This window comes from uncultured Sulfitobacter sp. (assembly GCF_947500075.1).
In the GTDB taxonomy this organism is placed as follows: Bacteria; Pseudomonadota; Alphaproteobacteria; order Rhodobacterales; family Rhodobacteraceae; genus Sulfitobacter.
Genome location: NZ_CANMQS010000002.1, coordinates 449410 through 561105, shown reverse-complemented (window position 1 = coordinate 561105; position 111696 = coordinate 449410). Strand labels below are relative to the sequence as shown.

114 protein-coding genes and 2 tRNA genes (2 of these 116 cut by a window edge) are annotated in these 111696 nt (G+C 62.6%); 58 read left to right on the top strand and 58 right to left on the bottom strand.

What is annotated here, in order from left to right; all coding sequences use genetic code 11:
• The 6 genes in view from Q1A91_RS07690 to Q1A91_RS07665 are tightly spaced (at most 57 nt apart) and all read right to left on the bottom strand, a layout consistent with a single transcriptional unit that may run on beyond the window.
• Positions 1-296: the beginning of an urease accessory protein UreF gene (locus tag Q1A91_RS07690; protein ID WP_299875247.1), read on the bottom strand. The gene continues 379 nt to the left of window position 1, outside the view; only the first 296 of its 675 coding nucleotides appear in the window; its start codon is at positions 294-296; the stop codon falls past the left edge of the window.
• Complete coding sequence (locus Q1A91_RS07685) at positions 253-756, bottom strand: urease accessory protein UreE (RefSeq protein ID WP_299875245.1); 504 nt, start codon at positions 754-756, stop codon at positions 253-255. Before Q1A91_RS07685 ends, Q1A91_RS07690 begins: the two co-directional genes overlap by 44 nt.
• Before the next feature lie 12 nt (positions 757-768).
• Entirely contained in the window at positions 769-2478 is a 1710-nt protein-coding gene (gene ureC / locus Q1A91_RS07680; RefSeq protein ID WP_299875242.1) for an urease subunit alpha, read from the bottom strand.
• Positions 2478-2783, bottom strand: coding sequence for an urease subunit beta (locus Q1A91_RS07675; RefSeq protein WP_299876153.1), 306 nt, complete (start codon positions 2781-2783; stop codon positions 2478-2480). The genes ureC and Q1A91_RS07675 overlap by 1 nt, the downstream gene beginning before the upstream one ends.
• 57 nt (positions 2784-2840) lie before the next feature.
• Positions 2841-3143, bottom strand: a complete 303-nt coding sequence (locus Q1A91_RS07670) for an urease subunit gamma (RefSeq protein WP_299876151.1) — start codon at positions 3141-3143, stop codon at positions 2841-2843.
• Positions 3144-3148: 5 nt separating this feature from the next.
• Positions 3149-3886 (bottom strand): urease accessory protein UreD, encoded by a 738-nt coding sequence (locus tag Q1A91_RS07665; RefSeq protein WP_299875240.1) that lies wholly within the window; start codon positions 3884-3886, stop codon positions 3149-3151.
• Positions 3887-4131: 245 nt separating this feature from the next.
• Between Q1A91_RS07665 and Q1A91_RS07660 the strand changes: the two genes are divergently transcribed.
• Both Q1A91_RS07660 and Q1A91_RS07655 read left to right on the top strand, forming a co-directional pair.
• Positions 4132-5088, top strand: coding sequence for an aldose epimerase family protein (locus Q1A91_RS07660; protein WP_299875237.1), 957 nt, complete (start codon positions 4132-4134; stop codon positions 5086-5088).
• A gap of 121 nt (positions 5089-5209) precedes the next feature.
• Positions 5210-5356, top strand: coding sequence for a hypothetical protein (locus tag Q1A91_RS07655; protein ID WP_299875234.1), 147 nt, complete (start codon positions 5210-5212; stop codon positions 5354-5356).
• Positions 5357-5412: 56 nt separating this feature from the next.
• Here Q1A91_RS07655 and ndk read toward each other — a convergent pair whose 3' ends face one another.
• Entirely contained in the window at positions 5413-5835 is a 423-nt protein-coding gene (ndk, locus tag Q1A91_RS07650; RefSeq protein ID WP_299875232.1) for a nucleoside-diphosphate kinase, read from the bottom strand.
• A 128-nt stretch (positions 5836-5963) separates the two neighbouring features.
• Positions 5964-6428, bottom strand: coding sequence for a cupin domain-containing protein (locus Q1A91_RS07645; RefSeq protein WP_299875229.1), 465 nt, complete (start codon positions 6426-6428; stop codon positions 5964-5966).
• Between the two features lie 116 nt (positions 6429-6544).
• On the opposite strand from Q1A91_RS07645, the gene Q1A91_RS07640 reads away from it, so the two are divergent.
• The 3 genes from Q1A91_RS07640 to Q1A91_RS07630 all read left to right on the top strand — a co-directional run bounded on the left by Q1A91_RS07640 (position 6545) and on the right by Q1A91_RS07630 (position 9790).
• Positions 6545-8404, top strand: coding sequence for an ABC-F family ATP-binding cassette domain-containing protein (locus tag Q1A91_RS07640; protein ID WP_299875227.1), 1860 nt, complete (start codon positions 6545-6547; stop codon positions 8402-8404).
• Positions 8405-8519: 115 nt separating this feature from the next.
• The gene (locus Q1A91_RS07635; protein WP_299875224.1) at positions 8520-9152 is read left to right on the top strand and encodes a MarC family protein; all 633 of its coding nucleotides are present in this window, start codon (positions 8520-8522) and stop codon (positions 9150-9152) included.
• A 53-nt stretch (positions 9153-9205) separates the two neighbouring features.
• Entirely contained in the window at positions 9206-9790 is a 585-nt protein-coding gene (locus Q1A91_RS07630; protein WP_299875221.1) for a TIGR02281 family clan AA aspartic protease, read from the top strand.
• Between the two features lie 159 nt (positions 9791-9949).
• Here Q1A91_RS07630 and Q1A91_RS07625 read toward each other — a convergent pair whose 3' ends face one another.
• The 3 genes from Q1A91_RS07625 to Q1A91_RS07615 form a co-directional block, all read right to left on the bottom strand.
• Entirely contained in the window at positions 9950-10783 is an 834-nt protein-coding gene (locus tag Q1A91_RS07625; protein ID WP_299875218.1) for a class I SAM-dependent methyltransferase, read from the bottom strand.
• Positions 10784-10893: 110 nt separating this feature from the next.
• Positions 10894-11352 carry a DNA polymerase III subunit chi gene (locus Q1A91_RS07620; protein WP_299875215.1) on the bottom strand — a complete coding sequence of 153 codons (459 nt, stop codon included), beginning with the start codon at positions 11350-11352 and terminating at the stop codon, positions 10894-10896.
• 7 nt (positions 11353-11359) lie between these two features.
• Positions 11360-12823 (bottom strand): leucyl aminopeptidase, encoded by a 1464-nt coding sequence (locus Q1A91_RS07615; protein WP_299875212.1) that lies wholly within the window; start codon positions 12821-12823, stop codon positions 11360-11362.
• Between the two features lie 133 nt (positions 12824-12956).
• Here Q1A91_RS07615 and lptF point away from each other — a divergent pair, with 133 nt between their 5' ends.
• Genes lptF through Q1A91_RS07580 form a run of 7 tightly spaced genes read left to right on the top strand, consistent with a single transcriptional unit; the run spans position 12957 to position 20994 of the window.
• Positions 12957-14099 carry an LPS export ABC transporter permease LptF gene (gene lptF, locus Q1A91_RS07610; protein ID WP_299875209.1) on the top strand — a complete coding sequence of 381 codons (1143 nt, stop codon included), beginning with the start codon at positions 12957-12959 and terminating at the stop codon, positions 14097-14099.
• Positions 14096-15193: an LPS export ABC transporter permease LptG gene (lptG, locus tag Q1A91_RS07605; protein WP_299875206.1), complete on the top strand. Its 1098-nt coding sequence runs from the start codon at positions 14096-14098 to the stop codon at positions 15191-15193. Before lptF ends, lptG begins: the two co-directional genes overlap by 4 nt.
• A complete protein-coding gene (locus Q1A91_RS07600; RefSeq protein ID WP_299875203.1) occupies positions 15194-17362 on the top strand; it encodes an LPS assembly protein LptD in 2169 nt (722 codons plus the stop codon).
• Positions 17353-18603 carry a peptidylprolyl isomerase gene (locus Q1A91_RS07595; RefSeq protein WP_299875200.1) on the top strand — a complete coding sequence of 417 codons (1251 nt, stop codon included), beginning with the start codon at positions 17353-17355 and terminating at the stop codon, positions 18601-18603. Before Q1A91_RS07600 ends, Q1A91_RS07595 begins: the two co-directional genes overlap by 10 nt.
• Entirely contained in the window at positions 18600-19574 is a 975-nt protein-coding gene (gene pdxA, locus Q1A91_RS07590) for a 4-hydroxythreonine-4-phosphate dehydrogenase PdxA (protein WP_299875197.1), read from the top strand. Before Q1A91_RS07595 ends, pdxA begins: the two co-directional genes overlap by 4 nt.
• Positions 19571-20413: a 16S rRNA (adenine(1518)-N(6)/adenine(1519)-N(6))-dimethyltransferase RsmA gene (gene rsmA, locus Q1A91_RS07585; protein WP_299875194.1), complete on the top strand. Its 843-nt coding sequence runs from the start codon at positions 19571-19573 to the stop codon at positions 20411-20413. The genes pdxA and rsmA overlap by 4 nt, the downstream gene beginning before the upstream one ends.
• Positions 20410-20994: a hypothetical protein gene (locus tag Q1A91_RS07580; protein ID WP_299875191.1), complete on the top strand. Its 585-nt coding sequence runs from the start codon at positions 20410-20412 to the stop codon at positions 20992-20994. The genes rsmA and Q1A91_RS07580 overlap by 4 nt, the downstream gene beginning before the upstream one ends.
• A gap of 11 nt (positions 20995-21005) precedes the next feature.
• Here Q1A91_RS07580 and Q1A91_RS07575 read toward each other — a convergent pair whose 3' ends face one another.
• The 4 genes from Q1A91_RS07575 to prfA all read right to left on the bottom strand — a co-directional run bounded on the left by Q1A91_RS07575 (position 21006) and on the right by prfA (position 24334).
• Complete coding sequence (locus Q1A91_RS07575; RefSeq protein ID WP_299875188.1) at positions 21006-21509, bottom strand: ATP-binding protein; 504 nt, start codon at positions 21507-21509, stop codon at positions 21006-21008.
• A 118-nt stretch (positions 21510-21627) separates the two neighbouring features.
• Positions 21628-22215, bottom strand: a complete 588-nt coding sequence (locus Q1A91_RS07570) for a DUF4167 domain-containing protein (RefSeq protein ID WP_299875185.1) — start codon at positions 22213-22215, stop codon at positions 21628-21630.
• A 224-nt stretch (positions 22216-22439) separates the two neighbouring features.
• The gene (prmC, locus tag Q1A91_RS07565; RefSeq protein WP_299875182.1) at positions 22440-23282 is read right to left on the bottom strand and encodes a peptide chain release factor N(5)-glutamine methyltransferase; all 843 of its coding nucleotides are present in this window, start codon (positions 23280-23282) and stop codon (positions 22440-22442) included.
• The gene (prfA, locus tag Q1A91_RS07560) at positions 23279-24334 is read right to left on the bottom strand and encodes a peptide chain release factor 1 (protein ID WP_299875179.1); all 1056 of its coding nucleotides are present in this window, start codon (positions 24332-24334) and stop codon (positions 23279-23281) included. Before prfA ends, prmC begins: the two co-directional genes overlap by 4 nt.
• Before the next feature lie 64 nt (positions 24335-24398).
• Between prfA and Q1A91_RS07555 the strand changes: the two genes are divergently transcribed.
• The gene (locus Q1A91_RS07555) at positions 24399-24674 is read left to right on the top strand and encodes a hypothetical protein (RefSeq protein WP_299875176.1); all 276 of its coding nucleotides are present in this window, start codon (positions 24399-24401) and stop codon (positions 24672-24674) included.
• On the opposite strand, the gene Q1A91_RS07550 is transcribed toward Q1A91_RS07555, so the two are convergent.
• From Q1A91_RS07550 to Q1A91_RS07535, 4 genes are read right to left on the bottom strand one after another with little or no spacing between them, the layout of a single operon-like run.
• Positions 24662-25129 (bottom strand): DUF1499 domain-containing protein, encoded by a 468-nt coding sequence (locus Q1A91_RS07550; RefSeq protein ID WP_299875173.1) that lies wholly within the window; start codon positions 25127-25129, stop codon positions 24662-24664. The genes Q1A91_RS07555 and Q1A91_RS07550 overlap by 13 nt on opposite strands.
• A 40-nt stretch (positions 25130-25169) precedes the next feature.
• Positions 25170-26117, bottom strand: a complete 948-nt coding sequence (gene speB, locus Q1A91_RS07545) for an agmatinase (RefSeq protein WP_299875170.1) — start codon at positions 26115-26117, stop codon at positions 25170-25172.
• On the bottom strand, positions 26114-27079 hold the full coding sequence (speB, locus tag Q1A91_RS07540) for an agmatinase (RefSeq protein WP_299875167.1): 966 nt from the start codon (positions 27077-27079) through the stop codon (positions 26114-26116). The genes speB (Q1A91_RS07545) and speB (Q1A91_RS07540) overlap by 4 nt, the downstream gene beginning before the upstream one ends.
• 3 nt (positions 27080-27082) lie before the next feature.
• Entirely contained in the window at positions 27083-28252 is a 1170-nt protein-coding gene (locus Q1A91_RS07535; protein WP_299875162.1) for a M20 aminoacylase family protein, read from the bottom strand.
• A gap of 64 nt (positions 28253-28316) precedes the next feature.
• On the opposite strand from Q1A91_RS07535, the gene mazG reads away from it, so the two are divergent.
• The 4 genes from mazG to Q1A91_RS07515 all read left to right on the top strand — a co-directional run bounded on the left by mazG (position 28317) and on the right by Q1A91_RS07515 (position 32136).
• Entirely contained in the window at positions 28317-29147 is an 831-nt protein-coding gene (gene mazG, locus Q1A91_RS07530; protein WP_299875159.1) for a nucleoside triphosphate pyrophosphohydrolase, read from the top strand.
• Between the two features lie 187 nt (positions 29148-29334).
• On the top strand, positions 29335-30276 hold the full coding sequence (locus Q1A91_RS07525) for a nucleoside hydrolase (RefSeq protein WP_299875156.1): 942 nt from the start codon (positions 29335-29337) through the stop codon (positions 30274-30276).
• Entirely contained in the window at positions 30273-30722 is a 450-nt protein-coding gene (locus Q1A91_RS07520) for an N-acetyltransferase (RefSeq protein WP_299875153.1), read from the top strand. Before Q1A91_RS07525 ends, Q1A91_RS07520 begins: the two co-directional genes overlap by 4 nt.
• A gap of 4 nt (positions 30723-30726) precedes the next feature.
• Positions 30727-32136, top strand: a complete 1410-nt coding sequence (locus tag Q1A91_RS07515) for a YdiU family protein (RefSeq protein WP_299875150.1) — start codon at positions 30727-30729, stop codon at positions 32134-32136.
• A 58-nt stretch (positions 32137-32194) separates the two neighbouring features.
• Here the strand turns inward: Q1A91_RS07515 and Q1A91_RS07510 are convergent, their stop codons facing one another.
• The gene (locus Q1A91_RS07510; RefSeq protein WP_299876149.1) at positions 32195-33079 is read right to left on the bottom strand and encodes a DMT family transporter; all 885 of its coding nucleotides are present in this window, start codon (positions 33077-33079) and stop codon (positions 32195-32197) included.
• A gap of 148 nt (positions 33080-33227) precedes the next feature.
• Here Q1A91_RS07510 and Q1A91_RS07505 point away from each other — a divergent pair, with 148 nt between their 5' ends.
• Positions 33228-34085, top strand: a complete 858-nt coding sequence (locus Q1A91_RS07505; RefSeq protein ID WP_299875147.1) for a tellurite resistance TerB family protein — start codon at positions 33228-33230, stop codon at positions 34083-34085.
• Positions 34086-34179: 94 nt separating this feature from the next.
• On the opposite strand, the gene Q1A91_RS07500 is transcribed toward Q1A91_RS07505, so the two are convergent.
• Together Q1A91_RS07500 and Q1A91_RS07495 are read right to left on the bottom strand one after the other, a co-directional pair.
• Positions 34180-34413: a hypothetical protein gene (locus Q1A91_RS07500; protein ID WP_299875144.1), complete on the bottom strand. Its 234-nt coding sequence runs from the start codon at positions 34411-34413 to the stop codon at positions 34180-34182.
• The gene (locus tag Q1A91_RS07495) at positions 34413-35729 is read right to left on the bottom strand and encodes a DEAD/DEAH box helicase (protein ID WP_299876147.1); all 1317 of its coding nucleotides are present in this window, start codon (positions 35727-35729) and stop codon (positions 34413-34415) included. Before Q1A91_RS07495 ends, Q1A91_RS07500 begins: the two co-directional genes overlap by 1 nt.
• 375 nt (positions 35730-36104) lie before the next feature.
• Here Q1A91_RS07495 and Q1A91_RS07490 point away from each other — a divergent pair, with 375 nt between their 5' ends.
• The 3 genes from Q1A91_RS07490 to Q1A91_RS07480 all read left to right on the top strand — a co-directional run bounded on the left by Q1A91_RS07490 (position 36105) and on the right by Q1A91_RS07480 (position 39525).
• Entirely contained in the window at positions 36105-36518 is a 414-nt protein-coding gene (locus Q1A91_RS07490) for a Fur family transcriptional regulator (protein ID WP_299875141.1), read from the top strand.
• Between the two features lie 47 nt (positions 36519-36565).
• Positions 36566-37264, top strand: a complete 699-nt coding sequence (locus Q1A91_RS07485) for an NYN domain-containing protein (RefSeq protein WP_299875138.1) — start codon at positions 36566-36568, stop codon at positions 37262-37264.
• Between the two features lie 98 nt (positions 37265-37362).
• Positions 37363-39525 carry a calcium-binding protein gene (locus Q1A91_RS07480; protein ID WP_299875135.1) on the top strand — a complete coding sequence of 721 codons (2163 nt, stop codon included), beginning with the start codon at positions 37363-37365 and terminating at the stop codon, positions 39523-39525.
• A gap of 4 nt (positions 39526-39529) precedes the next feature.
• Here the strand turns inward: Q1A91_RS07480 and Q1A91_RS07475 are convergent, their stop codons facing one another.
• The 3 genes from Q1A91_RS07475 to Q1A91_RS07465 form a co-directional block, all read right to left on the bottom strand.
• Complete coding sequence (locus Q1A91_RS07475) at positions 39530-40159, bottom strand: LysE family translocator (protein WP_299875132.1); 630 nt, start codon at positions 40157-40159, stop codon at positions 39530-39532.
• Between the two features lie 70 nt (positions 40160-40229).
• Positions 40230-41324, bottom strand: coding sequence for a ribosome small subunit-dependent GTPase A (rsgA, locus tag Q1A91_RS07470; RefSeq protein ID WP_299875129.1), 1095 nt, complete (start codon positions 41322-41324; stop codon positions 40230-40232).
• Positions 41325-41519: 195 nt separating this feature from the next.
• A complete protein-coding gene (locus tag Q1A91_RS07465) occupies positions 41520-42563 on the bottom strand; it encodes an AbrB family transcriptional regulator (protein ID WP_299875126.1) in 1044 nt (347 codons plus the stop codon).
• Between the two features lie 105 nt (positions 42564-42668).
• Here Q1A91_RS07465 and Q1A91_RS07460 point away from each other — a divergent pair, with 105 nt between their 5' ends.
• Genes Q1A91_RS07460 through Q1A91_RS07440 form a run of 5 tightly spaced genes read left to right on the top strand, consistent with a single transcriptional unit; the run spans position 42669 to position 46101 of the window.
• Positions 42669-43559, top strand: coding sequence for a DMT family transporter (locus Q1A91_RS07460; protein WP_299875123.1), 891 nt, complete (start codon positions 42669-42671; stop codon positions 43557-43559).
• A 40-nt stretch (positions 43560-43599) separates the two neighbouring features.
• Complete coding sequence (gene eno, locus Q1A91_RS07455; RefSeq protein ID WP_299875120.1) at positions 43600-44874, top strand: phosphopyruvate hydratase; 1275 nt, start codon at positions 43600-43602, stop codon at positions 44872-44874.
• Positions 44874-45386 carry a GNAT family N-acetyltransferase gene (locus Q1A91_RS07450; protein WP_299875117.1) on the top strand — a complete coding sequence of 171 codons (513 nt, stop codon included), beginning with the start codon at positions 44874-44876 and terminating at the stop codon, positions 45384-45386. The genes eno and Q1A91_RS07450 overlap by 1 nt, the downstream gene beginning before the upstream one ends.
• Entirely contained in the window at positions 45383-45799 is a 417-nt protein-coding gene (locus Q1A91_RS07445) for a cupin domain-containing protein (protein ID WP_299875114.1), read from the top strand. The genes Q1A91_RS07450 and Q1A91_RS07445 overlap by 4 nt, the downstream gene beginning before the upstream one ends.
• Entirely contained in the window at positions 45796-46101 is a 306-nt protein-coding gene (locus Q1A91_RS07440; RefSeq protein WP_299875111.1) for a hypothetical protein, read from the top strand. Before Q1A91_RS07445 ends, Q1A91_RS07440 begins: the two co-directional genes overlap by 4 nt.
• 232 nt (positions 46102-46333) lie before the next feature.
• Here Q1A91_RS07440 and Q1A91_RS07435 read toward each other — a convergent pair whose 3' ends face one another.
• Complete coding sequence (locus Q1A91_RS07435) at positions 46334-47437, bottom strand: anhydro-N-acetylmuramic acid kinase (RefSeq protein ID WP_299875108.1); 1104 nt, start codon at positions 47435-47437, stop codon at positions 46334-46336.
• A 77-nt stretch (positions 47438-47514) separates the two neighbouring features.
• Here Q1A91_RS07435 and tyrS point away from each other — a divergent pair, with 77 nt between their 5' ends.
• The 4 genes from tyrS to Q1A91_RS07415 are packed head-to-tail and all read left to right on the top strand — an operon-like array spanning position 47515 to position 50951.
• Entirely contained in the window at positions 47515-48765 is a 1251-nt protein-coding gene (tyrS, locus tag Q1A91_RS07430; protein WP_299875105.1) for a tyrosine--tRNA ligase, read from the top strand.
• Between the two features lie 36 nt (positions 48766-48801).
• Positions 48802-49620 (top strand): GNAT family N-acetyltransferase, encoded by an 819-nt coding sequence (locus tag Q1A91_RS07425; protein ID WP_299875102.1) that lies wholly within the window; start codon positions 48802-48804, stop codon positions 49618-49620.
• Positions 49621-49656: 36 nt separating this feature from the next.
• On the top strand, positions 49657-50412 hold the full coding sequence (locus tag Q1A91_RS07420; protein ID WP_299875099.1) for an SDR family NAD(P)-dependent oxidoreductase: 756 nt from the start codon (positions 49657-49659) through the stop codon (positions 50410-50412).
• Positions 50409-50951 carry a sugar O-acetyltransferase gene (locus tag Q1A91_RS07415; protein ID WP_299875096.1) on the top strand — a complete coding sequence of 181 codons (543 nt, stop codon included), beginning with the start codon at positions 50409-50411 and terminating at the stop codon, positions 50949-50951. Before Q1A91_RS07420 ends, Q1A91_RS07415 begins: the two co-directional genes overlap by 4 nt.
• A gap of 85 nt (positions 50952-51036) precedes the next feature.
• On the opposite strand, the gene Q1A91_RS07410 is transcribed toward Q1A91_RS07415, so the two are convergent.
• From Q1A91_RS07410 to Q1A91_RS07400, 3 genes are all read right to left on the bottom strand, one after another.
• Positions 51037-52845, bottom strand: a complete 1809-nt coding sequence (locus Q1A91_RS07410; protein WP_299875093.1) for an ABC-F family ATP-binding cassette domain-containing protein — start codon at positions 52843-52845, stop codon at positions 51037-51039.
• Positions 52846-52934: 89 nt separating this feature from the next.
• The gene (locus Q1A91_RS07405; protein ID WP_299875090.1) at positions 52935-53657 is read right to left on the bottom strand and encodes a GNAT family N-acyltransferase; all 723 of its coding nucleotides are present in this window, start codon (positions 53655-53657) and stop codon (positions 52935-52937) included.
• A gap of 110 nt (positions 53658-53767) precedes the next feature.
• A complete protein-coding gene (locus tag Q1A91_RS07400) occupies positions 53768-54229 on the bottom strand; it encodes an outer membrane protein assembly factor BamE (RefSeq protein WP_367278654.1) in 462 nt (153 codons plus the stop codon).
• Positions 54230-54327: 98 nt separating this feature from the next.
• Here Q1A91_RS07400 and Q1A91_RS07395 point away from each other — a divergent pair, with 98 nt between their 5' ends.
• The 8 genes from Q1A91_RS07395 (at position 54328) to Q1A91_RS07360 (ending at position 60048) form a co-directional block, all read left to right on the top strand.
• Complete coding sequence (locus Q1A91_RS07395; protein WP_299875084.1) at positions 54328-54879, top strand: DUF177 domain-containing protein; 552 nt, start codon at positions 54328-54330, stop codon at positions 54877-54879.
• Between the two features lie 221 nt (positions 54880-55100).
• Positions 55101-55307, top strand: coding sequence for a 50S ribosomal protein L32 (gene rpmF, locus Q1A91_RS07390; protein WP_299875081.1), 207 nt, complete (start codon positions 55101-55103; stop codon positions 55305-55307).
• 48 nt (positions 55308-55355) lie between these two features.
• Entirely contained in the window at positions 55356-56432 is a 1077-nt protein-coding gene (plsX, locus tag Q1A91_RS07385; RefSeq protein ID WP_299875078.1) for a phosphate acyltransferase PlsX, read from the top strand.
• Complete coding sequence (locus Q1A91_RS07380) at positions 56429-57400, top strand: beta-ketoacyl-ACP synthase III (protein WP_299875075.1); 972 nt, start codon at positions 56429-56431, stop codon at positions 57398-57400. Before plsX ends, Q1A91_RS07380 begins: the two co-directional genes overlap by 4 nt.
• 110 nt (positions 57401-57510) lie before the next feature.
• A complete protein-coding gene (ihfA, locus tag Q1A91_RS07375; protein WP_299875072.1) occupies positions 57511-57813 on the top strand; it encodes an integration host factor subunit alpha in 303 nt (100 codons plus the stop codon).
• 4 nt (positions 57814-57817) lie between these two features.
• Entirely contained in the window at positions 57818-58756 is a 939-nt protein-coding gene (locus Q1A91_RS07370) for a MerR family transcriptional regulator (RefSeq protein WP_299875069.1), read from the top strand.
• A gap of 68 nt (positions 58757-58824) precedes the next feature.
• Positions 58825-58901, top strand: a tRNA-Pro gene (locus Q1A91_RS07365).
• A gap of 64 nt (positions 58902-58965) precedes the next feature.
• On the top strand, positions 58966-60048 hold the full coding sequence (locus Q1A91_RS07360) for a 2'-deoxycytidine 5'-triphosphate deaminase (protein ID WP_299875066.1): 1083 nt from the start codon (positions 58966-58968) through the stop codon (positions 60046-60048).
• Between the two features lie 115 nt (positions 60049-60163).
• Here Q1A91_RS07360 and Q1A91_RS07355 read toward each other — a convergent pair whose 3' ends face one another.
• The 7 genes from Q1A91_RS07355 to Q1A91_RS07325 form a co-directional block, all read right to left on the bottom strand.
• A complete protein-coding gene (locus tag Q1A91_RS07355) occupies positions 60164-60400 on the bottom strand; it encodes a hypothetical protein (protein ID WP_299875063.1) in 237 nt (78 codons plus the stop codon).
• Positions 60401-60463: 63 nt separating this feature from the next.
• The gene (gene scpB / locus Q1A91_RS07350) at positions 60464-61120 is read right to left on the bottom strand and encodes an SMC-Scp complex subunit ScpB (protein WP_299875060.1); all 657 of its coding nucleotides are present in this window, start codon (positions 61118-61120) and stop codon (positions 60464-60466) included.
• 5 nt (positions 61121-61125) lie between these two features.
• Positions 61126-61908 (bottom strand): ScpA family protein, encoded by a 783-nt coding sequence (locus tag Q1A91_RS07345; RefSeq protein ID WP_299875058.1) that lies wholly within the window; start codon positions 61906-61908, stop codon positions 61126-61128.
• Positions 61909-61919: 11 nt separating this feature from the next.
• The gene (nagZ, locus tag Q1A91_RS07340) at positions 61920-62906 is read right to left on the bottom strand and encodes a beta-N-acetylhexosaminidase (RefSeq protein ID WP_299875055.1); all 987 of its coding nucleotides are present in this window, start codon (positions 62904-62906) and stop codon (positions 61920-61922) included.
• Positions 62906-63898, bottom strand: coding sequence for an SPOR domain-containing protein (locus Q1A91_RS07335; RefSeq protein ID WP_299875052.1), 993 nt, complete (start codon positions 63896-63898; stop codon positions 62906-62908). Before Q1A91_RS07335 ends, nagZ begins: the two co-directional genes overlap by 1 nt.
• A gap of 77 nt (positions 63899-63975) precedes the next feature.
• Positions 63976-65721 carry an arginine--tRNA ligase gene (gene argS, locus Q1A91_RS07330; RefSeq protein WP_299875049.1) on the bottom strand — a complete coding sequence of 582 codons (1746 nt, stop codon included), beginning with the start codon at positions 65719-65721 and terminating at the stop codon, positions 63976-63978.
• 65 nt (positions 65722-65786) lie between these two features.
• Entirely contained in the window at positions 65787-66962 is a 1176-nt protein-coding gene (locus tag Q1A91_RS07325; protein WP_299875046.1) for a deoxyguanosinetriphosphate triphosphohydrolase, read from the bottom strand.
• Positions 66963-67046: 84 nt separating this feature from the next.
• On the opposite strand from Q1A91_RS07325, the gene Q1A91_RS07320 reads away from it, so the two are divergent.
• On the top strand, positions 67047-67370 hold the full coding sequence (locus Q1A91_RS07320) for an iron-sulfur cluster assembly accessory protein (protein WP_299875043.1): 324 nt from the start codon (positions 67047-67049) through the stop codon (positions 67368-67370).
• A gap of 23 nt (positions 67371-67393) precedes the next feature.
• Here Q1A91_RS07320 and Q1A91_RS07315 read toward each other — a convergent pair whose 3' ends face one another.
• Both Q1A91_RS07315 and Q1A91_RS07310 read right to left on the bottom strand, forming a co-directional pair.
• Positions 67394-68452: a hypothetical protein gene (locus tag Q1A91_RS07315; RefSeq protein WP_299875040.1), complete on the bottom strand. Its 1059-nt coding sequence runs from the start codon at positions 68450-68452 to the stop codon at positions 67394-67396.
• A gap of 68 nt (positions 68453-68520) precedes the next feature.
• Positions 68521-68748 (bottom strand): DUF6749 domain-containing protein, encoded by a 228-nt coding sequence (locus Q1A91_RS07310; RefSeq protein WP_299875037.1) that lies wholly within the window; start codon positions 68746-68748, stop codon positions 68521-68523.
• 351 nt (positions 68749-69099) lie between these two features.
• Between Q1A91_RS07310 and xth the strand changes: the two genes are divergently transcribed.
• Positions 69100-69882 (top strand): exodeoxyribonuclease III, encoded by a 783-nt coding sequence (xth, locus tag Q1A91_RS07305; protein ID WP_299875034.1) that lies wholly within the window; start codon positions 69100-69102, stop codon positions 69880-69882.
• Between the two features lie 320 nt (positions 69883-70202).
• On the opposite strand, the gene Q1A91_RS07300 is transcribed toward xth, so the two are convergent.
• From Q1A91_RS07300 to Q1A91_RS07285, 4 genes are all read right to left on the bottom strand, one after another.
• The gene (locus tag Q1A91_RS07300) at positions 70203-70790 is read right to left on the bottom strand and encodes an HNH endonuclease (protein ID WP_299875031.1); all 588 of its coding nucleotides are present in this window, start codon (positions 70788-70790) and stop codon (positions 70203-70205) included.
• A 140-nt stretch (positions 70791-70930) separates the two neighbouring features.
• Positions 70931-71596, bottom strand: a complete 666-nt coding sequence (locus tag Q1A91_RS07295; protein WP_299875029.1) for an alpha/beta fold hydrolase — start codon at positions 71594-71596, stop codon at positions 70931-70933.
• The gene (locus tag Q1A91_RS07290; RefSeq protein WP_299875026.1) at positions 71593-72222 is read right to left on the bottom strand and encodes a DNA-3-methyladenine glycosylase 2 family protein; all 630 of its coding nucleotides are present in this window, start codon (positions 72220-72222) and stop codon (positions 71593-71595) included. Before Q1A91_RS07290 ends, Q1A91_RS07295 begins: the two co-directional genes overlap by 4 nt.
• Positions 72219-73043 (bottom strand): precorrin-6A/cobalt-precorrin-6A reductase, encoded by an 825-nt coding sequence (locus tag Q1A91_RS07285; protein ID WP_299875024.1) that lies wholly within the window; start codon positions 73041-73043, stop codon positions 72219-72221. Before Q1A91_RS07285 ends, Q1A91_RS07290 begins: the two co-directional genes overlap by 4 nt.
• Positions 73044-73076: 33 nt before the next feature.
• On the opposite strand from Q1A91_RS07285, the gene Q1A91_RS07280 reads away from it, so the two are divergent.
• Complete coding sequence (locus tag Q1A91_RS07280; protein ID WP_299875022.1) at positions 73077-74351, top strand: MFS transporter; 1275 nt, start codon at positions 73077-73079, stop codon at positions 74349-74351.
• Positions 74352-74414: 63 nt separating this feature from the next.
• Here the strand turns inward: Q1A91_RS07280 and Q1A91_RS07275 are convergent, their stop codons facing one another.
• The 4 genes from Q1A91_RS07275 to cysS all read right to left on the bottom strand — a co-directional run bounded on the left by Q1A91_RS07275 (position 74415) and on the right by cysS (position 79042).
• Positions 74415-75191, bottom strand: a complete 777-nt coding sequence (locus tag Q1A91_RS07275; protein ID WP_299875019.1) for a squalene/phytoene synthase family protein — start codon at positions 75189-75191, stop codon at positions 74415-74417.
• Positions 75188-75913: a class I SAM-dependent methyltransferase gene (locus Q1A91_RS07270; protein WP_299875016.1), complete on the bottom strand. Its 726-nt coding sequence runs from the start codon at positions 75911-75913 to the stop codon at positions 75188-75190. The genes Q1A91_RS07275 and Q1A91_RS07270 overlap by 4 nt, the downstream gene beginning before the upstream one ends.
• On the bottom strand, positions 75910-77532 hold the full coding sequence (gene cimA / locus Q1A91_RS07265; RefSeq protein ID WP_299875014.1) for a citramalate synthase: 1623 nt from the start codon (positions 77530-77532) through the stop codon (positions 75910-75912). The genes Q1A91_RS07270 and cimA overlap by 4 nt, the downstream gene beginning before the upstream one ends.
• 115 nt (positions 77533-77647) lie before the next feature.
• Positions 77648-79042 (bottom strand): cysteine--tRNA ligase, encoded by a 1395-nt coding sequence (cysS, locus tag Q1A91_RS07260; RefSeq protein WP_299875011.1) that lies wholly within the window; start codon positions 79040-79042, stop codon positions 77648-77650.
• 225 nt (positions 79043-79267) lie between these two features.
• Between cysS and Q1A91_RS07255 the strand changes: the two genes are divergently transcribed.
• Positions 79268-80437, top strand: a complete 1170-nt coding sequence (locus tag Q1A91_RS07255) for a pyridoxal phosphate-dependent aminotransferase (RefSeq protein WP_299875008.1) — start codon at positions 79268-79270, stop codon at positions 80435-80437.
• Positions 80438-80497: 60 nt separating this feature from the next.
• On the opposite strand, the gene Q1A91_RS07250 is transcribed toward Q1A91_RS07255, so the two are convergent.
• Positions 80498-81109: an outer membrane beta-barrel protein gene (locus Q1A91_RS07250; RefSeq protein WP_299875005.1), complete on the bottom strand. Its 612-nt coding sequence runs from the start codon at positions 81107-81109 to the stop codon at positions 80498-80500.
• Between the two features lie 457 nt (positions 81110-81566).
• Between Q1A91_RS07250 and Q1A91_RS07245 the strand changes: the two genes are divergently transcribed.
• A complete protein-coding gene (locus tag Q1A91_RS07245; protein ID WP_299875002.1) occupies positions 81567-83105 on the top strand; it encodes a trimethylamine methyltransferase family protein in 1539 nt (512 codons plus the stop codon).
• 300 nt (positions 83106-83405) lie between these two features.
• Here Q1A91_RS07245 and Q1A91_RS07240 read toward each other — a convergent pair whose 3' ends face one another.
• Positions 83406-83657 carry a hypothetical protein gene (locus tag Q1A91_RS07240; RefSeq protein ID WP_299874999.1) on the bottom strand — a complete coding sequence of 84 codons (252 nt, stop codon included), beginning with the start codon at positions 83655-83657 and terminating at the stop codon, positions 83406-83408.
• Between the two features lie 300 nt (positions 83658-83957).
• On the opposite strand from Q1A91_RS07240, the gene Q1A91_RS07235 reads away from it, so the two are divergent.
• Positions 83958-84479: a sigma-70 family RNA polymerase sigma factor gene (locus Q1A91_RS07235; protein WP_299874996.1), complete on the top strand. Its 522-nt coding sequence runs from the start codon at positions 83958-83960 to the stop codon at positions 84477-84479.
• Positions 84480-84498: 19 nt separating this feature from the next.
• Here the strand turns inward: Q1A91_RS07235 and Q1A91_RS07230 are convergent, their stop codons facing one another.
• On the bottom strand, positions 84499-86520 hold the full coding sequence (locus Q1A91_RS07230) for a PhoX family phosphatase (protein WP_299874993.1): 2022 nt from the start codon (positions 86518-86520) through the stop codon (positions 84499-84501).
• A 249-nt stretch (positions 86521-86769) separates the two neighbouring features.
• On the bottom strand, positions 86770-87174 hold the full coding sequence (locus Q1A91_RS07225; RefSeq protein WP_299874990.1) for a MerR family transcriptional regulator: 405 nt from the start codon (positions 87172-87174) through the stop codon (positions 86770-86772).
• Between Q1A91_RS07225 and Q1A91_RS07220 the strand changes: the two genes are divergently transcribed.
• Both Q1A91_RS07220 and Q1A91_RS07215 read left to right on the top strand, forming a co-directional pair.
• The gene (locus Q1A91_RS07220) at positions 87175-88668 is read left to right on the top strand and encodes an MFS transporter (RefSeq protein WP_299874987.1); all 1494 of its coding nucleotides are present in this window, start codon (positions 87175-87177) and stop codon (positions 88666-88668) included.
• A 195-nt stretch (positions 88669-88863) separates the two neighbouring features.
• Complete coding sequence (locus Q1A91_RS07215) at positions 88864-89490, top strand: MSMEG_1061 family FMN-dependent PPOX-type flavoprotein (protein WP_299874985.1); 627 nt, start codon at positions 88864-88866, stop codon at positions 89488-89490.
• A 458-nt stretch (positions 89491-89948) separates the two neighbouring features.
• Here Q1A91_RS07215 and Q1A91_RS07210 read toward each other — a convergent pair whose 3' ends face one another.
• The 7 genes from Q1A91_RS07210 to pdxH form a co-directional block, all read right to left on the bottom strand.
• Entirely contained in the window at positions 89949-91106 is a 1158-nt protein-coding gene (locus Q1A91_RS07210) for an ATP-binding protein (protein WP_299874982.1), read from the bottom strand.
• A gap of 749 nt (positions 91107-91855) precedes the next feature.
• Complete coding sequence (locus Q1A91_RS07205; RefSeq protein WP_299874979.1) at positions 91856-92146, bottom strand: hypothetical protein; 291 nt, start codon at positions 92144-92146, stop codon at positions 91856-91858.
• 13 nt (positions 92147-92159) lie between these two features.
• Positions 92160-95822: a vitamin B12-dependent ribonucleotide reductase gene (locus Q1A91_RS07200; protein ID WP_299874975.1), complete on the bottom strand. Its 3663-nt coding sequence runs from the start codon at positions 95820-95822 to the stop codon at positions 92160-92162.
• Between the two features lie 850 nt (positions 95823-96672).
• A tRNA-Pro gene (locus Q1A91_RS07195) sits at positions 96673-96749 on the bottom strand.
• Positions 96750-96844: 95 nt separating this feature from the next.
• Positions 96845-97309 carry a DUF192 domain-containing protein gene (locus tag Q1A91_RS07190; protein WP_299876145.1) on the bottom strand — a complete coding sequence of 155 codons (465 nt, stop codon included), beginning with the start codon at positions 97307-97309 and terminating at the stop codon, positions 96845-96847.
• Positions 97310-97317: 8 nt separating this feature from the next.
• Positions 97318-97881 (bottom strand): cold-shock protein, encoded by a 564-nt coding sequence (locus Q1A91_RS07185; protein ID WP_367278651.1) that lies wholly within the window; start codon positions 97879-97881, stop codon positions 97318-97320.
• 96 nt (positions 97882-97977) lie between these two features.
• Positions 97978-98583: a pyridoxamine 5'-phosphate oxidase gene (pdxH, locus tag Q1A91_RS07180; protein WP_299874971.1), complete on the bottom strand. Its 606-nt coding sequence runs from the start codon at positions 98581-98583 to the stop codon at positions 97978-97980.
• A 243-nt stretch (positions 98584-98826) separates the two neighbouring features.
• Between pdxH and fabI the strand changes: the two genes are divergently transcribed.
• The 8 genes from fabI (at position 98827) to Q1A91_RS07140 (ending at position 107108) form a co-directional block, all read left to right on the top strand.
• Complete coding sequence (fabI, locus tag Q1A91_RS07175; RefSeq protein WP_299874968.1) at positions 98827-99633, top strand: enoyl-ACP reductase FabI; 807 nt, start codon at positions 98827-98829, stop codon at positions 99631-99633.
• Between the two features lie 10 nt (positions 99634-99643).
• On the top strand, positions 99644-100246 hold the full coding sequence (locus Q1A91_RS07170) for a LysE family translocator (protein WP_299874966.1): 603 nt from the start codon (positions 99644-99646) through the stop codon (positions 100244-100246).
• A 4-nt stretch (positions 100247-100250) separates the two neighbouring features.
• Complete coding sequence (gene gpt, locus Q1A91_RS07165) at positions 100251-100772, top strand: xanthine phosphoribosyltransferase (RefSeq protein ID WP_299874962.1); 522 nt, start codon at positions 100251-100253, stop codon at positions 100770-100772.
• A gap of 133 nt (positions 100773-100905) precedes the next feature.
• A complete protein-coding gene (locus Q1A91_RS07160) occupies positions 100906-102084 on the top strand; it encodes an aminotransferase (protein WP_299874959.1) in 1179 nt (392 codons plus the stop codon).
• Positions 102085-102149: 65 nt separating this feature from the next.
• Positions 102150-103991: a peptidyl-prolyl cis-trans isomerase gene (locus tag Q1A91_RS07155; RefSeq protein ID WP_299874956.1), complete on the top strand. Its 1842-nt coding sequence runs from the start codon at positions 102150-102152 to the stop codon at positions 103989-103991.
• Between the two features lie 6 nt (positions 103992-103997).
• The gene (gene trpE, locus Q1A91_RS07150; protein WP_299874953.1) at positions 103998-105509 is read left to right on the top strand and encodes an anthranilate synthase component I; all 1512 of its coding nucleotides are present in this window, start codon (positions 103998-104000) and stop codon (positions 105507-105509) included.
• A 2-nt stretch (positions 105510-105511) separates the two neighbouring features.
• Complete coding sequence (locus Q1A91_RS07145) at positions 105512-106552, top strand: succinylglutamate desuccinylase/aspartoacylase family protein (RefSeq protein WP_299874950.1); 1041 nt, start codon at positions 105512-105514, stop codon at positions 106550-106552.
• Positions 106553-106607: 55 nt separating this feature from the next.
• Entirely contained in the window at positions 106608-107108 is a 501-nt protein-coding gene (locus tag Q1A91_RS07140; RefSeq protein WP_299874947.1) for an aggregation factor core, read from the top strand.
• 144 nt (positions 107109-107252) lie between these two features.
• On the opposite strand, the gene Q1A91_RS07135 is transcribed toward Q1A91_RS07140, so the two are convergent.
• Positions 107253-108920, bottom strand: coding sequence for a divergent polysaccharide deacteylase family protein (locus Q1A91_RS07135; protein ID WP_299874944.1), 1668 nt, complete (start codon positions 108918-108920; stop codon positions 107253-107255).
• Positions 108921-109092: 172 nt separating this feature from the next.
• Between Q1A91_RS07135 and Q1A91_RS07130 the strand changes: the two genes are divergently transcribed.
• The 4 genes in view from Q1A91_RS07130 to trpC are tightly spaced (each overlapping or abutting the next) and all read left to right on the top strand, a layout consistent with a single transcriptional unit that may run on beyond the window.
• The gene (locus Q1A91_RS07130) at positions 109093-109674 is read left to right on the top strand and encodes an aminodeoxychorismate/anthranilate synthase component II (RefSeq protein ID WP_299874941.1); all 582 of its coding nucleotides are present in this window, start codon (positions 109093-109095) and stop codon (positions 109672-109674) included.
• Positions 109671-110687 (top strand): anthranilate phosphoribosyltransferase, encoded by a 1017-nt coding sequence (gene trpD, locus Q1A91_RS07125; RefSeq protein ID WP_299874938.1) that lies wholly within the window; start codon positions 109671-109673, stop codon positions 110685-110687. Before Q1A91_RS07130 ends, trpD begins: the two co-directional genes overlap by 4 nt.
• A complete protein-coding gene (locus Q1A91_RS07120; protein WP_299874935.1) occupies positions 110684-111343 on the top strand; it encodes a uracil-DNA glycosylase in 660 nt (219 codons plus the stop codon). The genes trpD and Q1A91_RS07120 overlap by 4 nt, the downstream gene beginning before the upstream one ends.
• Positions 111340-111696: the 5' portion of an indole-3-glycerol phosphate synthase TrpC gene (trpC, locus tag Q1A91_RS07115; protein WP_299874932.1), read on the top strand. 456 nt of this gene lie beyond the right edge of the window; 357 of the gene's 813 nt are visible here — the first part of the coding sequence; its start codon is at positions 111340-111342; its stop codon lies off the right edge, out of view. Before Q1A91_RS07120 ends, trpC begins: the two co-directional genes overlap by 4 nt.

Here is a 111696-nt window from a genome sequence, read left to right as displayed (position 1 = left end):
GCACTGGCGGCATAGGCCAGTGCTGCCGCATCAACTGCGCCCAGCGCCTCCGGGCCGTCGCAGGCAAAACCGGCGCGCAGCAAGATCGCGTCACAGCGCCCCGCCCCATGGGCCAACACATCACGCAGCCAATCTTCCAGCGCCGCCGCACTGTCCAGCCAACCGTCCTGCACCGCCGTCTCCAGCCCGTGGGAATAGGCGAAGCTGCCCAGCGGATAGCTGGGTGAAAACCACTGCGTCAGCGTCAGGATGTCAGTGGCTGTGGTCATGGGCAGCGTGGCTGTGGGTGTGATCATGGGCGGTATGTCCGTGATCATGGCTATGGGTGCGGCCGTGGCCGTAAGCGCCGCCTTCGGGCGTGAAGGCGCGGTGCACCGGCGTGACCTGCGCCCCAAGATGTTCCAGCATGTGACCAATCACCGGGTCACGCTGGATCAGCAGATGGTCCGGCTCGATCTGGCAGGGCGTGTGGCGGTTGCCGATGTGCCAGGCAAGCTGGACAAGGTTCTCCCCTTCGATCCGCAACAGATCTTCCTCCGCCGCGATGATCTCAATCAGCCGCCCGTCCTCCAGCACAAAGGCGTCCCTGTCATTCAGGGATGTGGTCTGGGGCAGATCAACCAGCAGTGTCTCCCCCTGCACGGTGGAGACGACCTTGCGCCGCAGAAACCGTTCGTCATAGGTCAGCACGCAGACCTCGAAGGCCCCGCTCCAGCGGCCTGCGGGTTTGATCGCTTGGGTCAGATAATCAGGCATCCGTCGCCCTCCTCAAAACATGAAATAGCGCTGCGCCATGGGCAGCACATCCGCAGGCTGGCAGGTCAGCAATTCGCCGTCCGCACGCACCTCATAGGTTTCGGGATCGACCTCCATCACCGGGGTCGCGTCATTGAGGATCAGATCCGCCTTGCCGATGGTGCGGGTGTTGGAGACAGCGATGGTCGCTTTCTCCAGCCCCAGCCGGTCCGGCACGCCATCCGCCTGTGCGGCGGCAGAGACGAAGCTGACCGAGGATTGCGTCAGCGACCGACCAAAGCTGCCAAACATGGGCCGGGTGTAGACAGGCTGCGGCGTCGGGATGGAGGCATTGGGATCGCCCATCTGCGCCACCACGATCGTGCCCCCCATCAGCACCATTTCGGGCTTCACCCCAAAGAAGGCAGGCGACCAGAGCGCCAGATCAGCACGCTTGCCCACTTCGACAGAGCCGACAGCATGGCTGACCCCCTGCGCAATGGCCGGGTTGATGGTGTATTTGGCCACGTAGCGGCGCACGCGCAGATTGTCGTTCTCGCCTGCCTCATCCGCCAGACGCCCGCGCTGTTTCTTCATCTTGTCGGCGGTCTGCCAGGTGCGGATCAACACCTCCCCCACACGGCCCATCGCCTGACTGTCGGATGCAATGATCGAAAAAGCGCCCATGTCGTGCAGGATGTCTTCAGCGGCGATGGTTTCGCGCCGGATGCGGCTTTCGGCAAAGGCGATATCTTCGGGGATAGATTTATCCAGATGATGACAAACCATAAGCATATCAAGGTGTTCTTCGACGGTGTTCACTGTGAATGGTCTGGTCGGATTGGTCGAGGACGGCAGCACATTGGCATCCCCACAGATCTTGATGATGTCCGGTGCATGGCCGCCGCCTGCGCCTTCGGTATGGAAGGCATGGATCGTGCGGCCTTTCATGGCGGCCACCGTATGTTCGACAAAGCCGCTTTCATTGAGCGTATCGGTGTGGATCATCACCTGCACGTCCATGTCATCCGCCACGCTCAGGCAGCAGTCGATGGCGGCAGGCGTGGTGCCCCAATCCTCGTGCAGCTTCAGCGCCGAGGCTCCTGCCCGCACCATCTCAACCAGCGCTTCGGGCTGGCTGGCGTTGCCCTTGCCGGACAGACCGATGTTCATGGGGATCCCGTCAAAGGCCTGCAACATCCGCCCGATGTGCCAGGGCCCCGGTGTGCAGGTGGTGGCAAGTGTGCCGTGTGCGGGCCCTGTACCACCGCCGAAACAGGTGGTGACGCCGGAGTGCAGGCTGTCCTCCATCTGCTGCGGGCAGATAAAGTGGATATGGCTGTCCACCCCGCCCGCGGTCAGGATACGCCCCTCGCCCGCGATGATCTCCGTGCCCGGCCCGATGATGATGTCGACGCCGCTTTGCGTGTCCGGGTTGCCCGCCTTGCCGATGGCCTTGATCAACCCGTCCTTCAGCGCCACGTCGGCCTTGTAGATGCCCGTATGGTCCACGATCAGCGCGTTGGTGATCACCGTATCCACCGCCCCCCCGGCCCGCGTGACCTGAGACTGCCCCATCCCGTCGCGGATCACCTTGCCGCCGCCGAATTTCACTTCCTCACCGTAAGTGGTCAGATCGCGTTCGACTTCGATGATGAGGTCCGTATCCGCAAGGCGCAGCCTGTCGCCTGTGGTGGGGCCGTACATGGCGGCGTATTGGGGGCGGGGGATTGAAACAGCCATCAGAGGTCTCCCATCACAGCACTGTTGAACCCAAACACCCGCCGCGCGCCGCCATAGGGCACCAGTTGCACCTCCCGCCGCTGGCCGGGTTCAAACCGCACGGCGGTGCCTGCGGCAATGTCCAACCGCAGGCCCCGCGCGGCCTGCCGGTCAAAATCCAGCGCCGGGTTGCTTTCGGCAAAGTGGTAATGGCTGCCCACCTGCACTGGACGGTCGCCCGTGTTGGCCACCATCAGCGTCACAGCCTCAACGCCCGCGTTCAATTCTATCTCGCCCGCCGCCGGGAACATCTCTCCGGGTATCATCACGACGCCCCTCCTCTTTTTGGCCTTAAATATCCATGCACAACATCACCCCCCGGATCACCGGATCGGGTTGTGCACTGTCACCAGCTTCGTGCCATCGGGAAACGTCGCCTCGACCTGCACTTCGTGGATCATCTCCGCGATGCCCTCCATACACTGGTCGCGCGTCACCACCTGACCGCCCGCTTCCATCATGTCCGCCACGGAGCGTCCGTCGCGCGCGCCTTCAACCACCACATCGGTGATCAGGGCAATCGCCTCGGGGTGGTTCAACTTCACTCCCCGCGCCAGCCGCTTGCGCGCGACCTCGGCCGCCATGGCGATCAGCAGTTTGTCTTTCTCTCTCGGCGTCAGTTGCATGGTGTTCAAAGTCTCCAGGACAGGGGCAGTTTGCCCGCGTTCAGATGTAGCAAGAGCGGGATGAGGGACCGCCGCAATGTGAAACTGTCATCGGCCAGCAGGCGGATCACCAGCAGGTCCGGCGCCAGCAGGCTGGCGCCGCCCGTCGCGGGCAACAGCGCGCGCGCAGCAGCGAGATGGGCGTCGGCCTGCCGGCTGGCCAGCACCACGGTGGCCAGCGCCCCTGCACCATCCGCAATCGCGGGCCGCGCCAGATGCGCATGCAGATCACCGTCAAGGCGAATCCCATCGGTATAAAGCGGCGCGCCATCGCGGGTCATACGCACATGGTCGCGCAGGTGGACCGCGCGGATGACCTCCCCCATCGCGACCCGGCCAAAGACCAATGGCTCGACCATCAGCACTTCGGCCGCACCCGCCAGATCAATCCGCAGATGGCGGTGCAGGGCCGCGTGATCAAACAGGATTGTCTCCTGCGGCATCCAGTTGAGCCGCGCGCCATCTGCCACGGTCAAGGTCGTGCCGATCCGCCCGACGTCGCCGGGGGGCGCGCGATAGATGCGTTCGGCGGCCTGCGTGGTCAGGGTCAGTTCGGCCTGTCTGTCGACTTCAGCCTGAAGCACCAGACGGTCGCCGCCCGTCACACCGCCTGCGGTGTTCACGATCACCGCTTCGGCATCCGGGCGGTGGACGGTGGGAAAGATCAGCTTCAGCGCGCCTGCCTGCCGCAGCTGCCGGATCACGCTGCGCCCTTGGGGGTCCGCGCCCACGCAGACGCGGCCCTCTCCGCGGGTGCGCGGCGGGGCCAGTGGCGCGGTCTTGAGCAGCGTGGTGATGACCCTCTCCTTCGGCAGTCTGATCGCAGGTAACGCTAACAGGGTTTGGGGTGGTGCAAAGACTTTGGGGCGATTTGAACGCGCTTTCTTGCGCAACTGCACAAGGTTTAAGCATCTTGCAAAATCACCCCCCGCACGGCACATGTTTTCAGATGTCAGACGCCCCTCCGATCCACCTTCAGAACGGCCACTTGCAAGTCACGCTGCGCCAACGCGGGGCGGCGCTTGTCGGGGTGCGCCTTGCGGGGCATGGGCAGAATCTGGTGCTGGGTTTTGCCGATCCATCAGATCACGACCGCATCCCCATCTATGCAGGCGCCCTTGTCGGCCCCATCGCAAACCGTCTGGAAAAGGGGCAGCTCACCATTGACGGCACCCGCTACCAGATGGCGCTGAACGAGAAGGGTGTCACCACGCTTCACTCCGGCCCTGACGGCCTGCATGCGCAGGACTGGCAGGTGGGCGCGCAGGATGCGACTTCAGTGGTTCTGACCTGCGCCCTGCCCGACGGCCACGGCGGCCTGCCCGGCAACCGCCAGATCGCCGCGCGCTACGCGCTGGATCAGCGCACCCTGACGGTTGAGATCACCGCAACCACAGATGCCACCACCCCGATGAACATCGCCGCACATCCCTATTGGTGCCTGGATGGCAAAGGCGCTGTCCGCACCCACAGGCTCCATCTTCATACCCGGCAGTACCTGCCGACCGGAGAGGACAACCTCCCGCTTGGCGCAGCGCAGGATGCCGCAGGCACGCTCTTTGATTTCACCACCCCGCGTGCCGTGCCCCATGACCCGGCCCTTGATGTGAATTACTGCCTGCCAGCGGGCACCGCCGTGCAACCCGCCGCCACCCTGACCGGCGCGACGGGCGTGCGGCTTGACCTGTCCACCAATGCGCCGGGCCTACAGGTCTATAACGGTGCACATCTGCCGGATCTGCCCAAAGCACTAACGGATCAGCGTGACCTGCGGACCTTCGGAGCCATCGCGCTGGAGCCGCAGCACTGGCCCAACGCGCCGCACACTCCCGGCTCCCCCTCAATCCTGCTGGAACCCGGTCAAACCTACCACCAGATCAGCCGCTACCACATCACCCGGACCTGAGCGCCGCAAAAACGGCATGACATCGCCCCGTTTTCCTCCGGATTTCGGCATGTTCTGGACAGGTTTGCCTTCCATCCTCTGTGCGCCGGACCCTCCGGACTGTCAAAGAGAGGAGCCCCTTATGGCCCATCAGGACACACCGCCCCCTGCGCCGCAGAAAAGCGATGCGCAGACGCCGACACCACGGCCTGCAGAAGCAGCGCGTGACCCGGACGCCGGGAAAAAGCCCGAAGACACGCCCGTCATTACCGACTACGCGAGCCTGTAAAAACGCAAAAGGGCCGCCCGGAAGGCGACCCTTTTCCATTTCTGACTGGTGGTGGCTTAGCCGACCAGTTCCAGACCCGAGAAGAAATAGGCAATCTCTTCTTTCGCAGTCTCCGGCGCGTCGGAGCCGTGCACAGAGTTCTCCCCCACGCTTTCCGCAAATTCCGCCCGGATCGTGCCCGCTTCGGCATCTGCGGGGTTCGTCGCACCCATCACTTCGCGGTTCTTGGCAATCGCACCTTCACCTTCCAGCACCTGCGCCACGATGGGGGCGGAGGCCATGAACTCACACAGTTCGTCGTAGAACGGACGTTCCGCATGCACCTTGTAGAACTCACCCGCCTGCGCCTTGGTCAGGTGGATGCGCTTGGAAGCAACAACGCGCAGACCCGCGTCTTCGAATTTCTTGACGATGGCACCGGTCAGGTTGCGCTTGGTGGCATCGGGTTTGATGATGGAGAATGTACGCTCAAGGGCCATGTGGCTTGCTCCTTTGGGGATTGAATTTGGCGCTCCCTAACATGGGTCTGACCCCTTGAAAACCCGCGATTGACCCGGCCTGCGCATCCGGTCCCGGAATGTGATCTGGCCCCGTGTTTTCGCAGCTTTCAGGTTTTGCCGCTGACCGGCGTGCCGTCCCCCCTTGTAAACCTGCGTCCCTCTGCGCGGCGGTGCAGGATCAGATCATGGTCCGGGTAATGCACCACATCTTCGGCAAGCCGTGTGCCGACAACCAGCATCACCGCTTCCCGGTCTGAGCGGTTCTCCAGACAATGGGCGGTCGCCTGCCCGGCTTTCCACCCCGCTGCGTCTCCCGCAGTCAACAGCGTCTCTGCCGCCTCGATCAGAACCAGCTCTCCCGAAACCAGATAGATGAATTCATCCTCCCCCTCATGCCAATGCCGGTGCGAGGTGCGCGACCCCGGCGGGATGCGCTCCAGATGGACGCCGAACTGGGACAATCCCACCTGATCCCCCAATGCAATTTCGCTGTAGGGACCATCGTTCTGCCCAGATACCGGGTGCGGCTGCCCCATATGATCCGCCCATCGGCTCGTGTCGATCTTTGGCATGGTGCAGAACCTTCCCTTCAGCGCGCAGTGACCGCCCCATCAGACACGATTTTCGCGGTGGCTCAAAGCGCAGAACGGAGATTGACCCTGCCCCGCCCTTAGTCCACACCCCGCCCATGTTACGCATCTCCGAAATCAACTATTCCGTCGAAGGCCGCCCGCTGTTCGAGGAAGCCTCCGCCGTGATCCCCAATGGCCACAAAGTGGGCCTCGTGGGCCGCAATGGTGCCGGCAAAACCACGCTCTTCCGCATCATCCGGGGGGAGCTGGGGTTGGACGCAGGTGCCATCTCCCTGCCCAGCCGCGCCAAGATCGGCGGTGTCGCGCAGGAAGTGCCGTCTTCTGCCACATCCCTCATCGACACCGTGCTGCAAGCAGACACCGAACGCGCCGCCCTGATGGCAGAGGCGGAAACCGCCACAGACGCAGGCCGCATTTCCGACATCCAGTCGCGGCTGGCAGACATCGACGCATGGTCCGCCGAAGGCCGCGCCGCTTCCATCCTCAAAGGTCTGGGCTTTGACGCGGCCGAACAGCAGATGCCCTGCTCCGACTTCTCCGGCGGCTGGCGGATGCGTGTGGCGCTTGCCGGCGTCCTTTTTGCGCAACCCGACCTGCTGCTGCTGGACGAGCCGACAAACTACCTCGACCTCGAAGGCTCCATCTGGCTGGAACAATACCTCGCCAAATACCCGCATACGGTGATCATCATCAGCCACGACCGAGGGCTGCTGAACCGCGCGGTCAACGGCATCCTGCATCTGGATGAACGCAAACTCACTTTCTACCAGGGCCCCTACGACCAATTCGCCCGCCAGCGTGCCGAACAACGCGCGGTGCAGGCGGCGATGGCCAAGAAACAACAGGCCCGCCGCGACCACATGCAGGCCTTTGTGGACCGCTTCAAAGCCAAGGCCTCCAAAGCCAAGCAAGCCCAGTCGCGCCTGAAGATGATCGAAAAGATGGACATGATCGCCTCCCCCGAACAGGCGGCCAAACGTGTGTTCACCTTCCCCGAACCCGAGGAACTCTCCCCCCCGATCATCTCGATCGAAGGCGGTGCGGTGGGCTACACCGACGACACCCCCGTGCTCTCCCGCCTCAACCTGCGCATTGATCAGGACGACCGCATCGCGCTTCTGGGCAAGAACGGCCAGGGCAAATCGACGCTCTCCAAACTCCTGTCGGACCGTCTGGTGCTGATGGGCGGCAAAGCCATCCGCGCCAACAAACTGCGCATTGGCTTCTTCGCCCAGCACCAGGTCGATGAGTTGCACATCAACGAGACCCCGTTGCAACACATGATCTCCGCCCGCCCCGGTGTGCTGCATTCCAAACTGCGCGCACAGCTGGCGGGTTTCGGCCTCGGCCCCGATCAGGCGGAAACCGAAGTGGGCAGGCTCTCCGGTGGCCAGAAAGCGCGCCTCTCGCTGCTGCTGGCCACCCTCGACGCCCCGCACCTGCTGATCCTGGATGAGCCGACAAACCACCTTGATATTGAATCCCGTGAAGCGCTGGTCGAAGCGCTCACCCAATACTCCGGCGCGGTGATCCTCGTCAGCCACGACATGCACCTTCTCAGCATGGTCGCCGATCGCCTCTGGCTGGTCTCCGACGGCACCGTCAAACCCTATGACGATGATCTGGAATCCTACCGCAAAATGCTGCTGCAACCCACAAGACCGGTCAGCAAAACCCAAAAACCCAAGGAAACCCCCAAACCCAAACGCGCCAATCGCGAAGACATCCTCGCCCTGCGCGCGGAAGTCCGCAAAGCCGAAGCGCGGCTGGAAAAAATCAACGAGATGCGCGACAAACTGGCCAAAAAACTCGCCGACCCTGCCCTCTATGAGGACGGCAAAGTGGGTGAACTCGAAGTCTGGAACAAGAAATACGCCGAAGTCATGACAGCCCTTGAGCGCGCCGAAACCCTCTGGATACAGGCGTCTGAAAAACTCGAAAGGGCCTCCGCCTGACCCCCCTCTTTTCTCCCTAAATATCCCGGGGAGTCAGCTCTGCTGACGGGGCAGAGCCCCAAAAACCAATAAAATCGCGTGGGCGCAGCCCTCCTTCAGGTCACGGAACGCCGATATGATTTTCGACACCGCTTTCATCATCACCGCCCTCGTCACAATGCTTGTGGTGATCGACCCCATTGGCATCGCGCCGCTGTTTCTGGCGCTGACCCGCGGCATGACCCCCGCTCAACGCCGCCGTGTCGCCCTGCGCGCCACGGCGACCGCCGGTTTCGTCCTCGCCCTTTTTGCCTTCTTCGGCGAAGCACTGCTGGGGTTCGTCGGCATTTCCATGCCCGCCTTCCGCATCGCAGGCGGCATCCTGCTGTTCCTCACGGCCCTCGACATGCTGTTTGAACGCCGCACCAAACGCCGCGAAGACAAGACCGAAGACGAAGAGACAGAAGACCCTTCCGTCTTCCCCCTCGCCATCCCGCTGATCGCAGGTCCGGGGGCCATTGCATCCGTCATCCTGCTGATGGGTGAAAAACCCGGCGCCGAAGGCATGATCACCGTGCTGGGCATCACCGCGCTGACGCTGATCCTGATGACATTGGTCCTGATGGCCAGTTCCGTACTGGACCGGGTCATCGGCAAAACCGGGATTGACGTGATCACCCGCATCCTCGGCATGTTGCTGGCCGCTTTGTCCGTGCAATTCGTCCTCGACGGTCTGGCCGCCTTCGGCTTTGGCCCCGGCGCGGGCTAGCCGTCACGCGGCTTGCTCCCTATATCAAAGGCTGACGCGATCACGAGGATGCCATGGATAACATCGAAACAGACCGCCTGATCTATCTGATTGTCCTGCTGGTCATGGTTGCGGGCTGGTTCTTTGTGCAGTCGCGCGGCGACGGGTTGAACAAGACCCTGCAATACGCCGCCGTCTGGGCGATGATCTTTGTCGGCGGCGCCGCTGCCGTGGGCCTGTGGCAGGACATCAGCAGGCAAGCAGGCAGCCCGCAGATGGTGATCGCCGACGGCGACCAGATCGTCGTGCCCCGCGCGCGTGACGGGCATTACTACCTGACCCTGCAAATCAACGACGCGCCGATCCGCTTCGTGGTGGACACAGGGGCCACAGACATGGTCCTGACCCAGGCCGACGCCACCCGCGTGGGCCTTGATCTGGACAGCCTCAACTACCTCGGCCGCGCCAATACCGCGAACGGCGAAGTCCGCACCGCCTTTGTGCGCCTCGATCAGGTGGTGCTGGGCGGCGTGGTCGACCAGAACGTCGCCGCCGTGGTGAACGAAGGGCAGATGGAGCAATCCCTGCTCGGCATGGGATACCTGCAACGCTGGGGCCGTATCGAGATCGCAGGCGGAGAGTTGGTGCTGACCCGGTAGCGGCAATCCTGCTCCGACATGCCAAGCCGATAGAAATGGGATGCGGCGATGATCGCGATGAGCCCACATTGACCGATGCTGCGTGCTGCACGTATGTCCGTTATTCTAGCCTTCAATGTCGATCCCACCGGTTTCATCACAACGCTATAGCCCAAAGTTCTAGGCGTCTTTAATCGCGATCATTTCGATCGGTGAAATGCGCCCTGCAGCCAAATTTGCTACCATATTTGGGATTTTTTCTGCGGTGGTCTGCTGCATGAGTACATGTAAACCCAAAGGGGGTGGTCCTCCAGCGGCTTCGGATGCGGCCTTCATTTTCTTGAAGAAATCCATTGCAAAGTCGTGACGATTGTTTTCCACATCGACGACGAACCCATTGGCTTCGAGTGCCATTCGATAGTCTTTGGGCTCTGCAACCCAGCTAGTTTCAGGTGTTGTTGCCCAAGGAACAGGGTAGATTAACTCCTCGTCGTTACCCTTCATGATATCGTAGATACCAAACTTTGCGCCCGATTTCAGAACACGGGACACCTCAGAAGTCAGACCATGCTTGTCTTTGATGTTCATACCGACGTGCATCATGAATGCGCCGTCAAAACTCGCATCCTCAAAAGGAAGCGAAAGTGCACTACCTTGCTGGAGTGTTATGCTATCCGACAAGCCGACCCATTCGCAAAGTCGCTGCCCGACATCAACGTATTCAGATGTCAGATCAATCCCAGTAATCTTTGCCCCGTAAGTCTTCGCAGTGAAACGCGCCGAACCTCCCAAACCGCAGCCGATATCGAGTACGGTTTGGGACGGCGATATCCTAAGCTGATCCAGGAAATGGATGCTCGCTGCCCGCCCACCAATGTGAAATTCGTCTACCGGACCAAGATCCTCAACACTGGCGTTTTCAGGTTTAATACCCTGTTTTTTGAGGCCTGCCTCAATCGCGGTTAGTAGGTTTCCGTGGTGATAGTGAGTGGAAATTTTCTTATCGTTGTTCATGACAACCAACTTTTTCCAATTTGTGATTTACGACCCTACCACCTTTTACCAAATCACCTAAGCTGCCATTGGCGCAGCCGCAGCGAAATGGCGCTTCGTCCGCCCCGCCCTCACGTCTCCGCCTTCTTCTCCCAGCGCCCGCTTTCCTCAGACCAATACTGCGCCGAGGCACCTGCGTCCTTCAGCGCCTTCCACTGCCCCCGTGCACGGTTCAGCGCGACCTCATCATTGCCGTCGAACAGCACGCACACCCGGTCGAGGGCGGCAATCTCAGCCGCTGTGACCTCAGCACCCTCCACCGACATCACGCAATGAGGCGCATTCGCGGCCTCCATCTCATCCGTCAGCAGCACCGGCTGGTCCGCATCCTGCGGCCCGCCCGCCAGCCCATGGGGCAAAAACCCATCGTCCGGGCCCAGCCACAACGCCTGATCAAGCGCCTCAAGTGCGGCCCGGTCCGTGCCACGCACCGCGACGCGCCAGCCGTTGTCCAGCGACTTGCCCAGAAGCATCATCAGCGTCTCCGCCAAAGGCCTGCGGGTCAGGTGGTAGAAATAGGCAGCACCCATAACGGGATCATCCCTCGTATCTGTTGGCCACCAGCCGGTTGAGCGCCGCAACGCCCCAACCGGTTGCCCCTTTGGGCGCCAGCGGCGTTTCGGATTTCAGCGATGCCACCCCGGCGATGTCCAGATGGATCCAGGGCGTGCCGTCTTTCACGAACCGTTGCAGGAACTGCGCCGCCGTGATCGACCCTGCGGGCCGACCGCCGACGTTCTTCATATCCGCGACCCGGCTTTTGAGCATATCGTCATAGGCTTTGCCCAGCGGCATCCGCCACGCGCCTTCGTCCTCGGCCTTGGCGGCGTCCAGAAAGGCTGTGCAGAAATCGTCGTCATTGGAGAAAACGCCGGCGTTTTCATGGCCCAGTCCGATGATGATCGCCCCCGTCAACGTGGCCAGATCAATCATGCCCGCTGGTTTGAACCGCTCTTGGGCGTACCACATCACATCACACAGCACCAAACGGCCCTCGGCATCGGTGTTGATCACCTCCACCGTGTCGCCCTTCATGGAAGCGACAACGTCGCCCGGACGGGTGGCATTGCCCGACGGCATGTTCTCCACCAGCCCGACCAGACCCACCACATTGGCCTTGGCCTTGCGCAGGGCCAGCGCGCGCATCACGCCGGACACAACACCGGCGCCGCCCATGTCCATGGTCATGTCTTCCATGCCAGCCGCCGGTTTCAGGCTGATGCCGCCGGTGTCAAACACCACGCCTTTGCCCACCAGCGCCAGCGGGGCTGCCCCTTCGGTGCCGCCTTCCCAGCGCATGACCACGACCTTTGATGGGCTGTCCGACCCCTGCCCCACGGACAGCAGCGTGCGCATGCCAAGCTTTGCCAGTTCGTCCTCTTCCAGCACCTCAACCTTCAGGCCAAGCGCGGACATCTCCGCCAGTTGATCGGCAAAGGCGGTGGTGGTCAGCACATTTGCAGGCGCGTTGACCAGATCGCGGGTCATGAAGGTGCCTTCGGCCACCGCCAGAAGCGGGGCTGCGGCGGCTTCTGCATCGCTCGGGGAGGATGTCATGACGGTGATCTGACCACCTGCCGGTGTGCCACCGGTCTTGTGATCCTCAAAGGCATAGTCGCGCAGCGCGGCACCATAGGCCACCTGCGCCGCAGTGGCGGCATCATCGGCAAAGATCACCACGTCGGCTTTGCCCCGGCCTTTGCCAATCGTGCCGCCGGCCTTGCGCTGTTCCACCACGCTGCCCGGTGCCACGAATATTTCAACCGCCTCCGCCGCCATGGCACCGGGATAGGTCAGGGTCATGCCGTCGCCGGGTTTGAGCTTTTTGAACCCGTCCCCCGCCATCATCCGCGCCACGGCACCGCCGGTCAGCCTGTCCACGGCTGCCGCCGCACCTGTCAGGTCTGCGTCGGGGGATACAAAGACTGCGATCCGGCCGGTGTGGGTGGCGATTGCGTCAAGGTCAGTCTGTGTAAAGGAGATCGGTGTAAGCTCGGTCATGGGGGCCTCTGAGTGATTTCGCAACATACCTAGCGCGCGACCGGGGCAGAGACCAGATAGCAGTTTCCGCCCCGCTGTTTTTCAGCTAACCTGCCGGGAAACGACGCCGTCAGAGCATTCGAGAGAGGTCGCAGTGACCAGATTTGACCGCTACATGCTGTCACAGCTGTTCGTGCTGTTTGGCTTCTTTGCGCTTGTGCTGGTGGCGCTCTTCTGGATCAACCGGGCCGTGGTGCTGTTTGACCGGCTGATCGGCAACGGCCAATCCGCGCTTGTTTTCCTTGAATTCAGCTCTCTCAGCCTGCCGAAACTGGTGGTCACCGTGCTGCCCATCGCGACCTTCGCGGGGGCGGTCTATGTCACCAACCGGATGAGCGGCGAATCTGAATTGACGGTGCTGCAATCCACTGGTGCAGGCCCCTGGCGGCTGGTGCGCCCGGTGCTGGTCTACGGCATCTCCGTCGCCCTGATGATGAGCGTGCTGACCCATTTTCTGGTGCCCATGGCGCAAGGCCAGTTGACCCAGCGGGAAACGGAGATCGCCCAGAATGTCACCAACGGGCTGCTGACCGAAGGCACCTTTCTGCATCCGGCGGATAACGTGACCTTCTACACCCGCCAGATCGACGAAGACGGTGTGCTGCGCGATGTCTTCCTGTCCGACCGCCGCAACCCGGATGAAGGGGTGATCTATACCGCCGCCGAAGCCTATCTGGTGCGCAATGAGGCGAATACGGCAACAGGCACCACGCTGATCATGGTGGATGGGCTGGCACAGCGGCTCGACAATACGGAGCGGCGTCTGGCCACGGCACAGTTTCGGGACTTTTCTTTTGATATCTCCACGCTGGTCAGCCGGGATCAGGATGGCTTCCAGTCAATCCGCACGATGATCACACCTGAGCTGTTTGAGGATTGGGACACCCTCGGCGCGCGCACCGGCAATATTCGCAACGGCATTGCAGAGGAATTCCATCAACGCTTCACCCAGCCCTTGTTCTGCGTCGTCGCCGCCCTTCTGGGGTTTGCGACACTTCTGGTGGGGGGGTATTCCCGCTTTGGCGTCTGGCGTGAAGCGGCCATCGCCTTTGGTCTGCTGGTGGTCATTGACGGGTTCCGCGGGGTGGCTGTGGATCTGGTGCGCAATGATGCGTCGAACTGGCCGCTGATGTATGTGCCGTCGCTTTTCGGGCTGGTACTCGGATCTGCGATGCTGACCCATGCGGCCTATCCCGGTTGGCTGGCCCGCGCGCGCAGACGGCGGGCCGCCCCATGATCCTGCATCTGTATTTCGCGCGCCGGTTCATCACCTCGGTCCTGCTGATCACCACGGTGATCTTTGCGCTGATCATGCTGGTCGATCTGGTCGAACAGACCCGCAAATTCGGGGAGTATGACATCGGCTGGCAGCGGATCATGGGGCTGACGCTGCTCAACGTGCCGCAGACCATCAACCAGATCCTGCCGCTGATCATGATCCTGGCGACGGTGGCGCTGTTTGTCTCTCTGGCGCGCTCATCCGAATTGGTTGTGACCCGCGCCTCCGGCCGGTCAGCGCTGAAGATCCTGATGGCACCGGGCGCTGTGGCGCTGCTGATCGGGCTGATTGCGGTCAGCGCGCTGAACCCCATCGCCGCGGCAACAGGCGCGCGCTACATCCAGCTGTCGGACCGTATCCTCAGCAACGGCGGTGCGGCCCTGTCGATCAGCGACGAAGGGCTGTGGCTGCGGCAGGGCACGCCCGAGGGCCAAACCGTGATCCGCGCCTGGCGCTCCAACACGGATGCCTCCGTGCTCTATGACGTGACCTTTCTGACCTATGACAACGCCAACGGCCCCATTCAGCGGATCGAGGCGCAATCGGCGGCGCTGGAAGACGGCACATGGTCCCTGCGGCTGGCCAAGAAATGGCCACTGGGTCAGGGGGTGAACGCCGAAGGCAATGCGACCTTCCATGAAACACTGACCATCCCGTCGTCGCTGACGCTTGATCGTATCCGCAGCAGCATTGGCGACGCGGGCACCGTGGCGATTTATGATTTGCCGGAATACATCGCGCAACTGGAACAGGCCGGCTTTTCGGCACGCAAACACAAAGTGGGGCTACAGGCGGAAATTGCCCGGCCGCTGTTCCTTGTCGCGATGGTTCTTGTTGCGAGCGCCTTCACCATGCGGCATACCAGATTTGGTGGTACAGGGGTTGCTGTACTGGCATCGGTGCTATTGGGATTTGGTTTGTACTTCATTCGCAGCTTTGCGCAGATCTTGGGGGAGAACGGGCAGATCCCCATTCTGCTGTCGGCATGGGCACCGCCCGTGGCCGCTGTCCTGCTGGCGCTTGGCCTGCTGTTGCATGTGGAGGACGGCTGAGTGAAACGCCTGCTCTCCTCGCTGTCTCTGATCGCCTTGCTGGCTGTGCCTCAGCACGCCACAACGCAGACAACACCGGCTGACACGGAACAACCGCAAGCCGCGGTGCTGGTGGCCGATCAGGTGTTCATCACCCGTGACAAGACATTGGTGGCGCAAGGGAATGTGGAAGCGTTTCAGGGCAATACACGCCTGCAAGCCCGGGCCATCCGATACAACCAATCCACCGGCGCGCTTGAGATCGAAGGCCCGATCACCCTGTCCGAAGGGTCAGAAACGATCCTGCTGGCCAATGCGGCCCAGCTTGACCCGGACCTGCAAAACGGACTGCTGACCGGCGCGCGGCTGATCCTCAGCCAGCAGGTGCAGCTTGCCGCCCATCAGATCAACCGGGTCGAGGGACGCTACAGCCAGTTGTACAAAACCGCCGTGACCTCCTGCCAGGTCTGCGAAAACGGCGAAGCGCCGCTCTGGCAGATCCGGGCGCGGCGTGTGGTGCACGATCAGGAGGAACAGCAGCTCTATTTCGACGACGCGCAATTCCGCATCCGCAACGTGCCGGTGTTCTACATCCCGCGCCTGCGCCTGCCTGATCCGACCCTCGACCGGGCCACCGGGTTCCTTGCCCCCACGATCCGCTCCACCTCGAAACTGGGGATCGGGATCAAGGTGCCGTATTTCATCAAACTGGGCGATCACCGTGATCTGACACTGACGCCCTATCTGTCGCCCAACACCCGCACGCTTGAATTCCGCTACCGGCAGGCGGTGCGCAACGGGCGCATGGAATTCGAAGGCGCGATCACCCGCGACGACGAATTGCCCGGCGAGGTGCGCGGATACCTCTTTGGCGACGGCCAGTTCGACCTGCAACGGGACTACAAGCTGACCTTCAACGTCGAACTGACCACCGACCGCGCCTATCTGACGGAATACGGATACTCCTCCAGCGACCGGTTGAGCAGCGAGCTGACCGTCAGCCGTGCCCGCCGGGATGAGTTTGTGCGCGGCTCCGTTTTCAACTTCGAGACCCTGCGCGATGGCGAAGTGAACGCGACACAGCCGACCTTTGTGCTGGACGGTCTTTATGAACGCCGCTTTTTCCCCAAGGCATTCGGCGGCGAGCTGCGCTTTGGGTTGCAGGCGCATGGGCACCGCAGGTCGTCGGATCTGGACACGGATGGCCCGGATGCGGATCTGATTGTTGATGGCCGCGATGTGGCGCGGATCAACGGGCGGGTGGACTGGATCCACCGTGCGGTCCTGCGCGGCGGGCTGGTGGCGGACACACAGGTGGGTGCAAGCTTCAACTTCTTCGACATCACGCAGGATTCCACCTTCGCCCAGAACCACAGCGACATCACCACCCAGGCCGCCCTCGCCCTGCGCTATCCGATGATGCGCCGGGCCGCAGGCGGTGCGGTGGATGTGCTGGAACCGGTGGTGCAACTGGGCTGGGTCGATGGCACCCGTCTGGTGATCCCGAATGAGGAAAGCACGCGGGTGGAGTTTGATCAGGGCAACCTTTTGTCCCTGTCCCGCTTCCCGCGCCCTGACCGGCGCGAGCGGGGTACGACGGCGGCGGTGGGCCTGACCTGGACCCGCGTCGATCCTGCGGGCTGGGACGCCCATGTGGCCGTCGGGCAGGTCTTTCGCCGCGACAGCGACCCTGCGTTCACGACCTCATCGGGTCTGGATGGCATCGAATCGGATTATCTACTGGCCGGACAGATCAAAATGCCCGAAGGCCTGTCCCTCACCGGGCGCGGCCTGTTTGACGATCGGTTTGAATTTGCCAAGGCGGAACTGCGCGGTGACTGGACCTTCAACCGGGGACGGCTGGGCGGCAGCTATGTTTGGCTGGACGAAGACGCGGCAGAAGACCGCACCCAGGCCGTGTCAGAGATCACGCTTGATGGCAGCTACAAGATCAACGCCTCTTGGACCGCCAATGCCGATTGGCGCTTCGACGTGGCCGATGACCGCGCCGCCACAGCGGGACTTGGCCTGACCTACTTTAACGAATGCGTGTCGGTGGACCTCTCGGTCCGGCGGCGCTATTCCTCCTCAACAAGTGTTGAGCCCTCAACTGATTTCGGATTTAACGTCGGGCTCAGGGGCTTTGCGGCCAACAGCGGAACAGAAAGATACGAGCGCTCATGTCGATAATGATCCAAAAAACCGCCACACGCATGCTGCGCGGGCTCACGCTCGCCGGCGTATTGGGTATCTCCATCGCCGCCACGGCCACGCAAAGCGCCGCGCAAAACCTCTTTGCCCCTGTTGTGCGCATCAATGACGCGGTGATCAGCGAATTCGAGGTGCAGCAGCGCCAGCGTTTTCTGCAACTGCTCAACGCGCCCGGCGCCGACCGGGAAAGCGTGATTGAAGCGCTGATTGATGACCGTCTGCGCGAACAGGCCACATCCGACGTCGGGATCCAACTGTCCCCTGAAGGTGTGAACGAAGGATTGGCGGAATTCGCGTCAAGGGCGAACCTCAGCACCGACGAATTCATCAAAGCGCTCAAGCAAAGTGGTGTTGACCGGGAGACCTTCCGCGATTTCGTGACCACGACACTTGAATGGCGGCAGTTGATCCGGGGCAGATACCTGAACCGGGTAACCGTTTCCGATGCCGAAATTGACCGCGCCCTTGGTGCATCCTCGTCCGGGTCCGGCATCCGTGTCCTGCTGTCAGAGATCATCATCCCCGCCCCCCCACAGAACGCTGCCCGCGTTGCAACACTGGCGGATCAGATCTCCCAAACCACGTCGACGGCTGAGTTTTCCAGCTTCGCGCGCCGCTATTCGGCCACGGCGTCCCGCGGGGCCGGCGGGCGGCTGCCCTGGCGTCCGCTGGGGGATCTGCCCGCGTCCCTGCACCCGCTGATCCTTGATCTGGCGATCAACGAAGTGACCGCTCCGATTCCGATCCCCAATGCCGTGGCGCTGTTCCAGCTGCGCGGCATCGAAGAAACCGGCGCCCCCGCGCAGGAGTATTCGGAGATCGAATATGCCGCCTATTACATCGTCGGTGGCCGCTCGGAAGAGGGGCTGACCCGCGCAGCACAGGTCCGCGCCCGTGTTGACGTCTGCAATGACCTCTATGCCATCGCCAAGGACCAGCCGCCCGAAGTGCTGGAACGCACAACTGCCAAACCCGGCGAGATCCCCCGCGACATCGCGATTGAGCTCAGCAAGCTGGACCCCGGTGAGGTTTCGACCGCGCTGACCCGCTCCGACGGACAGACGCTGGTGTTCCTGATGATGTGCAAGCGTACCGCGACGGCCAACATCGATGCGACCCGAGAATCCGTGGTCTCCCGTCTGCGTCAGCAAAAGCTGCAAGGCTATTCCGATCAGCTGATCCAGCAGCTGCGCGCCGACGCCCGCATCATCCGGCAATGACCCAAAGCCCCCCGCCGGTTGCGATCTCCTGCGGAGAGCCTGCCGGTATCGGCCCGGAAGTCGCAGCCCGCGCATGGGCTGCCCTGAAGGATGATGTTGCGATGGTCTGGCTGGGCGATCCACGTCATTTGCCCGGTGACGTGCCGCATGTGACAATTGACGATCCGTCCGAAGCCGCCGCACATTGCGCGACCGCCCTGCCCGTGCTGGCGCAGGACTTTGGCAGCCCCGCCACGCCCGGCACGCCGCAGGCCGGACATGCCCGGCATGTCATCGACATGATCGCGCGCGGGGTCGCGCTGGTGCGGGCCGGACAGGCCAGCGCGCTGTGCACAGCCCCCATTCACAAAAAGGCGCTCAAGGACGGTGCCGATTTCGCCTATCCCGGCCATACCGAATACCTTGCTGCCCTTGCGGGCGTCGATGACGTGGTGATGATGCTTGCCTCCGACGCGCTGCGGGTTGTGCCTGCGACCATCCACATCGCGCTTGAGGAGGTGCCAGAACAGCTCACCCCGGCCCGCCTGCGCCGCACGATAGAAATCACCGCCGCAGGCCTGCGCGACCAGTTTGGCATCGCCGCACCGCGTCTTGCCATTGCGGGCCTCAATCCCCACGCAGGCGAAGGGGGGGCGATGGGCCGTCAGGAAGTCGACTGGATCAATGGTCTGGTGTCGGACATGCAGGCCGAAGGCCATGCGCTGACCGGCCCGCTGCCCGCTGACACGATGTTCCACGCTGCGGCCCGCGCGCGATACGATGCGGCAGTTTGCATGTACCACGATCAGGCCCTGATCCCGATCAAGACGCTGGACTTCGACCGGGGTGTGAACGTCACGCTCGGCCTGCCGTTCATCCGCACCTCCCCCGACCACGGCACGGCTTTCGACATCGCGGGCACAGGCATCGCCAGCCCCGCCAGCATGATCGAAGCGATCCGCATGGCCCACCGCATGGCGGGTGCGCGATGAGCGCCATCGACACCCTGCCGCCCCTGCGCGACGTGATCGCGACCCATGGGCTGTCTGCCCGCAAATCACTTGGCCAGAACTTCCTGCTGGACCTGAACCTCACCGCTAAAATCGCCCGGCAGGCGGGGGATCTGAGCGCGTCGGATGTGCTCGAAATTGGCCCCGGCCCCGGTGGCCTGACCCGCGGATTGCTGGCCGAAGGTGCGCGCAAGGTGCTGTCGATTGAGAAAGACCGCCGCTGCCTGCCCGCACTGGCCGAGATCGAAGCCGCCTACCCCGGCCGTTTGCAGATCATCGAAGGCGACGCGCTGGAAGTCGATCCGCTGGCCCATCTCACGCCGCCCATCCGGGTGGCGGCCAACCTGCCCTACAACATCGGCACCGAATTGCTGGTGCGCTGGCTGACACCGCCCGCATGGCCCCCCTTCTGGGAAAGCCTGACGCTGATGTTCCAGCGCGAAGTGGCCGAACGGATCGTAGCGGCACCGGGGTCCAAAACCTATGGACGGCTTGCGATCCTTGCCCAATGGCGCGCGGACGCGCGCATTGTCATGTCGCTGCCGCCCGAAGCCTTCACGCCACCGCCGAAAATCTCTTCCGCTGTGGTACATCTGACCGCGCTGCCCCAGCCCCGGTTCGAGGCGGACGCCGCCGTGCTGAGCCGCGTGGTGGCTGCCGCCTTCAACCAACGCCGCAAGATGCTGCGCGCCGCACTGAAAGGCGTGGCTCCGGATATCGAGGATCGCCTGATCTCCGCAGGCCTGAAACCCACAGACCGCGCCGAACAGATCCCCCTTGAAGGGTTCTGCGCCCTTGCCCGTGCAGTGGCCGCCCCATGATCCGCCTGCTTGCGCTCCTGTCACTGCTGGCTCTTACTGCCTGCGCCTCCGCCCCGCCATCGCCCGGCACGGCGCCTCAGATCACCGCGCTTGCGCGCGAAATCCAATCCCTGTCCCCGCATGTCGACCCCGCCGAAGCAGAGCGCGCCGCCCGTATCGCCTATTCTGAGACATATCGCCTTGCACGGGCCTATCAGATCACCGATCCGCCGCTCATTCACAACGCCAAGGTCAACGCAGGCACCAAGCCGCGCGGGCTGTGTTATCACTGGGCGGAGGATATGGAACGTCGGCTGAACGCCGAAGGCTTCACCACGCTCGATCTCACCCGCGCCATCGCCAATTCCGAAACGCGGTTCCTGATCGAACATTCCACTGCTGTGATCACTGCCAAGGGCGCTGCGATGGAAGCCGGGATTGTCCTTGATCCCTGGCGCGACGGCGGGCGGCTGTTCTGGTCACGGGTCGCCACCGACAAACGCTATGACTGGTTGCCCCGCCTCGACGTCCTGCGGGCGCGGGGCCAGATCAGCTACGCGCAGCGCCCCGAAGGGTCTCTGGCCGCGCCGCCGTCAGACTAAAGCAGCAACCCTCAAGGCTCTGCCGTATGACGGTGCATGACCAGATTGAACCCCTCGTCCTCTGAGGGTGCCACGAAATGCGCGGAGACCGCCCGGAACTGCTCCTCCGTCGCGGCAAACGGGTGATCACCTTGGGCGTTGCGGGCGCGCAGCCGCGCGATGCAGACCGCATCGGGGACATCCAGCACATGCAGTTTGTGATCGGCCGTTGTCTGATCCAGAATGCCCCGCATCCAGTCGCGCGATGACACCGTGTTGGCCTGAAAATCCAGCACAACCGACAGCCCTGCGTCGAGCAGGGACACGACATGGGGGGCGATCACCTTGCGCAGTTTCGCCATGCACCGGGCGTAATCCGTGACCGAAAACATCTCATCGCCATAGAGGGCCTTGAGCCACGCATCCTCCGCAATCACAATCGTGTCTGGCGCGCTGGCAAGGTGCGCGGTCAGCGTGGATTTGCCCGAAGCAATCTTTCCGCACAGCAGATGCAACACCGGTGCCGGATTGCGCATGAGATCATCCCCCTATCGACGGACAGAACATCATCAGAAATGTGCCCTGCGCCCCGCGTGGATTTCAAAACCGGACAGACGCCCTGTCGGCACGCAGGCGCGCAGCGAGCGTTGTGGATTACTCCGCCGCTTCGGGCTGGTCTCCACCGTCGGTGGTCTGATCCCCTGCGGTGGGCTGCTCGCCCTCCGGCTTGGGCTTGGGTTTGCGGCGGGGCTGGCGTTTGGGTTTCGGCTTGTTCTCCGGCGTTTCCACCAGACCGCTCTCCTCCGCCTCATCCGAGGGGGCTTCCTTTGCCTCAACAGGGGCATCGCCCTGCTGTGGTTTGTTGCCGCCACGGTTGCTCTGGCCGCCCTGATTGTTGCTTTCGCGTTCCTGACGCTCCGCTCGTTCGCGATCCCGCTCTGCCTGACGTTCGCGGTTCTGGCGCTCCTGCTCCTCGCGGCGGGCATCAATCTCCCGCTGCGCTTCGGCAAGCAACCGCGTGTAATGCTCCGCGTGCTGCTGGAAATTCTCCATCGCAACGCGGTCATTGCTCAATTGTGCATCGCGGGCCAGCTGATTGTATTTCTCAATCACCTGTTGTGGCGTGCCGCGCACCTTACCCTCCGGACCGGAGCTGTCAAAGACGCGGTTGACGACATTGCCGCCCTGATTCTGACGGTTGCGGTTATTCTTCGACCGGGACCGTGATCTGGTAGACTTCATGGAACGTGATCAGCCTTGTATGCTGTTGAGTTAAACGCGCCGGGCTGGCGAGCAGCCGCCTCTTGTCACCCGGATATCGCAATATGTTGGGCATAACGCCGCGCGGGACCGTCAGAGACATCCACCGCTGCAACGCCTTTGAATAAGCACGCCAATGCGGGCGGAGCAAGATAAAAACGTGCCGTAATCCTCAAAATGCGGCAAATTCGCATTATTTCGCCCATTCAGGCCGGCCATTCGGCGCAGACAACCCTCGGTTTGCCGCCCAGATCGTGGCACAGGCTCACCCCGCCCCAGCCGGCTTGTGTGAAAATCTTCTGCACCGCAGCGCCCTGCTGCCAGCCGATTTCAACCAGCACACGACCCGTTGCGGTCAGATACCCCTGCGCCTCCCGTGCGATCACGCGGTAGACGCTCAACCCGTCGCCCTCATCGGTCAGCGCCATGCGCGGCTCATGATCGCGCAGTTCAGGTGCAACGCTGTGCATCTCGGACGCGGCCAGATAGGGCGGATTGGCGACGATCAGGTCAAACCGCCCCTCCACGGTCTCAAACCAGTCTGACTGCCGCACCTCGGCCCGGTCCGCCACGCCATAGCGCACCGCATTGGCGCTGGCCTGCAAACAGGCCGCCTCGCTCAGATCAATGCCCAGGCCGGTCGCATCGGGGCTTTCGGCCAGCAAGGTCACCAGAATGCAGCCCGATCCGGTGCCCAGATCCAGCACCCGCTCAAACGGCTGCGCCAGGGCGCGCTCAATCAACGTTTCCGTCTCTGGCCGGGGGTCGAGCACATCGCGGCTGATGGCAAAGTCCCGGCCATAAAAGGCGCGCACACCGACCAATTGGCTGACCGGCACCCGCACGGCGCGCAACGCCACCAGATTGTCAAAGCGTTCGGCAATCTCCGGCGCGATTTCCTCTGGCGCGATCAAGGTCACCCGTGCCGCATCCACAGATGCCGCATGGGCCAGCAACACCCGCGCGTCGCGCGCCGGGTCCGGCACGCCAGCAGCCCTGAGCCGCGCGGCAGCAGCGGCCATCGCCTGTGCTGCCGTGGGCGCGCTCACGCGTTCATCTCCGCCAGCGCCTGCGCCTGTGCATCCGCCGTCAGCGCATCGACAATCTCATCCAGATCGCCCTGCATCACCGCATCCAGCTTGTAGAGCGTCAGGTTGATCCGGTGATCCGTCATCCGCCCCTGCGGGAAGTTATAGGTCCTGATCCGCTCCGACCGATCGCCGGAGCCGACCTGCGACGCCCGATCGGCAGAGCGTTCATCATCCATCCGCGCCCGCTCCGCGTCGTAGAGCCGTGCGCGCAGCACCTGCATGGCAATTTCCCGGTTCCGGTGCTGGGATTTTTCGGAACTGGTGACCACCAGCCCAGTGGGCAGATGGGTGATGCGCACTGCGGAATCGGTGGTGTTGACGTGCTGTCCGCCCGCGCCAGAGGACCGCATGGTGTCGATGCGCAGATCGTTGGGGTTGATGTCGATATCCACGTCCTCCGCCTCCGGCAGCACCGCCACCGTGGCCGCCGAGGTGTGAATGCGCCCGCCACTTTCCGTGGTCGGCACCCGCTGCACGCGGTGCACGCCGCTTTCGAACTTCAGACGGGCAAACACGTTCTCCCCGGTGATATGCGCGACCACTTCCTTCACGCCGCCCAGTTCGGTCAACTGGTTCTCGATCAGCTCGAATTTCCAGCGCTTCGCTTCGGCATAGCGCTGATACATCCGCAGCAGATCGGCGGCGAACAACGCGGCTTCATCGCCGCCTGTGCCGGGGCGGATTTCCAGCATTGCAGGTTTTGCGTCTGCGGCGTCCTTGGGCAGCAGGGACAATTGCAACGCCGCCTCCGCCTCCGGCAGGGCCGCTTTCAACTGCGGCATTTCCTCACGCGCCAGTTCCGCCATCTCAGGATCGTCCAGCATCGCTTCAGCCTCTGCCAAATCGCGGCGCAACTGACGGTAGCTTTCGATCTGTTCAACAACCGGACGCAAGTCCGCGTATTCCTTGGCAATTCCGGCAAAATCCGCACCGTCGCCGCCCGACGCCATAGAGGCTTCGAGAAACTGAAAGCGTTGCAATATCTGCTCTAGTCGGTCTGTGGGGATCATGGATGATCGTGTCGCTGATGCAAAGGCTTTGGTCAAGAGGCGCTTCGTGGTATATATTCGACCCATGAAACGCTTTTTGATCCTTGCGCTTTTGATCGCCCCGCCCGCCACCGCCGATGTCATGGGACCCGGCGGCAAGACGATTGATTGTTACTGCACCGACAAGAACCACAACCGGATCGAGCTGGGAGAGACGATCTGCCTGCAAGTCGATGGACGGATGTTCATGGCGCAGTGCCAGATGTCGCTGAACGTGCCGATGTGGCGCGAAGTGCAGGAAGGATGCCTGAGCAGCCAGTGGGCGCCCTTGACATCGGACGACACTTCTCAGTCCGGCTGAGCGGCCTCTGCCGTCAGCCCCACACGTTTCACCCAATCGCGCACGCGCGCCTTGTTGACCCCCAGATCAGCCTTGCCATACCGCAGGCGCGCAAAGATTTGCAGCGTTGATTTGCCCGTCGCCGGGATCTGCGTCAGCGTCACCGTGGTGACATCCGGAAACCCCATCACCTTGGTGCGGGTCACATAGGTGATCTTCCCCTCTGCCGGGCTGCCTGCCAGCACCCGCGTGCGCGGCGTGGCAAGGGCGGTATCGTGGACCTGCTGAAGCACAGCCTCACCGCTGCCGTCCAGAACATATTGCCCGACAAAACGGTCCTTGCCCGGATATTCCCCCGGTCCCATGACGGGCAGTTTGGGATTGTGCCACTTTTGCGCATCCATCGGCGACAACCGGACATGGGCGGCAAAGGCGGCCGCACCAACCAGCACGACAAAAATCAATGTTCCCAGCATACCCAACCTCATCCTTTTACAACAATCTGCCCCAGGCGCGTCAGCGATACGCGACGCCGGGCAGGATGCACAACATCTCATACAGGATGTTCGCCCCCGTCAACGCCGTGTTGCCGCTGGGGTCATAGGGTGGTGATACCTCAACAAGGTCCCCACCGACCAGATTAACCCCACGCAAGCTGCGAATGAGCTGCAATGCCTGCATCGACGTCAGCCCGCCAATCTCTGGCGTGCCGGTGCCGGGGGCAAAGGCCGGATCAAGACTGTCGATATCATAGGTCAGATAGGTCGGATGATCCCCGATATCGCGGCGGATCTCCGCGCCCAATGTGCTCAGATCGCGGCCCCACAGCTCGGCTGCCGGAAACTGCTGAAAGCCCCAGCCGGCGGCTTCGGTGAAGTCATCCGCGCCATACCCCGTGCCCCGCAGCCCCACCTGATAGACCTTGTCGGGCACCAGCAACCCTTCTTCATAGGCGCGCCGGAAGACGGTGCCATGGGTCTCCCGCTCCCCGAACATCTCGTCGTTCACATCCGCATGGGCGTCCACATGGATCAGCGCCAGCGGCCCGTGCCGCTTGGCCATGGCCCGCAGGATCGGCAGGGTGATCGCATGATCCCCTCCAATCGCCAGCGGCATGGCGTCATAGTTGAGGATCGCGTCATAACTCTCTGCGATGATGCGCAAACTATCAGACAGTGAGAATGTGTTGATCGCCAGATCACCAATATCGGCCACCTGCAAACTGTCAAAGGGCGCGGCCCCCGTCGCCAGATTGTAGGGCCTGAGCATCGCGGATTCAGCGCGCACCTGTTTCGGCCCCATCCGGGTGCCCGACCGCCACGACGTCCCGATGTCCATCGGAACGCCCAGCACCGCCACATCCAGCCCCTTGAGGTCATTGACCGCAGGCAGGCGCATGAACGTGTTCGGCCCGGAGAAACGGGCAAGGTCATTGCCGCTGATCGGTTGGTTCTTCCCGCTCATGAAGAACGCATCCTATGTCCCAGCAAACACAGGATTTCTGTCGCCACATGGGCACCTGCAATCGCCGTGGCCCCGGTGGTGTCAAAGGGGGGTGAGACTTCCACCACATCGCCGCCCACGATGTTGATCCCGGCCAGATCGCGCAGCATGATCGCCGCCTGCGCTGACGTCAGCCCGCCCCAGACAGGCGTGCCCGTGCCCGGCGCATAAGCCGGGTCGAGCGCGTCAATATCCCACGTCAGATAGCAAGGCCGGTCGCCCAGCACTTCCTTGATCCGCTGCACGGTGGCCACAGGCCCGTTTTCATGCACCCAGCGGGCATCCAGCGTCGTGACCCCCAGCGTGTCCTCATTGGTGGTGCGAATGCCCACCTGCACAGAGGTCACAGGATCAACAATCCCCGACTTCACCGCCTTGTAAAACATCGTGCCGTGATCAATCCGCGCCATGTCGTCATCCGGCCAGGTGTCGGAGTGAGCATCGAACTGTAACAGGCTGATCGGCCCATATTTTTCGGCATAGGCCTTGAGGATCGGAAAGCTGATGTAGTGATCGCCCCCAAAGGTCAGGCTGGCCGCACCTGCTTCCAGAATGGTGCGGATATGCGCAGTCAGCGTGTCCGGAAAGGCCGCCACATTGGCATAATCAAAGGCGAGATCCCCGTAATCCACAATGGCAAACTCCGACAGAACGTCGAAATCCCAGCCATAGGGCGGATCAAACGCCTGCAAGGCACTGGCTTCCCGAATGGCGCGCGGCCCCAACCGGGTGCCGGGGCGGTTGGTCACCGCCTGATCAAAAGGCACACCCGTCACGGCGATATCCACTCCGGTCAGGTCCTTGGTATACCTGCGCCGCAGGAACGAGGTGGCCCCGCCAAAGGTGTTCTCGAAACTCGGCCCCTTCAGGTCGTCACGGGTGAACGCCTGATCAACCTGCTTTGCTGCGTCCTCCAGCCCCATCGCTCAGCCTCCCGCCACGGGTTGCGCGCGTTCCACCATACGCGCAAAGAACGACGCCCCAATCGGCGCGATCTCATCGTTGAAATTGTACAGCGGATGGTGCACGCCCGCCCCTTCGCCCTGACCCAGCATCAGATAGGCGCCGGGGCGCGCTTCCAGCATGTAGGAGAAATCCTCCGCCCCCATCACCGGGGTTTGGTTCGGCTCCACACCCGCTTCCCCGGCAACCTCGCTGGCCACCTCCACGGCAAAAGCCGCGTTTTTGGCGTGGTTCACCGTGGGCGGATAGCCGTATTCGAAATCCAGTTCAGCCTTCAGATCATAGCTCGCCGCGTGGCCATCCACGATGGCCTGCATCCGGCGCACGGCCATCGCCTGCACCTCCTTGTCAAAGGTGCGCACCGTGCCGTTGATATAGACCTCCTCCGGGATCACATTGTCCGTTGTGCCGGTGTGGATCTGCGTGGTTGAGATCACCAGATTGTCCATCGGGTTGAGGTTCCGGCTCACAATGGTCTGCAAGGACTGCACAATCGCACAGGCGGCCACGACCGGATCCACGCAATCATGCGGCCGCGCCCCATGCCCACCCTTGCCCGTCAGCGTAATCGTAAAGGTATCGGCCGCTGCCATGATCGGACCTGGATTGGTGTGAAACCGCCCGAACGGGAGCCCCGGCGCATTGTGCAGCGCATAGACCTGGGTGATCCCGAACCGGTCCATCACCCCTTCCTGCACCATGATCTCGCCACCGCCGCCCACCTCTTCTGCCGGCTGGAAAAGCAGCGCCACCTTGCCCGAAAAGTTCCGCGTCTCCGCCAGATACTTCGCCGCCCCCAGCAGCATCGCCGTATGCCCGTCATGGCCGCAGGCATGCATCTTGCCGGGGTGGGTGGAGGCATAGGGCACCCCCGTTTCCTCCTCAATCGGCAGCGCATCCATGTCGGCGCGCAACCCGATGGTGGGGCCGTCACCCTGCCCTGCGATGATCGCCACGATGCCGGTCTTGGCGACCCCTTCGTGCAATTCATCCACGCCGAATTCCCGCAGACGGTCGGCCACAAAGGCAGCTGTCTGATGGCACTCCAGCCCCAGTTCCGGGATTGTATGCAGATGTTGCCGCCAGGCGGCCATATCTGCGCTGAAATCAGCAATGCGGTTGATGACGGGCATGGGGTGGACTCCTTGAGACGGGTTCTGCACCCTGCCATCTGACACCAGACAGGACCAAGCTGCAATGGCTGACACATCTCCCAATGACGCGCTGATCCATGATAGGGACGCAGGCATCGAACGGCTGCTTGAAATCATGCGCCGTCTGCGCGACCCGGACACCGGATGCCCCTGGGATATCGAACAGGATTTTGACAGCATCGCCCCCTATACCATTGAAGAGGCGTATGAAGTTGCCGATGCCATCCAGCGCCGCGACTGGGCGGAGCTGGAAGGGGAGCTGGGCGATCTGCTGCTGCAAAGCGTCTACCACACCGCCATGGGCGAAGAAGCTGGCCATTTCACCTTCCAATCGGTGGTGCGCAACATCTCCGACAAGATGGTCGCGCGGCACCCGCATGTGTTCGGCGATGAAAGCCGCGACAAATCCGCCGAACAGCAAACGCTGGATTGGGAGGCAATCAAAGCCAGGGAACGCGCGGGCAAGGCGCAAAAAGGCACGCTGGAAGGCGTGGCCCTCGGCCTGCCGGGGATGACACGGGCGGTAAAACTGCAAAAACGTCTGGCACGCGTGGGGTTTGACTGGGACAACACCGGCAGCGTGCTGGACAAGATCGTGGAGGAAGCAGCCGAATTGGTCGAAGCCCGCGACACCCTGACCCAGGACGCGGTCGAAGCGGAATTCGGCGATCTGTTGTTCGTGATGGCCAACCTCGCCCGCCATCTGGACGTGGACCCCGAAGTCGCCGTCCGGCGCACCAATGCAAAGGTAGAGCATCGCTTTAAAGAAATCGAACAACGCCTTGCAAAAAAAGGCAAAACCCCCTCAGAAAGCACGCTCGAAGAAATGGACGCGCTCTGGAACGCCGTCAAAGCAGACGAAGGCCCGACATGACCCGCACCCCTGTCTTCCAAATGGTTCAAAAAACCCCTCCGGAGGACTGAAATCTCTTTCACCACATCCCCGCGCGCACAGCGGCTGAAACAGGCCGACCACCCCGCCATCACACTGCACCCCCCTTTCCAACATCCCCGAATATGGCCTATCTGTCAGGCTCCCCGCCAAAAAGGACACCGCCCCCGTGACCCCCCGCAAGATCATCATCGACACCGACCCCGGACAGGACGACGCTGTCGCCATTCTGCTGGCACTGGCCAGCCCTGAAGACATCGAGGTACTGGGGATCACCTGTGTGGCTGGCAATGTGCCGCTGGACCTGACGAGCAAAAATGCGCGCATTGTCTGTGAGTTGGCAGGCTTTCCTGATGTATCGGTTTATGCAGGTTGTGACCGTCCGCTGGGCCGCGATCTGGTCACTGCCGAACATGTGCACGGCAAGACCGGCCTCGACGGCCCTGACCTGCCCGATCCCACCATGCCCCTGGCCGACGGCCATGCGGTGGACTTCATCATCGACACCCTGCGGGACCATGCGCCGGGCACCGTGACACTCTGCCCGCTTGGCCCGCTCACCAATATCGCCACCGCCTTGCAAAAAGCGCCCGACATTGCCAGCCGGATTGCCAGGATCGTGCTGATGGGGGGGGGCTACTTTGAGGGCGGCAACATCACCCCCACCGCTGAATTCAACATTTACGTCGACCCGCAAGCCGCTGACATCGTGTTCAAATCGGGCGCACCCATCGTGGTGATGCCGCTCGATGTGACGCATAAGGCGCTGGTCACCAAACCCCGCAACGATGCCTTCCGCGCGCTCAACACGCCCGTTGGCATTGCCGTGGCGCAGATGACCGATTTCTTCGAGCGGTTCGACAAGGAGAAATACGGCTCCGCCGGCGCGCCGCTGCACGATCCTTGCGTGACCGCCTATCTGATCAACCCGGATCTTTTCACCGGACGCCACATCAACGTGGAGATCGAGACGCAATCAGAGCTCACCATGGGCATGACTGTCGCCGACTGGTGGCGCGTCACCGATCGTGCGCCCAATGCCACTTTCATGGGCGACATTGATGCGGACGGTTTCTTTGCCCTGCTGACGGAAAGGCTGGCCCGGTTATGAGCGCCGCCCTCACCCTTGCTGCGCCTGAGCATCTGGACCGCCTGCTGCCGCTGGTCACCGCCTTCCATACCGAAGAAGGCATCGTGATGTCTGATGAGGCGCGCCATGCGGGCCTGGCCCCCCTGCTGGACGGCATCCCCCACGGCTGCGCCTATCTCATCGGGCCGCCCCGCGCGCCCATTGGCTACATCGTCATTACTTTCGGCTGGTCCATCGAATTCGGTGGCCTGGATGCCATCCTTGATGAGCTCTACATCCGCCCCGGCGTCCGCGGCCGCGGTATCGCAACCGAAGCGCTTCTGACCCTGCCCAACGCTCTGGCTACAGGCGGCCTCAAGGCCATCCACCTTGAAGTCGACCACGACAACACCGCCGCCATCGCCCTTTACCGCCGCGCCGGGTTTGAACCCCGCGAGCGCTACATGTTCATGTCCCGAAAGCTCTGATCCCATGCAGATCCCCTTCGACAACAGCTACGCCGCCCTGCCCGATGCTTTCTATACCCGCCTCACCCCCACACCGGTGAAAACCCCGCACCTGCTGGCGTTCAACACGGATCTGGCCAAGCTGCTGGGCATCAAGGTGGGCGATCTGCAAGAGGCAGCACAGGTCTTTGCAGGCAACGCCACCCCCGCCAACGCAGCCCCCCTCGCCCAACTCTATGCAGGGCACCAGTTCGGCAACTGGAACCCGCAACTGGGCGATGGTCGCGCGATCCTGCTGGGCGAAGTCATCGGCACCGATGGCACCCGCCGCGACATCCAGCTCAAGGGCTCCGGCCCCACGCCTTACAGCCGCATGGGCGATGGCCGCGCGTGGCTCGGTCCGGTGCTGCGCGAATACCTCGTCTCCGAAGCGATGTACGCCTTCGGCATCCCCACAACCCGCGCCCTTGCCGCTGTCAGCACGGGCGAGAGCATCTGGCGCGAACAGGGTGGCCTGCCGGGTGCTGTGCTGACCCGCGTGGCCTCCAGCCACCTGCGTGTCGGCACGTTCCAGATTTTCGCAGCACGGGGCGAGATCGAAAACCTCAAGACGCTCACGCAGTATGCCATCCAGCGCCACTACCCGGATGCCAAAGGCCCCATGGACCTGCTGCGCGCCGTCTGCACGGCGCAAGCCGCATTGATCCCCGCATGGATGGCGGTGGGCTTCATCCACGGCGTGATGAACACCGACAACGCCAGCATCGCAGGCGAAACCATCGACTATGGCCCCTGCGCCTTCATGGATGCCTTTGCGCAGACCCGTGTGTTCAGCTCCATCGACCAGACGGGGCGGTACGCTTACGGCAACCAGCCCAACATCGCGGTGTGGAACATGGCACAGCTGGCCACCGCGCTGATCGCCCAGATGGAGGACCGCGACGCCGCCGTGGAAGAAGCCACCGCCATCATCCACGCCATGCCGGACCAGATCGAAGCCAATTGGCTGACGCGATTTGCCGCCAAGATCGGCATCTCCACGCCGGTGGAGGAGGACGTCAAACGCCTCGAACATCTGCTGGCATTGATGCAGGACGACGGCGCGGATTTCACCAACACCTTCCGTGCCTTGGGCACGGATGCCGCGCGCGACCAATTTGTGAACCGGGAGGCCTTCGAGGCATGGCACAGCGCCTGGCAGGCGCGCCTGAGCACCGAGCCGGACCCGCAAGCGCTGATGGCCCGCAGCAACCCCGCTGTCATCCCGCGCAACCACCGGGTGGAAGAGATGATCCAGGCCGCCGTCGCAGGCGACATGGCCCCGTTTGAACGGCTGTCCAGGGCCCTCGCCACGCCCTATGCGGAAACCGACCCCGACCTGCACCGCCCGCCCACATCGGACGAAATCGTGCCCGCCACCTTCTGCGGCACCTGACGCGGTCCAGAGCAGCCGACCCAAAACCTGAGGACCTTCGGGTTTTGGGTTGGCTGCTCTACGGCCGGGGCTTGCGGTTGATCAGGTAAATCCCGCTGGCCACCAGCGCCAGGGCGACCCAGATGGACAAGGCCACCTCTTCCGACAGCAGCAGCCAGCCCAAAATCACCGAAAACACTGGCGACAGAAAGCTGAACGATGCAACGGAGGACGCCGGATAGATCTTCATCAGCCAGAACCACACCAGAAACCCAAAGCTCGCCACGGCGATGATCTGGAACAGCAGCCCGAAGATATGGATCGGGGCCAGATCACGCACAAAAGGCCCCATAAAGGGCGCAATCAGCAGCAGGATCGGGCCAGAGATCAGGACCTGCATCAGCAATTGCTGCGACGGCGCCACCTTCGACATCTCCGTCAGCCGCAAACACAGCGCGATCCCCGCCCACATCATCGCGGAGACCAGCGCAAGGAGATCCCCTGTCCAGTTCGCCCCCCCGCTGTCGCGGTCGAGCAAAGCCACGCCAACGCCCGCCACAGCCAAGACCAGCCCCAGCATCTTGAGCGGGGTCAGCTGCTCTCCGGGGAGCAGGAAATGCACGGCCAGCGACAGCCACACCGGCATGGTGTAGAAAATCACCGACGACCGGCTCACCGTGCCCAGATCCAGCGCCAGAAACAGGCAAAAGAACTCAGCCGCAAACAGCACTCCTGCAAGGATGCCACCGGGCCAGGCGGATCGTGGGATCTTCAGGCTGATGCCGCGCAGACGCATCCACACCAGCAGCACGATTACCGCCCCGACAGAGCGGATGCCTGCGGCAAAGACCGGGCTGAACCCATCGGTGGTGACCTTCACCACCACCTGATTGAACGCAAGATGCAGCGCAAAGGCGATCAGCGCGACAGCACCGAATAAGTCCACGTGATCCTTGCGTTCCATCGCGCCACAAGGCGTGAGGCCAGCGGCCTTGTCAATGCGCCCGACATGCGCGGGACCGGGCCGATGCGGCAACTGCGGGTTTTTTCCCCTCGTTGTGACGTCAAAACATGTCATGCTGCGGGCTGACTCGTTTAAGGGGGGATTTTCCATGAGTTTGATGAAAACACTGGCCAAGGTGGCTGTTGGTGTGGCTGTGGCCAAGGGTGCCAGCGCGATGATGCGCAAAAGCCAGGGTGGCGGCGGCGCAGGCGGCGGTCTGGGTGGCCTGTTGGGCGGCCTGACCGGCGGCATGGCCGGTAGCGCGGGCAGCGCCCAGCGCCATGGTGGTGCACATAGCCCCGGTGCCGGCGGCGGCCTTGAGGACATGCTCGGCGGTCTGTTGGGCGGCGGCGCGGGGGGTGCAGCGGGCGGCATGCCCGGTGGCCTTGGCGGGTTGCTGGAACAGCTTGGCGGTGCCGGTGGCGGCGCGGGCGGTGGCCTCGGCGGCCTGTTGGGCGGATTGGCATCCGGCGGCGGTCTGGGCGGCCTTCTCGGCGGTGCCGCAGGTGGCGCGGTGCAGCAACGCCCCGCGGACAACACCCGCAGCTTTGGCGAAGTGCTGAACTCCCAATTCGATTCCACCCCCGAACCCGCGATTGAACCCTCCCGCGATCAGGAAGCCGCAGCCGCTTTGATGCTGTCTGCGATGATCCAGGCCGCAAAATCCGACGGCACCTTTGACGAAGGCGAGCGCGACAAGCTGCTGGGCCGTCTGGGCGACGTGGACGCGCAGGAAGCCGCCTTTGTGAATGAGCAGCTGCAAGGCCCCGTAGATGTGGACGGGCTGGTGGCGCAAACCCCCAAAGGGCTGGAAGCGCAGGTCTATGCGATGTCCCTGCTGGGCATTGATCTGGACACCCAGCAAGAGGCGCAGCATCTGCACAAGCTGGCGCAGGGGTTCGGCATGAGCCCACAAAGCGTGAACGCGATCCACGAGCAGATGGGCGTGCCGTCGCTTTATACCTGATCAGGGTTGAGTTTTAACCGATTGGGAAGGCGCATCCGTGATGGGTGCGCCTTTTCATTCGGTCCGGGTAAACCACCGCAGGTCACGCGACCGGCTATCCCGCCTTGTGCAGCCGCGCGATCACAAAACACAGCACCAGTGCCAGCCCGAAGGGCGGCATCCAGATGCCCGCAAGCTCTCCGGCGAACCAATCGCCCAGATCGGGGGTGCGGCAAGGCGCCCCCGTCGGGTTCATGCACATCACACTCAGATAGGCGGCAAACATCAGCGGCACCGTCATCAACAGCGCCACCAATGGATAGAGGACAATCAGTGCCGCGCGCCGCATCAGGCCGCGCGTTGACCGCCGCCGCCGCCACCACCGCGACGCCGTCTGCGGGCACCACCGGGCTTGCCGCCGGGTTTCGCGCCAGCGGCCTGACCACCGCCACCACCACCGCCGCCACCGGGACGTCCACGTCCGCGACCACGGCCACCGCCGCCCTTCTTGGGCTTGTCAGGGATCTCCGACGGCTCCCATGCGCGGCCAGAGGCCACGGGAATGCGGATGCCCATCGTCTTTTGGATGGCGATCAGTTCGTCCATCTCATCGGGTGCACAGAAAGCCACCGCCGCACCATCCTTGCCCGCCCGTGCGGTCCGGCCAATGCGGTGCACATAGTTGTCGGGCACATTGGGCAATTCGTAGTTGTAGACGTGTTTGACATCCGGAATATCCAGACCGCGTGCGGCCACATCCGTGGCCACCAACACCTTGATATCCCCGGATTTAAACCCGGCAATCGCACGGTCGCGCTGCCCTTGGCTCTTGTTGCCATGGATCGACGCCGCTTCAAGCCCGGCTTTGACAAGCGTCTTCATCAGCTTTTCACAGCCGTGCTTCGTGCGGCCAAAGACCAGCGCACGCTCTTCTTTGTGCGCGCTCAGCAGCTCAATCAGCAGGTTCGTCTTCTCCGCCTTGGCGATGTAGTGCAATTCCTGCGTGACCTTGTCCGCCGCCTTGCCCGGAGGAGAGACCTCCACCCGAATGGGCCGGTCCAGATAGGACGCGGCAATCTCATTCATCAGCTTGGGCATGGTGGCCGAAAACAGCATCGTCTGACGCTCTTTCGGGATCAGGCCGGAAATCTTGCGCAGGTCATGGATGAATCCCATGTCCAGCATCTGATCCGCTTCATCCAGTACCAGAAACCGGGTTTCGCCCAGCACAACCGCCCGGCGGTCGATCAGATCCAGCAGACGCCCCGGTGTCGCCACCAGCATGTCCACGCCCCGCTCCAGCCGTTTGATCTGCGGATTGATGTTCTGCCCGCCGACAACCATCTGCGCCTTCAGCGGCGTGTTTTCACAAAACCCCTTGAGGTTCTGCATGATCTGCTGCGCCAGCTCCCGCGTGGGGGCCAGCACCAACGCCCGCACCGTGCGCGGCGCGGGGCGCTTGGGGTTCTCCAGCATATGTGCAACCAGCGGCACACCAAAGGCCGCGGTCTTGCCCGTGCCGGTCTGCGCCAGTCCCATCACATCGCGCCCGTTCAGCGCGTGGGGGATGGCTTGTTTCTGAATGGGCGTGGGGTCTGAAATGCCCATCGCCTTGAGACGTTCCACCAGTTTCGTTGGCAGATCCATCATGTCGAAATCGCTCATAGTCTCTTTCCGGCGCAGCCTCTGGCCCGCCTCAATCTTGTCGCGCAGCGCACCTTCGCGCCGCTCATGGGTTCGCCAGTCGGATCGCAAGCGCCGGGCCATCTGCCCAACACCTGTCCGTGGCGTCTGGCCCCACGCGTGATTTTGGGAACAACAGCGGGCCTTATGTCCGGTCTGCGCTTACGCCTTCTTTGTTAACAAAGGCTGGCACCGGTCTGCTCACGCGGCAGAGGCATCGCTTGCATGGCACATGGGGCGCGGCAGCGCATAAGTCAACGGGCAACAGACGGCCCATGCCGTGGTGTGACAAATAAACGTGCCTAGCCGCCCTTTCGAAACCTCGCTAAATTCGCTGCAACGACGACAGGCTGATCCATGAGTGCACCCATCATCAAACGCTGCGAAGAGAAAGGCCTGCGCATGACAGGCCAGCGCCGGATCATCGCGCAGGTCATTCAGGACAGCGATGATCATCCGGATGTCGAAGAGCTTTTCAAACGCGCCGCCACGTTGGACGCGGGCATTTCCATCGCCACGGTCTACCGCACGGTGAAGCTCTTTGAAGAGGCAGGCATCCTCGACAAGCTGGAATTCGGCGACGGCCGCGCGCGGTATGAGGACGCCGAGCGAGACCACCATGACCATCTGATCGACATGAACTCCGGCGCGGTGATCGAATTCGTGGATGCCGAGATCGAGGCCTTGCAGGAACGCATCGCCCAGAAACTGGGGTATGAGCTGCGCGGGCACCGGTTGGAGCTTTACGGCGTGCCGATCAAGAAGGACTGACCGGGCCCGCCCCCGCGCACCCAAACCTCCCAAAACAAGGACATTCCATGGCCGCCACCGACCGCCCGCTTCTGGCCGTTCTCATCGACGCCGACAATGTGCCTGCGCGCCATGCCCGCAAGATCATGCGCGAAGTCCAGTCCATCGGTGAACCTGCTCTCCGGCGGGTCTACGGCGACTGGTCAAATGACAGCCTGAAAGGGTGGAAAGACCCCATTCACACCCTTGGCCTCGTTGCGCATCAGGAAACCGCCAACTCACGCGGCAAGAACGCCACCGACATCGGGCTGGTGATCCATGCGATGGACATCCTCCACTCGGGGCGCTTTGACGCTTTTGTGATTGTATCCTCCGACAGTGATTTCACCGCATTGGTGAACCGCCTGCGCGAGGATGGGCTGACCGTCTACGGGATCGGGGAGGCCAAGACCAACGAAGCCCTGCGCAACGTCTACAACCGCTTTATCCTGATCGAGAATATTCCCGATCCCGATGAGACACCGGCGACACCTCCCAAGGGCAAGGCCGCAAAAGCTCTGCCGCTGTTTCGCGAAGCGCTGGAGAAGATCGACAGCGAAGATGGCTGGGTCAACCTCGGCCCGATTGGTCAGGCCATCCAAGCGCGCCATCCCGACTTTGACAGCCGCAGCTTCGGCTTTGCCAAACTCAGCGCGCTTGTGGCGGCGCTTGATGCGCTGGAAACCCGTAAGGATGGAAACAGGCTGCTGGTGCGGCTCAAGGACTAGGGCCGCCTCGGGACCCACCAAATTGCCCTCATAGCGCCGCAAATCACCCACTTCTGCGGCTATACTGTGGAAAATGTTCAACGACTCGCGCGGGTGCTATGGAACTTCTGATCCTTCTTGGTCTTGTCGGTGTGGCCGGTGCCTTTGTCGGGCTGACCGGTGATGATGATGACGACCCGGCGCCGGAGGAGGATTCGGACGTCCTGTCCCTGACCGGCACGCCAAGAGCAGAGGAGCTTGAAGGCACCGAAGGCGCTGACGCCATTGATGGGCGCGGCGGGGACGATCTGGTGCAGGGGTACGGTGGCAATGACCTTATTGATGGTGGCCGGGGAGAAGATACGCTGGACGGCGGCCTCGGTGACGATACGCTTCTTGGCGGTCTGGGCGACGACAGGTTTGAAGGGGGTGAAGGTGACGACAGCCTCGATGGCGGGGAAGGAAACGACCTATTCTACAGCGGCCCCGGGGACGACACGTTGTTGGGTGGTGACGGCAGGGATTTTCTGTCTGGCAGTGACGGGGATGACCGCATCGAGGGTGGTGCGGGCGACGATAGGATTTATAGCGGCGCAGGCGCCAACACGGTTTTGGGCGGTGCGGGTGATGACTTCATAACGGGAATTGATCCGTCCATGCCTTTGCCGCAACAGACCCCGATGGATCTGATCGACGGTGGCAGTGGCGATGATACCATCGTCTTTCAGGACAACAGCACCGTCACAGGGGGCAGCGGCGCTGACAGGTTCAGTCTGACCGAGGACACCAGCAATGACGTGACTTCCCGGATTGAGGATTTCGACCCGGACGAAGACGAATTATTCGTAACGGTGCAGACACAAGGCAACAACGCCGATGGCTTCAGCCTGATCGCGCGCGAGGACGGCCTTGGAAACGATCTCTATCTGGACGGAGAGCTTGTTGCAGAGATCCTCAGCACGAAGCCGTTTGGCATCGCAGATCTCAGCCTGCGCGTCGTGCTTGAACCAACGGCCGACACTGACCCCTCCGCAACAGGGATCAGTGTCGTAGGCAGTGGCGGCGCAGACAACATCAGCGGCAGTCAGGGCGATGACCTGTTGAACGGTGACGATGGACAGGACACGTTGGCTGGCGGTAACGGCAATGACACGCTCGCCGGTGGCGCGGGGGCTGACAGATTGTCGGGTGGCGATGGCAATGACACGCTGGACGGTGGCGATGGCCATGACACCCTGAGCGGCGGTGATGACGATGACACGCTCAATGGTGGTGCCCTTGGGGACCGCCTCGACGGCGGAAGAGGCGATGATAGGTTGAGCGGTGGCACAGGAAGTGACAACCTATTCGGCAGCGATGGCAATGACACGCTGGACGGCGGTCCAGGCTTTGACACGTTGAGTGGCGGCGATGGCAATGACAGCTTGGAGGGCGGAGGTGGCCTTGACACGTTGTGGGGCGGTGATGGCGATGACACGCTCAGCGGTGGCGACCTCCGTGACTGGCTGACCGGCGGCAGGGGCAATGATCTGTTGAGCGGCGGAACAGGCAATGACAACCTCTATGGCAGCGATGGCAATGACACGCTGGACGGCGGTGACGACCGTGACCGGCTCGACGGCGGCAGGGGCAATGACACGCTGAATGGTGGTGCAGGAAATGACAACCTGTCCGGCCGCGATAACAATGACTGGCTGGACGGCGGTGTTGGTTCTGACACGCTCGACGGTGATGCGGGCAATGACAGGCTTTTCGGTGGCACAGGAAGTGACAGGTTGTCCGGCGGCGATGGCAATGACAGGCTGGTCGGCAATGACGGCTTTGACACGCTCGACGGCGGGGCGGGCAATGACACGTTGATCGCAGATGGAAACCGCAACGTTATCGATGGCGTCAACACCATTATGACAGACACGCTGGACGGCGGGGACGGCGATGACCTGCTGATCATGCGCAGCGGCCATGTGGCGACGGGCGGCGATGGGTCGGATGTCTTTGGCATCGCCCCGGCCGCCATCGATCCGGCGTTAACGGAACAATTCTCTCCAACCATCATCACCGATTTCAACCCGGCTGAGGATTTCGTCGTCCTCGGCCCCGCCGACGGGGATGCACCGCCCGCCCCGGCTGACATCACCGTCCGCGCCCTTGACGATGACACCGGCGCTGAAGTTCTCATCAATGACCGCGTGGTCGCAATCGTCTACGGCGGGCAAGACCTCACCGCAGACGATATCCAGATCGGGGATTACAATTTCACCGGTGATTACCGCACGCCCTGACGCCTCACTCCTGCGGCTGGAAATCCTTGCTGGCCAGCAAAGCCGCCGCCGCAATCATCAGACTGCCGCAGACCTTGTTCACCAGCCCAAAGGAAAACCGCTTCAACACGGTCGCCGCGCGCACGCCGGCCCAGCCCCACAGCAACAGCAACGCCCCGTCCACCGCGATATACGTCGCTCCAAGGATCAGCAGTTGCGGCAGCACCGCCTGCGCGGGGTCAATGAACTGCGGGAAAAGCGCACCAAAGAAGACCACCGCAAAGGGGTTCGCCATCGAGGTCACAAACCCCTGCCGGAACAGCCTGAACGACTGGCCCGAGCTGTTCGCCTCCACCTCCCCCACGCGCGCCCGCGACAGGATCAGTTGCAGGCCGATCCAGATCAGATAGGCCACACCGATCCATTTGATCCAGACAAAGGCGCTGGCAGAGGTGGCAATGATCGCCGCCAGCCCAAAGGCCGCCCCGGTCATCTGCACCGCGTTCGCCGTCAGATCACCCGCAATGCTGAAGACACTGCGCCGCAGCCCATGCCGGACGCTGTTCGAGATGATCAGCAACTGGCTGGTGTCCGGTGGCGTGGCAAAGAAGACAGCAACCGCCGCCAGATAGAGAAGATAGGTATCCATCGTCATCGGCGGTGCTCCCTTGGGTCAGGGTCACGCTAGCGGCGCGATACTGCACAAGTCAAAGGCTATCGGGCGCCTACCCCCCGTCCCGCCTGCCCCGGTTCTTCTGCTTCATCGCGCGTTTGACCATCTTGCCAAAGGCGCGGTCCTTCATCCGCCGTTCCGACACCGAGGCGGAATTGAACGCCTCCTCCGCCACCAGTTTGCGCCAGCGGTACAGGCGCGCCGCGTCAACCTGCCCTGAGGCCAACGCCGCTTGCACCGCACATCCCGGCTCCGACTGGTGCTGGCAATCGCGGAACCGGCAGCTCTCTGCAAGCGCTGCAAGATCGGCAAAGACCTCGTCGATCCCCGCCGCCACATCGGCCAGTTGCAGCTCCCGCATGCCCGGCGTGTCAAGGACCACACAGCCCCCCGGCACCAGATGCAGCTCCCGTCGCGTCGTTGTATGTCGGCCCTTGGCGTCGTTTTCCCGGATCGCCCCGGTCTCAATCTCCTCTCCCCCCGCCAGCGCGTTGGTCAGCGTGGATTTGCCCACACCGGAGGAGCCCAGAAAGGCAACCGTCTTGCCCGGTTTGCACCATTCCGCCAGCCTGGTCTTCGGATCGCCACTGCGCGCGTCCAGCGCAATCACCGGCACCAGATCCGAGATTGCCGCCGCCTGCGCCACATAGTCCGCCACGTCTTCGGACAGGTCAGACTTCGTCAGCACGATCACCGGCGTGATCTCCGCCTCGAAACACAGCGCGATATAGCGTTCCATCCGCGCGACGTTGAAATCGGGGTTGCAGGAGGAGACAATGAACACCGTGTCGATGTTGGCCGCGATCAGCTGCATCTGCCGTTCGGTGCCGGGGGCACGCCGTTGCAACAGGCTCTTGCGGTCCAGCACGCGGCTCTGCCCCGGCTGATCGCGGTCCAGCAACAGCCAATCACCCACGGTGACATCCCGAAGGGTGGGTATGTCCATCTCCACCGCGTCACCAACCACATGCAGCGCGCTGCGGTGCACCTGCGTCACCCGGACGGGCGGTGTCCGGTGCAGGTCGTCCAGATCAAGCTGTTGCGAGAAAAAGGGCTGCCAGCCCATCTCTTCCGTCATCGACCATGCGCGCGGTGCGGCGGGGGCTGTGGCAGACGGAAGTGTAAATTTGGAATAATCCCGTGTCATCAAGGGTCAACTTTCATGTCTTGGCCGCACGCTGCGCGCGGGCCTGCATTGTCAGGAGAATCAGACATCCTGCACCCGCCGCCGACATGCGCCAGCGGGGCTCAAGACTGTCTGAATGGGGTCGAGAGGCCTTAAACCTCTCCGCCTGACCGGGACATGAATTCTCCAATGTTGTGATGGGTATCTAACCCCTCCTCAGCGTGGGTTCAACCGGGCCAGCATCATCGGCAGATAGACCGACAGCACCAGCAGCCGCGCGATGTGACAGGCGGCCACGAAACCGGGGATCACCCCCAGCACCACACCAATGGCGATCATCGTCTCCAGCCCGCCGGGGGCGAAAGCCACCAGCACATGCGCCAGCGGCATGCCCAAGGCCCAGGCCACAGGCAGCGCGCCCAGCCCGGCCATCACCACCGCAATCACCGTGATGACCACGCCCGCGCCCAGCCCGCTGACAAACCGCGCCAGCGGCACGCCAGAGAACCGCGTGCCAATCAGCGCCCCCAGCACCAGATAGGCCGGCAGCAACAGCCATGCAGGCAAGGTCCCCGTGACCACCCCTGTCAGATGCGCCAGTGCAGAGACCACCATTGGCCCCAGCAGCAGCGGTGCAGGCACGTTCAACCTGCCAAAAATCACGCCCAGCCCCAGACCCAGCACGATCACCACCCCCATCGGCCCCAAGGCCATCGCGGCCCCCGGCAGCACCATCCTGCCGCCCAGATCAACCCCCATCGCCAGCGCCGCAAAAGGCACCACCAGGGTCAGCGCCAAAAGCCGCACCGATTGCGTTACGGAAATGCGCGCCACGTCCGACCGCGTCTCTGCCGCAATCGCCATCACAAAGCTCAGATGCCCCGGCGCGGAAGCCAGCAGGGCAGAGCGCGCATCAAACCCGAAAAACCGCTGCAAGACCGCGCGGCAGGCCACCATGATTGCCCAGATCACCGCCGCCATGAAGACAAACGCCAGTGGCCAGCGCAGCATCGCGCCCAGAGCATCCTGGTCAAACCCGGCACCCACGGCGGTGCCCAACAGCACAAAACAGGTGTTGCGCAGGGTTGGGTCAATGCTGGTGCGCATCCCCGCGATCCCCGCAAGCGTCACGGCAAGGGCCGGCCCCAGCAGGATATAGACCGGGGCATTCACACCCCAGGCCACCAGCGCCCCCAACGCCCCCAGACCCAGCGTCAGCGCGGTCTCCTTGGGGCTGCTTGTCAGGGTGGGCCATCTCATACCTCGCTCCTACCACCCCACCGCGCGCGCCACCACCACCCCTTGCCCTTGCCCCTCAAAACGGTCATCCCTGCCCCGACGGCTCCCCCCTTGAAAGGACATCCCATGGACAACCTGCGCGGCGCGGCCCTGATGGTCCTCTCCATGCTCGGGTTCGCGGTGGAGGACATGCTGATCAAGCTGGTGGCAGAAGTACTGCCGATCGGCCAGATCCTGTTCATGCTCGGGGTTGGCGGGGCAACGGTCTTTGCCATCGTGGTCAAACTGCAAGGGGATGCGCTCTTTGTGCCGCAGATGCGCAGCATCCCGATCCTGCTGCGCGCCGTGGGCGAACTGGCAGGCACCATGGCCTTCGTCTCCGCCATCGTGCTCACGCCGCTCTCCAGCGCGTCGGCCATTTTGCAAGCCACCCCGCTTGCCGTGACCATGGGCGCGGCGATCTTTCTGGGCGAACAGGTCGGCTGGCGGCGGTGGAGCGCGGTCACCGTGGGCCTCATGGGCGTCCTGCTGATCATCCGCCCCGGCATGGCCAGTTTTGAGCCTTTGTCCCTGCTAGCCGTCATTGCGGTCTTTGGCCTCGGCATGCGCGATCTTGCCACCCGGCGGGTGCCCCGCACCATCTCCACCATGCAGCTCAGCTTTCTGGGTTTTGCGGCCGTGATCCCCGCCGGACCGCTGATGCTGTGGCTGGGCGGACAGCCCCCTGTGGCGCCTGTCGGTCAGCCCCTGCTGCTCTTTTGCGGCGCGCTTTTCATCGGGCTTTTTGCCTATTACGCGATTGTCGCCGCGGTCCGTCTGGGCGATCTGGGATTTGTCGCCCCGTTCCGCTATTCGCGGATGCTCTTTGCGCTGGTGATCGGCGTCATGGTCTTTGACGAATCCCCCGATGCACTCACCCTCACTGGTGCGGCCATCATCGTCGCCTCCGGCATCTACACCGTCCTGCGCGAACGCAAAACCCAGCGTGCCCTTTCCAACGCGCAGCCATCGGTCTAAAACCCGGCCAAACCCGCAGCCAATCCCAAGGATCCCGCCCATGAGCACCATCATCGACATCTTCGCCCGCGAAATCCTCGACAGCCGGGGCAACCCCACGGTTGAAGTCGACATCACGCTCGAAGACGGCACCATGGGCCGCGCGGCGGTGCCTTCGGGGGCCTCCACGGGCGCCTATGAGGCGGTTGAGATGCGCGACGGCGACAAGGCGCGCTACAAAGGCAAAGGCGTGCTGGGCGCTTGCGCGGCGGTGAACGGAGAGATTGCGGAGAACCTGCTGGGGCTCGATGCCACCGATCAGGTCGAACTCGACGCCGCGATGATCGAGCTTGACGGGACCGACAATAAATCCCGCCTCGGGGCGAATGCGATCCTTGGCGTGTCCCTCGCAGCGGCGAAGGCAGCGGCAGACTACTGCACGCAACCGCTCTACCGCTACGTCGGCGGCACCTCTGCCCGCGTGCTGCCCGTGCCGATGATGAACATCATCAACGGCGGCGAACACGCGGACAACCCTATCGACATTCAGGAATTCATGATCATGCCCGTCGCGGCGGAGAACATCCGCGAAGCCGTGCGCATGGGCTCCGAAGTCTTCCATACCCTCAAAGGCGAATTGTCCGCCGCAGGCCTCTCCACGGGTATCGGCGACGAAGGCGGCTTTGCGCCCAACCTGTCGTCCACCCGCGATGCGCTGGATTTCATCCTCAAAGCCATTGAAAAGGCAGGGTATAAACCGGGCGATGACATCCACCTCGCCCTCGATTGCGCGGCAACCGAATACTACAAGGATGGCAAATACGAGATGGCCGGCGAAGGCGCCTCCCTCTCCTCGGATGAAAACGCCGCCTACCTCGCGGCGCTGGTGAAAGACTACCCGATCATCTCCATCGAAGATGGCATGTCCGAAGACGACTGGGACGGCTGGAAAGCCCTCACCGATCTGATCGGCGACAAAGTCCAACTGGTGGGCGACGATCTGTTTGTCACCAACCCCGCGCGTCTGGCGATGGGGATCGAGAAAGGCTGCGCGAACTCCATGCTGGTCAAGGTCAACCAGATCGGCACGCTGACCGAGACCCTCAAAGCCGTCGACATGGCCCACCGCGCGCGGATGACCAACGTCATGTCCCACCGCTCAGGTGAGACGGAGGATGCCACCATCGCGGACCTCGCCGTCGCGACCAACTGCGGGCAGATCAAAACCGGCAGCCTCGCGCGTTCCGACCGGCTGGCGAAATACAACCAGCTCATCCGCATCGAAGAGCAGTTGGGCGAAGCCGCCGAATACGCCGGCCGCTCTATCCTGCGGTGATGGCGTTCACCCTGACATCCGTCACATCGGCAGAGGATCTGGACGCCGTCCGGGCCCTCTGCTGGGACTATCGGCAGGCCCTGATCGACAACAACCCTGTGGATCTGGCGATCACAGAACGGTTCTATCCCGAACCCAAATACACCACGCTCATGGACAGGCTGGCCGATGAACACGCCCGCCCCAAGGGGATCATCCTGCTGGCCCGCGACGCGCAAGGCGCCCCCGCAGGCTGCGGGATGAGCCATGCGCTGGACGCGCAAACCTCTGAAATCAAACGTGTCTTCGTGCCGCAGACCCACCGCAGCCAGGGCATCGCCGCGCGCCTGTGCAGCGTCCTGGTGGATCAGGCAAAGGCCGACGGCTTTGCCCGTGTCGTCCTCGACACCTCCACCCACCTGCCGGGCGCCAAACAGCTCTACGACAAACTCGGTTTCACCCGGCGCGGTCCCTATCAGCCCATACCCGAAGACCTGCTGCCGCATCTGCTGTTTTTCGAGAAGGCCCTGTGACGCCCGCGCAGATCATCACCCATCTGGACCTCGCGCCGCACCCCGAAGGCGGGCATTACCGTCAGACCTGGGTGGACACCACCAGCGATGGCCGCCCCAGCGGCACCTGCATCTACTTCCTGCTGCAACGGGGTGAACGCAGCCACTGGCACCGGGTCGACGCCACCGAAATCTGGCTCTACCACGCCGGCGCGCCGCTCCACCTGCACATGTCCGCCACCGATGCAGGCCCAGCCAGGACCCATCTGCTGACCCCGGACCTGACCCAAGGCGCACCCCAGATCATCGTGCCACGCGATCACTGGCAAGCGGCTGAAACAACGGGCGATTTTACCCTCGTCAGCTGCACCGTCTCCCCCGGCTTCAGCTTCGACGGCTTCACCCTTGCAGACCCGGCGTTCACCATCCCATGACCAAACGTCTCCCCCTCTTTCTGGGTGCCGCCGCGATTGGCCTGACCATTGCCGCCTGGGACCGCAGCCGCGCCACGGAAACCACCCTGCGCGCCACTGTCATCGAAGTAGAAGAACGCCAAATGAACGCTGGCCCCGACCAGTGGTTCCTGACCGTCACATTCGAGGATCAAACCCACTCCCTCGGCCCCCTGCAAGCCCGCCCCACCGTGGCAGCAGGCGACATCATCTGCGTCATCCAATCCGTGGCCGGTCACCGCGACACCACCTATCGCCGCGCGCCCGCGTCGACGGTCTGCTGATCCCCCCGCCACGCGCGCCCGTCCGTCCTGCCAATCCATCTGGTCTGGAGCCGCCCTTGCGTGGCACGTGGCGGCACTATCCTCAAGACCTTGCAAAGAAAAATCGCCGAGGGACCCGCTTGCGGGATACGGTCTATTTTACTTTGGAAGGGCTGGAGGATGGTGCAGACAAAGGGTCATGCAAGGGCGGCTCCAGACCCTCTGGTTTGGTGAGACCCGCAGCGCTGCTCGCCTACGGCAAAGACACCGTCCCGCCCCCAACGCTCGCCCGCACCCCCGTCGTGCCCGGACAAGACGTCGCCATCCCCCGCGCCACCCGCACCGCCAGATAAGCAAAGGCCTGCGCCTCCAGCATATCGCCATCCAGCCCGACCGCTTCGACCGGGCGCACCGGGCACTCCAGCCCCGCCGCCAGCATTTCCATCAACACCGGATTGTGCCGCCCGCCGCCTGTGACCAGCACCTCTGATGGGGCAGACGGGCAATGCTGCATCGCTTCGGCCACGCCCGCCGCACACATGGCCGTCAGGGTCGCTGCGGCATCGGCATCCGCCAGCTCCCCCACCAGCCCGATCATCTGCGCAAAATCATTGCGGTCCAGTGACTTCGGCGGCATCCGGGCGAAATAGTGCTCCGCCAGAAACAACTCCAACGCCCCCGTCTCCACCTGCCCCTGCCGCGCCAGCGCACCACCCTTGTCAAACGCCACCCCGCGCCGCGCCTGCATCAAATCGTTCAGCGGCGCATTTGCAGGCCCTGTGTCAAACGCCAGCAATGCCCCCTCCGTCTCCGGCTCTGCCACACCCGGATCCACCCAGGTCACATTCCCCACACCACCCAGGTTCAAAAACGCCACCGGTGCCTCTGCCCCGATGTACCGCGCGCAGGCATGGTGAAAGAACGGCGCCAGCGGTGCGCCCTCTCCGCCCAACGCCACATCCGCTGAGCGGAAATCCCACGCCACCGGCACACCCAAAGCAGCCGCCAAAGCCGCCCCGTCGCCCACTTGCAAGGTGCCACGCGTGCGCGGCGCATGGGCCAGGGTCTGCCCATGAAAACCAATGATATCAATGCCCTCAAAGCCGCCCAGCACCGCCCGGTGCGCGGCGTCCACGACCTCTGCCGCCGCCATCACCTCCGCACCATCCCAGCGCCCCAAGGCGCGCGCCAGCACCGCACGCTCCGCCTCCGAATAGCCCCGATACCCGGTCTCTCCAAACCCCAGAATATCGCGCCCGTCCGTGACCAGCACCGCCGCATCCACCCCGTCCAGCGATGTGCCCGACATCGCTCCCAAGGCGCGCACCGCACCTGTCTTGCCAATGGCCCTGCTCATGTCTCTACGCGGGCCTTTCCCTTTGACGACGCACCGCCTATAGATTGCCCCGCATTCCAAGCCCGAGGCAAGACGTCATGACCTACCATCCCAAATCGGCCTTCATCCACACGATGAAAGAGCGCGGCTTTCTCGCCGATTGCACCGATTATCAGGGGCTGGATGAGGCACTGATGAAAGGCACCCAACCGGCCTACATCGGCTATGACGCCACCGCGCAATCGCTGCATGTGGGCCACCTGCTGAACATCATGATGCTGCGCTGGTTGCAGAAATGCGGGCACAAACCGATCACCCTGATGGGCGGCGGCACCACCAAGGTGGGGGATCCCTCCTTCCGCGCGGATGAACGTCCCCTGCTCGGCCCCGAACAGATTGACGCCAACATCGCGGGCATGCAGCAGGTGTTTGAGAAATACCTGACCTACGGGGAAGGCGCATCTGACGCGCTGATGCTCAACAACGCCGAATGGCTCGACAACCTGAACTACCTCGATTTCCTGCGCGACATCGGGCGGCATTTCTCCGTCAACCGGATGCTCTCCTTTGAATCCGTCAAATCCCGCCTTGACCGCGAACAGTCGCTGTCCTTCCTAGAATTCAACTACATGATCCTGCAAGCCTATGATTTCATGGAGCTTCACCGCCGCTACGGCTGCATCCTGCAAATGGGTGGCAGCGACCAATGGGGCAATATTGTCAACGGCATCGACCTCACCCGCCGGGTGATCGACGGCGAAGTCTACGGCCTCACCTCGCCGCTGCTGACCACCTCGGACGGCAAGAAAATGGGCAAATCCCAGGGCGGGGCGATCTGGCTCAACGGCGATATGCTGTCGCCTTATGAGTTCTGGCAGTTCTGGCGCAACACCACCGACGCGGACGTGGGCCGTTTCCTCAAGCTCTACACCGAACTGCCGGTGGAAGAATGCGACCGCCTCGGCGCGCTCGAAGGGGCGGAGATCAACGCCGCCAAAATCAAACTCGCCAACGAAGTCACCACCCTGCTGCACGGCGCGGACGCTGCCGCCACAGCAGAGAAGACCGCACGCGAGGTCTTTGAAAAAGGCGGCGTGGGGGATGATCTGCCCACCCTGACCCTGTCGGCGGCGGACGTGGGTGACGGCATCTCCATTGTGCAACTCATCGTCAAATCCGGCCTCGCAGGCTCCGGCAGGGAAGCCAAACGCCTGATTGCGGAAAACGGGGCCAAGATCGACGACGCGCCGCTGACGGACGCCGGCATGATGCTGGATGCAGCCGCACTTGCCAGCCCGATCAAACTGTCGGCCGGCAAAAAGCGCCACGCGCTTGTGCAGATCGGGTAATCTCTCCTTAACCATGTCGCGCCCAAACTGCGCGGCATGTTTGACGCTGCCCCCGCACACACCCACGCGCTCCTTCAGGACCCCGCCTTCGCCGCTGCCCTGCGCCTGTGCGGCCAGCGCCCGATCACCCTGCCCTGCGGCCTGACCCTGCTCAACCGCCCGCTGCTGGGCGTGCCGTTCCTGATGCTCCCCCGTGCCGCGCCGCCCCCCGACCTCTCCGACCAACTGCGCGCGCGCGGCCTGCACCGCCGCCCGCTGCTCCTCTCTCCCGAAACCCAAGCCCCCCTCCCGCGCGCCCTGCGCATCAGCGCGCCCCAAACCTTGCTGCATCTGGACCTCACCGGCGACCTGCGCGCGGCACTCCACCCCAAATGGCGCAACCAGCTGCGCCACGTCGAAGCCAGCCCGCTGCGCATCCGCACCAGCCGCCTGCCCCCCGATCACGCCCTGCTGACGCTCGAAGAAAACCAATCCAAAACAGCCGGCTACCAGAACTGGCCCCGCGCCCTCACCACCGCTTTCGCCACTGTCGCGCCCAGGCAAACACACCTCTTCACCGCCACCCTGCACGGTCACGCAATCGCCCATATGCTGTTTTTGACCCACGGCCAGCGCGCCAGCTACCACATCGGCCACACCACGGCAGAGGGGCGCGCCCACCACGCCCACAACCTCACGCTCTATACCGCCATGACCCAGCTTGCGCGGCTCGGCCATACCACCCTCGATCTGGGCCGCACCGATCCCAAAACCCCCAATCTCACCCGCTTCAAATCCCGCACCGGTGCCCGCGCGACCCCGACGGGCGGCACATGGCTGCGCTGGTCCCCCCTTGCACCCCGGCGCGCCCCGTGATTTTCTGAACACCCGTTCAAAAAGCAGGAGCCGCCCATGCAGATCACCACAACCGCCGCCGTCATCACCGGCGGCGCATCCGGTCTGGGCGAAGCCACCGCCCGCCATTTCGCAGCCCAGGGCGCGAAAGTGACCCTGTTTGACCGCGACGCCACCCGTGGCGCGCAGGTGGCCGAAGAGATTGGCGGCTTTTTCGTAGAAACAGACGTCACCGATGAGGGCTCCGTTCAAAACGCCATCCAGACAGCGCAGGACAAGATGGGCGGCCTCACCGCCGCCGTGAACTGTGCAGGCGTCGCCATCGCCGCCAAAACCACAGGCCGCGACGGTGCACACCCGCTGCCGGCATGGCAAACCACCATCGACGTGAACCTCACCGGCACCTTCAACATCGCGCGTTTCGCGGCCACCGCCATGGCGTCCAACGCCCCCGAACCCGACGGCGCGCGCGGGGTGATCATCAACACCGCTTCCATCGCCGCCTTTGACGGGCAGAAAGGCCAGGTCGCCTATGCCGCCTCCAAAGGGGGCATCGTCGGCATGACCCTGCCCATGGCCCGCGATCTGGCCAAGGACGGTATCCGCGTGATGACCATCGCGCCGGGCATCTTCGCCACGCCCATGCTCAAGGGCCTCCCGCAAGAGGTGCAGGACAGCCTCGCCGCCGAAGTCACCAACCCCGCCCGTCTGGGCGACCCAGGCGAATACGCCCGCCTCGCCGCCTTCGTTGTCGAAATGGGCTATCTGAATGGGGAAGTGATCCGTCTCGACGGCGCACTGCGCATGCGATGAGCGAAACCGACAGAATGGCCGCCGGGGAATGGTACTCCTGTCTCGATCCCGCGCTTGAGATGTGGCGCAGCACTGCGCGGGCTGCTGTGCACGCCCACAACCAGGCCGCCCCCGACACCCGCACCTCGCTCAGCGCGGCGCTGTCTGATCTTTTCGCGGTGCATGGCGCGGATTGCTACATCGAATCCCCCTTCCATTGCTCCTATGGGTTCAACATCCATCTCGGCCACACGGTCTATATCAATGCAGGCTGCACCATTCTCGATTCCGCCCCGGTGCACATCGGCAATCACACGATGATCGGCCCCGGCGTGCAGATCCTCTGCGCCCAGCATCACAAGGACCCCGCCAAGCGCCGCGCGGGGATTGAGATCGCCCTGCCCGTGACCATCGGTGCGGACGTCTGGATCGGCGCGGGTGCGATCCTCATGCCGGGGGTTGAGATCGGCGCCGAAGCCATCATCGGCGCCGGTGCCGTGGTCACCAAAAACGTCGCCTCCGGCGTCACCGTCATGGGCACGCCAGCGGCCCCGCGTTAACTTTTTGCTGTACAGGTTGTGTACAGCCTGTGCACGGGGCGTGTACGGGCTGTGACGATGAACAAACCCCTAACGGGCGGTGTGGCTAGTTTTCGGCTTTTTCGGCCAGGATCAGCCATTCCTCTTCGGCGGCGGCCAGCTTTTCCTGTCTCTCTACAAGGGCTTGCGTGGCTTTGTTGAACTTCACCGGCTCCCGCGTGAAAAGCGCCGGATCGGCCAAAAGCCCCTCCAGTTTGCCAATCTCCGATTCCAGCCGTTCCAGCTCCCCCGGCAGCGCCTCCAGCCGGTGTTTCTCGGTAAAGGTTAACCCACCGCGCGCTGTCTTTTCCGCCTTGGTTTTCGCCGCCGCTTTCTTCGAAGGCACGACGCTGCCCGCAAAGTCATCCATCCCCCGCTGCGCCAGATAATCGGACCATCCGCCCGCGTACACCGTGGCCTTCCCGTCACCCTCCATGGCGATTGTGGTGGCCGCCACCCGGTCCAGAAAATCCCGGTCGTGGCTGACCAGAATGACCGTGCCGTCATAGGTGCCCAGCAGTTCCTGCAACAGGTCCAGCGTCTCCACATCCAGATCATTCGTCGGCTCGTCCAGCACCAGCACATTCGACGGCCGCGCCATGATCTTGGCCAGCAGCAACCGCGCCTTCTCTCCCCCTGAAAGGGAGCGTACCGGCGCCCGTGCCTGCCCCTCATCAAACAGAAATTCCTTAAGGTATCCAACAACATGCTTGGGGTTGCCACGCACCAGCACCTGATCGGCCTTGCCAGATACGCGCATCTCCGGATCGCCCGTCAGACTGTCCCACAGCGACATATCCCCATCCAGCTGCGCGCGGGCCTGATCGAACAAGGCAAGCTCCAGATTGGTGCCCAGTTTGATGGTCCCACTGTCCGGCGCTTCGCGCCCAATCAGCATGTTGAGCAGCGTGGTCTTGCCCACCCCATTGGGCCCCACCAGAGCAATCCGGTCGCCCCGCTGCACTGTCAGGGTAAAATCCCGCACAATCTCAACCTCTTGAAAAGCCTTGGAAACCCCAATGACTTCCATCACCTTCCGCCCCGATTTCGGCCCCGCATCCAGCGCCATCGCCGCCGTGCCCTGCCGGGTGATCTGATCCGCCCGCTGCTTGCGCAAATCCTGCAAAGCCCGCACCCGCCCCTGATTGCGCTTGCGCCGGGCCGAGATCCCCTCAACCGCCCACCGCGCCTCGGCCTTGATCTTGCGGTTCAGCTTGTGCCGCTGGGTGTCTTCCTCTTCCCAGACCGCATCGCGCCAGACCTCGAAGTTCTCAAACCCCTTGTCCTGCCTGCGCACATCGCCCCGGTCCACCCACAGCGTCGCCCGCGTCAGCGCGCGCAGAAACGCCCGGTCATGGCTGATCAGCACAAAGGCCGACCGGGTCTGCCGCAGCTCTTCCTCCAGCCAGCCAATCGCTTGAATATCCAGGTGATTTGTCGGCTCATCCAACAACATCAACCCCGGCGCTTCGGCCATCAGCCGCGCCAATGCGGCGCGCCTGCGCTCCCCCCCACTGGCGGTCGCCACCTTGCGGTCAGGATCAAACTTCAACCCCGCGCCTGCGCGCTCCACCTTGTACATCTCGCCGGGTTCCAGCGCATGGGCGGCAAAGTCCCCCAGCGTCTCAAACCCGCTCAAATCTGGGTCCTGCTCCATATACCCCACAGAGACACCCTGTCCGGGGATCACATCCCCCCGGTCCGGCTCCACCAAACCGGCCATGACTTTCATTAACGTCGATTTCCCGGACCCGTTGCGCCCCACCAGCGCAATCCGGTCACCGGGCTGCACCACCAGAGACAGGTCGTCAAAGACCGGATCCCCCCCGAATGTCAGAGAGATATCAGTGAGCTGCAAGAGAGGTGTACGTACCATCCCCCGCAGCTAGCCGCCCCACTGGCAAAAGACAACGCCCCGCCCCTTCCAAATGGTTCAAAAAACCCTGCCAGAGGCCTAGAATCTCTTTAAACCAACGCCCGCAACAACCGCTTACGTGCCGCGGGAATCGCCCCGATCTCCAACCCCGTGAAGACATGCAGCGTGTTCATCTGGTGATCGACCACCGCATGATCGCTGACCCAGCCCCCCATCATCAGATAGGTGCGCAGCAGTGGCGGCATGCGCAGCATCGCCTTGCGCACGTCCGGCTTGCGCCGCAGCTTGGCGGCATAGCGGAACACATCCGGCGCCTTGACCCTGGGCAGCCAGCGCTTGGGCGCCAGATGGCGCGCGCGCAGCATCGCAAAGGCGTCCAGGTAGTGTTCCGTCTCGATCCCTGCAAAGGACGAACACCCAAACAGCAGCTGCACATCATGGGCGTCAACGTATTCCGTCATCGCGGCCCAGGCCAGCCGCAGGATATCCGGGTCGCGCCGGTCAGGCGCCACGCAGAACCGTCCCAGTTCCATCATCAGCCCTTCATAGGCCTGCAAGGCGCTCAATTCATAAAACTGCGCGGCATAGCTGTCCGCCAGATCGGCCCCATGCAGGGCCAGCAAACGGTAGGTGCAGACCAGCGCGCCATCTGTGGTATCTTCGACAAGGATATGCGTGCAGCGCGCGTCGTGGGGGTCACTGTCGACGCCGGGCAGTTTGAATGCCGCCATCCGCAGTGCCTGTGCGGCGGCAAGATCCCCAGCGCCGTTTGCCGTGCGTGCCACATAACGGCCCTTGTGCAATCGGATCATGGTGCACTCCATCTCAAATGCCGCCGCGCATGTTTCATGCGGCGCAGGTTACCCTCTGATCCAAAAATGTAACACGCCAGTGACGCAGGCCCTGTCACCAGACCAATCAATCAGCCGCCGCCAAGTCCGGCAGGGCCCAGACGCCCGATGTTGCCAAGAAGCTGACGCAGGAACGTCCGGTTGCTGACCGGCGAGGATGTCACCCGACGCGACAGCGGCACAACCTGCCCGCGTTCCAATCCGAACCGTTCCACATTCTGCACAACGCCACTGGCAGAGAAACTGATGGCCACCACTTCGCGGTCAATCTCCCGCGCGGCAAGGAATCCAAGCGCCCGCTTGCGGGAACGGACGTAGTAGTACCCGCCTTCCGTCAACACCCCGGAGGAGGCAGGCACGCCCACCTTCTCTGCCACACTGGCCCGTGTGTCCGCCCCGACCTCGATCAGGTCAAGCTCTTCTTGCGGCGGGATATATCCGTGATTGCTGAACTGCGGGGTGCAGGCGCCCACTGCAATTATCAACGCCAAAACGGAAGCCCGTTTTGCAATCTGCCTGCTGCGGCTGCTCATGCGCATATGGTCTGGCCTCTTGCTCTTCAAACTTCCCGCTTCTATGTCGCATACACCATCGCGCCCCTGAGGTTCAAGAAACGAAAGCAGGTAGTTGCATGTCACGTACCCCACCCAGCACCACAGCCCTGCGTGTTGCCGATCTGTCGACCGCCACCGAGAACGGGTTCAGCTACCGGCCAGACGCCGGTGCGCTGGCCGAGATTGCCCGGGCTCTGGGGCTGAACGCCCTGCGAAAACTGAGCTTTGAGGGCCAGATCAGGCCCATGGGCAAGACCGACTGGCAGCTCGATGCCCGGCTGGGGGCGACTGCGGTACAGGCCTGTGTGGTCACGCTGGAACCTGTGACCACCCGTGTGGATACCAATGTCACCCGCCGGTTCCTGTCGGATTACAGCGATCCCGACGATCCCGAAGTCGAAATGCCCGAGGACGATACGATTGAGGCCCTGGGTGCCTGGATTGATCCCTATGAGGTCATGCAGGAAGCGCTGGCGCTCGCCCTGCCTGACTATCCGCGCAAGGATGACGCGGCATTGGGGCAGATGGTCTATACCCAACCGGGTCAGACACCCATGACGGACGAAGATGCACGGCCCTTTGCGGGGCTTGCAGGCCTGCGGGATGCACTGGAAGACGACAAGGATTGAAGCCCGATAAAGGGCGCAGGCTTCCCACCGGCCTGTGCGCCCAAGACAGGGCTTGCATCCTTGCACTTTCACAGTATTTTGCGCGCCTCACCTCACTTAGGGTTGGACATCGCGCGGCCCCTCGCATAAAGCGGCGTAATACCCAATCGGGACCTGAATGAAACACGGCTGCGACCTCCCATCCGGGGACGTGCGGCCCCCAAACGACAAAGGCACCAGACATGGCTGTCCAGCAGAATAAAGTCTCCAAATCGCGCCGCAACAACCGCCGCGCCCACGATTCGCTTGTCGCCGCAAACCCGAACGAATGTTCCAACTGCGGTGAACTGAAGCGTCCGCACCACATCTGTGCATCCTGCGGTCACTATGACGATAACGAAGTTGTCGCCCTGACCGAGGAGATTGATCTGGAAGACGACGCGGCCTAAGCGGCCTGATCATCGTTTCAGCGCAACATCATAGAGGCATTCGCACCGATGACGGCACAGACCGATCACTCTGAAGCGAAAGCCACACGCACCCGCATATCTGTTGACGCGATGGGGGGTGACGAAGGCCCGGCAGCCGTTGTTGCCGGGTGTTCTTTGTCTGCGACCCTGAATGATGACATTTCCTTTATTCTTCATGGAGATGAGGCGCAGCTTGCACCTCTGGTCGCACGCCGCAAGGAACTGACGGGCCGCTGCGAAGTCCGCCATGCCACCGACGTGGTGGAGATGGACGACAAACCCAGCCAGGTGGTGCGCACGGGCAAGGACACCTCCATGTGGTCCGCCATCGAATCCGTCCGCTCGGGTGAGGCATCGGTGGCCGTCTCCTGCGGCAACACCGGCGCGCTGATGGCCATGTCAATGATCCGCCTGCGCAAACTGCCCGGTGTGAACCGCCCGGCCATTGCGGTCCTCTATCCATCCGCGAATCCCCAGGGTTTCAACGTGATGCTCGACGTAGGCGCGGATATTCGCGCCGATGCCGATGATCTGTTGCGCTTTGCGCTGATGGGCACGTCCTATGCCCGCAACGGTCTGGACCTGCCACGCCCCCGCGTGGGGCTGCTGAATGTCGGTACCGAGGAACACAAGGGCCGGTCTGAGCTCAGGGAAGCCTATGATCTGATTCGCGATTGCCATGAGGATGCGGGCTTTGAATTCGTGGGTTTTGTCGAGGGGGGCGATATTTCTGGCGACAGTGTCGATGTGATTGTCACAGACGGGTTCACCGGCAACGTGGCAATCAAAACCGGCGAAGGCACGGCCAGCCTGATCGGCGACCGGCTGCGCGAAGCGTTTGAGTATTCGCCGCTGTCCCGGCTCGCCTCTCTGCTGGCCTATACCTCCCTGATGCGGCTGCGGCGCAAGATTGATCCGCGCCGGGTCAACGGCGGGGTGTTCCTTGGCCTCAATGGCACGGTGGTCAAATCCCACGGCTCTGCCGATGCGACGGGTGTGTCCGCCGCGATCAAGCTGGCCGCCCAATTGGCGGAGAGCAAATTCAACGATAAACTGGCCGCACGTGTGGCAGCCACTCTGCCCGATGGAGAGGCCACTGGATGACCAAACGTGCTGTTGTAATTGGGTGCGGCCATTACCTCCCGGAACGTGTCGTGGAGAACGCCGAATTCGAGAAAACGCTCGACACCGATGACGCCTGGATCCGCTCCCGTTCCGGCATCGAACGCCGCCATTTCGCGGCGGAGGGAGAGACGACATCCAGCATGGCAACCGCCGCTGCGCGTGCCGCCTTGGCAGATGCAGGCATCGAAGCAGATGACCTCGACGCGATTGTTCTGGCCACCTCAACAGCTGATCTGACCTTCCCGTCCGCCGCGACGATGGTTCAGGCAGAACTCAATATGAACAAGGGCTTCGCCTTCGATGTTCAAGCGGTTTGTGCAGGCTTCGTCTATGCGCTCAGCAACGCCAACGCGCTGATTATCTCCGGTCAGGCCAAGCGTGTTCTGGTCATTGGCGCAGAAACCTTCAGCCGCATCATGGACTGGACAGACCGTTCGACCTGCGTGCTGTTTGGCGATGGTGCAGGCGCGCTGATCCTTGAAGCGCAAGAGGGCGATGGCACGGCCGAGGACCGCGGGATCCTGTCGACCGATCTCAACTCTGACGGGCGCTACCGCGACCTGCTTTATGTCGATGGCGGTGTCAGCACCGGCACGTCCGGCTATCTGCGCATGCAGGGCAATCAGGTGTTCCGCCATGCGGTTGCCAAGCTGGCGGCGACCGCCACAACCGCGATGGAAGCCGCCAATGTCACCGCCGATGACGTCGACTGGATCGTGCCCCATCAGGCCAACATCCGCATCATTCAGGGCACCGCCAAGAAGCTTGACCTGCCGATGGACCGTGTCGTGGTGACCGTGCAGGACCATGGCAACACCTCTGCGGCCTCCATCCCGCTGGCGCTGTCGGTGGGCCGGACGCGGGGCCAGATCAAACCGGGTGACCTCATCGTGACCGAAGCCATTGGCGGCGGTTTGGCCTGGGGTGCTGTCGTTCTGCGCTGGTAGGCAAATCCGCACCGGAAAACAGCCGCTTATGCGCCGCTCTGCAAGTCATTGATATTGACTCTGAAAATCCGTGGCCCTTATGGTTGCTGAAAATAAACATGGGGGATGGAATGACCAACAAGACTTTGACGCGCATGGACCTGAGCGAAGCTGTTTTCCGCGAGGTGGGTCTGTCCCGAAACGAAAGCGCGCAACTGGTCGAATCTGTCCTCGATCATATGTCCGATGCCCTCGTCTCCGGCGAGCAGGTCAAGATTTCCTCGTTTGGCACCTTTTCGGTGCGCAACAAAACCGCCCGTGTGGGCCGAAACCCCAAGACCGGCGAAGAAGTGCCCATCAGCCCGCGCCGCGTGCTGACCTTCCGGCCTTCCCACCTGATGAAGGACCGGGTCGCCAGCGGAGACAAATCCTGAACTGATGCCCAAGTCACCCGACGCCTTTCGCACGATTTCCGAAGTTGCCGACTGGCTTGACGTCCAGGCGCATGTGCTGCGGTTCTGGGAAAGCAAGTTTTCCCAGGTCAAGCCGATCAAACGCGCAGGCGGGCGGCGGTATTACCGGCCTGCCGACATGCTGTTGCTGGGCGGCATCAAGAAGTTGCTGCACGAAGACGGGCTGACGATCAAAGGCGTCCAGAAAATCCTGCGCGAAGAGGGGATGGGGCATGTCTCGGACATGTCAGCACCGCTGGATGATCAATTGATCGAGATGGAGGAAGCCGCACAGGCCCCCGAAAAGACGATCATCGAGGAAGAGACTGCTGTGGTGCTCGACTTTGCTCCGGCTGAGGCTGAGGCTGAGGCCGAAGCAGACAAGGCACCGGCGGAGGCCGAGGCCCCTGAGGCAGTTCAGGCGGAAGCACCACCAGATGCGCCCCCCCCGGGCGTCGCAGAACCAGAGGCGGAGGAAACAAGCGCCCTGCCTGACTTTGTCCAGCAACCGCTTGAACCAGAGGCCGAGGCGGCCGAAACCGACAACCTGCCTGCTGCCGAAGACAGCCCGGAGCCTGTCGAGGTTGCGGAATCAAAAGCAGATGAACCTGCTGAAGAAGAACAGGAAATCGCGGCTGAGGACACAGCTGCGCCCGAACCAGAGCCAGAGCCGGAGCCAGAACCAGAGCCGCAAGAGCCTGCGGCTGAGGCCCCCGCGCCCGCCCCCAAGCCGCGCATCATCGACATGCCACCTCTCACCCCCGAAGCGGAGATCGCCGCCGCGCCCTCCACCCTCACCGCGGCCTTCCGCCTGCCGGGGTTGAGCGCTGCACAGGCCCGCGATGTGGCCCCGCTTCTGCAAGAACTCACGGTGCTGCGCGACCGGATGCAAGGCGCGCGCCGGGGTGGCGCTGCAAAAGGCTGAAGGCGCATGTTCGGGGTCGCATTTCGCCCTTGCACACCGGGCAAGATCAGGTATGACACGGCGGATGTCGGGCTATGGCGCAGCCTGGTAGCGCGTCCGTCTGGGGGACGGAAGGTCGCAGGTTCGAGTCCTGCTAGCCCGACCAACCGACATCAAACCGCCCGCGTCCCGGCGACGCGGGCGTTTGCTTTTGCGCAAAGGGCCTTTGCATGAGCCAATCAGGCGTCATCCCGAACCAGCAGATCGAACACATGATCGCTGATGGTGCCATCACGGCGGATCCGGTTGTGATCCCCGAACAGATCCAGCCCGCCAGCCTTGATTTGCGGCTGGGCACGGTGGCCTACCGGGTGCGCGCGTCGTTTCTGGCGGGCCACGGAGCCCGCGTCGCCGATCGGCTGGCCGAATTCGAGATGCACCGCGTCGACCTCTCAGACGGTGCCGTTCTGGAAAAGGGCTGCGTTTACGTGGTGCCGCTGATGGAGGGGCTGGCGCTGCCTGCGGGCATGTCAGCCGTGGCCAATGCCAAAAGCTCCACCGGGCGGCTGGATCTGCTGACCCGCACGATCACCGATGGTGGCACGGAATTCGACCGGATCGCGGATGGCTACACCGGCCCGCTCTATGCGGAGATCTGCCCGCGTTCCTTCTCCGTCCTTGTCCGCCCCGGCATGCGCCTGAATCAGATCCGGTTCGGGCAAGGCAACGCCAGACTTGATGACAGCGCACTTGCCGCGCTGCACGCCCGCACCCCGCTGGTGAACGGTGACGCGGTGATCGACGATGGCTTGGGCTTCTCCGTTGATCTGCGGCTGCCGGACACCACGCTCGTGGGCTACCGCGCCAAACCCCATACCGGCGTCATCGACCTTGATAACATTGGATATTATGCGCCCGCCGACTATTGGGAAGACGTCCACAGCAACAACGGTCAGATCATCCTCGACCCCGGTGCCTTCTACATCCTCGTCAGCCGCGAAGCTGTGACCATCCCGCCCGATCACGCAGCGGAAATGGCGCCCTATCTTGCCATGGTCGGCGAATTCCGCGTCCACTATGCCGGTTTCTTCGACCCCGGCTTCGGCCATGATGCAGCAGGTGGCGCAGGATCGCGCGGTGTGCTGGAAGTCCGCTGCCATGAGGCACCGTTTGTGCTGGAACACGGGCAGGTCGTGGGCCGCCTCGTCTATGAGCGCATGGCCGAGCCCCCCACCCAACTCTATGGCGCTGACATCGCGTCAAACTATCAGGGTCAGGGCCTCAAACTCAGCAAACACTTCAAAACGCCCTGAGCGACAGGCGGAAGCACATCCCTCTGCGCCCCTTCCAAATGGTTCAAGAAACCCGGGAGTATGAGGGCTGGCCCTCATTGAAATCTGTTTTGGCAAAACAGCCGCCACCGGCGCGTCAGAACCGATTGATCCGCCCCATCGCCTTCATCGACTGTTTGGCCTGCCGCGCCTGCTGACGGGCCTGCCTGCGCTGACGGCGTTCCTGCGGCGTCAGTTCTTCCGGCGCCGGCTCTTCCGCCTGCGCGCCCCGCTTCTTGCCCATCTTCGACGCCTGATCAAAACCCGCGCTGACCCCACGGTTGATCAACTGGCGCATGACCTGACGGATAATCATATTGATGATCTGGTTCATCTGGTGCCTCGTTTTCTGCCTCACTGTACAATATAGGGCCCAATGCGGCGATTTTCAGGCGGTCTAATCCTCAAAGAGCTCGCTTTGACCAGTGGCCGCCTCTTCCTCATCTTCCCCATCGCCGGCTGTGGGCAGCAAACTGGGCGGCGGACGGTTCTCCAGCAACCCGGCAGAGCGGAGCTCTTTCAGCCCCGGCAGATCACGGGCGTTCTCAAGGCCGAAGTGATCAAGAAACCCTTCGGTCACCACAAAGGTCACCGGGCGGCCCGGCGTCATCTTGCGCCGGCCAAAGCGGATCCACTCCAGTTCCAGCAGCTGATCCACCGTGCCGCGCGACACGGATACGCCCCGGATTTCCTCAATCTCGGCGCGGGTGACGGGCTGGTGATAGGCAATGATCGCCAGCGTCTCGATCGCGGCGCGGCTCAGCTTGCGCACCTCAACCGTCTCTTTCTGCATCAGAAACCCAAGATCGGCCGCCGTGCGCATGGCATAGCCGTCACCGATCTTCTGCACCTGCACCCCGCGCCCCTCATAACGCTTGCGCAGATGCACCATCGCTTCGCCCGCGTCACATCCATGCGGCATGCGCGATTCCAACTCCCTCAACGTGATCGGTTCGGAGGTCGCAAAGAGCACCGCTTCGATCATCCGCTCCTGTTCGGCCATGGGAGGGGCTTCAAACAGGCTTTCTTCTTGATCTTCATAGTCTTCCGACACGGGCCTTAATCCTTTTTACGCAACTGGATGGGGGCAAAGGTCTCCGATTGCCGGATCTCCAGATGCCCTTCCTTTACCAGTTCAAGCGAGGCTGCAAAGGTCGATGCCGTGGCCGAGCGCCGCCGCACCGGGTCGGTTTCCCACCCTTCGGGCAGAAAGCTCATCAAATCGCCCCAATCGCCCGCAAAGCCGATCAACCCGCGCATCCGGTCAAGCGCCTGTTCCATGGTGAAAACCGCGTCGCGGTCCATCACGAAGGGGCGGAATTCGTCGCGGGTGCGGATGCGCGCATAGCCCTGCATCAGGTCCAGCAGCGTTGCGGTATAGGTCACGCGGCGGGTGCGCTGCACCTCATGGGTCTGGCCGCGCGCAAAGAAATCGCGCCCCAGCTGGTCGCGCGCCATCAGTCGTGCCGCCACATCGCGCATCGCCTGCAACCGCTCCAGCTGGAATGCCAGATGGGCGGCCAGTTCTTCGCCCGACGGGCCTTCCTCTTCGGGATCGGGGGGCAGCAGCAGGCGGGATTTCAGGAACGCCAGCCACGCGGCCATCACCAGATAATCCGCCGCCAGTTCCAGCCGCAACGCCTTGGCGCGTTCCACGAAAGTCAGATATTGCCGCGCCAGTTGCAGCACGGAGATTTTGCGCAGGTCCACCTTCTGCGTCCGGCTCAGCGTCAGCAGCACATCCAGCGGCCCTTCAAAGCCGTCCACATCCACGATCAGCGCTTCGGCGGCCATACGCTCGGCCACTGACATTGTGTCTTCTTCGAATGTGGTTTCAGCCATGTCCCGACCCGCTACAAAAGCGCGTCAAACTCGGCCTCCAGCGCCGGAATGTCAACGTCTTGCGGCGGTTTGCGGCACGCCAATGCCCGCGCCGCGCGGATCTCAGCCGCCGGTGTCAGCGGGCCTGCCGCCTGAGCCACGGCAATCCGGTCAGCCAGCGTCCCGTTGCAATAAAGCGCGATGTCACAGCCCGCCTGCAACGCGGCGCGGGTGTTGCCGATCAGGTCATCGCCGAGGGCCTTCATGGAGATGTCATCGGTCATCACCAGATTATCAAACCCGATCTCCTCCCGGATCACCTGCATCATCTTTGCAGAACAGGTTGCGGGCGCATCATCCAGCGCCTCATAGACAATATGGGCGGTCATCCCCATCGGCAGATCGCGCAGGGCGTGAAACGGCGCGAAATCCACCGCGCTCAGATCCGCGTGCATCGCGCCCACACGGGGCAGGTCATAATGGCTGTCGACCACCGCGCGGCCATGGCCGGGGATGTGTTTGAGAACCGGCAGCACCCCGCCGTCCAGCATGCCTTGTGCAGCCGCACGGCCCACGGCAGCGACCCGCGCGGGATCGCTGGAATAGCACCGGTTGCGCAGGAAATCATGTGTCATATGGCCTGCAACATCCACCATGGGCGCGCAATTGCTGTCGATGCCGATCTGGTGCAACTCATCCGCGATGATGCGGTACATCACATAGATCGCGCGTTCGGCCTGATCGCCCGAACAGGCCACCAGATCCAGCGGCGGCATCCAGTCCCGCCAGTGCGGCGGGCGCAGGCGCTGCACGCGCCCCCCCTCCTGATCAATGGTGATAACCGCGTCGCGGCCCACCGCATCGCGGATCTCGGCACAGAGCCCGCGCACCTGATCGGGTGTGTCGATATTGCGGGCAAACAGGATGAACCCCCAGGGGTCCGCCTCCCGAAAGAACGCCTTTTCATCCGCGCTGAGCGTCAGCCCCTCGGCGTCCAGAATAACCGCAGATGGGGCCATCAGCGGGTGACGACCGGAATGCAGTCGGCGTTTTCCGCCACCAGCGCAGAGCAGAAGCGGCGCGCCGCCCCCAGATCCTCAAATCCCATGGCCCGCAGGCGGTAGAACACCCGCCCGCCGCTGCTGGCGCGCTGCACCACGCGGTTCTTGTCGGCCATGTAGGGGCCAAACCGCCCCTGTAACTGGTCCCATTGCTCGCGCGCGACTTCGGCGCTGTCAAAGGCCCCCAATTGCGCCAGACGTGTGCCTGCGGGCAATGTGGCCGGGTCGATGTCCTGTGTTTCAGTCACCGCAGCGGTTGCAACGGCATTGATTACCTGCACGCGGTCCACGGGGCGCTTGCGCGGGCGCAACGACTGGCGCACGCCCGGCGCGTCAATCACGGCTGCAAGCTGCGCTTCGGCCTGCTGGACTTCTGCGGCCACCTCGGCGGTGACGCTGGCGATGATCTCTTCGGTCTCCGCACCCAGATCGGCCAAGGGCGCGACACCTGCGGTCAGCTGCGCCACGACGTCATCCACATTGCCGCTTTGCAAGGCAGCGGCCACATCCGTCAGCGCAGCGTCCGTTGCCTGGGGCAAGGCAGGCTGCGGCGCGGGGGCTGCGGCTTCAATCGGCGCGGTCCGGTCCTCTTCGGTCAGATCCACCGGCTGCGGGGCAAGGCGCAGCTCATCGGCAGGGCGCGCGGCGGTGCCTTCGGCGGCCACTGCATTGACGGACAATCCCTGATGCTGCGCATATTCTCCGCCCGGATCTTCGGGCAGCACCCGCATATCGCCTGTTGCGGCTTTGACCACCGGGATCCCGCTGACGTCGCGCACCAGCAGTTTGTACCCCCAAACCCCGATGCCCACGACCAAAGCCAGCGACACCAAAGCGCCCGCGACATTCGTCAAGGTGCCAAGCGGATTGGGTTTGTCCTGCTGGACGCGGTATTCGGGTGCATAGCCGCCGTCATCCTCCGCCATGGAGGAGAAAGTGAAGTCTGCCATCTGTGCCTCGCTGCCCACAGCGTACATGCGCTGCGGATCTTGTGGTAAATGCCTGTAGCGGCGCGCTGGTGCGATTGTTACCGCATCTCCTGCGCCGGAGTGACACCCAAGATACCAAGACCCGCTGCAATTACAATCGCCGTGGCCCGCGCAAGCGCGATTTTCGCGGCAGATGTGGCAGGATCGTCCTCTTGCAGGAAGCGCAACTGCGGTTCTTCATTGCCCCGGTTCCACAACCCGTGGAAATCCCCAGCAAGTTCATAGAGATAGAAGGCAACCCGGTGCGGCTCATTGGTGCGCGCAGCGGTCTCCACCAACCGTGGCCATTCGGCCAGTTTCTTGAGCAATCCCAGCTCTGCTTCATGGTCCAGAAGGCTCAGATCGGCGGCTTTCAGCGTGGCTTCATCGGCAGGGATCCCGGCATCGGCTGCTTTGCGCAGCACGGATGCCACCCGCGCATGGGCATATTGCACGTAGAACACCGGGTTCTCACGGCTTTGCTCCATCACCTTGTCAAAGTCGAAATCCAGCATCGCGTCGTTCTTGCGCGTCAGCATCACGAACCGTGTCACGTCCGGCCCCACCTGATCGACCACATCGCGCAGGGTCACAAAGGTCCCTGCCCGTTTGGACATCTTGAACGGCTCCCCGTTCTTGTAGAGCTTGACCAGTTGCGCCAGCTTGATGTCCAGCGGCACCTTGCCATCGGACAGCGCGCTGACAGCGGCTTTCATCCGTTTGACATAGCCACCATGATCCGCGCCAAAGACGTCGATCAAGGCATCAAACCCGCGCTGCACCTTGTCATAGTGGTACGCAATATCCGGCGCGAAATAGGTCCAGCCGCCGTCTGATTTCATCACCGGCCGGTCCACGTCATCGCCATGCGCGGTGGAGCGGAACAGCGTCTGCTCGCGCGGTTCCCAATCCTCGGGCTTTTTGCCCTTGGGTGGCTCCAGCACGCCTTCATAGATCAGGCCTTTGCCTTTGAGGTCGTCCAGCGCCGCTTCAATCCGGCCCGTGCCATAGAGTGACTTCTCGGAGTAGAAGACATCCATCTCCACCCCCAGCGCCTCAAGATCGCTGCGGATGAGGTTCATCATCTCCTCGGTGGCGAATTCCCGGATCTCCTCCAGCCAGAACTGCTCGCCCTTGTCGACAAAGGCATCGCCGACCTTGTCCTTCAGCTTTTGCCCCACCGGGATCAGGTAGTCGCCGGGGTATGTGCCGTCCTCAAACGCCACGTCCTGCCCATGCGCTTCCAGATACCGCAGGTAGACGGAGCGGGCGAGGACATCGACCTGCGCGCCACCATCGTTGATGTAGTATTCGCGGGTGGCGTCATAGCCCGCGAAATCCAGCAGACTGGCCAAAGCATCGCCGAATACAGCGCCCCGCGTGTGGCCCACATGCAGTGGTCCCGTTGGGTTGGCAGAGACGTATTCAACGTTGACTTTCAACCCCTTACCCAGCGAACTGCGGCCAAAATCCGTGCCTTCGGCAAGCACGGCCCCGGCCACCTGCTGCCAGACCCCCGGCGCCAACCGCAGGTTCAAAAACCCCGGCCCCGCCACCTCGGCAGAGGTGATCCGCGCGTCCTGCGCCAGCTTATCCGCCAGCGCCTCCGCAATATCGCGTGGTTTCATGCCCGCAGGTTTGGCCAGCACCATCGCCGCATTGGTCGCCATATCCCCGTGTGCCGCATCGCGCGGCGGCTCCGCCGTGATCGGATCAAAATTCAGCCCGTCAGGCAACGCCCCCTCGCGCACCATACCCTCAAGGGTGGTCACGATCAGGCTGCGGATTTCGGCAAATAGGTTCATGGGTCTCTTCCTTGGCTTCCCGCCCATGTATCACCTGAGCAAGGGCAGTCAATTGCGCGTGCCCGCTACTGCGCGCTCCAGCGGGAAATGGCACTGCTGCCGCCACCCAGAAGCCGCGCATGTTCGCCAAGCGCATAGCGGTCCGTCATGCCCGCGATATAATCGGCCACCATGCGGGCAATCTTGGTCTGATCCTGCCCGGCCTCTTCGATCTGGCGCGTCCAATGTTTGGGCAACAGGTTGGGATTGTTCAGGAACAGCGGAAACAACTCGCGCACCACCTCTGACACCTCCGCCCGCATCTCCATCACCGAAGGGGCGCGGTACATGTGCTGGAACAGGAAATCACGAATGGCGCGGATGTCCGCCCACATCTGCTCAGAGAACCGGATCACCGGCCGCCCCAGATGGCGAATGTCCGCAGCCGACCCAGCACCCGAGGCCGCCAGCAGCCCCGCTGAGGTCTCAATCACATCCGACACCATCATGCCAAACACCCGCCGCAACGCCTCATGGCGGCGGCGGTAGCGGTCTGTATCGGGGTAGAGCCTGTCCACCTCCGCGTAAGCAGGCCCCACCAAGGGCAAAGCCGCAATCTCTTCTTCGCTGAACAGCTTCGCGCGCAGCCCGTCATGCAGATCGTGATTGTTATAGGCAATGTCATCCGACAAGGCCGCCACCTGCGCCTCTGCACTGGCATGGGTGTGCAGCTCCAGATCGTGCAGCGCGTTGTAATCTGCCAAGGCGTGGGGCAGCGTGCCGGTCACCGGCCCGTTATGCTTGGCAATCCCTTCCAACGTGTCCCAGGTCAGGTTCAGCCCATCAAACTCCGCGTAATGCCGCTCCAACGCGGTGACAATCTTGATCGCCTGCGCGTTGTGATCAAACCCACCGTAAGGCTTCATCAACTCATGCAGCACGTCCTCTCCGGTATGCCCGAACGGCGGATGCCCCAGATCATGGGCCAGTGCCACAGCCTCCGTCAGTTCCGCGTTCAGCCCCAAAGCACCCGAGATCGTCCGCGCCACCTGTGCCACTTCAATCGAATGGGTCAGCCGCGTGCGGAAATAGTCGCCCTCATGCTCCACAAAGACCTGGGTCTTGTGTTTGAGACGCCGAAAGGCGCTGGCGTGAATGATCCTGTCGCGGTCCCGCTGAAAGCAGGAGCGAAAGGTGCTTTCGTCCTCCGGCACGCGCCGTCCCCGCGCGAGGTCCGGATCAGAAGCAAAAGGGGCGCGCATGGGCACGGGTCCTTGTAGCCTGTCCTGCCATTGCTATATTACAGCCATAGCCCGATGGAAACCAACGGTATGAGGCCCAAGCCCATGAACCTGCCCCCCAAAGTCACCTCCCGCGCGTTTGAGCGTCTGGCAGAGATTGGCGCGCAAGCCGACGGCAAAGCCCTGCGCGTGGCAGTCGAAGGCGGCGGGTGTTCCGGGTTTCAGTATGAGATCGCTTTGGATGAACCCAAAGAGGATGATCTGGTGCTTGAGGGCGGCGGCGAAAAAGTGGTCGTAGACAGCATCTCCCTGCCGTTCCTGACCAATGCCGTGATTGATTTCAGCGAAGAACTGATCGGCGCGCGGTTTGTCATCGACAATCCCAACGCCACTTCCGCCTGCGGGTGTGGTACGTCTTTTTCCATGTAAAACAGCCCTCTGCGGGGCGACCTTCACACCCGCGCGAACCTTTCAAAGAAGGCGGCAAAGGCGGGAGTTGACCGCTCTGCCCGCTCCAGCACGGCGCGGCGCGTTTCGCACAGACGGTTCAGGATATCGGCGCGCACAGCGCCCCAGTCGCCGCGTTTGCGGGGCCGCTGCGCGGTTTCTCCCAACCAGGCAGACATGGGCCGCAGCGCCCCCAATCGGGGGCCATCCGCGTCAAACCGCAAGGGGCCTGTCGGCACCGGGGCGGTGAACCCTTCCTGCCCTTCCGTCTGAAGCGCCCAGCCCGTGACCAGATAGGCGTGAAAGCCGTCATTCAGCGGCGCGCCCGGCTGGCTGTGCAGATACATGCCGCGGTGCGCCGCGGCGATCGCCTCGGTCCAGACCGGGCTGGGGGTCAGCCCCGCATAGCGCAGCGCCGTGCACACCTCTGCCAGCAGATCCATGTCCTGATCCAGAAAAGCCAGCACACCGGCATATTCGAGGCTGGTCAGCGTGCAGCCATCCAATCCTGGATCCTGCCTGCCATAGTCGGAAAGATAAAAAACGATGTGGGTCAGCTCATAAGCCGCCTTCTTGTTGGGCAGCGCAAAAGTACCGGACCGGTTGGTGAAATGACGCAGCCTGTCGCCCAATGCCCCGTCGCGCACGTCACGGCCCACGCCGCGCCGCTTCAGCAGCCTGCGTGCCTCGGCCCGTTGCAGATCGGAAAGCTCCGCATCCGCAAGCCCTGCGTCATCCGCCCAGCCGCACAGGTCCGCGCCCAATGGTCCGCCCAGTCCCAGATCCTCCAGATCAAGGCAGATCGACAGCCAGAACCGGTAGTATTGCGGGTAGAGCTTCATCTGCTCGGGAATGCTGTTGTAGGTCTCCTCATAGGCGGCCAGTGCAGTGTCCGGCAGGGACAATCCGCAGGCGGCCATCATGCCCAACAGTTCCGCGTTTTCCTTCAGCCACAAAACATTGCTTTGCGCGTGGCGCCCCTGGCGCACGGCCTCCGCAAGACCCGCAAGGGGCAGCGTCTGGGCGACGCGGGGCCGGGACGGAAACGACAGGATATTTGACACGGGCGTGGCCTCTCTCTTGCAGATGGGGTCCGCCGCGCACAGGCGACGAACCCTTTGTTTCAAAGGCGTTATGCGCTTGTGGTGTAGAGCCCCACATTGCCGCCTGCGCTCATGTCATCCTCCACGCTGACAGCGCTTGTGGTGAACAACGCCGTGCCCCCACCCGATGCCATATCTGTGCTCTGCGCGATGGAGCCGGAGGAGAACATCTCAACGCCCATGCCGCTGTCGATGCCCATGGGTGTGTCGGTCTGTGCCTGTGTTACGGAAGTCTGGATCTTTGCAAGTGCTGTCATGTTATGTCCCTTCATGATCAATCTAAGGTTGCAGTGACTACAGGCTTGCCCGCTTAAGATGCGCTGCCAAGACTAAATTTCGGCCGCCGCAACAGCCGCTCAAGCTGTGCACAGAGCCGGGTACTTTCAACCCTAAGTAAACAAATGCCCTTCAAGGTTCTCCACAGGATAGAAAAAAACTTATCCACAGCCCGGATTCTCCCAGATTGCAGAGCGATCGAGGTTAATACCGCTTAGGTTGAGCGATCCGAAACAGAATCACCTTAAGAGAATCACATGTGTTTGCGCCCCTCCCCTTGTCCCGATCCGCGCTTTGCGCGATACGAAAGACCAGACCAAAGGGGGGCCCTCATGAAGATCGCCACGTTCAACATCAACGGCATCAAGGCCCGCGCAGAGGCCCTGCCCGCCTGGCTTGATGAGGCCTCTCCCGATGTCGTGCTGCTCCAGGAAATCAAATCCATCGATGAGAATTTCCCCCGCGCATTGTTTGAGGATCGCGGATACAACGTGGAAACCCACGGGCAAAAGTCGTTCAACGGCGTCGCGATCCTGTCAAAACACCCATTGGAAGACGTCACCCGAGGTCTGCCCGGCGATGATACGGACGAACAGGCGCGCTATATCGAGGCGACCGTGATGGGCGCGCGGGAGGCCCTGCGCGTCTGCGGGCTCTATCTGCCCAACGGCAATCCTGCTCCGGGGCCGAAGTACGACTACAAACTGGCGTGGATGGAGCGTCTGCACGCCCGTGCGCAAACGCTGCTGGCAGAAGAAACCCCGTTTCTGATGGCGGGTGACTACAACATCATCCCCCAGGCCGAAGACGCCGCCAAGCCTGACGCATGGCGCGAAGACGCGCTCTTTCGCCTCGATTCCCGCACCGCCTGGCGCAAATTGCTGAACCTCGGCCTCACGGAAGCCTTCCGTGCCCGCACGCAAGGGCCGGGCCACTACAGCTTCTGGGACTATCAGGCCGGTGCGTGGAACCGCAACAACGGCATCCGCATCGACCATTTCCTGCTCAGCCCCGTCTGCGCCGACTGGCTGCGCGACTGCCAGATCGACCGCGACGTGCGCGGCCGGGACAAGCCGTCCGACCACGTGCCGGTCTGGGTCGATCTGGATTTCTGACATCTCTGGGCTGGAGCCGCCTTTGCTTGAGCACCGGCAGGACGGAAGGACGACCGGTTGCCAAGAAAAATCGTCGAGGGACCCGCTTGCGGGATACGACTATTTTACTTGGAAAGCGGTTGGCGTTCTGTCATGGCAGGGATCAATCAAAGACGGCTCCTGCCCCTCTGGGATGGTGAGCCTGAAGCGCCAAAACAAATAATGTAATGCGGCGCAGCCGCGCCTTCAGATCACGTCTGCCGCAATCGCCACATCCGAAATGGCATCGGACTGGGAACGCGGGTCAAAGACGGACCCGCTGCCTCCCACTGACCTTCAGGCTATTCAGCCTGAAGTTCCGCATCCCAATACAGAAAATCCATCCAGCTTTCGTGCAGATGGTTCGGCGGAAACTTCCGCCCCATGTTGCGCAGCTCTTCCGCGCCGGGCTGGCGGGGCGGCTTGCGCAAGGACAGCCCGGTCTGGTGCAGGGACTTCGCCGCCTTGCGCAGATTGCACGGGCTGCACGCCGCCACAACATTCTGCCATGACGTCACCCCACCCGCAGAGCGCGGCACCACATGGTCAAACGTCAAATCCCCCCGCGCGCCGCAATACTGGCAGCGGAATTCGTCCCTCAGAAACAAATTAAAGCGCGTGAAGGCCACGCGCTTTTGAGGTTTCACATAGTCTTTCAGAACAACAACAGAAGGTATCCTGATCTCGGTGGAGGGGCTTCGGACCACATCGTCATACTCCGCGACGATGTCCACCCGCTCCAGCCACTTGGCCTTGACGGCTTCCTGCCAGGGCCACAGCGACAGCGGGTAGTAACTGAGCGGCCTGTAATCGGCGTTCAGGACCAGCGCCGGGCGGTGCTTCAGCACAGCGCTGGTGCGGGTAAATTCGGTTCTGAAATCGGCTTCCATCGCTGGTGTCGTCCCTTGCCCGTTCAGCTCGACTATATCTCGTGGCTTTTTGCTGGCAAGCCCCAGTTCAGACACAAGATGTCGCGGGCAGTGATGACGGGTTTTTGCGACGGTTTGATGACAGCGAAATGGCGCTCCGCCTACAAACTCAACTTGTCGCGCATGAACGCCAATGCCACGCTCAACCCATCAGGTGCAATGCCGTGGCCGGTGCCTTTCATGATATGGGCAAACACATCCTGCCAGCCAGCCTCCTGCAAGGCTTCCGCCGCCTGTGGCAAGGACTGCGGCGGCACCACATCATCCGCATCCCCATGCACCAGCAGGACCGGAGGTCGCACGACAACCTCGTCTTTCAATGTCTCGGGCGACAGCAACCGGCCAGAGAACGCCACGATGCCCGCCACCGCATCCTCGCGGCGCGGGGCCACATGCAGCGCCATCATCGTGCCTTGAGAAAAGCCAAACAGCACAACCTGTTCCGGCAGCACATCCTCATCCACCATCAACGCATCCAGAAAGGCGTTCAGATCCTCGATGGCCTGCATCATCCCGCGTTCGGATTCCTCCTCGGAGGAGCCGTCTATCCACGGGATCGGGAACCACTGATAGCCATTGGGCATGCCCGCCACGGTTTCAGGTGCGTCGGGCGCCACAAACATCGTATCCGGCAGGTGTTCCCCCAACGGATCGGCAAGCCCCAGCAAATCCGCCCCATTCGCCCCGTATCCATGCAGAAAAACCACAATCGACCGTGTGTCGCCTGAGACCGGCGCGCGCCGCTCTGCCTGTAAAACCCGTGTCATAACAACCCATCCCTGTTCTTGATCACCCGGTAGTAGGCAAAGAGCGCGCGGGCTGCAACAGATCGCCAGGGCGACCAGTCCTGTGCCATGTGCGCAAGCGTTTTCGCATCCGGGCGTGCGTCGAGATCAAACAGCACCTTTGCGGCTTCCTGCAAGGCCAGATCACCGGGCGCAAACATATCCGCGCGGCCCATGGCGAACATGCCGTAAATCTGGGCAGTCCACGGCCCGATGCCCTTGATGGCCGTCAGCGTCAGGGTCAGGTCATCGTCGCTGAGCCCTATCATCGTCTCATACGCCAGCGCGGCGTCGGCCACCGCGCGGACATAGCGCACCTTGGGCCGGCTCAGGCCCGCGCCTTGCAGATCCGCATCACTGGCAAGGCGCACCGCGTCCTGCTGCATCAACCCCGCGGCCTCCATCCGCGCGCGGATCGCCGCGGCAGAGGCAAGGCTGACCTGCTGGCTGATAATGATGTCGATCAACGTGGCGAAGCCGGGCGGCTTCAGACGCAGGGGCAGCGGGTTCACCACGTCCAGCACGGTCTGGAAACGCGGTTCTGCCTGCACCAGCCACGCCGCGCCCTCAGCCACGTCAGCCGGTCCTGTCACAAGACCCGCCCTCACAGCGCCTCCACCCAGTCGAGCACAGCCTGCACCCCCTGCACCGCCGCCGCCCCTTCCGGGCGTGCGGGGCGGTCGATCAGGATAACCGGCAGATCAAGCGCCTTGGCCGCTTCCAGCTTTGGCCTGCTCGGCAGCCCGCCAAGGTTGCGGCAGATCAGCATGTCCACATGCAGTGCCTTGAACAACGCGGTTTCGGACGCCGGGGTGAATGGCGCCTCGCCAAAGATCAGATCAACAAAATCGAAAGGCGGCGGGCGGTCATGGGGCACGGTCTGGCGCAGCAAGAGACGGTCGCCCGGAAACCGCGCGCAGGCAGGCAGGCTGGTCCATCCGGTGGCGGCAAAAACCCGCGCGCCCGCCGGGATCATCGGCATCGCCGCGCGCAGATCATGGGCGCTGCGCCATTTGGGATGCTCTGACAGCTCCCACGCCGGCCGGGTCAGCGTGACAAAGGGCACATCTGCGATCCCTGCGGCGGCAAAGCCCACTTCGGTCATTGTGCCGTCAAAGCCGTGGCTGGCGTCAATCACCGCATCCACATCCTGCATCTGCTCAGCCAGACTGGTGGGATCGTCGAAAGGGTGCATGCGGCAGGGAATGGGCATCGGGTCAGGCCCGCGCGGCGGTTCGGACACCAGCGCGCGCAGGCGCAGGTCCTGTGGCCCCAGGGCCCGCGCAATCTGTCGCGCTTCGGCACTGCCTGCCAAAAGAAGGATGTTCAGACCGGCTTTCACACCGCCACTGTGCGGCGCGGCCCGCCCTTTCACAACCCCGCGAATTGCGCGCGATTGCGCCGCGTGGGGTTGCCCCCTTTCGGGCATGCAGGTACGCCTGAGCCCGAAGGGACCCTCCGCATGATTGATGACACCCGCGCCCGGCGCAATGTTTACGTTCTGGTCGCCGCACAGGCCGTTCTGGGCGCGCAGATGCCGATGATTTTTCTGGTCGGCGGGCTGGCCGGGCAGCAACTTGCGACGAACATCTGTTTTGCCACGCTGCCGATTTCGATGATCGTTCTGGGTTCAATGCTGTCTGCCACGCCCGTGTCCGCTTTCATGCAACGTTTTGGCCGCCGTGCCGGGTTCTTTCTGGGCGCGGCTGGCGGTGCGACAGGGGCCGCCGTATCGGCTTACGGGCTTTTTGTCGCGTCCTTCCCGATCTTCCTGCTGGGGTCGCTGCTGACGGGTATCTACATGTCCGCGCAGGGTTTTTACCGCTTCGCTGCGGCCGACACCGCGTCTGATGAATACCGCGCCAAGGCGATCTCCTATGTGATGGCCGGCGGTCTGGCTTCTGCGATCATCGGCCCGCAGCTGGCCTCGGCCACCTCTGTCAGCCTGTCGGCGATCCCCTTTGTGGGCACCTATGTGGCCGTGATGCTGCTGAACCTCGTGGGCTCGTTGCTGTTTTTCTTCATCGACATCCCCAAGCCGCCCAAGCCCGCCGCCGACGCGCCGCAGGGCCGCACCCGGTGGGAGCTGATCACCACGCCGCGCATCGCGGTGGCAGTGATCTGTGCGATGGTGTCCTACGCGCTGATGAACCTGGTGATGACCTCCACCCCGCTGGCCGTGGTCGGCTGCGGGATCGCAGGCAACACGGAACTGCCCGCCTTCTTTGCCGACACTTTCGCCGGGCAGGAGACCTCAGCCACCTTCAAGATCATCGCTGGTTTTGTCGTCACCGGACACGTGCTGGCGATGTTCGCGCCATCCTTCTTCACCGGCCACCTGATCAACCGTTTCGGGGTGGAGACCATCGTGGGCCTCGGCCTTGCCATCCTTGGCCTTGCGGGGATCGTGGCGCTGCAAGGCGTGGCGCTTGAGAACTTCTTCATTGCGCTGATCCTGCTGGGGATCGGGTGGAACTTCGGGTTTATCGGCGCCACCACGATGCTGGCAGGCGCCCATGCGCCGCATGAACGCGGACGGATGCAGGGGCTGAATGATCTGCTGGTCTTTGGCGGGGTGACGGTGGCTTCGCTGGCCTCGGGCGGGTTGATGAACTGCTCGGGTGGCTCGCCGGTTGAAGGCTGGGCGGCGGTGAACTACGCCATGGTGCCGTTCCTGATGCTGGCGGGCGGTGCGCTTTTGTGGCTGGTGCTGCGGCAGGACCGGCAACCGGCGTAGGGTGCGCATTCACTGCGCACCAAAACCCTGCCACCGTTTAGAGCTGCGCAGTAAATGCGCACCCTACCAGCGCCCGGCGAATACCCTGAGCGGCAAACCAATCCGGTCGCTTTCGACAGGATCCGGCAGCCCCCCCTCCGCCACCGCCATCGGATCAGCCACCGCTGCTTTCAGCACCGCTGCCGCCGCGCCCACATGATAGACCGCAGGCCGCGCAGCAGCCGACACCGCGCGCCGTCGCGCCCGCGCCTTTGCCAACCGGTCCAGCCCTTCCTGCGCCAGCGCCCTGACCCCCGCAGCCGTCCCGTCCAGCAGCGGCACACGGCCGCGCTCTTCCAGCGCCGGGATCGCGGCAAGCCATGCGGCAACGCCGCTCGCAAAGGCCGCATCGCGCACCACCTGCTCCTCTGCCGGGCCCAGCGTCTTTGCCGCCACCCAGGCCAGATTGCCAGCCGTCTGATCCAGATACCGGGCGAAATGCGCTTCATCTTCAAAGGGATCGCGGTAAATGTCCCAGCGCCGCGCGGCGGCCAGCTCATCCAGCAGCGCCGCACTGTCCGCGTCCATCACCGCGGCCAGCGGGCTCGCCACTTCATGGCGCCGGACCGGGCCGCCCGCGCCGATCTCTTCACACACATCACGCCACCATTGCAGGCGCATCTCCGCGATCATCGCCTCCTGCGTGACCCAGGGCGCGCGGGCCACTTCGATGTTGAAGGCATAAAGCGGGAACAATACCCGGCGCGCCGCCAGTGGAGCAGCCATCACCGCGCGGAACCGCAAGGGATCGCCGCGTTCGACCAAGGCAGCGCAGGCGTTGAAATCCGCGTCACCGCTCATCGCGGGCGCACAACGCTCAGCAGATAGCCAAATTCATCCCGGTGCGCGCGCCAGACGGCAGCCTCTTCTTCCGCTTCATCCAGCACCGCCACCAACGCCGCATCCGCACCGTCGCGCAGGGCTGCAATCCGGGCATCCAGCGGGCCAAAGTAGTCCTCCCACGCCTGATCAGACAGACGGCGGGTGGACAGCAGGTCATATCCTGCCGCCTCAATCCGCGCGGCAATCCCGGCTTCATCGGTCATGTCGGGGTATTGCGCCTCCCAGAACTGCCGGGGCCGGGCAGACGGGGTGTCCGTGAACCAGCACACTTCGCTGAACACAACCGCACCGCCGGGGCGCAGGCTGCGCTTCCAGGCGGTCAGCGCGGGCGTGATCCCCAGAAAATACACCGCACCGGCGCACCAGATCAGATCATATGCGTTCATCACCCGCGCCATATCCGCCTTCAGCACGGTCACGCGCGTGTCATCGCACCAGCGCGCCCTTGCCGCGTCCACAAAATGCGCGGTCTTGTCCAGCGCCGTCACATGGCCCTGCGGCGCCACCTCCAGCAAGGCCCCAATGTCACCACCGGGGCCGGAGGCCACATCCGCAATCACCGCATTCGGTTTCAGGTCCAGCATCTGTGCTGCCCAACGGATATCGGCCGCTTCCCCCGGCCCTTCGCGCGGCAGGTCACTGTGAAGTTTGAAGAAAGCCGCCATGGGATCAACAGTCATGGGGTGGCCTCTTCAGTATCGCGGATCAGCTTCCACTGGATCGCTTCCAGCAGCGCCTGAAAGCTCGCATCAATTATGTTGGCGCTGACGCCGACAGTGGACCAGCGCCGCCCCTGCCCGTCTTCACTGTCGATTATGACCCGTGTGACCGCCTCAGTACCGCCCTGGGTGATGCGCACTTTGAAATCCACCAGCCGCATGTCTTCAAGCATCGCCGAATATTGCCCCAGATCCTTGGCCAGCGCCTTGGCCAGCGCGTTCACCGGGCCGCGGTCGGTGCCTGCATCATCCATGCTTTCGCTGACGGATTGGCGCTTTTGCCCGTCCACCTTCACGACCACCACAGCCTCGGACAGGCTGACCATCTTGTCGTATTTGTTCTTCCGCCGCTCCACCGTCACCCGGTAGCGTTTGACCTCGAAAAACGCGGGCAACTGCCCCAGCACGTCGCGGGCCAGCAGTTCGAAACTCGCCTGAGCCGTGTCATAGGCATAGCCCTCCGCTTCCCGCGCTTTGACCGCCGTGAGGATTTCGCCCAGCGCCGGATCGCCCTTGGGCACGTCGATGCCCGCTTCCGCCAGCCGCCGCCGCAGATTGGATTGCCCGGCCTGATTGGACATGGGGATGATCCGCGCATTGCCCACCTCAGCCGGGTCAATATGCTCATAGGTCGTGGGGTCCTTGAGGATCGCGCTGGCGTGTAGCCCCGCCTTATGCGCGAATGCTGCTGATCCCACAAAGGCCGCCTGCTTATGCGGCACCCGGTTGAGGATCTCGTCCAGCATCCGGCTGGTCCGTGTCAGCCCTGCCAGCGCTTCGCGGGTGATCCCGGTGTCATAAAGGCTCGCATAGGGTTCTTTCAGCAGCAGGATCGGGATCAATGTGGTGAGGTTCGCATTGCCACAGCGCTCGCCCAGCCCATTGAGTGTGCCCTGGATCTGCCGCGCGCCCGCGTCGACAGCGGCCAGCGTGTTGGCAATCGCGTTTTCAGTGTCGTTGTGGGTGTGGATGCCAAGATAGTCACCGGGAATGCCGGACGCAATCACCTCGCCCGTGATCCGCCCCACATCCGCAGGCAAAGTGCCGCCGTTGGTGTCACACAACACAACCCAGCGCGCGCCTGCATCCTTCACCGCATGCAGGCATTGCAGCGCATAGTCGGGATTGGCTTTGTAGCCGTCAAAGAAATGCTCCGCATCAAACAGCGCCTCACGGCCACTGGCCACCAGATGCGCAACGCTGTCGCGCAGCAGGCCCAGGTTTTCCTCAAGCGAGATGCCCAGCGCGGTGGTGACGTGGAACTCATGGGTCTTGCCCACCAGACAGACCGATGCAGTGCCCGCGTTCATCACGGCGGCCAGCACATCGTCGTTCTGGGCCGAGATACCGGGCCGTTTGGTCATGCCAAAAGCCGTCATCTTGGCGCGGGTCTTGGGGGCGTGGTCAAAGAAGGCATTGTCCGTGGGGTTCGCCCCCGGCCAGCCGCCTTCGATATAATCCACGCCGAGCGCGTCGAGCGCTTCGGCGATCTGTTGCTTCTCCTCGGTGGAGAATTGCACCCCCTGGGTTTGCTGCCCGTCGCGCAGGGTGGTGTCGAAGAGAGAGAGGCGGGATTTCATGACCCACCTCCCCACGTAGGGTGGGTGCCAACCCACCACGCGCCACCCCACCACGCGCCACCCCACCACGCGTCAACGCACCACGCGCCAACGCACTTAGCCTCAAAAACCCTACTCATCCGACCACATCCAACTTATCTGCATCAAAATCCGGTCCGGCCTTCAACGTGACCCCGTCCTTGCTCATCTGCACTTCCACCCCGGCGGCCAGCAGCATCGCCTTGATGCGGTCAACTGCGGCAAAATCCTTGGTCTCCATCGCAGTGGCACGGGCATCCGACAGGAACCCTTCGTATTCCGTCAGATCAAAACCCTTGGCCACGGCCCAATCCGGGATCTGGTCGCCTAGCAATCCCGTGATCCCAAGCGCCGCCCGCAGCCCGCTCACATCGTTCTCTGCCGACATCGCATGGCAAGCGGTCAGAACGCCGTGGGTGTTCAAGTCATCCCCCAGCAATCCCAGCACGGTGCCGGAAACCGGCCCGGTCTCCGCGCCAGCCACCTGCTCGTACCACTTCCGCAAGGTCTTCTCCGCCTCACCCCGCTTCTTCTCCGTCCAATCCATCGGCTTGCGGTAATGCGTGGACAAAAACACAAACCGGATCACCTCCCCCGGCACGCCCTGATCCAGCAAGTCCCGCACGGTAAAGAAATTGCCCAGCGACTTGGACATCTTCTTGCCCTCGACCTGCAACATCTCGTTGTGCATCCAGACGTTGGCAAAATCATGCCCTGCGCAGACCGACTGCGCGATCTCGTTCTCATGGTGCGGGAAGGTCAGATCGTTGCCACCGCCGTGAATGTCAAACCGGGAGCCCAACAGCGCCTCCGCCATGGCCGAGCATTCGATATGCCACCCCGGACGCCCCCGGCCCCAAGGCGAGTCCCATCCGGGTGTGTCCGCATCCGAGGGCTTCCACATCACGAAATCCATCGGGTCTTCCTTGTAAGGCGCGACCTCAACCCGTGCACCTGCGATCATGTCATCCACAGACCGCCCCGACAGCGCGCCATAGGCCTCGTAGGACCGCACGCGGAACAACACATGCCCCTCCGCCTCATAAGCGTGCCCCTTGGCGATCAGATCTTCGATCATCGCCACCATCGGCGCGATATAGGCGGTGGCGCGGGGCATCGCGCGCTCATGATCGCCCCCGCGGATCGAAGGCTGCAAGGCCCCCACCGCGCCCATGTCCTCCAGAAACCAGCGCGTGGTCTCCTGGGTGATCTCGCCAATCTCCCGCCCGCTTTCGGCGGCGCGCGCGTTGATCTTGTCATCCACATCCGTGATATTGCGCACATAGGTCACGTGCTCCGCGCCATAAACCTCCCGCAGCAGCCGGTACAAGACGTCAAACACAATCACAGGCCGCGCGTTGCCGATATGGGCGCGGTCATAGACCGTCGGGCCACAGACATACATCCGTACATCATCCTCCGAAATCGGGGTGAAAACCTCCTTCTTCCGGGTCTTGGTATTGTACAGCTTGATCGTCAGATCACGGGTCATGGCGGCGTCCTTACGCAATTAGGGCGCGGGCATGCTACAGGTTCAAAAAATCAGATGGACATGAACAGCCGCCCGCGAGGAATATCTCAGCAGGTAATCTTGCAACAGATAATTGTGGTCAGCTTGGTCATGCGCCGTGCCTAACCGCCGGGGGGCATTGGGTCAAGGACAATTGACGAATCAAACCACCTCTGCGCCCCTGCGCCAAAGACGAAGGGGCATCTCATGCAGGCATCAAATCGCATCAGTAACATCCTTGGCGGCGGGTCCGACGGCTGGGACGTGTTCAACCGCGCGCGCGCGATGATCGCGGACGGGGTTGCCGTGACCGAACTCACCATTGGCGAGCATGACATCCGCACTGCCGCCCCCATCCTGCAAGACATGCACCGTGCGGCGCTGTCCGGGCATACTGGCTACGCCTCCATCCCCGGCACGCCCGCCTTGCGCGACGCGATTGCAGCCCGTGTCACCGCGCGCACCGGCGTGCCCACCACCCGCGACAACGTGATGATCACACCGGGCGGGCAATCGGCGCTTTATGCGGCGCATTTCGCCACGCTCAATCCCGGTGACCGCGCGCTCTATATCGATCCCTTCTATGCCACCTACCCCGGTACCCTGCGCGGGGTCAGCGCGGACCCTGTGGCGATCCCGGCCCACCCCGAACAGGCGTTCCAACCCAATGCCGCTGACATCGCGGCCCAGGCGGCTGGTGCCAAAACCCTGCTGATCAACTCCCCCAACAACCCCACCGGCGTGGTCTACTCCCGCGCCACGCTGGACGGGATCGCGCAGGTCTGCAAGGATCACGATCTCTGGCTGATCTCGGATGAGGTCTACGACACGCAGGTGTGGGAGGGGGCGCATATCTCTCCCCGTGCGCTGCCGGGGATGGAGGGGCGTACCCTCGTGGTGGGCTCCATGTCCAAATCCCACGCCATGACCGGGTCGCGCATCGGCTGGGTCCTGGGCCCGGTGGATATGGTGGACCATCTGATCAACCTCGCCACCCATACCACCTACGGTGTGCCGGGTTTCATTCAGGACGCCGCGCGCTTTGCCCTCGATCAGGGCACCGCGTTTGAAGATGACATCGCCGCCCCCTTCCGCCGCCGCCGCGCCATCGCGCAAAAGGTGCTGGCAGGGCAGAATGCGGTGGCTTTGGTGCCTGCACAGGGGGCAATGTACCTGATGCTGGACGTGCGCAGCACCGGGATGAGCGGCGAAGGCTTTGCCAATGCGCTGCTCGACGCCGAACAGATCGCAGTGATGCCGGGCGAAAGCTTCGGTGCCGCCGCCGCAGGCCATATCCGGGTGGCGATGACAGTGGAGGATACGCGGTTTGAACAGGCCCTGCGCGCCCTGTGCACCTTTGCGGAACGCCAGACCTGACAAAAAAGAAGCCGAGGCACTGGGGGGTGCCTCGGCTTTGCAGCTTCAAGTTCCGGGGGGTCAGAACCGCAAGGAGCCGCGAATGGTCAGGGTTGTCGCATCAAGATCCAGACCCGGCACACCGCCGACGTCGTCAAACCTGTGCTCCAGCAGCTCCGCACCAATGCTGTAGCCATTGTTCATCCGGTAGGTTGCCCCGATGCCGAAGAACGGCGCGCTTTCATCCCCGACAGAGGTGTCAGCGAAGGCATATCCGACGGTGCCGTAAACCAGCGTGTTGCCAAGATCGTAACCGCCCTTGACCTTCAGACGCCCCACAGTGTCCGCTGTGGCTGCCCCCCCGTTCAGGCTGATGCTGGTCTGGTCAAAGTCGACCTCGCCACCCAGAACGAAATCGCCAAAGTCATGGTCGTAACCGGAGTGGAAACCAAAAATCTCGTTGTCGCCGCTCAGGCCGCCGCCATCTATCTCGCCGTAGCCCAGCTGCAAACCGACATAAAAGCCCGTCCAGCTTTGTGAATCGTATGCCTGAACCGGGGGGGGTGCGCTGACCACTGGCGCTTCTGCCGGCTGTCCGACGCTTCCCGCCAGCGCTGCGGAGGCAAATGTTGTTGCGGCCAGAAGGCCCGCCGCCATTCCTGTAACGCGGCGTGGTGTGGTGCCAAAAGTCATTTCTTGCTCCATTCCTTGTGAGACGTGCCGTTACACGTGCTGATCGCTCACGCGCGCGCCTGCGCGCAAACGGGTTTTCATCTGCTCACTGCTACACATGGGTGCATGTTCCCCCGTGATCAATTCACAGCATCCCGATCAGCGATTTTTTGCGCTCATTTGACCCGGTTTTGAGCCAAAATCCGCCCGTTCAGGTAGTATTTCCCGGATGCTGCATCTTTTTCAGGCATTTGCTGCACCTGCACGGGTCGCAAACAGGTCGACGCGTCGCAAACGGAAAAGCCGGGGTCTGGGGATTTTTGTCTGCTGAAACAGTCAGGAGGCCAGATGAAGGCAGACCGCTGCATCGTCATACGGGTTGAGCGTACCATCGGTGCGCCGCGGGGCCGTGCAGCGCGGGGGGCGCCGGAAGAGGCGCGCGTCACCCTTCCCTGATTTCCAAAAATGGACACCCGATATGACTGAACTTTCCCCCATGCGCAGCGGCGGCCGTGCGGCCCGCCGTGCCGCCCGCGCCAAAGCCCTGCCCGATCATCTGCGCCCCATCCGCCCCGGCATGGAAGGCGGCACCTACAAGCCGCTCTCTGACGCGGATGTGCAGGCCATTCACACCGCCGCCCTTGATGCGTTGGAGACCATTGGTCTGGCAGACGCGCCGCCCTCGGGTGTTGCGTATCTGACTGGCGCAGGTGCGATTGAGGGGGAGGATGGCCGCATCCGTTTCCCCCGCGCGCTGGTCGAAGACATGCTGACCCGCGCCAACCGCGAAGTGGTCTTTCCCGCCCGCGATCCCGCCCATGATCTGCACCTTTCAGGCACCCGTGTGCACTACGGCACTGCGGGGGCTGCGGTGAACATGGTCGAACCGGACGGCCGCACCTACCGGCACAGCACCTTGCAGGACCTGCACGATGCCGCGCGCATCTGCGACCGGCTCGATAATATCCACTTCGTGCAGCGCCCCATGGTGGCCCGCGATGTGACCGACAACCTGGAACTGGACCTCAATACGATCTACGCCTGCTGTTCGGGCACCACCAAGCAGATTGGCGCGTCGTTCACCGATCCTGCCTACGTGCCCGAAGCGCTGGAAATGCTGCACATGATCGCAGGCGGTGAAGCGGCGTGGCGCGAACGCCCGTTTGTCTCCAACTCCAACTGTTTCGTGGTCCCGCCGATGAAATTCGCGACCGAAAGCTGCGAAGTGATGGAGGCCTGTATCAAAGGCGGCATGCCGATCCTGCTGCTCTCTGCCGGTATGGCCGGGGCCACAGCTCCCTCGACCGTGGCAGGCGCGATTGTGCAGGCGGTGGCGGAATGCCTTGCGGGGCTGGTCTATGTGAACGCCGTGTCCCCCGGCCACCCGGCGGTCTTTGGCACCTGGCCTTTCGGTCTGGACCTGCGCACCGGCGCGATGACAGGCGGATCGGGCGAACAGGCGCTGCTGACGGCAGGCTGTTCGCAGATGCACAAGTTCTACGGCCTGCCGGGCGGCGCTGCTGCCGGCATCGCCGACAGCAAACTGCCGGACATGCAGGCCGGATGGGAACAGATGTGCTCCAACGTGATGGCGGGGCTGTCGGGGCTGAACATGGTCTATGAAGCCGCAGGCATGCACGCCTCCCTGTTGGGCTTCTGCCACGAATCCCTGATCCTGGGGGATGACATCATCGGCCAGGCCCTGCGCTGCGTCCGTGGCATCGAAGTGACCGAGGAAACCCTGGCACTCGACCAGATGCGCCAGGTCTGCATGGGGGGGCCGGGACATTACCTTGGCACCGAACAGACGCTGGCCCGGATGGAGCAGGACCACGTCTACCCCACCTACGGCAACCGCAACTCTCCCAAGGAGTGGGAGGAAAACGGCAAACCCGACCTGATCGAAACCGCCCGCGCCCGCAAGGAAACCATCCTGTCCGAACCTTCCCGCGCCGCCTTCGACCCAGCCCTCGATGCCGCCCTGCGCGCCCGCTTCAACATCCACCTCAAACGGTAAACAACCGCTCTTCCAGGCTGCCACCCCGCCGTGGCAGTCTGCCTCCCCTCTCCCCTCACCACGCCCCCCCTCATCTTTTCTCCATAAATATCCCGGAGGTCCGGAGGCAGAGCCTCCGAAATGCGCCGTCCGCACACCGCAGACCACCGCACGAGATAAAGCGCCCCCCCAACGCAACCCTCTCCAATCCCCAACCCCCCAACCCGAAAAGGCCCGACAGAAACTGTCGGACCTCTCCGTCCAAGCGGCATTCAGGGGCTGCATACGGGGGGTTCGTGCCCCTGCCCGCTCCTTGTCTGATCAGCCCTCGGAGGCCGCTGGCATCAGCCCGGCTTCCTGAGCCGCTTCGACCTCGCCATCATCCAGCCCACCATCGGCGTTCAGATCCATGGCTGAGAACTGCTCGGCTGTGACGTCAGGGAAAACCGCCTGAACTTCAGCCACGCTCAGCAGACCGTCGCCATTTGCATCCACTTCCGCCGCCGTCATCGCAAGTGCGAGGCTGGGCGCCAGAAAGAGGGTCAGTGCGGCCGTCTTGGTAAGATACGTCATTGGATACTCCTTTAGAGGTTCTTGGTCTTGGTTGCTCGAAGGCTTTTGCTGCCTTCACAGGGATAGATGCGCCAAACCGGCTTTGCGTCCGGCCCGACCGACCCGCGCGCGGAGGCCTGCCGACGCCGCCCCTCGGGGTGAGCAAAGGGTTGCCCAAAAAGGGGGGCCGCCCGGCATCGGCGGAAATTCTCGGGGTGGTTGTGGCATAACAGAGGGGCCATCTATGGCGTCCGGGACAGGGCCGATACCCGCTCCTGCGCATTCCCGAACGCCAATCGCCTGCAACCCATGAGGCACCCGATGACAGAACCACGAACGCCCCCCGCCCCGATAACGCCCCCCGACCTGATCGACACCCTGATGCCCCGCCTCGTGGCGCGGGCGCGCCGCTTGACCGGCAACCCGGAAGAAGCCGAAGACCTCGCGCAGGAAACCGCTTTGCGCCTGCTGCAACTGCAAAAGGATGAGGCCGATATCGACGCCCCCGACCGGTATGCAATGGTAATGCTGCACAACCTTGTGCGTGCCCGCTGGCGCAGACAGCGCCCGACCGAGGAATTGAGCGAGGGGCTCTTGCAAACACCCCCCGCAGCGCCCGCCCGCCTTGCCTGCGCCGAATTGCGCAGCGCCATCGCCCGCCTGCCGCGCAATCAGGCCCGGCTGATGGTGCTGGTCATGCAGGGCGAAAGCAGCCCGCAGGCGCTGGCCGAACGGCTGCGCCTGCCCCCCGGCACGGTGATGTCACGTCTGGCCCGCGCCCGTGCCGCTCTGCGCCGCGACATGGGGCTCACGCGCAAAGCCTCGGTGGTGGAGCTGATGTAGACCCGGCGCCCGGCCCTCCTCAGACCGCAATCACACCGCCATCCGCCTTGGTCACCACAACCACGGAAGGACGTGGCGGCATCTTGGGATCGAAATCCGGCCAGCGGGTTGCGGGATCCTCAAAGGTCGACTCCCGCTCGAACCCCGCGAAGTCCTTGGTCCCATCGGTGCCCGGATGCTGTACCGCCAGGAACAGCGTCTTGCTCTCATCCGCAAAATACGGCCCGCAGAGCTCCCCACCGACAGGGCAGCGGAAGAACAGCTTGGAATGCCCGCGCAGATCGCCTTCCGTCTCCAGCGCATAAAGCCCGTCAGACTTGCCCGTCCGGCCCCAGTTGCGGCCCTGATCGGTTGAAATCCACAACCGGCCCGCGCTGTCAAAAGCGCAATTGTCCGGCGACCCGAACCAGCCGTTCTCCGACGTCTCCGGGTTCCACATCGCGCCGACCTCTTCGATCCCGGGATCGCCACACAGCACAAGGATCGACCATGTGCCTCGGGTGGCCGAATGGTTGCCGCCGTCCTCGCGGATCTCGATGATGTGGCCAAAACGGCTTTTGGCGCGCGGGTTGGCGGCATCGACCTGCTCAGGCGCCCGGCGTGAGTTGTTGGTCAGCATCAGATAGGCGGTGCCATTCGGGCCGGGCTGCGCGTCTTCGGGGCGGTCCATCGGCGTGGCCCCCAGGGCATCCGCCGCAAGGCGTGTGTCGATGGCAATATCTGCCTGGCTGTCAAAACCGTTCTGCGCCGTCAGCGGCCCCTGCCCGTGCACCAGCGGCAACCACACCACCGTGCCATCCGCATCGAAACGCGCCACATAGAGCGTGCCGTCCGACAGCAACGCGGACCCGAAATGGCTGTTCTCCTCCGTCACCGGATCGGCCGAGACCCATTTGTACTGATAATCAAACCGGTTGTCGTCGCCCGAATAGATCACCAGACGGCCATCGGCGGCAATGGTCGTCTCTGCCCCCTCATGGCGGAAGCGGCCCAGCGCGGTGTGTTTGATCGGCATGGCGTCGGGGTTCAGCGGGTCCACTTCCACGATATAGCCAAAGCGGTTGGGTTCATTGGGTTCCTTGTCGATGTTGAACCGGTCATGGAACTGGCCCCAGGCATACCAGCGCCCCGGCACGCCATAACGTTCCATCTGCGCGGCCTCTTGCTGGAGACTGAGATCCGGCTTGCCGTCCGCATCCACCACATCGGTCCAGAAATACCCGTGGAAGTTCTCCTCGGCCATCAGATAGGTGCCCCAGGGCGTCATGCCCCCTGCGCAGTTGTTGATGGTGCCCAACACGGTCATGCCTGCGGGATCCGCACTTGTGCGCATCCGCGGGTGTCCTGCGGCGGGGCCATCAAAGGTCATCGGCGTATTGGCCGTGATGCGGCGGTTGGCCGGGTTGTCGCGGTTCAGCGCCCATGCGCCATCATCGCCCTTCACGATCTCGAAGACCGACCCGCCATGGGCGGCCATCTCGATGTCCACGATCTCGCGGGTCATCCCTTCGAACCCGGCGCGGTCCTGACGGCCCAGACCGGGGAACATCACCTCTTCATTGGTGTATTCGTGGTTCACACAGAGCATCCCGCGCCCCGGTGCCACTTCGGCAAAGCCCACGTAGTCATTGTTGTAGCCAAACTGCTGGGCCTGTGCCTCCGGCGTCTGGTTCATCACATCGAAATCAGGCGCATCCGCCGTGATCGGATCCCCCCAGCGCACCAGTATGTCCGCGTTGTAGCCCTCCGCGATGTGGTGGGTGACGTCATTGCCCCATTGCAACTCATCAAACACATACCGGCTCTGCCGCCCTGCCGCTGCGGCCTGCTTCGGCGCAGTCAGCGCTGTGGCACCAAACAGGGACGCCGTCGCCGCCACGCCCAGTGATCCGCGCAGGAAATCCCGCCGGCCATACCGCTCCTGAATGACATCCCCGATGGTATTGCCCAGATGCGGGTTTGTGGGAATGTCGTCAAAGGCTTCAAAGGCCTCGGCCTTGTTGCCGTAGTCCTGACTGTCGATGATGTCCTTGCGGTCCATGCTGGGCTCCCTCTGTGTGACAGGTGATTACCAGACAGGCGATAGCGCTCCAACATGACTGTGGTGCAAAAGCGGTTTGAAGCTTTTGTGACAGCGCGCTGTTGCGGTGCTGGAGGGGGCAAGCTGTGGAGCGTTGCGGGTCTTCGATGCAGAGCGGAGGTTCCAGACGCGCGAGGTAAGGGGTTTGATGTGCGGACGAAGTTGTCATTGGCCTTCAAGCTTCCAACGGCAACTTTGGGATTTGCCAGTTCATGCCTTCCAAATTCTTGTTGCGACTTTCAACAACTTCTTGAAACGAGAGCATTCGAAGTGATCTTGGTGCGGACAGTCCGCGACATGGCGCAGCATCTTCGCGAGGTTGACCAGCCGCTCAGCTTGCTCTTCCAACATGCCTGCCTTATCGACCAGCGCGTCGCGCGGTAATACTGTCGTCCCGGGTCGGCGTAGAACGGAGCCGATCTCATCAAGCGAGAAGCCTGCGGATTTGGCCAGGTTGATGAGCGCCAGTTCTTGAAGGACTGTTGGCTCATACTGACGGCGTAGCCCGTTGCGGGCGACGGCTTCGATCAGCTTCCTTTTCTCATAATAGCGGAGGCCGGAGGGGCTTATGCCAGACCGGTCTGACACCTCGGCAATATCCAAGAGTGCTGTCATATGATACCTCTTGACTTAAACTTGACTTCAAGTTTTAGGGTGACTGCTCCGAATTTGCAATGGAGCGTTCAATTGACCAATGCCTCTCTATCTACCGACCCGAAAAGAACGCTAGCGGTGCTGTCGGGGCCTGGCCTCTCGATCATGCTTGCAGCTTATGGAGTAAGTTCTGCTGCCGTCACGTTACCGGACGTATCGTTCGCCTTTGGTGGCCAGAGCCCTAACCCGGCACTTGTTGTCTCAATGTACATCCTTGCCGTCACAGCCCTTATCGTGCCGGTGGGGCGCGCAGGCGACCTCTATGGCAAGCGCAGTGTGCTGGCTTCGGGCTTGTGCCTCTTTTCTCTTGGCGCAGTTCTTGCGTTCCTCGCGCCAACGCTGACGGCTTTGATCGCCAGCAGATTTGTCCAAGGCGCAGGTGCAGCGGCCATGATGGCGATGCCTTTGGCGATGGTGCGCGATCTGGTGTCTTCTGGCGAGATCGGGCGTTGGATGGGCGTGCTAGGAACCATGTCAGCCATTGGAACGGCTTCAGGCCCTGCGATTGGGGCTGCTGCTGCGGCCGCTTTCGGCTGGCGTTCGGTGTATCTCCTGCAAGTCCCTTTTGCTCTGGCAACACTCGTGCTTTGCCTCCTTTGGATTCGAGGCAGCGCAGGACAGGCGGAGAAAGGCTCGGTTGATCTTCCTGGAGCGGGTGCATTGGCCGCTTTCCTCACTGCCCTAACGTTCCTCATGTCTGAATTGGTCAATGGGTTCGACGTCACAGATGGTTTGCTCGCAGCCCTGGCGATTGGCGCATTGATGGCGCTTTATGTGATCGAGACCCGCAGTTTTTCACCCATCATCCCTCTTGATCTCCTACGCTCCAGCCGTTTGCGCATAAGCCTTGCGATGAACGTTATCGTTTCACTCGTTATGATGGGCATGTTGGTGGTTGGACCTTTTTTCCTCATGGATGGACTTGGACTAACGACCGCGCAAATGGGCCTGGCGATGTCTGTCGGCCCCATATCGTCGGCGCTGAGCGGCATTCCTGCGGGGCGGTTCACAGAGAAAGTGGGGACAGGCTACGCGGTGACGGCAGGCGCGTCTGCAATGGCCTTTGCATGCGCTGCCATGGCGACGCTGCCTTATCTGCTCGGCCTTGGCGGATTTATTCTGGCCTTCATTTTGCTGGCACCCAGCTACCAGGTTTTCTTAGCCGCGCTCAACACCTCGGTGATGGAGCGTGCGTCAGAACAGGATCGGGGCGTAACGTCGGGCATCCTCAATCTCAGCCGCAACTTTGGCTTTATCCTCGGGGCCGGATCAGTCAGCGCAGTATTTTGGTCTCTGGCTTACTTTGAGTCTGGCATCGAAGGCCGGACACCCATAGTGAGCTTTGCCATGGCGGGAACCTTTGCGATGTGCAGTCTGCTGATACTTTGTGTCGTTTTGCTTTCAGTTCTTTCGCACCGAAACAACGTCACGCGACAGGGAACCGGACATTCATAAGCAGCGCAGCATTTGGTAAAGTAGGCTCAAACCTGCCCCCCGACAGTTTCAGTCGGCCTCAAGCGCCCCTTATGCTGCCACCGACGCCTGCTGTGCGGACGAAGTGAGCTTTCGCTGCGGCTGCGCCAATGGCGGCTTTGAGAAAATTGGCGCATCGGCTACGCTTCGCTTTTCGATTGATCGGAGAGCATTGTGTTGGAAGTTGATGAACAGATTGAAAGTACGGAACGGCTGAGAGAACTCCTTCCAACAGAGGGGTTCACCAACACTTTTCTCAAGGTAAGTGATCGGCTGAATGATACTGCACGGAGTTTCATCGGACTTGCGCCATTTGTTGTCGTTGCAACCAAAGCGTCCGGTGGTCTGATTGATGTTTCGCCCAAAGGTGACCCTGCCGGGTTCGTAGAGGTCTACGACGACAAGACACTCATTATTCCAGACAGGCTCGGCAACCACCGAGTCGATGGTTTTCAAAATCTATTGGAAGACCCGAACATCGCTATTCTCTTTGTTGTACCGGGTCACGGCGATACGCTGCGTGTCGCGGGCAAGGCTCGCATTGTTCGAGATGCCGCGATCAGCAAACGGCATGCGATTGACGGCAGGGAACCGTTGCTAGCGCTTGTTATAGAGGTCGAAGAAGCCTTCATGCACTGCTCGAAGTCGTTCATTCGGTCCCGGCTGTGGCACCCTGATCACTGGCCCGAACGGAAGTCTGCCCCAACCCTTGCTGAATGGGTAATTTCGACTGTTGACAGAAAGCAGACACTAAAAGAAGTCGAAGACGATCACACTACAGATGAGGGCACACGGCTCTACTGATTTGCCAAAAGCCGTCATTCGCTACATCGCAGAAATCTGGTAGGTTTGGGCTCAAACCGGACTTGCGGCAGCGCGGCGCACCGAAAACCTGTCTAGGTGACGGCTCTGTGCGGACGAACCGGGCGTTCGCCGATCAGAACCGAATCGCCGCTTGTCTCTGAACCCCATCAAAAGGATAGCAGCCTCGACCTGGACCAGATGCTGCCCGCCCGGCGGACGAAACGTTTCTGTGGAAAACGGTGAACTAACCGGTGCCGCTCGCGAGCATTGCGGCCTATCGTTCTAGGTATTCGATCATCAAAGGCTTGTTGCAGTCGTCTTTCACGGCGGCGAACTGACGGGCCCGTTCCCGATGAACCCGCCGACGAGGCTAGAGCGTTCTATCAACCGTTTACACAGGCGTTGGTCGATTGCATTGTCATCAATCATCATGATTGAGCCAATGGCAGGTTTCCCAGTCATGCGCCGCGCCCCGGAAATGAAACCGTAAAGGTCGTGCCTTTGCCAAGTTCAGAGGCAACCTGAATATCGCCGCCATGGTTCAGCGCAACGCGGCGGCAAAGCGTCAAACCCAGCCCCGCGCCAGCAACCTCGTCGGAGCGGTGCAACCGCTTGAACATCTCAAAAATGCGGGTCTGATGTGCTGCTGCGATCCCAAGGCCATTGTCTTGTACCGAGAAGCTGACCGTTGTCGGGTCCCTGCTCTTGACACGCGATACGGTCACATTGGGCGGGCGTGAAGGGTCACGGTATTTAAGGGCATTCTCGATCAAATTCTGTTGCAGGACCCGTAGTTGAGTGGCGTTGCCTGACATGATCGGCAGGTCGTCATCTATGGTGATTTCGGCTCCCGTCTCAGCCATGAGAGACCCGAGCAAGTCACGAACGCCCATTGCTGTATCATAAAGCGATACAAGCTCCCAAACGGGTTCTTCTCCGATCAACTGCGTAAAGGCCAGCATGTCATCGACCAAGCGGCGCATTTGATCGGCCGTGCCTTGCGCCAAGTCCAGCAAATCGCGCTGATCCTCTGACATGCCGCCCTCGTCTGCGGCCGCGATTTCTTTCAAAAGCATGTCCATCGTGTTGGAGGGCGATTTCAGGTCATGCGAGATGCTGTAAGCAAAGCTGCGCAGCTCGTCATTTGCCGCTGCGGTTTCACGCAACGCGACGTTTGCTTGTTCTTCGGCACGTTTGGCGGCTGTGATGTCGTTATGCGCGCCCAACATGCGGATAGGCTTTCCCGTTTCGTCACGAATAGCGATACCGCGACACCGCACCCAAACTGTTGATCCATCCGCATGACGATACCGCACAACCTGATCGTACCGGTGATCAGGATCGGCGCAGTGCTTTTCAAAATTCTCAAGCGCGAACTTGAGGTCTTCTTGGAAAATGATGTCCTGCCATTCAGCCGGATCGTGGCGTTTCGTCGCCGGATCAATGCCGAATAACGTCCACATCTCCGGGCTCATCCATTCTTTGTCAGGTTGCTCAAGATCCCAATACCAAACACCATCGAGAGACCCCTGCCGGACAAACCGCCAGGTCTCAGGATTTTTCTGAAACAACGCGTCAAGCTCGGCTTCAAGGTAATGCTGGGGTGCATCCGCCAAGATGTAACTCCTTTGCTTGCGCCAAAATCAGGGAACCCCACCAAGAAGCAGAGCATAAGAGCGCACTAACATGAGGATGTTGACATTCGTTGAATCTCCGCATCGCAAACGTACCGAAACCGTGCCATCCAGCCGCGTGCCTTGCTCCTGAGCTTTGCACTTGCCGGATGAAGCGGAAAGCGTGGCATTTGTCGACCAATCAGACTTCAATAACAGCTCGGTTCGCCAAAGCAGTCATACATGCAAACCGCAGCATTGGTCGCCAAGGGTCCCTCTCAACGCCTTCGCCGCATCTCGCGCGAAGGCCTGTTTCCCATCTTGGGTCAGCCTCAGACGCAAAGGTCACATGCGCCTGACGTCCCACACCACCGCACGCCCCGTTAACCCGGCTTCGGCGTCCCGAGCGGTGTACAGGTTGTGTACAGCATGTGTACGCATGGTGCCCCGTGAAAACCACGTGAAAACAATCCGTTAACCCGCTCCACCCCAATTCCGCCGCCACTCCCGGTTTCTGCACCTGCAAACCACCCCGCGCGCAACACCAAATCGCCGCAGGAAGGCCTCCCGCAACCCATCTCCAAAAGAAGAAAGGGAGAGCCGAAGCCCTCCCGTAGTCTCGCCGTTCAGGCTCAATATGTTAACCGCTCGATGTTTTATTGCCTGCGGCCTGAACGTCGTCAGGGGGCGAGCGCACCCGCCCCATGTAATCCAGAGAGCGTTGCCGCTCCCCTATATCTCTTGCAGCCCCCTCAGGACGGCTCCGGCACCGGGCCGGAGGTCACGAACTCGACCCGGAAGGACTGCTTGTAGGCCTTGCGCATCATGATCGCGAAGGTGTCGCCGTTCTGGGTGTGGACATGGGCCGCCCCGTTGACGCTTTCGATGGCGGCAAAGACCTCCTCGGAGAGCTTCGCCTCCCCCGCGCCGGAGCGTTTGCCCTCTGGCGTGCGGGTCACCTCGATCGTCACCGTCATCGGATCGGATGTCTGGTCCCCCACCTTGATCTGTGCGTTCTCAAAGACGCGTGTTTCCTCGGCCATGGTACTATCCTTCTCAGCTGCACCCGGAGGTGCCGCCGCATGTGTTGCATTTCATACAGGTCCCGTTGCGGACCAGGGTGAAGTTACCACATTCACCGCAAGCCTCGCCCTCGTATCCCTGCATCTTGGCCTTGGTGCGGGCATCCAGACTGGTCGTGCTGGCCGCGATTGCTGTGCCAGATGCGCCGGATGCCATTGCCACGGCCACAGGTGCATTTGCCACGTCCGCAACCGCGCCTGCAAGGCTTGATACCGGATCAATCTGACCGCCCTGCAACACAACCAACTCCTGTGGCAGGCGGTTGCGCAGGTAGCCGGTGGAGCTGATCTGCTTGAGGACTTCCAGCGATCTGGTCGCCGCCGTCTCAGAGAGTTCGCTCAGGTTGGCGACGCTTTCCTCTTCCTCGCCCTTGCCCAGATCATCGAATGTAGCCCCTTCGGGCTTCACATGCGCCAGATCCGTGCGGTCAAGGTAAGACACTGCCAACTCACGGAAAATATAGTCCAGGATGGAGGTCGCATTGCGGATCGTCTCGTTGCCCTGCACCATGCCCGCGGGCTCGAACTTGGTGAAGGTGAAAGCGTCCACGAACTCCTCCAGCGGCACGCCGTATTGCAGGCCCACCGACACCGCGATGGCGAAGTTGTTCATCATCGCCCGGAAGCCAGCGCCTTCCTTGTGCATGTCGATGAAGATCTCACCCAGCTTGCCATCCTCGTATTCGCCGGTGCGCAGATAGACCTTGTGGCCGCCCACGATGGCTTTCTGGGTATAGCCCTTGCGGCGCTGTGGCATCTTCTCCCGGTTGGAGCGGACGATTTCCTTGACGATCACCTTCTCGACGATTTTCTCCGCCAGAACAGTGGCTTTCTCCTGAATGGAGCCGCTTTCCAGCACCTCTGCCGCCTCGTCATCATCCTCAACCAGCGCTGCCGCCAGAGGCTGGCTCAGCTTGGAGCCGTCGCGGTAAAGCGCGTTGGCCTTGATGCCCAGGGACCAGCTCAGCTCATAGGCGCTCTGGCAATCCTCGATGGTGGCATCGTTGGGCATGTTGATCGTCTTGGAGATCGCACCGGAGATGAAAGACTGTGCCGCCGCCATCATGGTGATGTGGCTGTTCACGCCGAGGAACCGCTTGCCCTTCTTGCCGCAGGGGTTGGCGCAATCGAAGATGCTGTAATGCTCTTCTTTCAGGTGCGGCGCCCCTTCCAGCGTCATCGTGCCGCAAACATGGTCGTTGGCCGCGTCGATGTCCGCACGGGAGAAACCCAGCGATTTCAACAGGTCAAACGTCGGATCGTTCAGCTTCTCAGCGGGGATGCCCAGCACCTGCGTGCAGAACTCTTCGCCCAGCGTCCACTGGTTGAACACAAACCGGATGTCAAAGGCCTGCGCCAATGCCGCATCCACCTTGGCCAGTTCATTGGGGCCAAACCCGTGGCCCATCAGCGTGGTGTGGTTGATCCCCGGCGCGTTGCCGATGGTGCCATGACCCACCGCGTAGCTGACGATTTCCTCGATCTGGGCAGAGCTGTAGCCCTGCTTTTCCAATGCCGCTGGTACGGATTGGTTGATGATCTTGAAATAGCCGCCCCCGGCCAGTTTCTTGAATTTCACCAGCGCGAAGTCAGGCTCGATGCCGGTGGTGTCGCAATCCATCACCAGACCGATGGTGCCGGTGGGCGCGATCACGGTGGTCTGTGCGTTGCGGTAGCCGTGCTTTTCACCCAGCGTCAAGGCCTCATCCCAGCAGGACGTGGCCACATCGACCAGACCCGGCTGCGGGCAGTTGCCGTGATCCAGCGGCACGGGCTTGACGCTCAGCTTCTCATAGCCCTGCGCTTCACCGTAAGCGGCGTTGCGGTGGTTGCGGATGACCCGCAGCATGTGGTCGCTGTTGCGCTTGTAGCCGGGGAATGGCCCCAACTCGCCCGCCATCTCGGCAGACGTCGCATAGGCCACACCGGTCATGATCGCTGTAAGCGAACCGCAGAGCGCACGGCCCTCGTCACTGTCATAGGAATACCCCATGTTCATCAGCAGCCCGCCAATGTTGGCATAGCCCAGACCCAGCGTGCGGAAGTCGTAAGACCGCTGCGCGATTTCCTTGGAGGGGAACTGCGCCATCGTCACAGAGATTTCCAGCGTCACGGTCCACAGGCGGGAGGCGTGCATGTAGTCTTCCACGTTGAACACGCCGTCCTCAAGGAAGGTCAGCAGGTTCATGGATGCCAGGTTACACGCCGTGTCGTCGAGGAACATGTACTCGGAACAAGGGTTTGAGCCGCGAATGGCGCCATCTTCGGGGCACGTATGCCAATCGTTAACCGTATCGTGGTATTGAATGCCCGGATCGGCACAGGCCCAAGCCGCGTGGCCCACCTGCGCCCACAGATCGCGCGCCCGGATGGTCTTGGACACTTTGCCGGTGACCCGGTCGATCAATTCCCAATCGGCGTCTTTTTCGACGGCCGTCAAGAAACCATTGGTCACGCGGATGGAGTTGTTGGAGTTCTGACCAGAGACAGAATTATAGGCCTCCGAATCCCAATCGGTGTCGTATGTGGGGAACTCAATGCTGGTGTGGCCCTGCTTGGCGTAATCCAGCACGCGCTTGACGTATGTCTCAGGGATCGCAACCTTCTTGGCCGACCGGATCGCGGCTTTCAGCTGCTCGTTCTTCGCCGGGTCATAGGCATCCTCTGCCGTGCCGTCCCAGCCTTTGATGGCCGCGAAAATCAGGTTCAGCTTCTCTTCGTGCATCTTGGAGCCGGCGACGATGCTCGCCACTTTCTGCTCTTCCAGCACCTTCCAGTTGATGAAGTCTTCGATATCCGGGTGATCGGCATCGACAATCACCATCTTTGCCGCCCGGCGCGTGGTGCCGCCGGATTTGATCGCACCCGCTGCGCGGTCGCCGATCTTCAGGAAACCCATCAATCCAGAGGATTTACCGCCACCCGACAGCTTCTCCCCTTCGCCGCGCAGGGAGGAGAAGTTGGTGCCCGTGCCGGAGCCATATTTGAACAGACGCGCTTCGCGCACCCACAGATCCATGATGCCGCCATCGCCCACCAGATCGTCCGCCACGGACTGGATGAAGCAGGCGTGTGGCTGTGGATGCTCATAGGAGGATTTGGAACGGGTAAGCTTGCCGGTTTTGAAGTCCACATAATAGTGACCCTGCGCAGGCCCGTCGATGCCGTAGGCCCAGTGCAGGCCGGTGTTGAACCACTGCGGCGAATTCGGTGCCGCCCGCTGGGAGGCCAGCATGTGGCGCATTTCGTCAAAGTACGCGCGCGCATCGTCCTCATCGGAGAAATAGCCGCCCTTCCAGCCCCAATAGGCCCAGGCCCCTGCCAGACGGTCAAACACCTGCTTGGAAGACGTCTCGCCCCCCATTTCCGCGCCCTCTGCCGCAACGGAGCGCCACAGGAACTCCGGCACGCCCTTTTCCTTCACGCGCTTCAGTTTGGACGGCACGCCCGCCTTGCGGAAGTATTTCTGCGCGATTACGTCGCTTGCCACCTGGCTCCAGCTGGAGGGGACTTCGACGTCATCCAGTTTGAACACGATCGACCCGTCCGGGTTCCGGATTTCCGACACTGTCGTAATGAAATCCAGATCTGCATATGCGTCCTGACCCGGTGTGGTAAATCTGCGTTCAATTTTCATGGCACGTGCCTCATGTCCAAGTTGTCATTGTCGGGCACCGCGTCATTGCGCGGTCTCCGGTTGCTCACCATGGGTCAGAAAACGCTTTTCGGCCCGCGCACGTCGCGCAGTGTCCTGAACGTGGGTTCAAGTCGCCTGTTTTGTCCATCCCTGCCCCAGACCAGCCGCCATCCAGTTTCGTCTAGATGTTGTGGCCTCGTCTTTGGTTTGCACAATCTGGCGTATTCACCCCTACTGGGTCAACGTCATTATTTTGATTTTTCGTCAATCTTGCAGTTGACCCGCGACCGGTTTCTTGCGCGCGTCAAGTTTCGCGTGATTCAGTCACCGCCCGTCCCCAGAGTTGCACACAGGGATGCGGCTGACGTCGGGTGAATTTTATCAAGGCAAAGAGGGGATTTAGCAAATCCACGCCTGCTGGATTAACCTTTCATTAACATTTTGGACCGCGCCAAAAAGCCGGTCAGATCTTTTTTGCCCCCCTTGCAGAATTTGAGCAAAGCACCGCCGTCCGGCCGGCAAAATCGTGGCAATATTATCGCATGACGCGATCAGGCCGCCACTAGATACAGCTCAAACCCGCGACAGATCGGCGCTCAACCACAAGATATAGGGATGGACGGGGGTTTGAGAGGAATCGGTCAACATCCCTCCCTGAGCGCGCCTCAAAGACCTCACCGACCCGCGCGCGATGGGTGGTACAGACAAAAACCCTGCGCCCCACATGCCCCAAGGATCGCAGCCGCCGGGGACCGACGCGCCCCGCTTGCCTCTGGAAACCTGCGGCCCAGTGTTATCCACAGGAAAAGCCACAAGGGCCCGCACCGCAAAACAGATGATATTTGAAAAGTGGTCGGAGCGAGAGGATTCGAACCTCCGACCCCCTGTACCCAAAACAGGTGCGCTACCAGGCTGCGCCACGCTCCGACACGGGCCTCTTTAGCGAGGGATGCGAGGATTGAAAAGCCCCAGAATGAACGGAATGTGCAAAGTCCCTGCATCAAGCAGGACCATCCGCGTTTTCAACCCGTACAGGGCCAGGCCGCAGTGCCTGCCGCAAACGCCGGATGCCGCATCTGGCTGCCGGGCACCAGCCCCAAGCGCCGCGACAACCCGCCGTTGATCTCCAATACGGCCAGAATGTCATCCCCGCCAAAGATCGGCGTCTCATCCAGCGGTTTGGCGTCATGGTGGATATGTTGCACCACCCCCTGCGCATCAAGAAACAGCATATCCAGCGAAATCAACGTATTGCGCATCCAGAAGGACGCCGCGCGCGGGGTGTCGTAGATAAACAGCATGCCCGCTGAGGTTGCCATGCTCTGCCGGTGCATCAGCCCCTGCATCTGCTCTTCGGGATCGTCGGCAATCTCCACGGTGAAACGCGCCTTGCCCCAGTCACCGCGCAGTTCCACCACGTCTTCGCGGCACGCCGCCCATGCTGCACCGGGTCCCATGGCGCAGATCAGCACAAGGGCCCGCAGCATCGATCTCATCAGCTGTTGTCGTCGCCAGTCAGGACCGTTTCCCACGCCTGCACCTCAGCCGCCATGGAGCCACGCTTGCCCTCAATGACCCGCATCGCCAATGCTTCGCCCGGTTGCAGGTCCGACAGCCCCGATTGGCGCAGCACCTCGATATGCAGGAACACATCCTCTGGCTTGCCAAAGACATTGGCAAAACCGAAGCCCTTGGATTTGTCGAACCATTTGACCCGTGCAGGTTCAAGCGGTGCGGCCAGCACCTGTTCGGCATCCATGCCCACGATATCGGCAAGGGCCGCGGCCTGTGACCCTTCGGGCGGCTGGATGGCCGTGACAGAGGTGGCCTGAACCCCGCGGTCCGTGCGCTGCGCCATCAGGTCAATCCGCGCGCCATCCGCAACAGAGCTTTGGCCGAAATTCCGCAACACGTTCACATGCAGCAAGATATCGGGCCCGCCTTCATCGGCGACCACAAATCCGAACCCTTTGACCGGGTCAAACCATTTGACCACACCGGTGACCGCATGTGCGTCATCGGTGTCATCGTCAAATGCGTTGTTGTCGTTCTCTGCCACTTTGGTCCTTTTGTCTTCTTGTCTTGCCGAACTCTGCACCGTTTCTCAACGTGGCACAGCCCGGTTCGTATTTCTTACACGCTCAAACCGATCCGGTCACGGATTCAGCCGCGTGATCTCCCACTTGTCCGCGACTGTTGCCCGCCGCCACTGAAAGCGGTCATGCAGGCGGGCCGCGCCGTCTGCCCAGAATTCAAGCTCCAGCGGTGTCAGCCGAAACCCACCCCAGAATGGCGGCCTTGGCGGGTTGGTGCCAAATTCCACACCACGCTGTGCCACTTCGTACATGAGGGCTGCACGACTTTCCAGCGGCTGTGACTGCCGCGATGCCCAGGCCCCCAGCCGGCTTTTGAGCCCCCGCGACGCATAGTAGGCATCCGCCTGCGGTCCGTCCTCGCGCGTGATCAATCCGCGTGCCCGCACCTGCCGCCGCAGGGATTTCCAGTGCATCACAAAGGCGGCTTTGCCCGCATGGTCCATTTCCTGCGCCTTGGCGCTGGTGTAGTTGGTATAGAAGACAAATGCATCCGCCTCCACTTCCCTCAGCAGGACAACACGGGCATTGGGCATACCGCTCTCGTCCACCGTCGCAAGGGCGATGGCATCGGGATCGTTCAACTCGCTCTTGGACGCCTCATCCATCCATCGCCGCGCGATCACGAAGGGATCGTCGCCTGAAAAAGGTTCAGCGCGCTGTGCCATCTTTGCTGTCCGTCTCGGCCGTAAATCGTTTCAGGTGTAAAAATCACTTCACCCCTAGCGCTATCGCACTTTTTCGCGACCAACAACCAAAACCGTACACAGCTGTGTACGACGCGCCCGCAGAGGTGCAGCGGGTTTTCGTGGTCAAAATCAACGATTCAACCCTGCCGCGTCCCTCTCTTGATGGCGCCCCCACAATGGCATAGACCACGGGGAGTTTTTCGAGATGGCAAGGGCAGTGGAATGGCAAATAACCTGATGCAGGGCAAACGCGGGCTGATCATGGGCCTGGCCAATGACAAATCCATCGCCTGGGGCGTTGCAAAGTCTTTGGCGGACGCAGGCGCAGAGCTGGCATTCTCCTATCAGGGCGAGGCATTGAAAAAGCGGGTTGATCCACTGGCAGCACAGCTTGGCAGTGACATCGTGCTGCCCTGTGATGTGGGCGATGAAGCCTCGATGGATGCGCTTTTTGACGGGCTGCGCGACCGCTGGGACAGCCTTGACTTTGTCGTGCATGCGATTGGATTTTCTGACAAGAATGAATTGCGCGGGCGGTATGTCGACACCAGCCGGGGCAACTTCGCGATGTCGATGGACATCTCTGTCTATTCCTTCACCGCGATCCTGCAACGGGCGGAAAAGATGATGTCCCCCGGCGCCAGTGCGCTGACGCTGACCTACTACGGCGCTGAAAAAGTGATGCCGCATTACAATGTCATGGGGGTGGCCAAAGCCGCGCTGGAGGCCAGCGTGAAATATCTGGCCGAGGATCTGGGCAAGGACGGCATCCGCGTCAACGCAATCAGCGCAGGGCCGATCAAGACACTTGCCGCTTCCGGCATCGGCGATTTCCGCTACATCATGAAGTGGAACGAATACAATTCCCCCCTTCGCCGCAACGTCACCACCGAAGATGTGGGCAAGGCTGCGCTGTTTTTGCTGTCCGATCTGGGCTCCGGCACCACCGGTGAGAACCTGCACGTGGATGCCGGTTATCATGTCGTGGGCATGAAAGCGGTGGACGCGCCGGATATGGCAAAAGGGTGAGCATGGCCTGATGGATGCGCAAAGCCTGATCGCCTTCAATCTGGTCCTGCTGGCTGCCCTCGCCAGCCCCGGTGCCGCGATGCTTTATGTCATCAAGACCACCGTGACCTCGGGACGTCTGGCGGGCATCCTCACCGGTTTCGGGCTCGGCACGGCCGCTGCCTGCTGGACCCTGGCGGCTTTTCTGGGGCTGGAAAGCCTGTTCACACTCTTTCCCTGGGCCTATACGGCGCTCAAGATCGGCGGTGCCCTCTATCTGATCTGGATCGCCATACAGACGTGGCGCCATGCCCATGACACACCCTCCGATGCCCCTGTCCTGAAAGCGCGCAGCTTCGCGGCCGGGCTGTTGGTGAACTTCGGCAATCCCAAATCCATGTTGTTTGCCGCAGCGGTCATCCTTGTAGTCTTCCCTGCGCCCCTGCACCCCGCAGAGATCGGCATTGTGGTGGCCAACCATATGGTGCTGGAGTGGCTGTTCTACACCCTCTTTGCCACCCTGCTCAGCATGCCCGCCGCGCGCCGCGGGTACCTGCGCCTCAAACCCGTCTTCGACCGCATCGCCGCCACCTTGCTGGGCGGTTTCGGCCTCAAGCTCATGATCGAAAGGTAAGCCCATGTCCGACCAAAGACTGCCCCATGAGAAAGGCTTTCACATCAGCTGGGACCAGATCCACCGCGACAGCCGCGCGCTGGCCTGGCGGCTGGATGGCAAAGGCCCCGACGCAGGCGCATGGCGCGCGGTCGTGGCCATCACCCGCGGCGGCATGGCGCCCGCAATGATCGTCGCGCGCGAGCTGGACATCCGCACGGTCGATACCATCTCGGTCGTGTCCTACCATTCGGGCGGCGGCAAGGCCGACCAGCGCCGGGAAGCCAAGGTGCTGAAATCCCCCAACACCGAGATGATGGGCGATGGCACCGGCATCCTGATCGTCGATGACCTTGTCGACAGCGGCAAGACCCTCGAACTGGTGCGCGATCTCTACCCGCAGGCCCATTTCGCCACCGTCTACGCCAAACCCGAAGGCGAGCCGCAGGTCGATACCTTCATCACCGGCGTCAGCCAGGACACATGGATATTCTTCCCCTGGGACATGGCCCTGCAATACGTAGAGCCGTACCGCGGGAAGGACTGATCCGCCAAAAAAGTCTTAAGCCTCTGGCAGGGTTTTTGGAACCATTTGGAAGACCACGGGTGCCGCCCCTTCCAAATGGTTCAAAAAACCTCCCCGAAGGGCTAGAATCTCTTTATCGCTCCGGAGCCGCATCATGAGCCTTCCCCGCACCGCCACAACCTTTCCACCCCCGGTGATGGAAGCGCGTCGCTGGCTGGAAGGGGTATCGTTTTCAGCCGACAAACCGCTGATCAACGTCAGCCAGGCCGCTCCGGTGGATCCGCCGCCAACCGGGCTGCGTCAGGCCATGGCGGATGCCGCACTCAGCCGCGATGATGCGCATCTTTATGGGCCGGTTCTGGGTCTGCCGATGCTGCGGGAGGCTTTGGCGGCCAAGACCACCGCGATCTATGGCAGGCAGGTTCAGCCTGCGCAGGTCGCGATCACCTCGGGATGCAATCAGGCGTTTGCAGCAGCGATTGCCACGCTTTGTGCCGAAGGGGATGAGGTCATCCTGCCGACGCCGTGGTATTTCAATCACAAGATGTGGCTCGACATGTCCGGAGTGCGCTCTGTACCGCTTGAAACGGGCGCAGGCCTGCTGCCCGATGTGGAGAGGGCCGAGGCGCTGATTACCCCACAGACACGGGCGATTTCGCTGGTCACCCCCAACAATCCCGCCGGGGTGGAGTATCCTGCCGATCTGGTGCGCGGCTTTGCAGACCTGGCGCGCAGGCATGGCATTGCGCTGATCCTTGATGAGACCTACCGGGATTTTGACAGCCGGTCGGGCCCGCCCCATGATCTGTTTCAGGACCCCGATTGGGCCCGCACGCTGATCCATCTCTACTCGTTTTCCAAAGCCTACCGGCTCACCGGCCACCGGGTCGGGGCGATGATCGCCAGTGAAGAGCGGCTGGCGGAAGTGGAGAAGTTCCTCGACACTGTCGCAATCTGTCCGGGGCAATTGGGTCAGCACGCCGCCCTTTGGGGGTTGGAGAACCTCGGCCAGTGGCTCGCGGGGGAGCGGGATGAGATCCTCAGCCGCCGGGCAGCGATCACGGCCAACATGCCCAAGCTGGATGCGCAGGGCTGGAAACTGCTGGGGCTGGGCGGCTATTTTGCCTATATGTCACATCCGTTTGCGACCGCCTCCAGGGACCTTGCGCCAGAGCTGGTCAGAACTGCGGGCATCCTGTGTCTGCCAGGCACGATGTTCTATCCCCCGGAAGACGCAAACGGCGCGCGGCAATTGCGCATTGCGTTTGCAAACCTCGATGCCAACGGCATCTCGCTGCTTTTTGATCGGTTGGCTGCCCTGCCCTCTGCGTAACCCTCTTGCCGCCGCTGTGCAGACCGCCTAGACACAGCAAAACAAGGCAGAAGGGGGCAATCCGCATGGCCAAAGGCAGCAAGATTTCAAAAGGCGCAATGTGGATCCTGATGGGGTTCTTGTTCGTCGGGCTTGCAGGCTTTGGCGCCACCAACCTCAGCGGCAATCTGCGCACCATTGGTACCGTCGGCGACAAGCCGGTGATGGTCGATGTCTACGCGCGCCAGTTGCAGAACGAAATCCGCGCGATTGAAGCCCAGACCCGCGAACCCCTGCCCTTTGCACAGGCACAGGCAATTGGGCTGGACCGGGCTGTCTTGCAGCGGCTGGTGCAAAACCGCGCGCTGGACCATGAAACCACACAGATGGGCCTGTCCATCGGAGACGTATCCCTGCGCGAAGAGATCCTGCAAATCCCCTCCTTTCAGGGCGTGAACGGGGACTTTGACCGCGAAAGCTATCGCTTTGCCTTGCAGCAGGGCGGCGTGACGGAAGCGGAATTTGAGACCTCCCTGCGCGAAGAAGCCGCGCGCACCCTGTTGCAAGGTGCCATTGTCGGCGGGGTCGAGATGCCGGAGGCCTATGCCCGCACACTGGTGTCCTACGTGGGTGAGGAACGCAGCTTCACCTGGAGCCTGCTCAGCGAAGCGGACCTGACCAACCCTATTGCCGCCCCCAGCGATGACGAACTCCAGCGCTATTACGACGACAACGCAGATGCCTTCACCCTGCCCCCCAGCAAAGTCATCACCTACGCATGGCTCAGCCCCGATGCGCTGATTGATGAGATCGAGGTGCCCGAGGATGAGCTGCGCGCCGAATACGATGCCCGCGCCAACCAGTACAACCAGCCCGAACGCCGCCTTGTCGAACGTCTGGTCTTCGCTGACGAGGAAGCCGCAAACCGCGGTGCTGCCGCCCTCGAAGTGAACGGTGCCACGTTCGACAGTCTTGTCGAGGCGCGCGGTCTGGCTTTGCAGGATGTGGATCTGGGCGATGTCAGCCGGTTGGAACTTGATGCGGCGGGTGAGGCTGTCTTTGCCGCAGAAGTTGGTGATGTGGTCGGCCCCCTGCCCAGCAGCCTTGGGCCCGCGCTTTTCCGCGTGAACGGTGTGCTGCCTGCGCAGAACACCTCCTTTGAGGACGCCCGCCCCGACCTTCAACAAGAGCTTGCCCTGACCCGCGCGGTGCGCGCGGTTGAGGCCCGCGCGCAGGATCTCGACGACCAGCTTGCCGGCGGCGTCACACTGGAACAGCTTGCCGAAGCCACCGAGATCACCCTTGGCACGCTGACCTGGGACGAAAACAGCAGCGAAGGCATTGCCGCCTACGGCGATTTCCGCGAAGCCGCCGCCGCGCTGAGCGAAGGGGATTTCCCCAAGATCGACCAATTGGCGGATGGCGGCCTCTTTGCCATGCAGCTGGATGAAGCGCTGCCGGAACGGCCCAATCCCTTTGTGGACGCCCGCGCCGATGTGGAAGCGGCATGGAAAGCCGAACAGGTGGTTGCCAATCTGACCGCTCAGGCCACCGCTTTGGTCGCAGACCTAGATGGCGCCGTGGCGTTTGAGGCCGCAGGCCTTGATGCGCTGGTGGAGACAGAGATGCTGCGCAATGCCTTTGTCGACCGCGCCCCTCCCGGTTTCATCGATCAGGTCTTCCAGATGGATGTGGGCGATGTGACCGTGCTGCCCGGTGACGCCACCGTCGCGATTGTGCGGCTGGACGCCATCACCCCCGCCAGCGAGGACGCACAAAGCAATGCCCTGCTGGATCAGCTGTCCGCCCAGATCAGCCAGAACCTCGCGCAGGACATCTTCAACATCTATGCCAATGACGTGGTCACGCGCGCCGTGCCGCAGATCGACCAGCGTGCGCTGCAAGCCGTGCACGTCAACTTCCCCTGATCCGCGATGGCACTGACCCCCGACTTTGATGCCTTTGAAGCGGCCTATGCAGCGGGCCGCAATCAGGTCGTCTACACCCGGCTGGCGGCGGACCTCGACACGCCCGTGTCCCTGATGCTCAAGCTGACGGGTGCGGCAGAAAACGCCTTTGTGCTGGAAAGTGTGACGGGCGGCGATGTGCGCGGACGCTATTCGATCATCGGGATGAAACCTGATCTGATCTGGCGCTGCCGGGGGGAGGCTTGCGCCATCAACCGCGCGGCCCGCTTTGATGCCGATGCGTTTGAGGACATACCGGGCAATCCGCTCGACACCCTGCGGGCGCTCATTGCGGAAAGCCGCATCGACCTGCCCGAAGACCTGCCGCAGGCGGCGGCGGGGCTCTTTGGTTATCTGGGCTATGACATGATCCGGCTGGTGGAGCATCTGCCGGATGTGAACCCTGATCCGCTCGGTCTGCCCGACGCGCTGATGCTGCGCCCTTCGGTGATTGCAGTGCTCGACGGTGTCAAAGGCGAGGTCACCGTGGTCTCCCCCGCTTGGGTGTCGGAGGGACAATCCGCCCGCGCGGCCTATGCGCAGGCGGCGGAGCGGGTGATGGACGCCGTGCGCGATCTGGAACGCGCCATGCCTGCGGCCACACGCAATCTCGGCGATGAGGGTGAAGCGCCCGAGCCGGTGTCGAATTTCACCCGCGAGGGCTACAAGGCGGCGGTGGAGAAAGCGCGCGACTACATCGTGGCAGGCGACATCTTTCAGGTTGTGCCAAGCCAACGTTGGGCGCAGGGGTTCACGCAGCCGCCCTTCGCGCTCTACCGCTCATTGCGGCGCACCAACCCGTCGCCCTTCATGTTCTATTTCAACTTCGGCGGCTTTCATGTGGTCGGGGCCTCGCCCGAGATCCTCGTGCGGGTGTTCGGCAACGAAGTCACCATCCGCCCCATCGCAGGCACCCGCCGGCGGGGCGCCACACCCGAAGAGGACCGCGCGCTGGAAGCCGAATTGCTCGCCGATGAAAAAGAACTGGCCGAACATCTGATGCTGCTCGATCTGGGCCGCAATGACGTGGGCCGCGTTGCCAAGATCGGCACGGTGCGCCCGACCGAAGAATTCATCGTGGAGCGCTACTCCCACGTGATGCACATCGTCTCCAACGTGGTGGGCGAATTGCATGAGGACAAAGATGCGCTCGATGCCTTCTTTGCCGGCATGCCCGCAGGCACCGTGTCCGGCGCGCCCAAGGTCCGCGCGATGGAGATCATTGACGAGTTGGAACCCGAGAAACGAGGGCTATATGGCGGCGGCGTGGGGTATTTCAGCGCAGGCGGTGATATGGACATGTGCATCGCCCTGCGCACGGCGGTGATCAAGGACGACACGCTCTATATCCAGGCAGGCGGCGGCGTGGTCTATGACAGCGACGCGGAAGCCGAATTCATGGAAACCGTGCACAAATCCGGCGCGATCCGACGTGCGGCGGCAGATGCCGCGCGGTTTGACGGATCGGGGCGGAACTGACCGTGCCCCCCCGCGCGCCTTTCACCATCGCAGGCCAAACCATCGCCCCCGGTGACCGCGCCTCTGTCACCCTGCCCGTCTCCACCCTGCCCGATCACACACCCGTTGGCCTGTCCATCGAAGTGCTGCACGGCAAACGCGCAGGTCCCGCGATGTTCGTCAGCGCGGCGGTGCACGGCGATGAAGTCATCGGCGTGGAAATCGTCCGCCGCCTGCTGCGCTCGCCGCAACTCAACGCGCTTCGCGGCACCTTGCTGGTGATCCCGGTGGTCAACGCCTACGGCTTTCTCAGCCGCTCCCGCTATCTGCCGGACCGGCGTGACCTGAACCGTTGCTTTCCGGGACATCCCTCGGGGTCCCTCGGCTCCCGGCTGGCCCATATCTTTCTCAACGACGTGGTGCTGCGCTGCGATTTTGGCGTGGACCTGCATTCGGCAGCTGTGCACCGGACCAACCTGCCACAGGTGCGGGTGTCACCGGGGGACAAGACCACCCACAAGATGGCGCTGGATTTCGGCGCACCGGTGGTGCTGACGTCAGGCCTGCGCGACGGTTCGCTGCGCGCGGTGGCGGCCAAAAACGGCGTGCCGATCGTGCTGTATGAAGCGGGCGAAGGTCTGCGGTTTGATGAAATGGCCGTGCGCGCAGGCGTGGCGGGCATCCTGCGGGTGATGCGCGGACAAAACATGCTGCCGGCCAAGGGCATCGCAAAAGCCAAATCCACCCCACACCTGTGCTCCAGCTCCCACTGGCTGCGTGCACCTGCAGGCGGGCTGCTGCGCACCTTCCGCGCGGAGGGCGAGATGGTGGCGACGGGCGATCTGCTGGCCAGCGTCGCCGATCCCTTCGGCGCGGTCGAAACCGACCTGGTCGCCGACAGCGCCGGCATCCTCATTGGCCGTGCGATCCTGCCGGTGGTGAACGAAGGCGACGCAGTCTTCCACCTCGCCCGGCTCAGCCCCCGCGCGGATGAGGCGACAGTGGACGATCTGGCCAGCCAACTGGAATCCGATCCGATGTTTGACGAGGATGAAATCATCTGACCCTTGCGCCCCGGCGCAGGCGGGCTAGGTCGCTCCCTAACCAAGGAGAGACCACATGATCCGACTGACCCTCTGCACCCTGCTGCTCAGCGCCACTGCCGCAACCGCCGACCTTGCCGTCCGTTTCGACGAAGGCGCGCCCAAGGACCGTTTCACCCTGACCAACACCGGCGATTGTGCGCTGCCCGCAATGGAGGTCACGCTCAATCTGGGCACCGCCCCTGCCGGCCTGATCTTTGACGTCACCGGGGCCGGGGCCGGCGTTGAGGTGTTCCAGCCCTTCGAGATGGTCGCGGGCGGCGACGCGCTGGTGGAACTGCCGACCGTGCTGGATGGCGACAACGCAGTGAAGCTGCGGTTGCGTGGTCTGGCCGCAGGCGCGCATGTTGCCTTCACCGTTGATGTGGATGACACCGCAGGCGGTCGGGAAATCACGGTGAGCGGATCCGAAATTGCGGGCGCTTCTGTGCAGATGGCCATGGGCGGCGGGATGCAAAGCGCCGTGATGGACGCAACGGCACGGGCGATGGTGCCTGTGGGGGCCTGCACCTCCTGAGGCACCGCACCCCTCTTCCAAATGGTTCTAAAAACCCCCGCGGAGCGTTAAAATCTCTTTTGGCGGTCCAGAAGAGATTTCATGCCTCCGGCGGGGTTTTTAGAACCATTTGGAAGACAGGGCTGCCAACAGGAACCGACCCGCTTATGGCTCCCGCTTCAGCACCGCAGAGATCGGCGACAGCGCGACAGAGCTGGCCCGGTCCTGCAATCCCCACAACAAGAGAGCTGAAATCGTGTCCGGCCGCATCCGGCCCAGCATTACCACGGCCCCTTCCTGGCCAGCTTTGAACGCCGCCTGATCGAGGAACCGTCGGATCACCGTGGCACTTTGGTCCTTGCTGTCAAAATCACGGAACACGGGGGCGGCGGGCACGCCTTCTTTCCGGGCGAGCTTGGGCATGGTGTTCAATCCGCGCGACTGGGTCAGCAGACCATGTCCGGTCTGGGCGACAATCGCGCTGACCTGATCGGCCAGATCGCGGCTTTCCTGAAATCCCGTTTCCGTCCCTTCAAGGACACCGACAACCTGCTGCAAGTTGGACAACACCACGCCGAAAGTCGTCTCTGCATCCACGGGCTGTGCGCCGGGCGGCAGGTCGATCATCACCATGACCTCAAACCCCTTGCTCCGGTAGAGCGCGATCCGGTCGGCGGCATCGTCAAGACGGCTGTCGACCGCAAAGCTGAGCGGATAGGGAAAGCTGCGCAGCGCCGCGATGCCCGCCGCACCGGCGGTGGGGGTGGTGCCGTCATCGATCAGGACAATGCTCATCAACGGTTTGTCATCGGCTGCTTCAAACGGCTGGGCATAACGGTCAATCGGGCGCGCACCGCGCCCGGCCTCGCGCGGCACAGGCACATCATCCTGCGCCGCAACAGCCGGTTCGGTGGTGTCGGTCGGCTGCGGGCGATTGATGGTAACACCCGTGTCCCGGTCCAGCAGAGACGTTGCGGGGGTGCCGACAGCAGGCCCGGTGGCGGCTGCCACGGTTGTCTCTTCGGTCGCGGGGTCTGCATCTGGCAGCGGCTCTGCCTCTTCGATGATCTGCGGGACGTCTGGCGTGGTGGCCACCTGCGTGTCCGCTTCTTCCGCTGGAGGCGCGGGTGTGTCGGTGGTTTCAGCCGCCCCCAGCGGCTCCGCGCTGTCGTCCGGTGCAGGGGCAGGTGTGTCGGCGGTGTCGTCCTCGGCAATCCGGGGCGCAGAATCCGGCGCGGGCGCGGTGTCATCGCCGGGGGTCAGATCGGCCTGTGGCGCTGTGCTGTCCTCCGGTGCGCCGGGCTGGGGGGTGCTGAGCGCGGCATTGTCATCCAGTGCTGCTTGCTCTGTCACTTCTTCGGTTGGCGCGGGGGGCTGGGCGGGCTCTGTGCTGATGGTCGCTTGCGCTTCGGCCTGAGGTTGTGCCGGGGCGTTGGCTTGCGGGTTGGGCAGCACCGGCGCTTCGCTGTCCGGTGCCGTGGCGATCTGGCTGTTGTCTGCCGGGGCATCCAGCGCTTCGGCCGTGCCGGTTTCGGGCAGCGCTGCGGGCTCCTGCGTCGCACTGTCGATGGCCACGACACTGTCGGGGTCAGGGGCCAGCGCCTGTGGCACAACGGCCGGTGCGGTCACAGCCCGATCTGTCTGGCTGGCGGTCTTGCCACTGTCAGCAGGCGTCACCGTCTGTGCAGGCGCGACCGCGCCGGACACGTCATAGCTGACCTCGGGCGGTGCCGGCGGCGGGGCCAGCACCGACACAACCCCCACCACAACGGTCGAAGCCACGCCGCCGGTCAAAGCACCGCTCAGAAATCGAACGCCAAATCCGCGTGCCATATCATCCACTCCTGCTCAGCAGCCGTGCGTTGACGGCCATTGTTCTTATCATGGCCTGCACCCGCCCGCGCCCTTGACGCGGGTGGACAAGCCTGAACATGTAAGGCGATATAACGCGCGACAGCGCATCTGCTCCACCCTTAAAGCCCGTCCCAGACCAAAGAATTCGAACGTGTTGCTCCTGATAGATAACTACGACAGCTTTACCTACAACCTTGTCCATTATCTGGGCGATCTGGGCACGGATGTCACCGTGCGCCGGAACGATCAGCTAAGCGTCGCCGACGCGCTGGCACTGCGGCCTGCGGGCATTTTGCTGTCGCCCGGCCCCTGCGACCCCGATCAGGCAGGCATTTGCCTTGATCTGACCCTTGCCGCGGCAGAGGCAAGCATCCCCCTGCTGGGCGTGTGTCTTGGCCATCAGACGCTGGGTCAGGCCTTTGGTGGCAAGGTCGTGCGCGCGGGCGATATCGTCCATGGCAAACTGGGTCAGATGCACCACAGCGGCAAAGGTGTGTTTGCGGGCCTGCCCTCGCCCTTTGCCGCCACACGTTATCATTCCCTGATTGTGGAGCGGGCCAGCCTGCCCGCCTGTCTTGAGATCACCGCAGAGCTGGACGACGGCACAATCATGGGCCTGCAACACCGCGATCTGCCCCTGCACGGCGTGCAGTTCCACCCCGAATCCATCCGGTCCGAACATGGTCACGCGATGCTGAAAAACTTCACAGATACGATGCAGGTGCCCGCATGAGTGACGCGCTCAAACCCCTGATTGATGCGGCTGCAAACGGCCCGTTGACCCGCGCGCAGGCCGCCGAAGCCTTCGAGATCCTGTTTGATGGCGAAGCCACCCCCAGCCAGATCGGCGGGTTCCTGATGGCCCTGCGCACGCGCGGTGAAACGGTGGATGAATACGCCGCCGCCGCCAGCGTGATGCGCGCCAAGTGCCACGCGGTCCGCGCGCCCGAAGGGGCGATGGACATCGTGGGCACGGGCGGGGACGGCAAGGGCACGCTGAACATCTCCACCGCGACGGCTTTTGTGGTGGCAGGCGCGGGCGTGCCCGTGGCCAAACACGGCAACCGCAACCTCAGTTCCAAATCGGGCGCTGCGGATGCGCTGGGGCAGATGGGGATCAATGTCATGGTCGGCCCCAAAGTGGTCGAACGCGAACTGCATGAAGCCGGCATCGGGTTCATGATGGCCCCCATGCACCATCCGGCCATCGCCCATGTGATGCCAACGCGATCCGAACTGGGCACGCGGACGATCTTCAACATTCTTGGTCCGCTGACCAACCCCGCCGGGGTGAAACGGCAGCTGACCGGTGCCTACCTCCGTGACCTCATTCGCCCGATGGCGGAGACGTTGCAGGCGCTGGGGTCCGAAAAGGCATGGCTGGTGCACGGCTCTGACGGTACGGATGAGCTGACGATCACCGGCGTCAGCTGGGTCAGTGCGTTGGAAGACGGCACCCTGCGCGATTTTGAACTCCACCCTGAGGAAGCGGGCCTGCCCGTGCATCCGTTCGAAGACATCATTGGCGGCACACCAGAAGAAAATGCGCGTGATTTCAATGCGCTGCTGGATGGAGAAACCTCCGCCTACCGCGATGCCGTTTTGCTGAATGCCGCGGCGGCACTGGTGGTGGCGGACGCAACGCAAACCCTGAAAGCCGGGGTTGAGATCGCGCGGGAGAGCATCGATTCCGGTGCCGCGCGGGAGTGTCTGACGAAGGTGGCTGACGCCTCCCACGTGAAATGATCCCGCAGGGACTGGGCGATTGGGGCGCGCTGCCGTTCTTTGCGCAGGACTGGCCGCAGATCGCGGCACAGCTGGAGGCGGAATCCCGCCCCGTCTATCCGCCCCGCGCCGCCATGTTCCACGCCTTGCAGCGCTGCCAACCTGACGCCACCCGCGTCGTGATCCTGGGCCAGGACCCCTATCACACGCCCGGCAAGGCGGATGGGCTGGCCTTTTCGATCCCGCAGGACTTCGGCGGGCGGCTCGACAGTCTGGGCAATATCTTCAAGGAAATCGGAACCGATCTGGGCCTGGCCCGGACCCGCACCGATCTGGGCGACTGGGCCGATCAGGGCGTTTTGCTCCTGAATACCGCGCTCAGCGTGCCGGAGGGTGCGGCGAAGGCCCATGCGAAACTCGGCTGGAACGTGCTGGTGCGTCAGGTGCTGGCGCGGCTTGCGGATGCCCCCCGCGTCTACATCCTGTGGGGCAACCCTGCGCAGAAGGCCGCACAGGCGGTGGACGGCGCGCGCAACCTCAAACTCAGCAGCGCGCATCCCTCCCCGCTGTCTGTCCATCGCGGCTTTTTCGGCAGCCGCCCGTTCAGCCAGACCAATGCGTGGTTGCAGGCGCAAGGCCACAGCGGCATATACTGGGGCGACCCGGAGGCACCATGACACAGACCATTCTTGACAAGATCAAAGCCTACAAGCTTGAGGAAGTCGCCGCTGACAAAGCCGCCAAACCGCTGGAGGCGGTCGAGGCTGAGGCGCGGGCGGCTGGTCCGGTGCGCCCCTTTGCCGATGCGCTGCACCATGCTTCCCGTGAGGGCTACGGGCTGATCGCGGAGATCAAGAAAGCCAGCCCGTCCAAAGGGTTGATCCGCGCCGATTTTGACCCCGAAGCCCTGGCGCAGGCCTATGCAGCGGGCGGGGCGACCTGCCTGTCGGTGCTCACCGACACCCCCAGCTTTCAGGGCGCCAAGGCGTTCCTCACCGATGCCCGCGCGGCCTGTGACCTGCCGGCACTG

Bases quoted from the DNA above. Each gene is read 5' to 3' on its own strand.
- Q1A91_RS07240 (WP_299874999.1), bottom strand. From the start codon at position 83,657: ATGACGTATCTTACCAAGACGGCCGCACTGACCCTCTTTCTGGCGCCC.
- Q1A91_RS07550 (WP_299875173.1), bottom strand. From the start codon at position 25,129: ATGCTGGGAACATTGATTTTTGTCGTGCTGGTTGGTGCGGCCGCCTTT.
- fabI (WP_299874968.1), top strand. From the start codon at position 98,827: ATGGCAAATAACCTGATGCAGGGCAAACGCGGGCTGATCATGGGCCTG.
- Q1A91_RS07515 (WP_299875150.1), top strand. From the start codon at position 30,727: ATGCAGATCCCCTTCGACAACAGCTACGCCGCCCTGCCCGATGCTTTC.
- tyrS (WP_299875105.1), top strand. From the start codon at position 47,515: ATGACCTACCATCCCAAATCGGCCTTCATCCACACGATGAAAGAGCGC.
- rsmA (WP_299875194.1), top strand. From the start codon at position 19,571: ATGAGCGCCATCGACACCCTGCCGCCCCTGCGCGACGTGATCGCGACC.
- Q1A91_RS07620 (WP_299875215.1), bottom strand. From the start codon at position 11,352: ATGGGTGCTGCCTATTTCTACCACCTGACCCGCAGGCCTTTGGCGGAG.
- cimA (WP_299875014.1), bottom strand. From the start codon at position 77,532: ATGAAATCCCGCCTCTCTCTCTTCGACACCACCCTGCGCGACGGGCAG.
- Q1A91_RS07255 (WP_299875008.1), top strand. From the start codon at position 79,268: ATGCAGGCATCAAATCGCATCAGTAACATCCTTGGCGGCGGGTCCGAC.
- Q1A91_RS07220 (WP_299874987.1), top strand. From the start codon at position 87,175: ATGATACCTCTTGACTTAAACTTGACTTCAAGTTTTAGGGTGACTGCT.
- Q1A91_RS07355 (WP_299875063.1), bottom strand. From the start codon at position 60,400: ATGAACCAGATCATCAATATGATTATCCGTCAGGTCATGCGCCAGTTG.
- Q1A91_RS07490 (WP_299875141.1), top strand. From the start codon at position 36,105: ATGAGTGCACCCATCATCAAACGCTGCGAAGAGAAAGGCCTGCGCATG.
- Q1A91_RS07335 (WP_299875052.1), bottom strand. From the start codon at position 63,898: ATGGCAGACTTCACTTTCTCCTCCATGGCGGAGGATGACGGCGGCTAT.
- Q1A91_RS07460 (WP_299875123.1), top strand. From the start codon at position 42,669: ATGGACAACCTGCGCGGCGCGGCCCTGATGGTCCTCTCCATGCTCGGG.
- Q1A91_RS07670 (WP_299876151.1), bottom strand. From the start codon at position 3,143: ATGCAACTGACGCCGAGAGAGAAAGACAAACTGCTGATCGCCATGGCG.
- Q1A91_RS07205 (WP_299874979.1), bottom strand. From the start codon at position 92,146: ATGGCCGAGGAAACACGCGTCTTTGAGAACGCACAGATCAAGGTGGGG.
- Q1A91_RS07360 (WP_299875066.1), top strand. From the start codon at position 58,966: ATGAGCCAATCAGGCGTCATCCCGAACCAGCAGATCGAACACATGATC.
- Q1A91_RS07485 (WP_299875138.1), top strand. From the start codon at position 36,566: ATGGCCGCCACCGACCGCCCGCTTCTGGCCGTTCTCATCGACGCCGAC.
- Q1A91_RS07380 (WP_299875075.1), top strand. From the start codon at position 56,429: ATGACCAAACGTGCTGTTGTAATTGGGTGCGGCCATTACCTCCCGGAA.
- Q1A91_RS07160 (WP_299874959.1), top strand. From the start codon at position 100,906: ATGAGCCTTCCCCGCACCGCCACAACCTTTCCACCCCCGGTGATGGAA.
- ndk (WP_299875232.1), bottom strand. From the start codon at position 5,835: ATGGCCCTTGAGCGTACATTCTCCATCATCAAACCCGATGCCACCAAG.
- rpmF (WP_299875081.1), top strand. From the start codon at position 55,101: ATGGCTGTCCAGCAGAATAAAGTCTCCAAATCGCGCCGCAACAACCGC.
- Q1A91_RS07135 (WP_299874944.1), bottom strand. From the start codon at position 108,920: ATGGCACGCGGATTTGGCGTTCGATTTCTGAGCGGTGCTTTGACCGGC.
- Q1A91_RS07570 (WP_299875185.1), bottom strand. From the start codon at position 22,215: ATGAAGTCTACCAGATCACGGTCCCGGTCGAAGAATAACCGCAACCGT.
- ureC (WP_299875242.1), bottom strand. From the start codon at position 2,478: ATGGCTGTTTCAATCCCCCGCCCCCAATACGCCGCCATGTACGGCCCC.
- Q1A91_RS07170 (WP_299874966.1), top strand. From the start codon at position 99,644: ATGGATGCGCAAAGCCTGATCGCCTTCAATCTGGTCCTGCTGGCTGCC.
- Q1A91_RS07225 (WP_299874990.1), bottom strand. From the start codon at position 87,174: ATGACAGCACTCTTGGATATTGCCGAGGTGTCAGACCGGTCTGGCATA.
- Q1A91_RS07640 (WP_299875227.1), top strand. From the start codon at position 6,545: ATGTTACGCATCTCCGAAATCAACTATTCCGTCGAAGGCCGCCCGCTG.
- Q1A91_RS07425 (WP_299875102.1), top strand. From the start codon at position 48,802: ATGTTTGACGCTGCCCCCGCACACACCCACGCGCTCCTTCAGGACCCC.
- Q1A91_RS07295 (WP_299875029.1), bottom strand. From the start codon at position 71,596: ATGACACGGGTTTTACAGGCAGAGCGGCGCGCGCCGGTCTCAGGCGAC.
- Q1A91_RS07675 (WP_299876153.1), bottom strand. From the start codon at position 2,783: ATGATACCCGGAGAGATGTTCCCGGCGGCGGGCGAGATAGAATTGAAC.
- Q1A91_RS07510 (WP_299876149.1), bottom strand. From the start codon at position 33,079: ATGGAACGCAAGGATCACGTGGACTTATTCGGTGCTGTCGCGCTGATC.
- Q1A91_RS07495 (WP_299876147.1), bottom strand. From the start codon at position 35,729: ATGAGCGATTTCGACATGATGGATCTGCCAACGAAACTGGTGGAACGT.
- speB (WP_299875167.1), bottom strand. From the start codon at position 27,079: ATGGGGCTGGAGGACGCAGCAAAGCAGGTTGATCAGGCGTTCACCCGT.
- Q1A91_RS07630 (WP_299875221.1), top strand. From the start codon at position 9,206: ATGGATAACATCGAAACAGACCGCCTGATCTATCTGATTGTCCTGCTG.
- Q1A91_RS07300 (WP_299875031.1), bottom strand. From the start codon at position 70,790: ATGGAAGCCGATTTCAGAACCGAATTTACCCGCACCAGCGCTGTGCTG.
- Q1A91_RS07280 (WP_299875022.1), top strand. From the start codon at position 73,077: ATGATTGATGACACCCGCGCCCGGCGCAATGTTTACGTTCTGGTCGCC.
- Q1A91_RS07595 (WP_299875200.1), top strand. From the start codon at position 17,353: ATGTCGATAATGATCCAAAAAACCGCCACACGCATGCTGCGCGGGCTC.
- Q1A91_RS07345 (WP_299875058.1), bottom strand. From the start codon at position 61,908: ATGGCTGAAACCACATTCGAAGAAGACACAATGTCAGTGGCCGAGCGT.
- gpt (WP_299874962.1), top strand. From the start codon at position 100,251: ATGTCCGACCAAAGACTGCCCCATGAGAAAGGCTTTCACATCAGCTGG.
- Q1A91_RS07245 (WP_299875002.1), top strand. From the start codon at position 81,567: ATGACTGAACTTTCCCCCATGCGCAGCGGCGGCCGTGCGGCCCGCCGT.
- Q1A91_RS07155 (WP_299874956.1), top strand. From the start codon at position 102,150: ATGGCCAAAGGCAGCAAGATTTCAAAAGGCGCAATGTGGATCCTGATG.
- Q1A91_RS07655 (WP_299875234.1), top strand. From the start codon at position 5,210: ATGGCCCATCAGGACACACCGCCCCCTGCGCCGCAGAAAAGCGATGCG.
- Q1A91_RS07615 (WP_299875212.1), bottom strand. From the start codon at position 12,823: ATGACCGAGCTTACACCGATCTCCTTTACACAGACTGACCTTGACGCA.
- Q1A91_RS07475 (WP_299875132.1), bottom strand. From the start codon at position 40,159: ATGACGATGGATACCTATCTTCTCTATCTGGCGGCGGTTGCTGTCTTC.
- Q1A91_RS07270 (WP_299875016.1), bottom strand. From the start codon at position 75,913: ATGACTGTTGATCCCATGGCGGCTTTCTTCAAACTTCACAGTGACCTG.
- Q1A91_RS07480 (WP_299875135.1), top strand. From the start codon at position 37,363: ATGGAACTTCTGATCCTTCTTGGTCTTGTCGGTGTGGCCGGTGCCTTT.
- Q1A91_RS07520 (WP_299875153.1), top strand. From the start codon at position 30,273: ATGAGCGCCGCCCTCACCCTTGCTGCGCCTGAGCATCTGGACCGCCTG.
- argS (WP_299875049.1), bottom strand. From the start codon at position 65,721: ATGAACCTATTTGCCGAAATCCGCAGCCTGATCGTGACCACCCTTGAG.
- nagZ (WP_299875055.1), bottom strand. From the start codon at position 62,906: ATGGCCCCATCTGCGGTTATTCTGGACGCCGAGGGGCTGACGCTCAGC.
- xth (WP_299875034.1), top strand. From the start codon at position 69,100: ATGAAGATCGCCACGTTCAACATCAACGGCATCAAGGCCCGCGCAGAG.
- Q1A91_RS07635 (WP_299875224.1), top strand. From the start codon at position 8,520: ATGATTTTCGACACCGCTTTCATCATCACCGCCCTCGTCACAATGCTT.
- Q1A91_RS07415 (WP_299875096.1), top strand. From the start codon at position 50,409: ATGAGCGAAACCGACAGAATGGCCGCCGGGGAATGGTACTCCTGTCTC.
- pdxA (WP_299875197.1), top strand. From the start codon at position 18,600: ATGACCCAAAGCCCCCCGCCGGTTGCGATCTCCTGCGGAGAGCCTGCC.
- Q1A91_RS07250 (WP_299875005.1), bottom strand. From the start codon at position 81,109: ATGACTTTTGGCACCACACCACGCCGCGTTACAGGAATGGCGGCGGGC.
- Q1A91_RS07420 (WP_299875099.1), top strand. From the start codon at position 49,657: ATGCAGATCACCACAACCGCCGCCGTCATCACCGGCGGCGCATCCGGT.
- Q1A91_RS07325 (WP_299875046.1), bottom strand. From the start codon at position 66,962: ATGCGCGCCCCTTTTGCTTCTGATCCGGACCTCGCGCGGGGACGGCGC.
- pdxH (WP_299874971.1), bottom strand. From the start codon at position 98,583: ATGGCACAGCGCGCTGAACCTTTTTCAGGCGACGATCCCTTCGTGATC.
- Q1A91_RS07400 (WP_367278654.1), bottom strand. From the start codon at position 54,229: ATGAGCAGCCGCAGCAGGCAGATTGCAAAACGGGCTTCCGTTTTGGCG.
- Q1A91_RS07275 (WP_299875019.1), bottom strand. From the start codon at position 75,191: ATGAGCGGTGACGCGGATTTCAACGCCTGCGCTGCCTTGGTCGAACGC.
- prfA (WP_299875179.1), bottom strand. From the start codon at position 24,334: ATGATCCCCACAGACCGACTAGAGCAGATATTGCAACGCTTTCAGTTT.
- plsX (WP_299875078.1), top strand. From the start codon at position 55,356: ATGACGGCACAGACCGATCACTCTGAAGCGAAAGCCACACGCACCCGC.
- Q1A91_RS07140 (WP_299874947.1), top strand. From the start codon at position 106,608: ATGATCCGACTGACCCTCTGCACCCTGCTGCTCAGCGCCACTGCCGCA.
- Q1A91_RS07535 (WP_299875162.1), bottom strand. From the start codon at position 28,252: ATGCCCGTCATCAACCGCATTGCTGATTTCAGCGCAGATATGGCCGCC.
- Q1A91_RS07505 (WP_299875147.1), top strand. From the start codon at position 33,228: ATGAGTTTGATGAAAACACTGGCCAAGGTGGCTGTTGGTGTGGCTGTG.
- Q1A91_RS07500 (WP_299875144.1), bottom strand. From the start codon at position 34,413: ATGCGGCGCGCGGCACTGATTGTCCTCTATCCATTGGTGGCGCTGTTG.
- Q1A91_RS07320 (WP_299875043.1), top strand. From the start codon at position 67,047: ATGAACCTGCCCCCCAAAGTCACCTCCCGCGCGTTTGAGCGTCTGGCA.
- Q1A91_RS07580 (WP_299875191.1), top strand. From the start codon at position 20,410: ATGATCCGCCTGCTTGCGCTCCTGTCACTGCTGGCTCTTACTGCCTGC.
- Q1A91_RS07465 (WP_299875126.1), bottom strand. From the start codon at position 42,563: ATGAGATGGCCCACCCTGACAAGCAGCCCCAAGGAGACCGCGCTGACG.
- Q1A91_RS07645 (WP_299875229.1), bottom strand. From the start codon at position 6,428: ATGCCAAAGATCGACACGAGCCGATGGGCGGATCATATGGGGCAGCCG.
- speB (WP_299875170.1), bottom strand. From the start codon at position 26,117: ATGAGCGGGAAGAACCAACCGATCAGCGGCAATGACCTTGCCCGTTTC.
- Q1A91_RS07395 (WP_299875084.1), top strand. From the start codon at position 54,328: ATGTCACGTACCCCACCCAGCACCACAGCCCTGCGTGTTGCCGATCTG.
- Q1A91_RS07450 (WP_299875117.1), top strand. From the start codon at position 44,874: ATGGCGTTCACCCTGACATCCGTCACATCGGCAGAGGATCTGGACGCC.
- cysS (WP_299875011.1), bottom strand. From the start codon at position 79,042: ATGACCCGTGATCTGACGATCAAGCTGTACAATACCAAGACCCGGAAG.
- Q1A91_RS07625 (WP_299875218.1), bottom strand. From the start codon at position 10,783: ATGAACAACGATAAGAAAATTTCCACTCACTATCACCACGGAAACCTA.
- Q1A91_RS07410 (WP_299875093.1), bottom strand. From the start codon at position 52,845: ATGGTACGTACACCTCTCTTGCAGCTCACTGATATCTCTCTGACATTC.
- mazG (WP_299875159.1), top strand. From the start codon at position 28,317: ATGGCTGACACATCTCCCAATGACGCGCTGATCCATGATAGGGACGCA.
- rsgA (WP_299875129.1), bottom strand. From the start codon at position 41,324: ATGACACGGGATTATTCCAAATTTACACTTCCGTCTGCCACAGCCCCC.
- Q1A91_RS07310 (WP_299875037.1), bottom strand. From the start codon at position 68,748: ATGACAGCACTTGCAAAGATCCAGACTTCCGTAACACAGGCACAGACC.
- Q1A91_RS07200 (WP_299874975.1), bottom strand. From the start codon at position 95,822: ATGAAAATTGAACGCAGATTTACCACACCGGGTCAGGACGCATATGCA.
- Q1A91_RS07435 (WP_299875108.1), bottom strand. From the start codon at position 47,437: ATGAGCAGGGCCATTGGCAAGACAGGTGCGGTGCGCGCCTTGGGAGCG.
- trpD (WP_299874938.1), top strand. From the start codon at position 109,671: ATGAGTGACGCGCTCAAACCCCTGATTGATGCGGCTGCAAACGGCCCG.
- Q1A91_RS07120 (WP_299874935.1), top strand. From the start codon at position 110,684: ATGATCCCGCAGGGACTGGGCGATTGGGGCGCGCTGCCGTTCTTTGCG.
- Q1A91_RS07190 (WP_299876145.1), bottom strand. From the start codon at position 97,309: ATGCTGCGGGCCCTTGTGCTGATCTGCGCCATGGGACCCGGTGCAGCA.
- Q1A91_RS07370 (WP_299875069.1), top strand. From the start codon at position 57,818: ATGCCCAAGTCACCCGACGCCTTTCGCACGATTTCCGAAGTTGCCGAC.
- trpE (WP_299874953.1), top strand. From the start codon at position 103,998: ATGGCACTGACCCCCGACTTTGATGCCTTTGAAGCGGCCTATGCAGCG.
- Q1A91_RS07440 (WP_299875111.1), top strand. From the start codon at position 45,796: ATGACCAAACGTCTCCCCCTCTTTCTGGGTGCCGCCGCGATTGGCCTG.
- ihfA (WP_299875072.1), top strand. From the start codon at position 57,511: ATGACCAACAAGACTTTGACGCGCATGGACCTGAGCGAAGCTGTTTTC.
- Q1A91_RS07235 (WP_299874996.1), top strand. From the start codon at position 83,958: ATGACAGAACCACGAACGCCCCCCGCCCCGATAACGCCCCCCGACCTG.
- Q1A91_RS07405 (WP_299875090.1), bottom strand. From the start codon at position 53,657: ATGATCCGATTGCACAAGGGCCGTTATGTGGCACGCACGGCAAACGGC.
- Q1A91_RS07230 (WP_299874993.1), bottom strand. From the start codon at position 86,520: ATGGACCGCAAGGACATCATCGACAGTCAGGACTACGGCAACAAGGCC.
- eno (WP_299875120.1), top strand. From the start codon at position 43,600: ATGAGCACCATCATCGACATCTTCGCCCGCGAAATCCTCGACAGCCGG.
- Q1A91_RS07575 (WP_299875188.1), bottom strand. From the start codon at position 21,509: ATGCGCAATCCGGCACCGGTGTTGCATCTGCTGTGCGGAAAGATTGCT.
- Q1A91_RS07660 (WP_299875237.1), top strand. From the start codon at position 4,132: ATGTCAGACGCCCCTCCGATCCACCTTCAGAACGGCCACTTGCAAGTC.
- Q1A91_RS07555 (WP_299875176.1), top strand. From the start codon at position 24,399: ATGAAACGCTTTTTGATCCTTGCGCTTTTGATCGCCCCGCCCGCCACC.
- lptG (WP_299875206.1), top strand. From the start codon at position 14,096: ATGATCCTGCATCTGTATTTCGCGCGCCGGTTCATCACCTCGGTCCTG.
- Q1A91_RS07285 (WP_299875024.1), bottom strand. From the start codon at position 73,043: ATGCCCGAAAGGGGGCAACCCCACGCGGCGCAATCGCGCGCAATTCGC.
- Q1A91_RS07685 (WP_299875245.1), bottom strand. From the start codon at position 756: ATGCCTGATTATCTGACCCAAGCGATCAAACCCGCAGGCCGCTGGAGC.